This is a genomic window from Xylophilus sp. PBN-3R (genome assembly GCF_057747805.1).
Window position 1 is genome coordinate 2170271 of record NZ_CM173225.1, and the last position, 110908, is coordinate 2281178.

Sequence of the window (110908 nt, forward strand, 5' to 3'; positions counted from 1 at the left end):
CCGGTGCGTCCTTTGCCGGTACGCCCTGTCCCGCCAGCCAGGTTTCAGCTTCGCCCGGCGCGGGCCAGGCCATCGCGTGGGCCTGGCAACGGCTGCGGATGGTCGGCAGCAACTGGTGCGATGCCTCGCTGGCCAGCACGAACCGGACGTCGCCGACCGGTTCTTCGAGCGTTTTCAGCAAGGCGTTGGCGGTGACGGCATTCATCTGTTCGGCCGGATAGACCAGCACGACCTTGCCACGGCCACGGGCGTCGGTGCGCTGGGCGAATTCGACGGCGTCACGCATGGCATCGACGCGGATCTCGCGGCTGGGCTTGCGTTTCTTGTCGTCCAGTTCGGCCTGGGCCTTTTCCGGCAGGGGCCAGCCAAGAGCCATCATCTGGACCTCGGGCATCAGGACCCGCAGGTCGGCATGGGTGCGGACCTCGATGGCGTGGCAGCTGGCGCAAACGCCGCAGGCGCTGCCGTCGGCCGCTGGGGTGTCGCACAACCAGGCGCTGGCAAGGGCCAGGCCGAGCGGATACTGGCCCAGGCCGGACGGCCCCTGCAGCAGGCGCGCGTGGCCGCGCTGGCCGAGCAACTGGTGCAACTGGCGGGCGATCCATGGCGCCAGCACGGTGCCGTTGACGATTTCGGTCGCAGGGCTCATAGAGTGCCCTCTTCCGCCAGCCAGCCACGGGCCGCAAACACCGCCGCCACCTGCCGCGCCACCTCGGCACGTTCGGCGGCAGCGTCGATGCGGGCGAACCGCTGCGGCGATTCGCCGGCGCGGGCGCCATAACCGGCCGCGACCCGGCTGAAAAACGCCTCCGGCTGGGATTCGAACCGGTCCGGCGCGCGAGCGCCTGCCAAGCGCGCGGCAGCCACTGCCGGCGGCAGGTCGAACCACACGGTGAGGTCCGGTTGGCGCAGACCGGCAGTACCGCTGCGCTGCACCCATTGTTCGAGGGTCGAGAGCACCTGCAGGTCGAAGCCACGGCCCGCGCCCTGGTAGGCAAAACTGGCATCGGTGAAACGGTCGCACAACACCACGTCGCCACGAGCCAGCGCCGGTTCGATCACCTGTTGCAGGTGATCCCGGCGGCCCGCAAATATCAGCAGGGCTTCTGTCAGCGGGTCCATCGGCTGGTGCAGCACCAGTTCACGCAATTTCTCGGCCAGCGCCGTGCCGCCGGGCTCGCGCGTCATGACGACGGTTCTGCCCTGGCGAGTGAAGGCCTGCGCCAGGCCGTCGATATGGCTGCTTTTGCCGGCACCGTCGATGCCTTCGAAACTGATGAAAAGACCGGGCGCGCTCATGGTTTGTCGTTCTGGTTGGCTGCGGCCGCTGCGGGCTTTCGCTGGTACTGGTTCACCGCGCGGTTGTGCTCTTCGAGGTTGTCGCTGAAGTGGCTGGTACCGTCGCCGCGCGATACGAAATACAGCGCATTGCCGGCCGCCGGCTCGACGCTCGCCAGCAGGGCGGCCCGGCCCGGCATGGCGATGGGCGTGGGCGGCAGGCCGTTGCGGGTATAGGTGTTCCAGGGCGTGTCGGTCTGCAGGTCGCGTTTGCGCAGGTTGCCGTCGAAGGCGGCGCCCATGCCGTAGATCACCGTGGGGTCGGTCTGCAGCGGCATGCCGACCTTGAGGCGGTTGACGAACACGCCGGCAATCCGTGCCCGGTCGTCCGGCCGGCCGGTTTCCTTTTCGACGATGCTGGCCAGAGTCAGAAGGTCGGACGGGGTTTTCAGCGGGCTGTCGGGCTTGCGTAATGCCCAGGCGGCATCGAGATGGCTGTCCATCGCGCGCAGGGCGCGTTTCAACACGGCGACATCGCTCGAACCCTTGGAATAGGTATAGGTATCCGGGAAGAATCGGCCCTCGGGCGCCACGCCGGGGCGGCCCAGCAGGGTCATGACGGCCGCATCGTCCAGGGCCGCGGCCTCGGGTTTCAGCTGGTCGGACTTGGCCAGCGCCGCACGGACCTGCCGCCAGTTCCAGCCCTCGACCAGAACGACAAAACGCATGGCCTCGTCACCGCGGACCAGCTTGGACAACAGGGTACGAGGGGTGACGCCGGCTTCGAGTTCGTAGCTGCCGGCGCGAATCAGGCGATCCTCGCCGGAAAGCCGGAACCACCAGTAAAGCAGTCTCGGGTCGACCTGGATACCGGTGGCGGCGACATCTTCCGCCACGCCGCGCGGTGTGCGCCCGGGTTCGATCGACAGATCGACGGTGGGTGCCGGCAGGGCCAGCGGCCGGTACAGCCACCAGAATGCGGCGCCGCCCGTCACGAGGACCAGCAGCGCGACCAGCAGGATGAATCGGCGCAATGCTTTCACGGCCCTTGGAACAGTACAGACATGGACGGACGATGATAATTCAGGCCATGAGCCAATCGCCCGCCGTTTCCTTCCCGGTTACCGACACCTTCGACACGCTCGAAGGTGTCGCCCTTCTTTCGCACCTTGGAGTCATCCGTGTCGTCGGCGACGATGCGGTGAAATTTCTCCAGGGCCAGCTCACCAACGACTTCGCACTGCTCAAGCCGGACCAGGCCCGGCTGGCGGCCTTTCTTTCGGCCAAGGGCCGCATGCAGGCCAGTTTCATCGGCCTGGTGCGGACGCCCGGCGAGGTGCTGCTGGTCTGCAGCCGCGACATCCTGGAGCCTGTGCGCAAGCGGCTTTCGATGTTTGTCCTGCGGGCCAAGGCCCAGCTGACCGATGCCAGCGAAGAACTCGCGTTGTACGGCATTGCCGGACGCACGGTCGCCGCGCTGGCCGGCGGTGAAGTGGCTCCCTGGTCGCGCCGCGATGTCGGCAACGCGCAGATGGTCGGCCTGCCGCCCGCCGGTGTGCAGGCCCGTGCGCTGTGGTTGGCGCCGGCGGGCGAAGCCGCGCCGGCCGGTGTTTCGATGTCGAACGAATCCTGGTTGTGGGGCGAAGTCGCCAGCGGCGTCGCCACGCTGACCGCTCCGGTGGTCGATGCCTTCGTCCCGCAAATGCTCAATTACGAATCCGTTGGAGGCGTCAATTTCAAGAAGGGCTGCTACCCGGGGCAGGAAATCGTCGCGCGCAGCCAGTTCCGCGGAACGCTCAAACGGCGCGCCTACATCGTCCACAGCAACGCGGCCGTAGCGGTTGGCGCCGATGTTTTCCATGGGGACGACCTGTCGCAGCCCACTGGAACCGTGGTGCAGGTGGCAGCGGCGCCGGGCGGCGGGTTCGACGCCATCGTGTCGATGCAGATCGCCTCGGCCGACGGCGGCGCGCTGCATGCCACCACGGCCGACGGCCCGCTGTTGTCGTTGCGCGCCCTGCCCTACCCACTGCTGGAAGACATCTGAAGGCGGGGGCGCAGGCCCTTGCCTTCAATAGCGCAACACCATTTCGATGTGCTCGATGCCGCCTTCGTCGAACGTATCGCCCCGCTCGACAAATTTGCGCCCCGTATAAAAACCTCTGGCCCGGCATTGGGCGTGAAGCACCACGCCGGCATCTCCCCGTCGGCGCGAGGCCGACAACAAGGTATCGAGTACCTGCGCGCCCAATCCGGTGCCGCGATGTTCCCGGCTTACGGCCATGCGCCCGATGCGGGCAAGGTTCAGGTCCGGACCTTCGGCGAAGACAGGTAGCAGGCGGCCGGTGGCGATTGCCTGCCTGCCGTCACCGACGACCACCGCATGCAGGCAATGCGGGTCGTCGTCGTCCAGTTCCATTGCGGCCGGCACGCCCTGTTCGTCCACGAACACGGCCATGCGCAGCGGCGCGGCGAGGTCTTTCAGCTCGTCCCACGAGCCCAGTCGCAACGCACTCATGACACGAAAGCCCGGCGCAGCGCCGCGGCCGCATCGGCGTGGGCACGACGGGCCTCCGGGATCAGGCGGCCCATCTTGATGAATTCGTGGGTCACGCCGCGGTAGATGTCCAGGTCGACCGGCACACCGCCGGCACGCAGGCGGTCGGCATATTCGACGCCTTCGTCGATCAGCGGATCGCATTCAGCCAGGCCGAACCAGGCCGGCGCGACGCCGTCCACATCGGGCGCCAGCAAAGGGGCGAAACGCCAGTCGTCACGGTCGGCGTCGCGGCGCACGTACTGGTTGAAGAACCACTGGATCAGCGTGGCATGGATGATCGGTCCGTGGGCGAAACGCCGGTGGGAATCCGTGTCCTGCCAGGCGGTGCAGCCGGGGTACAGCAGCAGTTGCAGGGCCAGCGGCAGGCCGGCGTCGCGCGCCATCAGCGCGCAGCCGGCCGCCAGCGTGCCACCGGCGCTGTCGCCCCCGACGGCCAGGCGACCGGCGTCGATGCCGATGGCGTCACCGTTGGCCGCCAGCCAGCTGAGCGCGTCCCAGGCATCGTTCGAAGCGGTCGGGAAAGCGTGTTCGGGCGCCAGCCGATAGTCCAGCGACAGCACCGCGCAATCGGCCTGCCGCGCCAGTTCGCGGCAAAGGACGTCGTGGGTGGCGACGCTGCCGACCGTGAATCCGCCGCCGTGGAAATACAGCAGCGCGGGCAACCGGTCAGCGGCGGCCGGCGCGACCAGGCGAACCGGCAGGTCCGCACCGTCGCGGGAAGGGATATGAAAATCCTCGACCCGCGGCAGCTCGGGCCGGTCGATCTCGAGCACTTCCGCTCCGCCTGCGTACATGGCGCGGGCTTCGGCAGGAGCCATGCTTTCCATGGGCGCCCGCTGCAGGCGGGCCATGCCGCTCACGATGCCGCGCATGGCGGGTGTCAGCATGGCGAGGATGGATGCGTCAGGCAACATCCTTCAGACCACCGTCGGCGTAGTTGCGCCGTCCATCGGAACGATGGCGCCGTTGACATAGCTGGCCTTGGACGAAGACAAAAACACCACCATGGCGGCGATTTCATCGGGCCTGGCCACCCGGCCCATGGCCATGCGTGCGCCCGGGTCTGCCGGTGCCGGCCGGCCTTCCGAAGCCGCCATGCGGGCATCGACCTCGACCTGCTGCAGCAGCCTCTCGGTGGCGACCGGCCCCGGGTTGATGCCGTTCACACGCACGCCCTGCTTGGCGTAGGCGGCGGCCAGACCGGCGGTGGCCAGCATCAGCGCTGCGTTTGCCGAGCCGCCGGCGATATGCACCGGATTGCCCATCTTGCCGCCCATGCCGATCACGTTGACGATGGCGCCGGACGTGCGGGCGGCCATGCGTTTGACCACCGGGTCGATGACGTGGATGTAGGTGAAGTACTTGGCGTCCATGGCCGCATGCCAGGCCGATGCGTCCAGTTCGGCGGGCGGCGTGCGTTTGGCGGCGCCGGCGCTATTGACCAGGACGTCGATCGGGCCGACCTGTTCTTCGGCGGCGTCCACCATCTTCATGGCGGCATCGGCGTCGCGCAGGTCTGCCGGAAACATCGCGACCCGATCTGCCGCTTCGGCGCCCAGGCTGGCCACTGCGGCGGCCAGGTTTTCGGTGCTGCGAGCCACCAGCGTGACACGTGCGCCCTCGTCGAGGAAAGCCTTGGCGCATGCCAGGCCGATGCCGCGGCTGGCACCGGTGATCAATACGTGCTTGCCGGCAAGTTGCAGATCCATTTATCTCTCCAGGTTTTTTTGGAACCCGGGAGTGTCACGCAAACATCGCAGCCTCGCTGCCACTCGACCAATCGATCGGGTCCTGCTGCAGGACCGCGTCGATGTCCAGACCCAGCGCCAATCCGACCACGTCCGGAAAGCTGGTCGCGAGTTCGCGTTCGCTGAGCGCGGCCTCGCGTGCCCGGGCACGCCATGTCGCCAGGTGAAGGATGCCGGCCAGCGGTTCATAGGCGTCGTTGTCGAAGGGCGCGTGCTGGTATTGCAGTGCATCGACGATCTGCTCCGGGAAGTTCCAAGAGCTGCAGAGGCCGGCGCCGACCTGGCCCCAGGCAAAACCGAAGGTGCGCTGTTCTGCGCGGGCGCGGCGCGGGTCCAGCGGCGGCACCGTACGGTCCAGGGCCAGCACCGATTCACCCATTCCCAGATGCATGACGAGTTCACCCGCCGCGTGGATCAGGCCGGCAGTAAAGGCCGTGCCCTGGTTTTCACGCACGTTGCCGGCGAGCGCGCGGGAAATCTTGGCGACGTCCAGGCTGTAGCGCCAGAACTGCTGCATGGCGATGCCCGGAACGGTCTTGAAGGCACCGCTGAGGGCCGCCGTGCTGACCAGCGACCGAACATGGTTCATGCCCAGTATGGCGAGCGCTTCCGATACCGATCCGATGCGACCCGACAAATTGAAATGCGCGGAGTTGGCAAGTTGCAGCACCCGGGTCGCCAGGCCCGGATCGGTATTGACCAGCTGGTTCACCGTACGGAGATCGGGCTCCAACTTGTTGAGCTCGCTCATCAGCAGCGCCACCACCTTGGGGATGCTGGGCAAGGCGGCGGGCATCGCCAACAATTCAGAAAGCTGCATACGGGTAATCCTCGAACCGGACTGTCTTGGAACGTCTTGTTGCGGATTATCAGCGTCGAGATGTGTCAAAAAACATTTCAGTAGCGCTGTGGAATAGATCGACGCGATTCAGAAAAGCAATGTGCCAAATACTGCACGAACTTTTGGTGACAGTTTCAACAGCCGTACGAGAGGACAAGTGAACCACATGTCCCTGCGCGAAGTTGTCATGATCCGACCGGATACGACCGGCTGGGTTCCGCCCTCCCGGAGACGGTTGCGCGGATGGTGGCGTGGTCCAGGTGCGAGGCCACCGTCGCCGGCCCGGGTCGGGTCAGCCAAGGCACGATGCCCAGGCACGGCGCCCCATGGCGTCGCAGCAGTGCGACGCGAAGGGTGTGGATGTTTTCCTCGGGCCAGGGCGCATGTTCGTCGACCGTGTTGCCGACCCAGCCGACGATCTCCAGACCGCGCGCCCGCACTCCGCGGGCGGCAAGCAAGGCGGAGTCGAGGCTGGCCACACGCAGGCCCACCACCAAGATCACCGGCCACCGAAAGTCCCCGACCATCCCGTCGCGAAGGTGACCGTACTCAGCCAGCAACGGCGCCAGGCTCTCGCCGATCAGGGAACAGCCTACGCCGGCACCACTGCCGACGACGAACCATCCCTGCGCGGTCATGGCAGCAGGGTCTCCACCGCATCGGCCAGCGCCGAACTCAGGCGCCACACATCGGCTTCGGTATGCGATGCGCTCAGGCTGATGCGCAGGCGGGCGGTACCCACCGGCACGGTGGGCGGACGGATGACCGGCACCATCAGGCCGACCGCGTCCATGCCGGCGGCCAGGGCCAGGGCCGACTCGTTGTCTCCGACGATGAAAGGATGGATCGGCGTTTCCGACGGCGGCGCTTCCCAGCCCATGGGCGGCAGCGCTGCCACGATGCCGGCCAGCGTTTCGTGTAGCGTGGCTCCCAGCAGCCGCAGCTGGGCACGGCGCCGTTCGCCCTCCTCGCCCGTGACCAGTTTCAGGCTGGCACTGGCCGCATGGGCGACGGCCGGCGGCGCGGCCGTGGTGTTGATGTAGGCGCGAGCGCTTTGCACCAGCCAGGCAATGATGGTCGGATGCGCGGCCACGAAAGCGCCCGCCACACCCAGCGCCTTGCCGAGATTGCCCAGGTAGATGAAGCGCGGGCTGGACAGTCCGAAGTGCGCCAGCGAACCATGCCCCTGCGCACCCAGCACGCCGAACCCGTGGGCGTCGTCCACCACCACCCAGGCATCGTGCTGGCCGGCCAGGGCCAGCAATTCGGTCAACGGAGCGATGTCTCCGTCCATGCCGAATACCCCGTCGGTGACGATCAGCTTGACCTGGCTGCGGCTCTCGACGAGCTGCTTTTCGAGTGCCGCCAATTCGCCATGCGGGTAACGCAACACCTTGGCCTTGTGGGCCTTGGCCAGCGAGGTGCCGTCGACCAGCGAGACATGTTTGTGTTTGTCTGAAAACAGCGTGGCGTGTTCGTCGCCAAGCGCGCTGAGCAGGGCCAGGCTGGCCAGATAGCCGTTGCCGAAGTACAGCGCCTCGCAGCCGGGGATGGTTCCGGACTGGGTGGCGGCCAGTTCCTGTTCGAGCTGGGCGTGGGCACGCGAATGGCCTGTGAGCAAGGGCGACGAACCGCTGCCGACGCCGTAGCGCGCTGCTCCTTCGCCCAGCGCCTCGATCAGCGCGGGATGCCTGGCCATGCCCAGATAGTCGTTGCTGCCGAAGCTCAGCATGTCTCGCGGCCGGCCGCCGTCCATGCTCAACCGCTGCTGCGGTGCGCAGCCGGTTTCGGCCACACAGCGGCGACGGCGCAGCAGTTGCGTGTCGCGCTCGCGCAACTGGTGGTTCAGAAGGTCGAGCAGCATGCCCGTTCAACGGCCCTTGAGCTTGGCGAATGCCGATGCCATCGCCGAGCCGGCCATCGGAGCGCCGTTGTCCGGCGCGCCGCGCTGCGGACCTCGACCGCGGCCCGCCGGTTCGAACTTGTTGTCGCGGGCGCCGTCGCGGCGCGGCGCGGCGGCGTCGAGTTTCATGGTCAGGCTGATGCGCTTGCGCACCGGATCGACCTCCATCACCTTGACACGCACGATGTCGCCGGTCTTCACGACCTCGCGCGCATCCTCGACAAAACGGTGGGCCAGCTGGCTGACATGAATCAGGCCGTCCTGGTGAACGCCCAGGTCGACGAAGGCACCGAACTGCGCCACGTTGCTGACGGTGCCTTCGAGGATCATGTCGGGTCGCAGGTCGGCGATGTCTTCCACGCCGTCGTTGAAGCGTGCCACCTTGAAGTCCGGCCGCGGGTCGCGACCCGGTTTTTCCAGCTCGACCAGGATGTCCTTGACCGTCGGCGCGCCAAATCGCTCGTCGGCGAACTGTTCGGGTTTGAAGGCCCGCAACGAATCGGTACGGCCCATGACCTCGGCGATCGGCCGACCGGCCCTGGCGACGATACGTTCGACCAGCGGATAGGTTTCAGGGTGCACACCCGTCATGTCCAGTGGCTGCTCGCCGTTGCGGATCCGCAGGAAACCGGCGCTCTGCTCGAATGTCTTGGCGCCCAGGCCCGCAACCTGCATCAGTTGCTGCCGGTTGCGGAAGGCACCGTTGGCCTCGCGCCAGCGGACCACCGCCTTGGCCACGCCGCCCGACAGGCCCGACACACGAGCCAACAGCGGAGCGCTTGCGGTGTTCAGGTCCACACCCACCGCATTCACGCAGTCCTCGACCACGGCTTCGAGGGTGCGAGCCAGTTCGCCCTGATTCACGTCGTGCTGGTACTGGCCGACGCCGATGCTCTTCGGGTCGATCTTCACCAACTCGGCCAGCGGATCCTGCAGGCGTCGCGCAATGCTGGCGGCGCCGCGCAGGCTGACGTCGACGTCGGGCATTTCCTGGCTGGCGAATTCACTGGCGCTGTAGACGGACGCGCCGGATTCGCTGACCACCACCTTCTCGACGATCTTGCCGGCCTTGGCGGCCAGCTTGATCAGGTCCGCGGCCAGCTTGTCGGTTTCGCGGCTCGCCGTGCCGTTGCCGATGGCGATCAGGTTCACGCCGTGTTTTTCAGTGAGCTTGGCCAGGGTGTGCAACGAGCCTTCCCAGTCCTTGCGAGGCTCGTGCGGATAGACGGTCGAGGTTTCCAGCAGGCGGCCGGTGGCATCCACCACCGCCACCTTCACGCCGGTGCGGATACCCGGGTCCAGGCCCATCACGCAACGCGGCCCGGCGGGCGCCGCGAGCAGCAAGTCGCGCAGGTTGTCGGCGAACACCTTGATGGCGGTCTTTTCGGCGTCTTCCCGCAGGCGGCCGAACAGGTCGCGTTCGGTCGATAGCGACAACTTCACCTTCCAGGTCCAGGCGACGCATTTACGCAGCAGGTCGTCCGCCGGCCGGCCGGCGTGGCTCCAGCCGAGGTGGATTGCGATGCGGCCTTCGGCCACCGTCGGTTTGCCAGGCTCGGGCTCCACGGGCAGCAGCAGCTTGGCGTCCAGGATCTCCAGCGCCCGGCCGCGAAAAACTGCCAGCGCACGGTGCGAGGGAATGCGGCCGATGGGTTCGGAGTAATCGAAGTAGTCGCGGAACTTGGAGACTTCCGCGTCGTTCTCGTTCTTGCCCTCGAGCTTTTTCGAGGCCAGCACCCCTTCGGCCCACAGCCATTCGCGCAGTTTCTGCAGCAGGCCTGCATCTTCGGCCCAGCGCTCGGACAGGATGTCGCGGACACCGTCCAGCACGGCCGGTATGGTGGTGAAGTCGCTGCCGTCCTCGCCCTTTTCCGTCTTGACGAACGCCTTGGCTTCGTCGGCCGGAACCCGCGAGGGATCGGCGAACAGCAGGTCAGCCAACGGCTCGATGCCAGCTTCGCGGGCGATCAGGCCCTTGGTGCGGCGGCGTTGCTTGAACGGCAGGTACAGGTCTTCGAGTTCCTGCTTGGTGGGCGCGGCCTCGATGGCAGCCCGCAACGAATCGGTCAGCTTGCCTTGTTCCTCGATGCTCTTCACTACTGCGCTGCGCCGGTCTTCCAGTTCGCGCAGATAGGCCAGCCGGCTGTCCAGTTCCCGCAACTGGATGTCATCGAGACCGCCGGTGGCCTCCTTGCGATATCGGGCGATGAAGGGGACGGTGGCGCCGCCGTCAAGCAAGTCGACGGCGCTGCGGACCTGGCTCTCGGCAACGGAGAGTTCGGCGGCGATCTGGCGAAGGATTTTCTGCATCGGGTTTCAGTGTCGGCAGGCCTCGAATGGCCTCGAAAACAGCGGGAGCGACAAACGGCGGGCGAGTTTGCCATACCGCTCCGAGCACGTTCGGCGTGGGCGTAGACACATTTGCTTCATCTCGCGACACATCCGCTGTCAACGCCGCCGCAGGTATGACTACGATGACCGGCCACCCTGCTAAGCCCTCGCCGGCCCCCTTTCGTGCTCAAGCCCCTGCTTCATCTGGTCAAAACATTGCTCCGCGGCCTGTTCGTGGCAGTGATGCTGCCGATCCTGCTGTTCGAGGAATGGGGCTGGGAGCCGCTGGCACGGATGATGGCCAGACTGGCCTCGCATCGCATGTGGGCGGCGCTCGAAAAACGCATCTGCAGCCTGCCTCCCTGGGCGGCGCTGATGAGTTTCCTGGTCCCCGTCCTGCTGCTGCTGCCGGTCAAGCTGATGGCGTTGTGGCTGTTCGCCGAAGGCCACATGGCCACCGGTGTCCTGGTGCTGGGCGGCGCGAAGCTTGCAGGCACCGCGCTGGTGGCCCGCATCTTCCAGCTGACGCAGCCGGCGCTGATGCAGATCGCTTTCTTCGCCCGCTGGTACATCCGCTGGAAACGCTGGAAGGACGCAGCGCGGCTGACGGTGCGGTCACACCGGCTATGGCGTGCAGCCCGTCACCCGGGTGTCGCCCTCCGTCGCCGTTGGCGCGTATGGGGCCGCAGCCTGCGTGCCTGGGGCGCAGGCTGAACCACTAGGCGACCGCGGCGGGCCACGCGTCCGACTGAGAGATCACCTGCTCCACCAGCTGCGGCCCGCTGCCGAGGTAGGCGGACGGATCCAGCGCAGCGTCGATTTCCGCGGCGGACATCAGCACCGTGACGTCCCGACTTCTAAGCAGCACCTCGCGCAGGGGCTGGCCCTCACGCACGGCATGTTCGCAGGCACGCGAAACCAGGCGATGCGCAGTGCGCCGGCCCGACTTTCCGGCCAGCCGTGCCATCACGCTGTCGGCCATCGCCAAACCCTGGACGCCATCGATATTGCTGCGCATGCGCTGGGGAAAAACCTCCAGCCCGTCGAGGATCGCGGCCATTCGTGCCATGGCCGAATGCACCAGAAGGAATGTCTGCGGAACCACCAGTGTTTCGAGATTGCCCAGCCAGTCTCGCTGATGCTCGCGGCTTGCCGCGTCCATCACCACCGCCACGTTCTGGGTTGCCAGGCGCGCCTGCACCATGACACGGTCACAACCGGAATGTGGCATGACACCCGCACCGTGTTTGCCGCCAGCCACCGGCTCGCGCAATTCCTGCACCGCACTGCGGCTCATCGTGGCGATGGTGCCGGCCATGCCGGCCATCGTCGAAGCTGCAGCGGCGATGACAAACACGACCTCACAGATCTGGTTTCGCGAGGAAACGCCGGTTTCCAGCGACGCATGCAAACCCAGTTCGCTTAGCAAGGAGGCCTGGACTTCGCTCCCCCGGTCGCCCAGGACGGCAAGCTCTCCTAACGCGCCGCCGAAATGACCGGCGGAGAGATTCAGGCGCACGCTGGCGAGCCGAGCCGCCTGTCGTTCGACCTCGTTCAGCCAGACAGCACAACGAAAACCAAAAGTCGTCGGCAAGGCCGGTATTCCGTCGGTGCGCGACAGCATCAGCGTGGATTGGTAAGCCTCCGTCATGCCACGCAACAGCTTGCCGATTCGGTGGGCCTCGGCCTCCAGTACGGCCAATGCGTCGCGCAGTTGCAGGGCAAATGCGATGTCGGCAATGTCGAGCATGGCCGCACCCCAGTGCAGATACTCGCCGGCGCTGCCGCACGCCTCTCCGAGCTGGTCGAGGGAAGGGAGGACCGGATAACCGAAAGCCTCGATATCCTGGCGGAGACGCTCCCAATTCACGGACAGACCCAGGGCTCGCCGTGATATCTCCTCGTAGGCCTGCGCCGGAATCAGCCCGATATCGGCCTCCACCTTGGCCAGCGCTACCTGGGTCCGCAAAAAATACGCGACGCGAGTTTCGTCCGAAAACACCGATCTCATGTCTTCCGTACCAAAAAAATTCCTGAACAACTTCGAGCCATGTATCGGCATGTTTACCCCCTGACAAGAATGTTTACAAAACTCTGCGGTGTGGCCCGATCAGGCGCATTTGCGAAGGCTCCGCTCGCTTGTTAACCTCATCTTGAATGCCGAGACGATTAGTTACAACAGTCTTTTTGGCCCATTGGAACACGCGTTCATTTTTTTCACGTCACGCTTTGGTCTGACGCGATGTGGCAGACCGATCCCACGATTCACAATCGGCAGCACCGCGCTTGCCAAAGCTGCGATACCAAACACACAAACGGATAAAAAAGGGATGGGCCTCATGGTCGAACACGGCAGCGAACTGGTGAAGGCAGTGGTGGTACTGGCGGCGGGTGTGATCGCCGTTCCGCTCTTCAAACGCCTCGGGCTGGGCACGGTGCTGGGATACCTGGCAGCGGGGCTTGCGATCGGGCCGTCCGGCCTCGCTGTTTTTGGAGACCCACAGTCGGTACTGGGCCTGGCCGAATTCGGCGTGGTGATGTTTCTTTTCGTCATAGGCCTCGAAATGCAACCCAGCCGTCTCTGGAGCTTGCGCCGCGAGATATTCGGCCTCGGCCTGCTCCAGTTGGTGGTCTGCGGGCTGGCGCTGACCGGCGCCGGTGTCCTCGCGGGTTTTGCACCTGCGGCGGCGTTCATCGGCGCAATGGGTTTTGTGCTGTCTTCCACCGCCATCGTGATGCAGATGCTCAACGAGCGCGGGGAAACATCGACCAAGAAGGGGCAGCGCATCGTGTCGGTGCTGCTGCTGGAAGACCTGGCCATCGTGCCGCTGCTGGCCATCGTCGCAGCACTGGCGCCTGATTCCGGCTCGGACGACGGTGTCTCTCGCTGGGTCCAGGTCGGCATAGCCCTGGGTGGCCTGATCACGCTGGTGGCGGTCAGCCGCTTCCTGCTGAATCCGCTGTTTCGCCTGCTGTCGAAGGCGCGGGCCCGCGAAGTGATGGCGGCCGCGGCGCTGCTGGTGGTTCTTGGTGCGGCCCTGGCCATGCAGGCAAGCGGACTGTCGATGGCCCTCGGTGCTTTTGCTGCCGGCGTGATGCTGTCCGAATCCACGTTCCGCCATCAACTCGAAGCCGACGTCGAACCCTTCCGCGGTCTGCTGCTGGGGCTTTTCTTCATGGGCGTCGGCATGTCGCTCGACCTGGGCCTGATGCGCGCCGACTGGGCCATGCTGCTCGGCGGCGTGGTGGTCGCCATGACACTCAAGTCCGGTGGGGTCTACCTGGTTGCCCGGCTCATGAAGGCACGGCATCCGGAAGCCCTGGAACGCGCCGCGCTCATGACACAGGGCGGCGAATTCGCCTTTGTCCTTTACGGTGCTGCAGCCGGCGCCGGCATCATCGAAGGCCACGTCAACGCCCTGCTCACCGCCTCGGTCATTTTGTCGATGGCGCTGACGCCGGTCGCGGTCTTCGCACTTCGCTGGCTGCTGCCGGCGCGCCAGCCACAGGACATGCGCAATGTGCGCGACATCATCGATGCCGCCCGTGCCGGCGAAGAGATCGCGGGCAACGTGGTGGTGATCGGCTTCGGACGCTTCTCGCAAATCACCTGCCAGACACTGCTGGCGCGCGGCGTCGACGTGACCATCATCGAGAACGACACCGACATGATCCGCACCGCCGGCCGTTTCGGTTTCCATGCCTATTACGGCGACGGAACCCGCATGGACGTCCTGCGCGCCGCCGGGGCGGCCCACGCCCAGGCGCTGCTGGTGTGCGTCAACGACAGGGAGGCCGCGACCCGCATCGTCGAGTTGGCCAAGAAGGCATTTCCGCTGGTGCCAGTGCTGGCCCGCGCCTATGACCGCCAGCACGCCATCGAACTCATCCGGCACGGCGTCGACTGGCAACTGCGGGAAACATTCGAGTCGGCGATGGAATTCGGCAGCGAGGCACTGCGCCGCCTGGGCGTCAGCGAAGGCGACATCGCAGAAGTCTCGGAAGACGTGCGGCGCCGTGATGCCGAGCGCCTGCAACTCCAGATGGCAGGCGGGATCCAGCAGGGCCTCGACCTGGTGCGCGGCAACCGCTGGACTGCCGCCCCGCTGACCAAACCCAAACGCACCGGCAATGCCCTGAACGATGCCGCTGCCGCCGCGCTGAAGGTCAGCGAATCACCGCCGGCACCCGGCAAGACCGGGCCGGTGCCGTGAGCGTTGATTTGCTTCGGCCGTAAGCGATATTTACGATTGAATCGAATGGCTAGCCGATGAATATTCAAGGAAATCTTTGCGGACAATCGCCGCGTCGATTATCTCCATCCTTGGATTCTCATGAAACCTTACCACTCTTTCCGTTATGCCATTATCTCGTTGATCGCATGCGCGTCATTATCGCCCGCCCATGCGCGCCTTGTTTCTTCAGTCGAAAGTTGCCACGCCACCACCTCTCAGCAAATAGAGAACCTGTTCGACGAATGGAAGAATGCGGTGCAGACGGGCAACGCCGAGGCGGTGGTCGCACTTTACGCAGAACAGTCTGCACTGCTGCCCACCTTCTCAGCACGGCCGAAGCTCACCCGCGATGAGAAGATCGATTATTTCAGCCATTTCCTGATGCTTCGACCGGTAGGCAAGATCGACAGCAGCTGGACAACAGTCCATTGCAATTCGGCATTGAGTACGGGTCTATATACATTCACCGTCAAGGACGGGCGTGTGATCAAGGCACGTTATACATTCACCTACGAATACGATGACGGTGACGATCGCTGGAAAATCACCAGCCATCATTCATCCGTCGTCCCGTGAAAATATCCAATGAATCCCCGCCCGATCCCGAAAGGTCAGGCAAGCGGTTTCAGCACATAACCGATGCGCGGGAAATGCACATGCACCGTGCCGGCGCGTGCGTCTTCACGCCGCAGCGTGAGATGCATGCGTGTGGCTGCCACCAGCACGCCTTCGGTCGGTTCTGTACCGAAGGTTTCGGCCGCGACGCTGACCGATGAACCGAGGGGAATGCCGTGATCGTCCTGAAACACCTGGTCTTCCACCGGCAGCGGCGTCGCGGCGGAGGCGACTGCGATGGCCTCGGCAACGTCCATCTCGGACGATTCGCCATGCCCGATCATGGCCATGCGGTCCATCCAGTCCAGTACTGCTGGCGTCAACTCGAGGATGTGCGCGACCGCCGGCACCCGGGTGCGGGTGAACCACAACGGGTGATAAACAGAAAAATCGGCGATGCAGGGCGTTTCGCCCAGCAGGAACGGCCGGTCGTCCAGCATGTCGGAAAGCCGCCGGAGATAAGACTTGTAGGCAGCGGCGGCGTCTTCTGGCCGCAGTCTGGTCATGTTGTTCTGCGACATGGCCGCCCGGTCGTTCACGAATGCCTTCATGGCTTCCGGCGGCGCGCTGCCGAACAGTTGCTCCCGCGCCGCCGGCTGCAGGTTCCAGGCCATGGCGCTCCAGAACAAGGTGCTGTCCGCCCATTGCGACATCACCCGGCCCAGGCCTTTCTCGGGTTCCGGATAGAGCGTCGGCGCGGGCTGGAGATGTTCGATGACATCGCACATCAGCGCGGTGTCGCAGTAGATGTCGGCCCCGATCTGCAGCACCGGAGTCCGGCGATAGCCACCGGTGAGCGCCATCAGGTCCGGTTTGGGAGCAATGCGCGGGGAAGTGACATAACGCCAGGCGATCTGCTTGAAACCCAGTACCAGCCGTATCTTTTCGGAGAAAGGCGAGCTGGGGTAGTTGTGCAGGATCAATTCGGGCATCGGCGGCTCCTTGGATCGTGGGGTTGCAGGCGGGAAAACCGGTTCAGTCGGTCGAAGGCTGGTCGTTGACCGGACCGCCGTCACCCTGCGGCGGCCGCGGCATGTACTTGAAAGTACCGGTAGCGTGTGCGCAGACCTGACCGTCCGCATCCTCGATGGTGGCTTCCAGGAACGCCATGCTGCGGGTGCGGTGCATCAGCCGGCCGCGTCCCATGACCGGACCACGCGCCGTGCGCATGAAGGAAGTCTTCATCTCGATCGTGACCATGCCGGATGCCGGCTGAACGCTGCGCCCGGCCGCCGCCATGGTGACGTCGAGCAGCGTCATCTGCGCACCCCCGTGGATAACGCCGAAGGAGTTGAGGTGTTCCGGCCGCGGGCTGAAACTCAGCGCCGAATGGCCGTCGGCCATGTGCACGATATCGATACCCAGGTGCTGGGCGAACGGAATGGCGATCTGGCGCCATTCGGCAATGTTTTCCTGTTCTGTCGGCATGGTTCGTCTGTCTTCAGTTCTTGTCTTGTTGCATGCGCGCGCGCACGAAAATGAGCGCCACGCCCACCGCGGCAACGATGAGGCCCACCACCATCAGTGCGCCGCCCGCGCCCGCTGCGGCGTGTCTGACCGCAAGACCGAGGATCAGAGCCAGCATTCCGCCGTAGATGAGTATCCAGACAAGACGTTCGATGCGGGCAATGGTGGTGGCAGCTGCCATTGTGTGGTCCTCTCGGTGCAATTTCGGTGAGCCGGAATCATAGGCTGCGTGCGGGCACGGAATCTGGCCCGCCGCACGCGTCATCTCGCATCGAGACGCCGCCATCCATAAATTCGCTTCCTGGCGATTCCGGGTGACACTACGCACCTTGAGCAAAAACCCGCTGATAAAAGTAAGAGCGCACGACGTTCCTGCACCAACATGCCGCCTCGTTTCCTGGTTCCATCCGCCATCCTTCCTCCGCTTCGCCTCGTCCTGATGGCCAGTCTTGTTTCCGTCGGCGTTGTGGCCGGCATGGCGCCTGCGCAGGCGCAGACCGCCAGTTCCGCCCCTGCTGCGGACGCTTCGGCCGATCGCGCCGGCACCATCAAGCTGGCGAACGGAAAGGTAGCCGCTGCAGCCGGCAACAGCGCTGATCGACCGCTGGCGGCCGGAGATCCGGTCTTCAGCACCGACCGTGTGACCACGGGCGCCGACAGTTCGGTCAGCCTGGTGCTGCGCGACGGCACGACCATCGTGCTGGGGCAGTCCAGCCGCATGGAACTGAAGTCGTTCGCCTTCAACACGACCACCTATCAAGGCAATCTTGCGGTAATGGTCCTGCGCGGAAGCATGCGGATGATCAGCGGGCTCATCCGCAAGAACAACGTGGATGGCGTGCAGATCGAAACGCCTACCGCCGTCATCGGAATTCGCGGCACCGACTTCATCGTCGATGTCGACCCCGCAGGAGAGGCGCGATGAGCCATCGCCTGAAATCGTCGGCCGTGCTGATGCTGGTCGCCTTGCTTGCCTCGTGCGCAAAGCCGCCGCAGCGCGCCATGACCCGCGTCACCCTGCTGCCGCAGGCGGACGGTTCCGCATCTGCGGTGACGGTGCGCGCCAGTGGCGGAGGCAACACCGAGGAACTTCGCCTCAGCGAACCCTATCAGGTGGCAGTGGCGATGCGGGACCAACCAGTGTCGGTGACGACCGACGATGCAGAAAAGGTCAAGAAAGCCTACGGTGCCCTGTTCAGTGCCGCGCCACCGGCAGCGTCGCGTTTCGTGGTTTATTTTCGCAGCGGCACGACCGAACTGACCCGCGAATCCGAGCAGACCATGGTCAAGGTGCTGGCCGAAGCACGGGCGCGAAGTGGTGCCGAGATCCTGGTGACCGGTTTCACCGACACCACCGGATCAAGCGATACCAACGACGCCCTGTCGTTGCGACGCGCCGACATCGTCCGCGGCCAGTTCATCGCAGTCGGCTTCTCGGAGGCGCTGGTGGTGGCCAATGGCCGCGGCGAACGCGAACTAGCGGTCCAGACCGCGAACAACGTGAGCGAACCCCGCAACCGGCGCGTCACCATCGTCGTGCACTGATCCAGATTTTCAGGCGGTGATACCGGAGAAATCCGCGACGTCCAGGCAGACCGGCCTGTCGGGATGGTCCAGATGGACAGCCGTGGCCCTTGCATCGATCAGCCGGGCATTCTTCCGGTAGGCCTCCAGCCAGGTGGACGGACTCCGGCCGGCAGCGAATATGGTCTGCAGCGCCCGTTCCGAAATCCTCATCGGGATGTTTTCACCGTCGATCTCCACCGCAAAACTCAGCCCGCCAATCGAAGTGTTGCGCCGGCTGGGACGACGGACTGAGATGGGGCGTTCCGGCATGAACAGCCAGTTGGATGCTCGTTTCATGTGGTCGTGGGCGTTGCCGTTTCGTCATTTCATGATTTGTCGATCATTTCTGATCGCTGAATGTCAGTGTAATGATTTAGCGCTTACAACAAGGCCTTGTTACACGGCGCAGTCGTGGTTCATCGGTTAACCTGCGGCACCGTTTTTCTTGCGGGTTTTGCGTGTTTCCTCAAAATATTGCGCTGGTCGATGACGACCTGGAATTTTCCGAATTCCTGGCCCACCACCTCAAAGACCAGTCTGGGGCAGTGCGGGTCTTCAACGACAGCAGCGACCTCCTGTCCGACCGCGAAGCCTTTTTCTTCGATTTCTACATCGTCGACCTCATGCTGCCGGGGGTCGACGGCATTGAGCTTTTGCGTATCCTGAGGCGGCGCACACAGGCGGGCATCCTGGTGGTGTCCGGCCGGATGGCGCCAGATGTTTTCGATCAGGCGATCACCGCGGGCGCCGACATGTACCTCGCCAAACCCGTGCGGCTGGAGCAGGTTGCGCTGGCGGTGCACGCGGTCCAGCGGCGCGTGCAGGGCTCGCATGAGCAGACCAAGACCTGGAAACTGGACCACACCAGCAGCGAACTGACGGCGCCCGACGGTATCCGCATCAGTCTCAGCGACAACGACCGGGCCGTGCTGGAGTGTTTCATCGATGCGGCCGGAGCGCCGGTTTCCAGAACCCAGCTACTTCGAAAGCTGGGCCGTGTCGAACCGGACGAGACCGACAACCTGCTGCATGCCAGCATTTACCGCCTGCGCCGCCGCATCGAGCGGGCAACCCCGATGCTGGCGCCGCTGCAGTCCGTGCCGCGGCAGGGCTATGTCTTCAGGGCGCTGCTGGTTCGCGCCTGAAGTGTCATTGCGGGACGACCAGGCGGACCTTCAACCCGCCGCCGGGTCGGGCTTCGGCAGAAACCTGGCCTCCGTGCAGTTCCATCACGCGCCGCACGATGTAAAGCCCCAGCCCGTGCCCGTGCCGGTTATGAACCTGGTCGCCGCGCGCCCCGCGGGTGAACAGACGCGGCAGCAATTCGGCGTCGATGCCGGGCCCTTCGTCGCAGACCTCGAAAACCAGGGCCAGTGGCTCGTCCGAGTCCGCGATGTGCACCAACACCGGTGACCCGGCAGGCGAATAGGCGAGCGCATTGGCGATGACGTTTCGCAGGGCCAGCCGCATCAACCCGGCGTTCATGGCTGCCGTGCGGGTTCCACTGCCCCGCTCGCGAAGCACACGGCCGTGGCTTTGCGGATCGATGTCGCCCAGCGCCAGGTCAAGCAAGACATCGACATCGACATCCTGTCGCGACGCCGGCGCATGACCGGCTAGCAGCACGGCATCGGACAGGGTGTTGTCCAGCGCCGAATTGACCTGCATCAGCACCGAGTTGGCGCGGCGCAGGCGGACCGCGGCATCGGCACGCGCGGCGGTGCCGTCGGCATCGGGATGTTCGATGGCGTGGCTGGCACTGGTGAGCGCTGCCAGCGCGTTGTTCAGCGGCTGCCGTACTTCGTGTGCCAGTGCACCCAGCATTTCGTCACGCTGGGCGAGCAGGCGCGCACGCTCTTCCAGCAGGGCGGATTGCTCGCGCACCCGCAGCTCCGTCTGCAGCAGGCGCTCATGTTCGCGGGCGAGCGCTGCGGTGCTGTGCAGTTCCTTTCTGTTCGCCGACTCGAGCGCGATGCCGATGTAACCCAGGTTTCCGCATAGCGCGGCCAGGAAGGCTGCCAGCAGCATCAAGCCGAAATCCATGCTGACCAGCGTCGGCAGCACCGAGGCATCGCTCAACGAAACCGTGAACAAGCGCAATGCCAGAGCAGTCGCCAGCACGCCGGATGTGGCGGACAGCAGTGCGGCGTTTCGATAACGGCTGCGCCGGTACACCTGCCAGGCCAGCCAGCCCATCATCAGCGCGCCGGAAAGGTGGATCAGGTTCGCAACGGCCAACCGCAGCCGGTATTCATCGATCAGCACCTGGAAGGCAGCGTAGAGCAGCACGACCGCCCCCCAGCGGACCAGATAAGCACTATCGCCACCACGCCGCCCCAATTCCCGGCGAAGTGCCGCACAGCGCAGCGGATAACCGGCAAATGCCAGCGGCCCGCCGAGCGTGAAGGACAGCCAGATCGGCTGGCTTTCACGCAAGGAAATAAGCATGAAACCGAACCCGAACAAAAGGCTGCCGGAACACCACAGCGCGACCGAACGTCTGTCATGTTTGCGGTACAGAATATTCCAGGCGATCAGCGGCAAGGCGACATGCATCATTCCGACGATCAGTGATGCCGTTTGCCATTGGGTCATGGTGGTGGAGCCGGTTCAGGTTTCAAAAGTGGCAGGAACGAAAGCCGACCGCCGCCTCGCAGAAGCGGCCGGTTACGAACACGGATCGTTTGTGAGCGACCATGGCATGAACACGCGATCAGCTTGCTTTCCTACGGGCGGCTGTAGTGATCCCCCACCTTCTTCCACGCCTGCTGTGCATACAGTGGCATGAACCAAGAGAACCTTTCATGGCACTGAATATCTTTCTCGTAGAAGACAACCGGATCGTTCGTACCGCGCTGACCGACATGTTGCAGGAAACCCTGGACTGTCGCGTCGTTGCGTCTGCTGCGACCGAACCCGAGGCCACACGGTGGCTCACGAATCATCAGGTGGACTGGGACATCGCCGTCATCGACCTCACGCTGGCCCAGGGTAATGGTCTCGGTGTGCTTGCGAGTTGTCGCGATCGCCAACCCCATCAGCGCGCCGTGGTGCTGACCGGCCATGCCGACGTGGCGATTCGTGCCCGATGTGCCGAACTGGCGGCAAATGCTGTTTTCGACAAGACCACCGAACTAGACCTTCTGTTTGCCTATTGTTGTGGACGTGAGACCCCCGAAAACAACCTGCTTGCAGCCGCCACTTAGGGGTCCGCTCGCAACGCTGGCTAGACTTGGCGCTTTCAACTGCCAGGATCCGCCAGTCAATGCAAAGCTGTCATCAGCCGCGCCGCCTTTTTTCGGCGGTCGTTCCATGGCTTCTGCCTATCGCCGCGGTCTGCATGCCCCTGGCAGGGAACACAGCGGAACCCGGGTCGGTGCCGGAGGCGACCTCGATGATTCTCGGCGCATGTCAAAACCGTGAGACCGCCTTGTGGGGACTCTGCCGCGTCGACGGTAGCGCAGCGCCGCCGCTGGTGGCCCAGCGTTTCTTTTTCATCGGATCTGCCGGCAGCGGCGCGGATGGCGACCGGTTCCCGGCACGGGCCCAAGCGGGCGACCAGATGGGTTACCTGGACCCCAAGGGTGAATGGGCCGTGCAACCAAAATTCAGCCAGGCGCTACCGTTCAGCGAAGGACTCGCCGTCGTCACGGACGGTATCAGGTCCGCTGCGATAGACCGAGACGGCAAGGTCGTCGTACCCTGGTTCGACGGCTTGATGTATTCGTTTTCACAAGGGCTGGCCTGCGTGGTTCCCGGCGGCTCGATACGACTCGGCTTACCTGGGAGGATCCGCCAAAAGCTCGCCGGCAATATGGGAGACGACCCTTATCCGGCTCCGTGGTGGCATTTGCATGGGCAGGCAGGATTCGTGGATCGCACCGGCCGCATGGCGATAACGCCGCGTTTCGATCCCAGGCTCAACTTCCTCACCGCCGGCTGCGGGTTCAGTACAAACGGTTATGCCGCCATGCGCCAGGGCGGCAAGGAAGGCCTGATCGACAGACACGGCGACTGGGTCGTCGAGCCGCGGTACGACTATCTCGGCATGGTGTTTTCCGGCAACCGGAAAGTAGTGGCGCTGATTGCCGAGCGTGTGGTGAAGGCGGGCCTCTTCCTCGACACCATTGAAAGGGTGGACGGCAGCATGGTCCCCGGACAGCCGGTGCGCTGGCGTGAACCGGGCACCACGCAAGAAGTGATCGTGAGCGGTGGACTGATCCGGGCGCTCGCCAATCATTTTTTGTTCCCACGCTGGCAAAGGGATCTTTTGAACGACGACGTTTCCTCTCACACGCTTGTCGCGTGGCTGGGCAGTCTTGCCCTCGGCATCGCAACCGCAGTTGCAATGTTTTGGCGAATGGCTCGCAAGGGGACGATTCTGCGTTCGGTTGCGGCTGCGCTGAGCGGAGTACTCGCCACGGTCCTGGGCTTTCTGGCCGGCCTTTTCAGCCTCTATTTCACGGCCGGCCTGCTGCTGTCAGCCGCCGCGATGGCGGTCCGCAACCGGAGAAACACAGGATCCGAAGCGCGGGCCGGCTAGCCGGGAAGCTGGTCCGGTCCGCGCAAGGCGTCGACCGATTCGAGATTCTTGATCTGCAGTCGCCGGACCGCCCAGTCACCTTCCGGCAGTTTGGTGAGATGTCCCTCGACATCGACCCGCAGGGCCGGGTGCCCGGCCCGGTCGCCATCACCGCCATAGTGGATGTCGAATTCGCCGTCGAACATGACACTGCCGTCCACATCGAAACCGGCTGCATCTATGACGTGGCGGCGGCGCTTCGGACTGGCACCATCGGGCAGCGCATCCCGGACCGCAACGCTTTGCAGCAGGGCCTGGAAAATCTGATCAGTGAAATCTTCGGCAATATCGACGGCGGTTTTCATGGGTCGGTTGCTGGCAGCTGTGATGAAGCCGCCAGCATACGAGTCGCCGCGCCGGCGGAACTGTCAGGAATCTTTTCCTTGCAGCAACCGCACCTTCACGCTTCGCCCCTTCACCTTGCCTGCCGACAGACGTCGTGCAGCGTCGTGGGCGATGTTTCTGTCCAGTGCCACATAGGTCGAAAACTCGTTGACATTGATACGCCCGACCTGTTCCTTGGCATAACCGCAGTCGCCTGTCAGCGCACCCAAGACGTCGCCGGCACGGATTTTCTCCTTGCGGCCTCCGACGATCTGCAAGGTGATCATCGGCGGAACGAGCGGTTCGCCGCTGGCAGGGGTGAGTTCCGAAAGACTGTGCCAGTCCGACTCCCGGCCCTGCAATTGCTCGATGCGGCCAACCGCACCCATTTCGTCGAGGCTCGCCAGGTTGAGCGCCAGGCCTTCGCCACCGCCCTGCCCTTCGCGGCCCGTACGGCCGATGCGATGTACATGCACTTCCGCGTCCGGTGTGGTGTCGACATTGATCACCGCCTCGAGTTGAGTGATGTCGAGGCCGCGGGCCGCTACATCGGTGGCCACCAGCACCGAACAGCTGCGATTGGAGAACTGCACCAGCACCTGGTCACGCTCGCGTTGTTCGAGTTCACCGTAGAGAGCCAATGCAGAGAAACCGGCCGCTTGAAGCACCGCGACCACATCGCGGCATTGCTGTTTGGTGTTGCAAAAAGCCAGCGTGCTCTGCGGGCGGAAATGATCCAGCAGCAAGGTAACGGCGTGCAGCCGCTCGTCTTCCCGCACCTCGAACCACTGCTGGCGAATGCGTGCCTCGGCGTGCTGCGACGCGACCTCGATACGCTGCGGGTCACGCATGAAACGAGCGGCAATCTGTGCGATGCCATCCGGATAGGTCGCAGAAAAAAGCAGGGTCTGGCGTTTCGGGGGGCAGCGACTGGCCACCTTCGCGATGTCATCGACGAAACCCATGTCCAGCATGCGATCGGCTTCGTCCAGCACCAGGGTGTTCAGCGCGGACAGATCGAGCGTGTTGCGCTCCAGATGGTCCATGACCCGGCCCGGCGTGCCCACGACCACATGCGCGCCGTGTTCCAGACTGGCAATCTGGCCGCGCATGGCCACGCCGCCGCACAGCGTGACAACCTTGATGTTTTCTTCCGCACGTGCGAGGCGCCGGATTTCGGTCGTCACCTGGTCCGCCAGTTCTCGTGTCGGGCAAAGGATCAGCGACTGCACCGCAAAACGGCGGGAATTGAGGTTTGCCAACAATGCCAGACCAAATGCAGCCGTCTTACCGCTTCCCGTCTTGGCTTGTGCAATGAGGTCCTTGCCGAGCAAGGCCGGGGGAAGGCTGGCCGCCTGGATGGCAGTCATCGACCGGTAGCCGAGCGAATCGAGGTTTGCCAGCACTGAAGGCGGCAGACCCAGTGCGCCGAAGGAGGCCGAAGATACGGGCAATACGGGCAATACGGGCGCGGAAGAAACGTCGGAACTCAAGAGGAAAACCTATGGCGTTGGTGCGTGGCCGCTGATGGCACGGCAGGTCCGTGTGGCCACCGCAGGGATGAAGGCTTGACCTTCCCCGTGCGAACATCGCCAGGAAAATCAAGTAGTTAGCTGATTTTAACCGGCGCTCTCGCCATCAGCGCCGACAAATGTTCTTCTATGGAACGCTGGATGCGCTGCTCGACGAAACCTGGCGCCAACTCATGATCCGCTTCATGAATGACGGTGGTGCGGGGTGCAGGCTGTTTCTCCACACCCTCCACCGTTGCCGTCCATCCAAAACGCAGGCAGCCCTGTCTATCCCGCAGCGGGCGACTGTAACTCCCCTCATATGCAAACGGGAATTCCGTGCCGCCGGAACCATGAAGATAGGCGGTCCCAGCAAATGATGTCCTGCTTGCAGAGTGATTCATCACAAAGTCCCCGTTGGACGTATGTCCGCGTCAGTTGTCACATCTGGTGGTCATTTAAACGCAAAATTTCAAATAGAGCTATTTTTGGAAATCGTTCAAGCCGCGCGTTGACTTGACGGCTCGATTTCGATCGGAGTTCCGGCAAGTTTTTTGAGTCGTGCGCGCAGTTCTTGCAGCAGAGCCTGTTCATCTGCATTTCCCGAAATGGCTCGGCTTCCGCAAAGTACGCCTTGGTTGAAAACTGGCCCGTAGCGACTCACCCACCCCTGGGTATCGGTCTCTATGCGCCATTCGATGCGGCTCCCCGCCGCATCGACGCGGTTGGCCCACTGCAACTCATGTGCGCCGTAGCGCTCGATATGAGTGTGAACATTTCCGTCGATCATCTTTTTGCCATCGGTTTTTGCAGAGACAGGCAGATTGATCGGCAGCTTGTTCTGCAGGTGTAGGACGGTGCAGATGTCGCTTGTGCCTAAATTTCCGGCAGCCAACGGCGTGGGGGGTCAGGAAAGCCAGAGCGCCTTGGCAGCTTCCACCGCCCTGTCCGGTGCGGCAAAGAACTGGTCGTCACCCGCAATATCGGGTTTGTCGTTCTCGGCGATCACATCGACAAACCAGCCTTTTTCACCACGCTGCAGCGTGGCAATGGCGGAACGACTGCCGAGATGCAATTCGACAGAACGTTCTTCGAGAGGTGTTGGCATCGGCATGTTTATCCTTGAATGAAGAGAGTTGGACGCCCTCGCTTCATCGCCGCTAAGCCCATTCCTGTCAATTTCGGGAAATTACCCAGATGGTGCGGAACGGTCAGGCTTCAGCCTTCTGATACAAGCGTCCACGTTCTCGCTGCAACCGAGTGAACTCGGCAAGACCGATGTCCCAGGTGGTTTTCAACAAGGCACCGCCCTCTTCGACGCGGACAAAATACATCGTCTGCGCCTTGGCATCCGGTGCGCTGCCGGGCGCCTTGCAACGCTGCAACTGCGCATCGAAATACAGCTGCGCGTTTTCCATGTTCACAAAGTATTGAGCCGTCATGGTCGAGCCTCTATCAGTAGATCTGGCGATGGGTGTCTGCGCCAAATTTCCCGGCTCGCCAGCAGATCCTGCTGGCAACCATGAGGTTTTGCGCGGCCGCTAGTGTCGTGTACCCGGCAAACATTAGGTAACGATTTTTTCTAATGCACCAATAGCCGTAACAAATCTCTGATCGACGCAAGAAAGCCCCGACATCGTGAGACGTCGGGGCTTGCCAAAAACGGTGGTAAATCGTTTTACTTTTAATGGTCGGAGCGGCGGGATTCGAACTCGCGACCCTCTGGTCCCAAACCAGATGCGCTACCAGGCTGCGCTACGCTCCGAGCCTACGATTCTAACCTCGATTTCAGTGCGTTTTACACAATCCTGAAAAACTTCTGCAATTGTCCGCTTTCACCAAACGTACAGTCCTAGGCCGATGGCAGGCAATCGATCCACGCTTTCAGTAAAGTTCGCTTCCCGACTCTCCGTTACCCCATGTGTCCGAATCCATGACATCGCCAATTTCGCCTCAAAAACACACAACGCTGCGTGTCATGTTCGCAACCGTCTCCGGCACCGCCCGGCGGGTGGCTGAGGCAATCCAGTTGGAAGCCGCCACAATTCATGGTATTCGAGTCGAAGTCGTCGACATGCACGATGCTGACGTCAGGATGGAATTCGACCCCTACGGCCCGGTGTTATTGCTGTGCGTCTCGACTACAGGCTCTGGTGACGTTCCCGATGACGGACAAGCACTATTGAACAGCCTGTCTTCCTCGCCACGATATCTCGGCGGCCTGAAATACGGCCTCATCGCCTTGGGCGACAGCAGTTACGGCGCGACCTTCTGTGGCGGAGGCATGCAATTTGAAGACACGCTTCGGGACCTCGGAGCATTCCGTTTGGGCGAAATTCTCCGACTGGATGCTATGGATGAGCCTGAACCTGAACAAGCCGCTATCCGATGGTTCGACGAATGGAAGAAAACCGCGGGCCTGACGCAGTAAAATGCGGAGTTCCGCCTGTCGTTCAACGGATAGGACATCGCTCTTCTAAAGCGATCATGGGGGTTCGATTCCCTCCGGGCGGGCCAGATTCAGCGCATGAAGTGCCATGAGGCCTGCGGCCATGCAAAGGAAGCGGCTTCCAGAAAACGCGGATGCGCCTTGAAGTGAAAAGAGATCACGTGCGAGAAGCGGGATAAGGACAGCATGACGGCTCCAATGGATAAGTTGGAGTCATGCTCCGCCCGCCGTATGTGTGTGCTGCCTAATCCTCGTTCCACCCTTGGTGTGGGACCGCACCGACGCCGCTTGTGCGCTCAACCAAAAAAAAGACCACCCGCAGGTGGTCATTTTGCTTCCCGGAGACGGTTGAATCAGCCCAGCGGAACGCGTTTGCCATCCTTGAAGATGTAGAGCGTCATGGCTGGGTTCTTCAGTTCCCCATTAGGCTCGAACGCGATGTGGGCAGTGACGCCCTTCATGTCGGTCTTGAGCAGGAACGGGATGTAGACCTTGGGGTTCCAGGAGTTGGCGCGTTTCATGGCGTCGGCCAGAACCATGGTCGCGTCGTAGGTGTACGGGCCGTAGATCTGATATTGGTTGGGGTATTTGGCGTCGTAACGCTTCTTCCAGGCCTCGCCGCCCGGCATCTTCACCAGTGACGCGCCACCTTCGGCACACACCACGTTGTTCAGGCTCTTGGCGTTGCCCGACAGCTTGGTCATCTCTTCGGTACAGATGCCGTCGCCACCGAACATGCGCACATTGCTCATGCCCAGTTGCTCCATCTGGCGCAGCATCGGACCTGCCTGGGAATTCATGCCGCCGTAGAAGATGCCGTCTGGCGCCTTTGCCTTCACGGCGGTCAGGATCGCCATGAAGTCGGTGGCCTTGTCGGTGGTGAACTGTTCGTCGACGATCTGGATGCCCTTGGCCGCCGCCGTTTTCTTGAACACTTCGGCCACGCCCTGTCCATAGGCGGTGCGGTCGTCGATGATGGCGAACTTCTTCAGCTTGAGCGCGTCGGCGGCATAGAAGGCCAGGCCGGCACCCAGTGCGTTGTCGTTGGCAATGATGCGGAAGGTGGTGTTGTAGCCGGGCTTCATCAGCGCCGGATTGGTGGCGGCGCCCGTCACGTGCGGAATGCCGCAGTCGTTGTAGACCTTCGAAGCCGGAATGGTGGTGCCCGAATTCAAGTGACCCACCACGCCCGCCACCTTGGCGTCGCACAGCTTTTGTGCCACGGCCGTGCCCTGTTTCGGGTCGGCCGCATCGTCTTCGCCGACCATTTCCCACTTGATCTTCTTGCCGCCGATGACGATGTTCTGGGCGTTCAAGTCTTCGATGGCCATCAGCACACCGTTTTCGTTGTCACGCCCGAAATGCGCCTGCGCACCCGACATGGGGGCGACGTGCCCGATGCGGATCACCTGTACGTCCTGCGCCATCACCTGGCTGCCCGTCACGGCCATTGCGGCAGCGATCACGATCAACTTCATCTGCATGAACATCTCCAGTTGCGAATATGGTTTGAACCGCCTGAGAGCGGCTGGGAAATGCCGGACGCAAAAACCGAGCCGGCTGAAACCGACACGACACTAGCATGCGAATTCAAGTCGCCATACAGGGGCTGCACCGAGCGCAATCAGTTTGAAGTTGTGCCACCCGGCTGCAGGAATTCGTCTGCCAGCGCCTCCGCAACCGTCGCGTGCACGGCCATGACGATTTCTTCGCGCACCGCTGGCAGAAGAGTCCGGGTGTGCTGTTCGACCACTTGCCGGATGGCCTCGGCCAAACGCTCGGCCAGCACGGCATCGACACGCTGGAGCACACGGTGTGCTACCTGCTCCGCCAGGTCGTCGGCAGCGCGGCTCTCCCCGCGTATTTCGGCCTGGGTTTCCGCGGCGGGAGAGGTCATCGCCGGCGGCGCCGCCGGTGGTGGCACCGATGGCGGGGGTGCAGCCGGAACCTCCACGATGTCCGTCAGCGTGGGAACGAAACGGGGCAGGTCTGGCGGCATCGACGGGGCGTTTCAGGAACGCAGTGCGAGGTCGTGACGGGTGATGTTGTATCCCCGGTCGGCGTAGTGTTTCCAGCGAAGCCGGGCACGCCGACGGTCCTCGGCATCGTCCCGGCCCACGACCTCGATCAGACGTTCGAAGCTGCCGAAGCCAGTGGGCACGCCCTCGCCCAGGTTCACCAGCACCTGCTGGTGCGGCGCGCCCTGGGGAGTGGATGTGAGGACGATGGGTGATGCAACCCGCACGAATTCGGGAGCGTCTGCGCGGCAGTGCGCCAGGAATTCGTGCGGCGCCATGTTCCACAACGCCCGGTCGAGCAGGTCCAGCGTTTCGTCGTCGCCCAGGACCACCAGGCGCGAACCGCCGCCCATCGCCTTGCGCAGCAGGCGGCAGACATATGCGACCTTGTCGGGCGCGTTGAAATGAAAGGCGACTTCGGTCATTTCAGGCCGCTGGCTTCACCGCTTTCCTGGCCACTGCCTTGCGGGCGGCGGTCTTTCCAGCCACCTTCGCGGCGACCGGCGCCACGACGTCGACGGGAGCCTGCCCAACCTGCGACACCAGGTATTGCAGCAGCAAACCGACCGGACGACCGGTCGAGCCCTTGGCACCGCCGCCCTTCCAGGCACTGCCGGCGATGTCCAGGTGCGCCCAGGCGAATTTCTTGGTGAAGCGCTGCAGGAACTTGGCTGCGGTCACCGCACCGCCGGCACGCCCTGCCACGTTGGCGACGTCCGCAAAATTGGTCTTCAGGCCTTCGCCGTATTCGTCGTCCAGCGGCATGCGCCAGCAAAGGTCCATGGCGGTATCGCCTGCCTGGGACAGTGCTGTTGCCAGTGCGTCGTCGGTGGAGAACAGCCCGCTGCGGACCGAACCCAGCGCCACCACACACGCACCGGTCAGTGTGGCGATATCGACCACAGCCCGCGGCGAGAAACGTTCGGCATAGGTGAGCGCGTCGCACAGCACCAGCCGGCCTTCGGCGTCGGTATTGAGGACCTCGATGGTCTGGCCGCTCATGCTGGTGACCACGTCACCGGGTTTCAGCGCGCGACCGTCGGGCATGTTTTCGGCAGCGGGGATCAGGCCGACCACGTTGATGTCCGGCTGCAGGTCGGCCAGTGCGCGGAAGGTGCCCAGCACGCTGGCCGCACCGCACATGTCGAACTTCATCTCGTCCATTTCACCCGCCGGCTTGATGGAGATACCGCCGGTGTCGAAGGTGATGCCCTTGCCCACCAGGACCAGCGGCGCTTCCGCCCTGGCAGCGCCGTCATAGCGCAGCACGATGAACCGCAGTTCTTCTTCCGAACCCTGGGCCACCGACATGAATGAACCCATGCCCAGCTTTTCGACCTCACGCGGGCCCAGCACCTCGACCTTGATGCGTGGAAACTTGGCCAGTGTCCTGGCTGCATTGGCCAGCAACGTGGGCGTGGCGTGGTTGGATGGGCGATTGCCCCATTCCTTTGCGAACTCGACACCTGAGACCTGGGCGGTGGCATGCGCGAAATCCGCGCGTACTGCGTTGGCATCGGCTACGGCAATCACCACCTTTTCGATGCGGCGGACCTCGGCCTTGGGTTTGGTGGTCGTGTAGACATAACTGGCATCCGCAACGGCCGCCACCGCTGCGCGCACCGCCAGCCCGGGTTGCGGAAGGCCTTCCGGCAGCACGATGCAGATGCGACGCACGTTGACGATCGCCTTGAGCCCGCTCACGGCAGCCATGACCGCCTGGCGCACCGACGCCGGGCTTCCGTCTCCGGCACCGGCCAACACCGCCCGCGAAGCGGAAACTCCAGGTACGCGGTACAGGCTCAGAAGCTTGCCGGCCTTTGCTTCGAAATCGCCGGCCTTGCGGGCACTGGCCAGGGTGAGGGAAAGGGTGTCGTCCGATTTCGGTGCGAACGCCTCGGAAATCAGCAGGACGACCGCGTCGGCCTTCTCGGTTGCCGCCCTTGCGCTGTCCAGTGTCTTGAGTTGAAAGTCCATAATCCGCAGGTTGTTCTCGATTCCGAACCGATGTTATTCCATTCCTCCGTGCGCAAGGAGCTGGCCCGCAGCTTCGGGGCCACCCTGGTGGTCCTGGCCACCGTCGTGATGACGATCATGCTGATCCGGGTGCTGGGCCAGGCCGCACGCGGCAGCGTCAGCCCGTCCGATGTGCTGATGGTCATGGGTTTTACCGTGCTGTCGCAGCTTCCCACCATCCTCGCGCTGAGCCTTTTCATTTCCATCGTCGGCACGCTTTCGCGGATGTACCGCGACAGCGAGATGGTGATCTGGATGTCCGCCGGCCGCGGCCTGGGCGCCTTGCTGGGGCCCTTGCTGCGTTTTTCCTGGCCGGTGATCGCGGCCGTGGGTGTGCTGTCCCTCGGCGTCTGGCCGTGGGCCAACAGCCAGATCCAGGACATGAAGGACCGCTACCAGAGCCGTGGCGACCTGGAACGCATCGCGCCAGGCCAGTTCCAGGAATCAGCACGCGGAAACCGGGTGTTCTTCATCGACAAGGAAACCCCGGACGCCGCCACCGCCAACAACGTGTTCATCACGGCCAGCGACCACGGCCAGGATGTCGTCACATCGGCGCGCAGCGGCCGACTGACCACCATCGGCGAAGACCGCTTCGCCATCCTCAATGACGGACAGCGGCTCGAAAGCAGCAGCAGCAAACCGGGCCTGAAGATCAGCGACTTCAAGGAATTCGGCAACCGGCTGGGCAATGCCGCGCAGACCGCGCAGGACGAAATTCCGGTGCGAACCCGTTCCACCCTCGAGCTGATTCGTGACCGTACCGTCGTCAACCTCGCCGAACTCGGTTGGCGTCTTGGCCTGGTCGCGGCGGCTTTCAATTTCGTGGTGATGGCGCTCGCCCTGTCCAGCGTCAATCCACGCGCCGGCCGCAGCGGCAACCTGGTGTTCGCGCTGTTCGCATTCATCCTTTACTACAACCTGCTCAACCTCGGCCAGGGTTGGGTGCTGACCGGCAAGCTCAGCCTGGGCGCGCTGATGCTGGTGATGCACGGCGGCGTGCTGTCGGCGAGCCTCATCCTGCTTGCCAAGCGCCATGCGCAGTGGTCCTGGCGTTCATTGCTCGGGCCGCGCCGGGCGCCGGCCACCGCAGGGGCCTCGGCATGAAAACCATCCGGCGTTACCTCTACCTGGACGTGGTGACCGCGGTTGCCTTCGTCACGCTGGGTTTTCTGGCACTGTTCTTCTTCTTCGACCTGGTCGATGAACTTCGGTGGGTCGGCCGCAGCAACTCCGAATACCAGATCACCCAGGCCCTGGGTTTCGTGGCGCTTTCGATTCCGGGGCACCTCTACGAACTGCTGCCCATCACCGTGCTGATCGGCACCATCTTCGTGATGGCGCGGCTGGCGCAGAGTTCCGAGTACACCATCCTGCGTACCAGCGGACTCGGCCCCTGGCGCGCATTGCAGATGCTGCTTTCGCTCGGCATCGCTTTCGCCGTGCTGACCTTCGCGGTAGGCGATTACGTCTCGCCACTCAGCGAGCGCGCCGCGACACTGGTGAAGGCTCGTTACCAGGGCGACCTCACGGTCGGTCAGACCGGTGCCTGGCTGCGCGAACGCCAGGGTGAACATGCCTACGCGGTCAACGTGCAGTCGCTGTCGTCCGACGGACGCATGAAGGGCATCCGCATCTATGCCTTCGACAACCGCGGTTTTACCTCGGCGGTGACACAGGCCGAAGGCGCCACCTTCGGTCCCGGCGCGGAATGGACGTTGCAGGGCGTGCAGCGCAGCGAATTCCACACCCAGGCCAACGAACGCGTCCGGGTGGAGCGACTGAGCGCCGAAACCCTGCCGTGGCCGACCCGGATCAGCGCCGAAATGGTCGCTGCCGCCGTGCTTCAGCCGGACAAGATGCCGACCATCGACCTGTTCCAGTACATAAGCCACCTCGAAGCCAACGGGCAGTCGGCACAACGCTACGAGATCGAATTCTGGCGAAAGGTGTTCTATCCGCTGTCCTGCCTGGTGATGGTGGTGCTGGCCCTGCCCTTCGCCTACCTGCATTTCCGCTCGGGCGGCATCGCAACCTACGTTTTCGGCGGTGTGATGGCCGGCATCAGTTTCTTTCTGCTGAACAACGTCTTCGGCTACATCGGCAACCTGCAGAACTGGCTGCCCTGGCTGACAGCCGCCGCGCCGGGGATCATTTACAGCGTCCTGTCGCTGACCGCGTTCGGCTGGCTGGTGCTGAGACGATGAAGGCAGTCGTACTGTTCGGCCACGGCTCGCGTGACCCGGCCTGGCGCCGACCCATCGAGGCCGTGGCAAGCCGCATGCAGGCCGCTTCACCCGGCCTGATGGTGCGTTGTGCCTACCTGGAACTGACCGAGCCGTTTCTGCCCCGCACCACCGCGGAACTGGCAGCCGCAGGCGTCGACAGAATCCGTGTGGTGCCGATGTTTCTGGGCGTCGGACGGCACGCACGCGAAGACCTTCCCCGCATCGTGGAAGAACTGCGCGGCCAGTACGCCTCCATCGAATTCGAGCTGGCTCCCGCAGTAGGCGAAGACGCCCGCCTGCTCGATCTGCTGGCCGACATCGCCCGTGGATGACGGGCCCTCGAGAGCCATTAGCTTCCAACCAGGAAGCATAATGGCGGGGCCTCTTATCACGTAATCAACATGAACCTCCATCAGTTCCGCTTCGTGCAGGAAGCCGTTCGGCGCAACCTCAATCTGACCGAGGCCGCCAAGGCACTGCACACCTCCCAGCCGGGGGTGTCGAAGGCGATCATCGAACTGGAAGAAGAGCTGGGAGTGGAAATCTTTGCGCGCCACGGCAAACGCCTGAAGCGGGTGACCGAACCCGGCCAGCATGTCCTGGCAAGCATCGAACTGATCATGCGGGAGGTAGGCAACCTGCGCCGTATCGGCGAACAGTTCAGCTCGCAGGACAGCGGCACGCTTTCCATTGCCACCACCCATACGCAGGCGCGCTACGTGCTTCCGATCCCAGTGGCCAGGCTGCGCGAGGCCTACCCGAAGGTCAACGTCAGCCTGCACCAGGGCTCGCCCGACCAGGTCGCCCGCATGTTGCTGGACGACGTTGCTGAAATCGGCATCGCAACCGAATCGCTGGCCGGTTATGCAGACCTGGTCACCCTGCCCTGCTATCAGTGGGAACATGTGCTGGTGGTGCCGCCCGGCCATCCGCTGGCCTCGGTCGAGCTGGTGACGCTGGAAGAACTCGCGCGTGAACCCATCGTCACCTACCACCCGTCCTTCACCGGCCGCACCCGCATCGACCAGGCATTCGCCACCAAGAAGCTGACGCCGCGCATCGCCCTGGAAGCCATCGATTCGGATGTCATCAAGACCTATGTCCGTCTGGGGCTGGGCATCGGCATCGTGGCCGAGATGGCCGTGCGCAACGACGGCCTGAGCAGCGACGCCACCGATCTGGTGGTGCGGCCGGTCGGTCACCTGTTCGGGCAAAACGTGGCCCGCGTGGCGTTCAAGCGCAGCGCCTATTTGCGCAACTTCGTCTTCAAATTTGCCGAACTGTTGAGCGACCGGCTGAGTCGCGACCTGATTGCCAAGGCCCTGTCGGGCCATTTCCACGACCATGAACTCTGAGCTTTCGACCACCAACCCGCGCCTCGTTCCGCGTACACCGGCACCCGCCAGCCGGCTGCCCGCCGTGGGCACCACCATCTTCACGGTGATGTCGGCCCTCGCCGCCGAGACCAGGGCGGTGAACCTCGGCCAGGGATTTCCGGATTTCGACTGCGACCCACGCCTGCTCGACGCCGTCGACCACGCCATGCGCAACGGCGCCAACCAATATGCGCCGATGGCCGGCATGGCGGCCTTGCGCGAGGTGATGTCCGCCAAGATCGAGGCCGAGCACGGCCGGCGCTACGACCCGGCCGCCGAGATCACCATCACCGCAGGCGCCACGCAGGCCATCCTGACTGCATTGCTGGCCGTGGTGCATCCGGGCGACGAAGTCATCGTGCTGGACCCCTGCTACGACAGCTATGTGCCCGGCATCGTGATGGCCGGCGGCACTGCTGTCAGGGTGCCGCTGACGCCCGGCAGTTTCCGCCCCGACTTCGCCCTGATCGCCGCCGCTCTGTCGCCGCGCACCGCCGCCATCATCGTCAACAGCCCGCACAACCCTAGCGCCACCGTATGGACCCGCGACGAGATGCTGCAGCTGCAGGCCCTGCTGGCACCGACCGATGCAGTGGTCATCAGCGACGAGGTCTACGAACACATGGCCTTCGATGCGCCGCACGAAAGCGCCTCGCGTTTCGAGGGACTGGCGGCGCGAAGTTTCGTGGTGTCGAGCTTCGGCAAGACCTTCCATGTGACCGGCTGGAAAGTCGGCACCGTGGTCGCCCCGGCATCGCTGATGGCCGAGTTCCGCAAGGTGCACCAGTTCAACGTGTTCTCGGTGAACACGCCGATGCAGGCAGGCCTGGCCGAATACCTGCAGGACCCGACGCCGTACCGCGACCTGGCCGCCTTCTATCGCCAGAAACGCGCGTTCCTCCGCAACGGCCTGGCAAACACCCGTTTCCGGCTGCTGCCGTGCGAAGGCACCTATTTCCAGTGTGTGGACATCTCGCAGGTCAGCGATCTGAGCGAGGCCGATTTCTGCCAGTGGCTGACGCGCCAGCACGGTGTCGCCGCAATCCCCATGTCGGCGTTCTACGGCGACGGGTTCGACCAGAAAGTGGTGCGTTTCTGCTTCGCAAAAAAGGAAGAAACGCTGATCGCCGCACTCGAACGGCTGCAGCGCCTCTGACCGTTCAGGCCACCGGCTCGGCCTCGGTCCAGAGTTCGTTCAGGCCTGCGAACTTCCACTGTTCGGGGTCCTCCACCGCCACCACCCGGTCGATGCCGGCGGTGGCGCGCAGGTCGATGCGGCGCGGGACGATGCGTTCGTCGCTCTGCAAGCGGAAGAAAGCCTTCACGACCGGCGTCAGCAGCGCGTCGGCATGCTGTTCGCAGACTACCGCCAGGAATCCCGACTCGAGGCGCACCAGCGAACCGACGGGATAGATGCCCAGGCTGCGGATGAAGGCCTGGAAGATGGTCGGGTCGAAATGGCCCTTCCAGCGCGCCATCTGCCGCACCGCATGCGCGGGGTCCCATGCCGGCTTGTAGGGTCGCTGCGATGTGATCGCGTCATAGACATCGGCGATGGCGCCCATGCGGGCATACAGGCTGATGGCCTCGCCGGCCAGCCGCTGCGGATAACCGGACCCGTCGAAACGCTCGTGGTGGCTCAGGGCCACGGATTTGACTGCCGCACTCGCAGCCTTGCCGTCCTTCAGCAGCTGCCAGCCCTTCTCGGCATGTGTCTTCATCAGGGCGAATTCGCCTTCGGTCAGCGTTCCGGGCTTGTTGAGGATTTCCAGCGGGATCAAGGCCTTGCCCATGTCGTGCACCAGGCCGCCCAGCCCGGCTTCGCGCACCTGGTCGGCCGGCAGGCCCATGCGGGTGCCCAGGGCCACCATCAGGCCGCACACCGCGACCGAATGCATGTAGGTGTAGTCGTCGCGGCTTTTCAGGCGCGCCATGCCGATAAGAGCGCCGGGATTGCGTGCCACCGAAGAAGCGATCTCGTCCACCAGCGGGATAGCGCCATCGACGTCGATCGCCTGGCCCATGCGGATCTCGGCGAACATCGAGACCACCCGCTCACGGCCCTGCGCACAGATCTGGCGGGCGCGGGCTACCTCTTCATGCAGGGGAACCCGTGTGTCGCGCACGATGACTGCCGGAGCCACCCGGGCGGCGGGCTCGGCCGGCGCACGGGCAGCGCCCGGAGCCGCCGCTGCTGCTGCCGCATCCGGCATTTCGATCGCCACGTCCAGGCCGCGCGACACGTCGATCCACACTTCCTGGATGCCGCTGCCACGCAGCGATTGCAGATCGGCCGGGTCCTCCAGCACGAAGGCGCGCCGCCAGAAGGGTGTCTTCAGCCAGGATCCGTCGAGGCGGTGCAAATACATGCCCTGCCGCACCTGCGCGACCGGGATTTTTTTCAGGGCACCGTCCAGTTCCACGCGAAGTCGTCTTTCGTACAGTTTTAAATTCTCGACACAGGAACCCGGCTGACAATCCATAAAAATACCAGATCGGGGATCGTTTCAAATTACCTCGCCGACAAAAATGAACATGCGCAACAGCGGTTTTTGGATTAACGCCACGGTCGGTCTGCTGGGACTCGCGACCATCGCCCTGCCCGCGTTCGCCTTCGACCTGCAAGGCCACCGTGGTGCGCGCGGACTGGCGCCGGAGAACACCGTTGCAGCCTTCTTCAAGGCGCTCGAAGTCGGTGTTGACACGCTCGAACTGGATGTCGCAGTCACATCCGACGACGTGGTGGTGGTGTCGCACGACCTGCGCCTCAATCCCGCCATCACCCGCGACGCGAGCGGGCACTGGCTGACCGACGCCGGTCCTTCTATCCGCAGCATCCCCTTGTCGGTGCTGTCCGAATACGACGTCGGCCGGCTCAATCCGGCAAGCCGTTACGGCAGCGGGTTTCCCCGCCAGGCCGCGCACGACGGCCAGCGCATTCCTACCCTTGCCAGCCTGCTGCGGCAACTGCGCGAGAAGAACGAAACCCGTGTGCGGCTGAACATCGAGGTCAAGTCCGACCCCTACCACCCGGAACTCAGCCCGCCGCCCGAACAGGTCGTCTCGCTGCTGCTGAAGGTGTTGCGCGACGAATCGATGGAAAGGCGTGTCACCGTGCAAAGCTTCGACTGGCGCACGCTGGCCGCGATGCGTTACCAGGCGCCAGATGTCGCGAGGTCATGCCTGACCAGTCCGCAGACGGTCAGGGACATTGCCTGGACCATGGGCCGGCAGCTTGCCCGCTTCGATTCCGTTCCGGCCATGGCGGCCGACGCCGGTTGCGACATCTGGTCGCCCGCCTATGGAGGCATCACCGCGGCGGATGTCGACCAGGCCCATCGGCTGAACCTGGCAGTGTTGCCCTGGACGGTCAACAAACCGGCGGACATGCGCAGGCTGCTGGACATGGGCGTGGACGGTTTCATTACCGACGAACCGGACATCGCGGTGCCGCTGCTGGTCGAGCGCGGCAAACGCCCGCCATCCCGGAACTAGACGCCGGTCACACATGACGCCTTGCCGTCGGAGCCGGGGACGGCAGCGCTTGTGCGTCGGCCTCCCGGTGCAGGGTTTCGATGATTCCGCAGTGTTTGCCATTGCCGTCACAACCGTCGCGCAGGGCCAGCAGATTGGTTTCGAGCGACCGCAATTCGGCCAGGCGTTCGCGAACATGGCCCAGGTGTTCATCCAGGGTTTCGCGGGCCTGCAGGCAGTCCGCCTTATCGGCGAGGTTCAGGCCGAGCAGCTTGCGAACCTCGTCCAGCGACATGTCCATCGCGCGGCACAGGCGTATGAAACGCAGGCGGTGGACATCGTCGGCGCCGTAGAGCCGGTAGCTCGCCTCGTTACGAGCCTGCGTCGGAAGCAGGCCTTCCTTCTCGTAATAGCGGATGTTGGCTGCACCGACACCCGAAAGCCGGGCCGCTTCGCCGATACGCAGGTGGGGACTTTGGTTCGCCATGGCTTGACCTTCGAGTGGCTGTAAGGTTTTGAATGGTGCCATGCCTGAAAAAACCAATACCGACTTCGGCCATTCCAGCCACGCCGCCCATGCCGCCCACACGGACCACTCGCACGGGGCTGCAGCCGCGTCGTCCTGTTGCGGCTGCCGACCGGCAACCAAGACGCACGCCCATGACGGTCACGGCCATGTCGATGGTCACGGCGACCATGCGGGCCACGACCACGATCATTCCGCCCTTCCGGGCCCCTGGCGACTGGGCGCGTCGCTGGCTCTTGCCGCGGCGGCGGAGGTGCTGCATTTCGTGGGGGGCGATTCGCTGCAGTGGCGCATTGCGGGCATGGCGCTAGCCGTCGCGGCCATCGTGCTGGCCGGGCTGGGGATCTATGCATCCGGCTGGAAGTCACTGCTGAAACTCAAGCTCGGCATCGACGCGCTGATGGCCGTTGCGGTCACCGGTGCCTTCCTGCTCGGGCAGTGGCCGGAGGCCGCCATGGTGATGGCGCTGTACGCCCTGGCCGAACGCATCGAGGAAGCAGCCGAGGCCCGCGCCCGCAACGCTGTCGGAAGCCTGCTCGCCTTGCGGCCGGAACGCGCCGAGGTGCTGGGTGAAGACGGAAACTGGACTGAGAACCCGCTGGCCGACATCGACCTCGGCGCCACGGTGCGGATCCGCCCCGGCGCCCGGGTGCCGTTCGACGGCGAGGTCAGCAGCGGCCACGGCGCGGTCGACGAATCCAGCGTCACCGGCGAAAGCCTCCCGGTGGACAAGGCGCCAGGCGACCGCCTCTTTGCCGGCACCCTGAACCGCAACGCGGCGCTCGAATTCAAGGTGACCGCTGCCAACGGAAACACCACCCTCGACCGGACCATCCGCACCGTGCAGGAAGCACAGTCGGCACGCGCCCCGAGCCAGCGCCTGGTCGACCGGTTCTCCGCCATCTACACACCGGCTGTGTTCGGCATTGCCGTCATGCTGGCGGTCGGCGCCCCGTTGCTGTTCGACTGGGCCTGGCGCGACGCCATCTACCGCGCACTGGTGCTGCTGGTCATCGCCTGTCCCTGCGCCCTGGTGCTGTCGACACCGGTCACGGTCGTCAGCGCACTCGCGGCAGCGGCGCGGCGCGGCATCCTCATCAAAGGCGGCATCTGGCTGGAACAGGCGCGCCTGCTGCGGCTGGTGGCCTTCGACAAGACCGGCACCCTGACCGAAGGCAAACCGGTGCTGCTCTCCCAGGCGGTGCTGCGAGGCAATGACAGCCAGGCCACGCTGGCATCGGCACTGGCGCTCGCGGCCCGCTCGGACCACCCGGTTTCTCAAGCGCTTGCCGCGGGGCTCGAAGGCAGAGCGACTGCGGTCGACAACTTCGAGGCACTTTCCGGGCGCGGCGTCTCGGGCCGCATCGGCGGACAGGACTGGCTGCTGGGCAACCGTCGCCTGATGCAGGAACGCGGCGTGTGGACCGACGCGGTGGAAAGCGCTGTGGCGGCCGACGAAGCCGCCGGACGCAGCGTCACCCTGCTGGCCGACGCGCAGGCTGTGAGAGCGGTTTTCGCGGTGGCCGACCGCCTCCGTCCCAGTGCCCGCGAAGCCATCGCGGAGCTTGGCAGGCTGGGCGTCGCGACCGCGATGCTGACCGGCGACCATGCCACTGCCGCGAATGCCATGGCCAAAGAAGCCGGCATCGACGAAGTGCGCGCCGGTCTTCTGCCGGAAGACAAGCTGGCCGCCATCCAGGAACTGCAACAGACTCACGGGGTGGTCGCCATGGCCGGAGACGGCATCAACGATGCGCCGGCACTGGCCAGTGCCGACCTCGGTTTTGCCATCGGCGCGGCCGGCACCGACGTGGCGGTCGAGACCGCCGGCATCGTCATCCTTCAGGACGATTTGCGCCGGATCGCCGAAGTGGTGCGCCTGTCGCGCCGCACCCGCATCGTGCTACTACAGAACTTCGCCATCGCGCTCGGCCTGAAACTGCTCTTCCTGGGCCTGGCCATCGCCGGTGCGGCCAGCATGTGGATGGCGGTATTCGCCGATGTCGGCGCCAGCCTTCTGGTGATCGCCAACGGTTTGCGGCTGGGCCGGGCGCTGCGCTGAAAACTCAGGCGGGTCGTCGCTCGGCCGGCCGATGTTTTTCCCGCAGCAGCGATTGAAGGCGTTCGGCGAGAGAGTCGACGCGGCGCGCAAGTTCGATCCGGCGCGGCAGACCGGCGGATGCGGCGGCGAGGTCTGCGCGATCCTGCCGCGAAAAAGCGAGTTCGCTGTCGCGCAGCATCACTGCAGCCCGCAGCCGGATGTTTTCCGATTCGAGCGCCGAAATACGCTGGTGGACGTTCTGCACCATGTGCCCGCTCCCATGTCAGGTTTCCTTAGATCCGGCGGAATTGTCGATTCCATGCGGCGTGTTGCGACACGGGCGAGGGGCAGGTCAGTGGTTCTTCATGGCCGCCGGTGTCGTCCCCACTATCTGTCCAGACGTGTTAGGGCGCCGAATCCTTCAGAAAAGTTCCTCCTGCCCGTCCAGCCGCGGCCGCCTGAAACCGTCTGCCGACAGGACGGTGCGCTGGCGGTTGAAACCCAGCCGGTTGCAGGCTACTTCGAAGCGCTTGCGGATCAGGTCGGCCCACACGCCCTTGCCCTTCATGCGGGTGGCGAAATCGGCGTCGTAGTCCCTGCCGCCCCGCATTTCCTGGATGCGGGCCATGACCCGTGCCGCGCGTTGCGGGTAGTGCAGTTCGAGCCATTCACGGAACAACGGAGCCACTTCCCAGGGCAGCCGCACCACCGTATAGAAGGCGGTGCGGGCACCGGCCTCGTATGCGGCTTCCAGCACCTGTTCCATGTCTTCGGTGATGAAGGGAATCTGCGGCGCCACACTGACCCCGACCGGCACTCCGGCCGCCACCAGCGTGCGAATGGTCTGCAGTCGCCGGTGCGGCGCTGCGGCGCGGGGTTCGAGGATGCGCGCCAGTTGCGGATCGAGTGTGGTGATCGTGATGTAGACCGCCGCCAGCCGCCGAGCAGCCAGTGGCGCGATCAGGTCGAGGTCGCGTTCGACCGCGCTCGACTTGGTGACCAGTCCGAACGGATGCCGGGCCTCGCCCAGCACTTCGATCACCGCGCGGGTCAGCCGCAGTTCACGTTCGATGGGTTGATAGCAGTCCGTCGCGGTGCCGATGGCGATGTGCCGCGGCTGGTATCCCGGCCTGGCCAGTTCTTTTCGCAGCACTTCTGCGATGTTTCGTTTGGCGATCAGCTGGGTTTCGAAATCAAGACCCGGCGACAGGTTCAGGTAGCTGTGCGTCGGCCGGGCAAAACAGTAGATGCAGCCGTGTTCACAACCGCGGTAGGGGTTGATCGACGCATCGAACGGAATATCCGGTGAGTCGTTCCGGCTTATGACGCTGCGCGCATCCTCGAAGTGGATCTGCGTGGCGATGCGGGTCGGGCGTTCGGCGTGCAGTTCGGTCAGCGTGTCCCAGCCGTCGTCCCAGGCGTCGCGTTCGTCAACGCTGAACCGGTGCGCCAGCCGGGTCGCGCTGCCACGACCCTTGAGGGCTTCGACGGGAATATGAGTGGTGGTCATCATCGGCCTTTGGTGCTGTACGAATATACAGTACCTGCGGCAGACGGCGAATCCACCGAGCCTATTTGCCGACCAGTTCGTTCAGTTTGGCGGCCTCGAAGCTTTCGGTACGCGCAGCTTCCGCCGGCACGCAGCATTCGCCGTCGGTCCGGCGATCGGACAAGGCCTGGATGGCATTCCACAGCAACGCGATCTGGTGTTCCTGAGAACCTGCGTTGTCGATCAGGCCACGCAGGGCCTGGCCCATCGGGTCGTCCTGTTCACCGATGCCGTAGGCTGAAAAACCCATCTTGGCAGCGGTGGCCTCGCGCCGGTTGCGATCGTCGCCCTGGATGATGCGAGCCGGAATCCCGACCGCCGTGGCGCCTGCCGGCACTGGCTTGATGACGACCGCATTGCTGCCGATGCGCGCGCCATCGCCCACGGTGAAACCACCCAGCACCTTCGCGCCGGCGCTGACCACGACATCACGCCCCAGAGTGGGATGCCGCTTGGCGCCCTTGTACAAGGAGGTGCCACCCAGGGTGACTCCCTGGTAGATGGTGCAGCCGTCGCCGATCTCGGCGGTTTCGCCGATGACGACACCCATCGCGTGGTCGAAGAAAACCCGTTCGCCCAGCCTGGCGGCCGGATGGATCTCGATACCGGTCGCCCAGCGGGTGAACTGCGAAATGAAGCGGCCCAGCCAGCGGAAGCCGGCGTTCCAGCAACGGTGCGCGAAGCGGTGCAACACCACCGCATGCAGGCCCGGATAACAAGTCAGCACCTCCCAGGTGCTGCGGGCCGCAGGGTCGCGGTCGAGGATGCACTGGATATCGGAGCGGACACGGCTGAACATCGGGGGAAATCGCATGAACTGAAACGAAAAGAGTCTATCGGCTCGCCCCGCCATCCGCTGGCGGCACCGCACCCGCCTTGGCAGTCATCATGGATTTGGCGATACCGCGCAGGATGTGGATCTCTTCCTCGGTCGGCTGGGCCCGATGGAACATCTGCTGCAGCCTCGGCATGAGTTTCTTGGGTGCCTGCGGGTCCAGGAAACCGATGTCGACCAGCGCCTTTTCCCAGTGGTCCAGCATGCCCGCCACCTGACGCGCATCCGCCCGGCGGGTTTCACGCACCGCGCCGGCCGATTCGGGCCGTGCATCGAAACCGCCGAGCGCCTGGCGCCATTCGTAGGCAATCAGCTGAACCGCCGCGCCGAGGTTCAGCGAACCGAATCTGGCATCGGTGGGGATCGTCAACGCGACATTGCTGCGGTACACGTCTTCATTGCGCATGCCGAAGCGTTCGCTGCCGAACAGAAAGGCCACGCCCTCCTCGCCCGCTGCCTCGGCTCCGGCTGCGAAGGCTTCCAGATGCTGGCGCGGCGCACGGGTCGGCGGACCGAAGTCGCGGCCGATCATGGCGGTGGCGCAGATGTGTGTGATGCCGTCCAGCGCCTCGTCCAGCGTCTCGACGATGCGGGCGTTGTTCAGCACGTCGAGCGCACCGCTGGCGCGCTGGATGGTCTCCTCGCGCCGCAGCACGTTGGCCCAGCGCGGCTGCACCAGCACGAGATCGGTGAAACCCATGGTTTTCATGGCGCGGGCGGTGGCGCCGACGTTACCGGCATGGCTTGTCTGGATCAGGACGAAACGCGTGTGCATGGGATGTTCAGGGCGACCGAGCTAAAATCCCGGCATTGTCGCCGCCAGCATCGCCCGGTTGCGGCTGCCCCGGTCCGAACCCCGACCGCATTGCGCCTCTTTCTTTCTCACATGTCGTCGAACCTGCATCCCATGCTCAACGTGGCCATCAAGGCCGCACGCGCCGCTGGCGCCATCATCAACCGCGCGGCGCTCGACGTCGAATCCGTGCGGGTCTCGCAGAAGCAGATCAATGACTTCGTCACCGACGTGGACCACGCGGCCGAAGCCATCATCATCGAGACGCTGTTGACCGCCTATCCCGGCCACGGCATCCTGGCAGAGGAAACCGGCTCGCAGCATGGCGCGCAGGATTCGGAATACATCTGGATCATCGATCCGCTCGACGGCACCACCAATTTCATCCACGGTTTCCCCGTGTACTGCGTCAGCATCGCGCTGGCCGTGCGCGGCAAGATCGAGCAGGCGGTCGTATTCGACCCGTCGCGCAATGACCTGTTCACCGCCACCAAGGGCCGGGGCGCCTACATGAACGAGCGCCGCATCCGCGTCTCCAAGCGCACCCGCCTCGACGAATCCCTGATTTCGACCGGCTTTCCGTTTCGCCCGGGCGACAACCTGCGCCGCTACCTGAAGATCATGGGCGAAGTGATGGAACGCACCGCCGGCATGCGTCGCCCCGGTGCCGCGGCACTCGACCTGGCTTACGTGGCCGCTGGATTCACCGACGGTTTCTTCGAGACCGGACTGTCGCCCTGGGACGTCGCCGCGGGTTCGCTGCTGGTGACCGAAGCCGGCGGCCTGGTCGGCAACTTCACCGGTGAAGCCGACTTCATCGACCAGAAGGAATGCCTGGCAGGCAACCCGCGCATCTACGCCCAGTTGGTGGGCATCGTCGGCAAATACTCCAAGTTCGCCGATGTCGAGTCCAAACGGCTGGCCGGCGACGCCGCGTCCACCGAAGAAGTGACGCCCGTAACCGACGCCGCGGAGGCATCGGCCGAAGCTGCACCCGCACCCGCACGCAAGCCCCTGCGCGTGCGCCGGCCGACCGGGGAAGTCTGACCCGGCCGGTGGTGTTGACCCGCCTCCGGCATTTCCGCGCGGCCCTGCTGAGGCAGGCCGAATCGTGGAGCGTCTGGCGCAGCCTGAGGCGCAGGCTCTGGCGCCTGATGTTTTCCGTACTCGGGCCGCATGTCACCAACGGCTTCGCCGTCGCCTTCGGGCTGATCGGCACCGCGCTCATCCTCTATGCCGCCGGCGGCCTGACCGCTGCGGCGACCGCGGGCGTCGGCATCCTCATCGCCACGATGGGCGACCTGCCGGCCCAGAAACACCACAAGCTCCAACAACTGCTGCCGGGGCCGGCGCTGGGGGTTCCGCTTTTCCTGGCCATGCAGCTGTCGCACCAGTCGGTGCAGCAGCAGGCGATGGTGATCATCTGCGGATCGTTCGTCTCCTTCCTGGCGATGGCCTGGGGCAAACGCGGCGGGCCGGTGAGCGCCGGCATGATGTTCTCGATGGTGTTCGCGCTGGCCGAAACACCGCCGCGCGGATTCATCGAGGCACTGCACCGCACCGGCTGGTTCGCCCTCGGAGCCGGCATCTACATCGTCTACGGCGTGGTGGCCAACGGCCTGCTGAACGGGCTCTACCGCAACCAGTTGCTGGCCGACGCGCTGAAGGGGTTCGCCGGCATCCTGCGCACCCAGTCGCGCCGCTTCGACGGCCATGCGCACGCGGACGGCGTGATGTCGGACATGCTGACCCAGCACGCCTCGCTGGCCGATTCGCTACAGTCCGCCCGCGACCTGGTGCTGGAGTCTCCCCGCACCGCAGCACGCCAGCGGCGCGCCGCCATCCTGATGGCCCTGCTCGACGCGCGCGACCACATGCTCGCCTGCGACCTGGACATCGACACCCTCTGGCAGCAAGGTGCGCAGCAGGTGGTACAGCCGGCACTGCGCGACGCCCTGCTGTTCCGGGCGCGGCAGCTGGAGATACTGGCAACCGCCCTCCTGCTGGGCCGCAGTGCACCCACCGCGCCCGAACCCTATCGCCCCATCGAAACGCTGGAGCCGCCCCACGACAACCTCGCCCTGCGCGACGTGATCGCACGCGTGGCCACCATCGGCGCGGAGGTCGACCGCATGTACGGGCTGGCGCATGGCGAGATCAAGCCCGACATCGCCGCCGTGCGCGAGACCTGGCAGCTGTTCATCAGCGCCACCACCTGGAGCTGGCTGCCGCTGCGTTCGTTGCAGGGCTGGTACGCACCCACGCTCCGTTACGCCTTGCGCGGTTCGCTGGCAATCGCCATCGGCTACGCCGTGTCGCGCCACCTGCCCTGGGCGGCTCACAGCTACTGGATCCTGGCGACCATCGTGGTGGTGCTGCGCGCCAACCTGGCGCAGACGCTGGAACGCCGCAATGCGCGGATCGCCGGAACCATCTTCGGCTGCGTGATGGTGATGGTCATACTGGCCGCGCACCCCGAGCCGTGGATGGTGCTGGCCACCATCGCGCTGTCGGCGGCGGTGGCGCATGCCTTCGTGCTCCGGCGCTACTTCATCACCTCGGTGGCCGCCACGCTGCTGGGGCTGATGCAGGCCCACCTGCTGGCAGCCGATGTGCATCCGGTGTTCGCCGCCGCCGAACGTATCGCCGACACCGTCATCGGCGCCCTCATCGCCTGGGGCTGCAGTTATGTTCTGCCGGTGTGGGAGCGGCAGTCGGTGCCGCAGCTGGTCGACCGCGCGCTGGCCGCCCAGTCGCGCCATGCGCAGCTGGCCCTGATGCCGGGCGACGTCCAGTCGCCCGACCTTCAATGGCGGCTGGCCCGACGCGAGGCGTACGACAGCCTGTCCGCCCTGGTGCAGGCCACGGCCCGCAGCCGTTCCGAACCTCAGGCAGTGAGGCCGGCGCTCGAACCTCTCGAAACACTGCAAGCGCTCAGTTATCACATGCTGGCGCATCTGACTGCCGTGAAATCGATGTTGCAGTTGCGGCGCGGACAACTGGACATGGCGATCGTCGAGCCCGCACTGGCGGCAGCAGCGGTGACCATGGCCCGATCGCTCACCCGCACGCCGGCCGGCAGCAAACCGGCGGCGGCGCACAAATCCGGCAGCGCGCCCGACCCCACCGAGGCCAGGCCGCCCGACATGCTGGCACCCGACCTGACGCCCTGGTTGCTGGAGCGGCTGAAGCTGTCGCAAGACGTCGCCGTGCAGATGCGCAGCGCGGCCGAGCAAAGCAGCCTGGCCTGACCTTTTCCCAGTCGCGCCCGCCGTGGCGCGATCGTTGCTCGCAATCCGCCCATCGAAGGCGCCGCGCAGCATCGCGTTTTTGAGTGCGTTTGATATCAGGAGGAAACCGCATGCCAGACCTGTCCGACCTTTCACCCTGGATAGCCACCATCGTCGCCGCCCTCGTCGTCGTCTTGGGCGCCCTGCTGCTGCACCGCGTGGCCGCCATGGTGCTGTTGCGGGCCACTGGACCCACGCCGGTGCTGCAATCCATCGTGCGGGCCTGCCAGCGACCGACCCGACTGCTGCTGCCGGTGCTGGCGCTGCAACTGGTGTGGCAGGCAGCCACGGACGACATGCGGTTCATATTGGCGATCCGCCACCTCAACGGCCTGCTGCTGATCGCCACGGTCACCTGGCTGATCATCAGCGCCATTGGCGGCATGGGGGCCGGCATCATCGCGCAGCATCCGGCCGACGTGGAGGACAACCTGCAGGCACGCCGCATCCACACCCAGGCGCGGGTGCTATCGCGCAGCGCCATGCTGATCGTGCTGTTCGCCGGCGCTGCCATGATGCTGATGACCTTTCCGGGCGCCAGGCAGGTCGGCGCAAGCCTGCTGGCGTCTGCCGGTGTCATCGGTATCGTCGCCGGCTTGGCCGCCAAACCGGTGTTCAGCAACCTCATCGCGGGTCTGCAGATCGCCCTGGCGCAGCCCATCCGCATCGACGACGTGCTGATCGTGCAGGGCGAATGGGGCCGCGTCGAAGAGATCACCGGCACCTATGTGGTGCTGAAGATCTGGGATGACCGGCGCCTGATCATTCCGCTGCAGTGGTTCATCGAGAATCCTTTCCAGAACTGGACCCGCACCGGATCCGAACTGCTCGGCTCGGTGTTCCTCAACGTCGATTTCCGCATGCCGGTGGCGCCGCTCAGGGCGGCGCTCGAGAAGATGATGCCCGGCTACCCCGAGTGGGACCGGCGCTTCTTCAATCTGCAGGTGACCGACGTCACCGAAAAAACCATGCAGCTGCGGGTGCTGTGCACTGCGCAGTCGTCCAGCAAGGCCTTCGACCTTCGCTGCAAGGTGCGCGAAGACATGATCTCCTTCATGCAGAAGGAATATCCCCAGTACCTGCCGACCGTCCGTTTTCTCAACGAGAAAGACGTCGCTTCGGGTGCGGTGCAGGTGCCTCCAGAGCCCGAAGTCCGGCCGGTCACCGACCGTTCGCAGGCGGGCATTACAGCCGCGCCGTCGGCGCCGGACGCCTGAGGTCCGGGCAGCCGTATCCGGACGTTGACTTTGTGAGTGTTCATCTCCAGGTTAATAGTGTGCTGTGTTCACACACTTGAGGACTTGACGCCTTCTTAATGCGGATCGCCTCTTTCAAGGGAAAGAGGACTCATCCAAAGGAAAAGGCTCAACATGTTTTTCAAAGCACGCCAATGGCGGCTCGGCGCCACTATCGCCTGTATGGCAACCCTCACGACCTTCGCGGCGTCGGCCCAGCCAGCAACCGAGGCAGGCGTCAATTCACCCGGCAAACGAACTTATGTGCCGGTGCCCGAGCATGCCAAGGGGCCGGCGATGCCCCCCAAGGGTTACCTGCTGGACGACCTGGGCGGCGGCGTCTACGGTTTCCGCAGCGAACGCGAGAACTCGATGTTCATGGTCACCCGCGCCGGCGTGGTGGTGGTCGATGCGCCACCCGAAGCCCGGGGCGGCATGGACGTGATGAAGGCCATACGCGAAATCACGCAACTGCCAGTCACACACTTCATCTACAGCCACCCGCATTCGGACCATGTGGGCGGTGCGGTGCTTTTCCAGCATGCCAATCGCAACGGGACCAGCCCGATCTACATCGCCCATGAATTCGCGGCCCAGCGCATCCGGGCGGCAGCCGATCCGAGACGCCCGGTTCCGCAGGTGACCTTTACCGGCAACCGTTATGTGCTGGAGACCGGCGGGCAGACCCTGTATCTCGACTACCACGGCGACCTGCATTCGGCCGGCGACCTCTTCATCTATGCACCGCGGCAGAAGGTACTGATGCTGACCGACGTACTGTCGCCGCGCTGGGCGCCATATTTCAAGCTGGGGCACACACCCAACGTGCCGCTGAGCATGAACGTCGCAAAACTGATTCTTGGGTACGACTTCCGCACCTTCATCGGCGGCCATGTCGGGTGGTTCGGGACCCGCGCGGATATCGAGACCATCGACCGGTATCTGTCAGACCTCGACCGCGTCTGCAAGGAGGTCTACGCCACCTACAAGGTCGATTTCTCAGCCATCGAACCCGCCAATGCCTGGGCCCGGTCGCAGACCGCCTACGAAACCTGGGCGCGGGTGGCGGCCGAGCGTATGCCCAAACACTGGCTGACCGAACTGGGCGGCGCCGACGTCTTTCTGTTCGACAACGCCCATTCGCTTCTGTTCAGCCTCTTCACCGACTATTCGCCGGCGTCGGCCAAACCGTGATCGCCCGGCCGCGCTGCCTGCTCAGTTCTTGTGCAGGTCGGCGTTCAGCGTGCCCCAGGCCTCGGTACGGCCGATCGCCTGGATGGCGCCGGTCTGCGAGTTGCGGCGGAACAGCAGGCCGGCCTTGCCGGACAGCGTCAGCGCCTTCACAACCGACCCGTCGGGCATGGTGACACGGGTGCCGCCGGTGACATAACAACCGGCCTCGACCACGCAGTCGTCGCCCAGCGAAATGCCGATGCCGGCGTTGGCGCCGAGCAGGCAGCGCTTGCCCACCGAGATGACCTGGGTGCCGCCGCCCGACAAGGTGCCCATGATGGACGCGCCGCCGCCGATGTCGCTGTGGTCGTCCACCACCACACCGGCGCTGATACGGCCTTCGACCATCGACGCGCCCAGCGTGCCGGCGTTGAAGTTGCAGAAACCTTCATGCATGACGGTCGTGCCGGCAGCCAGGTGTGCACCCAGGCGCACACGGTCGGCATCGGCGATGCGCACGCCGGTCGGCACCACGTAGTCGGTCATGCGCGGGAACTTGTCGACGCTGTGGACGGTGAACGCCAGGCGTTGTGCACGGGCGCGGCCACGGACGGCTTCCAGGCCTTCGACGGCGCAGGGGCCGGCCGAAGTCCAGGCCACGTTCGCCAGCTTTCCGAAAATGCCCGTCAGGTTCTGTGCATGCGGCAGCACCAGGCGGTGGCTCAGCAGGTGCAGGCGCAGGTAGGCGTCGTGGGCATCGGCGGGCGCATCGGCCAGCGAGGCGATGGTGGTGCGAACGGCAACCACCTCCACGCCGCGCAGTGCGTCGGAGCCGACGGCCTTGGCCGCTTCACCCAGCGCCTGGGCGGCTTCATCGGCCGACAGGCGCTGACTGCCCGAGGCGCCGGGCGCATCGGCCAGGGTGGGCGCCGGGAACCAGGTATCGAGCACGGTGCCATCGGCTGCCAGGGTTGCCAGGCCTACCGCGACAGCGCCGCGGGTGATGAACGGGTTGGATGTGGTCATGTCGAAAAGCAGAAAAACAGGGATTCGAGGTGGAACCCAGCATTATCGGTTGCCTCCGCTTCGTTTTGCGTGGCATGTCCTTCGGGTGAAGGAACAGTCGATTCGGTCACCCGGCCAATCATGCGGAATGTCTGCACGACCAGTCTTCCCGGGCCCATTTATCCATTCGTTGAACCCGTCCGTCATCGACAGGCTTCGCCCCCACGCCAGGCCGCAAGCCCCGCCGACGCCGGACACAGGCCATCCTGCAGGCGGCGCACAACTTCAGCAACTGGCGGCGCTGCGGCGGCAGCCGGTCGCACGGGTCAATCTCGCGTCCGGCCGGCCGGTCACCATCCTGCCCGGGCTTCCGGTCGACATCACCCGATTCGTCAGACACGAAATGATTCCGCGCAACCTGCAAACCCGCCATGGAGGCGAACTCCAGACCGTGCGTTTCCAGGGCCGGTCACAGGGCGTGATGACACGCTATCCTGTGCGCACCCTGGAGGTCGCGGACATGCTGCAGAAAGCCCTGCTGTCCCCGTCACCCCGCGTGGTCAACCTGATGAACCCCGGCGACATGGGAATCCGTCATTCGTATGTCGACCGCATGCCCGAAGGCCGGACCTGCCGCGTGGGCCACCTGGATGTGTGGAAACAAACCCTGAGCCGGCAAAACATCGGATCCGACGGCAGCAACGGCGAGATTGCGCATGTGCAAACCAGGCTGCACGTACGCGATCCCGCGCAGCCGCTCCAGCCTTGGCGTGCGGTCGAACACCATGCCTTCCCCGGCTGGAAGGACACCAAGGCCATCCCGCCGGAGACTTTCGGGCGCATGTGGCGATCGCTGTATCAGCCGGGCCGTGTCGATCAGGGAGTCGTGCATTGCGCAGGCGGTGTGGGTCGCACCCCGACCCTGATGTGGCGGCTGGCTTTCCAGTCCTATCTGGACCAGGCCAACCGGCAGGGCCGCACGGTGTCCCAGCCGGAGACCGCCAGCTTTCTGGACCACCTGACCCAGGAAGCCCGCGCCATGCGCGGCGGCCAGGTGCTGCCCGATCCAGGGCAGGTCCGCATGCTCTACGCCTCCTGCCTGCGTGCACTGCAGCGGCAAACAGTCGTCCGCCGATAACAGGTCACGGCCATTGCGGCGGGGACACACCTGCCGGTATTCAGGTGCGGGCCTGCCCGTCCGCCAGGCGTTCCGTCGCAACCATCGCGGCTTCGACTGACTGAACTTCTGCCTGCAACAGGCCGAGGCCTCTGGCCGCGAAAGCCCGATGCCGGGTGGCGTCGCTCCACAGGCTGGCGACCGCTTCCGAACTGGTCACCCAGGTGTAACGGATGCGGCCGGCGACCAGGTCCGCAAAGAGGGCTTCGCGTTTCGGACTAGCAGTGTCCCAGGCGTTGCCGATCAACACCCGGCGTCCGCGTTTCACCCGGGGTTCCAGTTCGGCGAAGAAGGGCAGTTTCACCGTCATCCAGCCGATCAGCCCACCCCTGGTGGCGGCGTCCAGTGCAGCCGATGCCGGCAGTTTGTTTGCCAGTTCGCGCAGCGTGCCGAGCCGGTAGCTGCCCGGGGCGGGCTGGGGTTTGGTGTTTTTCTCGATCCGACCGTCGGTGCGTTTAGGTTTCTGTGATTCCGCCAGTTCGGCTGGCGACATCCGCAGATAGAGCGCTGCGATGTCGGCGCTCAGCATGACGTCGTCGGCCAGGGAGGCCGGCAGATCCAGGTTCTCGTTTTCGGTCATTTCCATCATTCGCGCCCTGTTCTAAGCGCGAGCATCGCAGACCGATTTTAGATTCGAGGAAAATCGAACCGACTCGCACCAGCCGGCCCGGCGACACGACAATCTATCGAGAGCAATGGAAAAAGAAGAAATCAGCGCGACAGCGGTCGACATGAAGAGCGAGGCGTTCCGAGCGCTGGAGCACACGCCGATGATGGCCCAATATCTGGGGCTCAAGGCCGGCTTCCCCGACACCCTGCTTTTCTACCGCATGGGTGATTTCTACGAGATGTTCTGGACCGATGCCGAGAAGGCTTCCCGGCTTATCGACCTGACGCTCAGCCGGCGCGGCAATTCCGCCGGTTTTCCGATCACCATGGCCGGTGTCCCCTTCCATGCGGTCGACACCTATCTGGCCAAACTCATCCGACTCGGCGAATCCGTCGCCATCTGCGAACAGGTGGGAGAGGTCGGCGCCAACAAGGGGCCGGTCGAACGCAAGGTGGTGCGGGTCGTCACGCCCGGCACGCTGACCGATACCGAACTGCTGCAGGACAAGTCCGAATCGGTGCTGCTGGCCATCCACTCCGGCCCGCGGAACCGCATCGGCCTGGCGTGGCTGGCGGTCACGCAGGGCGAGGTGCAGATGGCCGAATGCGACACCGATGCGCTCGACGCCTGGGTGGCCCGCGTCTCTCCCAGCGAAGTGCTCTACAGCGCCGACGACGCCAGCGCCGCTTCGCGCCAGCTCAACCAGGCGCGGCGAAGTCTGCCATTCGCCGTCACGCCTCGGCCCGAATGGCAGTTCGACAGCGCCCTGGGCTACAGCCGCCTGCAGGAACAACTGGGTACCAAGGGCCTGGGTGCCTGGGGGGCCGACGACCTCCAGCAGGCGCACGCCGCCGCCGCCGCGCTGCTGGCCTTCGCGGAACACACCCAGGGGCGCGCCCTCACCCACATCAGCGCCCTGCGGGTGCACCGCGACGACGAACTGATCGACCTGCCGGCCGTCACCCGACGCAACCTCGAACTGGTGAAGACCCTGCGCGGCGAGGACTCGCCCACGCTGTTGTCACTGCTCGACACATGCCAGACGGGCATGGGAAGCCGCGCACTGCGCACCTGGCTCCTGGAGCCCCGGCGCGAGCGCAGCCAGGCTCGCCATCGGCTGGGCGCCATCGCGGCATTGAGGGGCGAACACGGTTCCGGTCCGTTCAGTCGCCTGCGTGAACAACTCAAGGGCATGGCCGATGTAGAGCGCATCACCGCCCGAACCGCCTTGCGGCAGGTACGGCCGCGCGAACTGGTGGCCCTGGTTCAGTCCTTGCAGCGCACCGAGCGCATTGCCGCTTCGCTGCCGACCGATTCCCGCCTGCTGGCCGACGCCGCCAACGACCTGGTGGCTCCGCCCGAAACGCTCGCGCTGCTGCAGCAGGCCATGCACCCCGAGCCGGCGGCACTGGTTCGCGACGGCGGAGTGATCGCCGACGGATTCGATGCCGACCTGGACGAACTGCGGGCCATCCAGACCAATTGCGACGGTTTTCTGCTCGAACTCGAAACCCGCGAACGCGCCCGCACCGGCATCAGCAACCTGCGGGTCCAGTTCAACCGGGTGCACGGTTTCTACATCGAGGTCACGCAAGGCCAGCTCGACCGCGTGCCGACCGACTACCGCCGCCGACAGACCCTGAAGAACGCCGAACGCTTCATCACGCCTGAGCTGAAGACCTTCGAGGACAAGGCGTTGTCGGCCCAGGAACGCGCCCTGGCACGCGAGAAGTTCCTCTACGAACAGCTGCTCGACGCATTGCAGCCCCATGTGCCGGCGCTCGGCCGGACGGCGCGGGCCCTGGCCGCGGTCGACGTGCTGTGCGCGCTGGCTGAACGCTCGCTCACGCTCGGCTGGTGCCCGCCCGAATTCACCCGCGAACCCTGCATCGAGATCGAGGCCGGCCGCCATCCGGTGGTCGAGGCGCGGCTGGCCGAAGGTTTCGGTGGCAGCACGCAAGGTGCCGCCAACTTCATCGCCAACGACACCCGGCTCGGACCGCGCCAGCGCATGCAGGTCATCACCGGCCCCAACATGGGCGGCAAGTCGACCTATATGCGCCAGGTGGCGCTGATCGTGCTGCTGGCTTCCATCGGCAGTTATGTGCCGGCCACACGTTGCCGCCTGGGGCCCATCGATGCGATCCACACCCGGATCGGTGCCGCCGACGACCTGGCCAACGCGCAATCGACCTTCATGCTCGAGATGACCGAAGGCGCGCAGATCCTGCATGCCGCCACGCCGCACAGTCTGGTGTTGATGGACGAGATCGGGCGCGGCACCAGCACCTTCGACGGCCTGGCACTGGCAGCCGGCATCGCGGCGCATCTGCACGACAAGGCGCAAAGCTTCACGCTGTTCGCAACCCATTACTTCGAGCTGACCGAGTTTCCGGCCAAACACCATGCGGCGGTGAACGTGCATGTGAGCGCGGCCGAGACGCCAGGTTCGGTCAAGGGCGGCGGCGGCATCGTGTTTCTGCACGAGATCCAGCCCGGCCCGGCCAGCCGCAGTTACGGCATCCAGGTGGCGCGCCTGGCCGGCATGCCGGCCAGCGTGCTGGCCCACGCCCGGTCGGCCCTCGCCGCGCTGGAAGAGAACGCCGGCGCCCATCAGGCGCAGGCCGACCTTTTCGCCGCACCGGTGGTTACCGAGACCGACGGACCCAGCGCCTTAGAATCCCGGCTGCACGAGATCGACCCCGACGCCCTCACCCCTCGGGAAGCACTCGATACCCTTTACGCCCTGAAGAAACTGGCCATGCGCGACAGCCGCTAGTCCTTGTTTTCTTGTTCAGCACCCCTCTCGCGAAAGATCCCTCGCCCATGACCTACTGCGTTGCCATCAAGCTCAATGCCGGCCTTGTTTTCCTGTCGGATTCGCGTACCAACGCCGGTCTCGACCAGATCAGCACCTTCCGCAAGATGATCGTCTACGAGAAGGCGGGCGACCGTTTCATGACACTGCTGTCGGCCGGCAACCTGTCCATCTCGCAGTCGGTCCGTGAAATCCTGCAGACCGAGCAGCTGCGTGAATTCGACGACGCCGAGCCCATTACCATCTGGAACGCCAAAAGCATGTTCGACGCCGCCCGTGTACTGGGCCAGGCAGTGCGCCATGTGTACGAACGCGATGCCGAAGCCCTGCAGCAGGCCGGTGTCGAGTTCAATGTGTCGCTGATCTTCGGCGGCCAGATCCGCGGTGAAGGCATGCGCCTGTTCCAGGTGTATTCGGCCGGCAACTTCATCGAAGCCACACCCGAAACCCAGTACTTCCAGGTCGGCGAATCGAAATACGGCAAACCGGTGCTGGATCGCGTCATCACCCCCGAGATGCCGCTGGACGAAGCCGCCAAGTGCGCGCTGGTGTCGATGGATTCGACCCTCAAGTCCAACCTGTCGGTCGGCCTGCCGCTCGATCTGGTGGTCTACGAAGCCAATGCATTGCGCACCGACCGGGTGATCGCCATCGACGGCGACAACCCTTATTTCCGCATGCTGCACAACAGCTGGGGCCAGAAGCTGCGCGAGGTTTTCGACAGCCTCGAAGACCCGGTCTGGGACGATGCCGAAACCGAAAATCCACTCAAGGTCGCCAATGGCCGTGCCAAGCCCCTGAAGAAACTCAGCAACCCCAACGAGAAGCTGATCTGAGTCTGCTGCGAGGTTCAGCGGCCGGTGGTGATCCGGCCGGCCGGACCGGTCTTTTCGTCGGCCATGTCGAAACGCACTTCCCGCGTCTGGCCGTTCTGTCCCGGGAAGCCGTCGAACACCGCCTTCGCCAGGTAGGGCACCAGATCCGGCAGGTTTTCCATGCCGCCTTCGTAGACGGCGGTAGCCTCGAAAACGCTGGGTGCCGACGCGGTGCTGCCCGGCGAAGCGACCTGCGCCTTGCGATCCCGCATCTGCACCCGGAGCTTGCTCACCTGCAGGGTACGCGCGACCTCGCGGTCGCCGATGTACTGGCCGCCGATCATGTCGGCCGACCAGTAGCCCGGGATCGTCGTGCCGTTGGGCCCGGGCCGCGGCGGCATGAACACCCGGTAGTTCTGATACACCGGCTGCAGCGAACGCACGGTCCGCTGCGATCCGCTGGCATCCACTTCCACCACGAACCGCGCCGGCTGCCCGGCAGGCGCGGCCTTCAGGCCCAGCCGATCCAGCTCTTCGCGTACGTATTGTTCGTAGGTCGACTGTTCAAGTTCCTTGGCGTCACCCGCCTTGTGCGGGGCGAAGGCAAAGCTGCTGCCCGCCGCGTCCGCCGGCCAGGCGTTGAAGTTGGTGACCCTGGTACTGACGGTGGCGGCACAACCGGTCAGAAGCAGCGCCGTGCCGAGCAACGCCAGGCAGGCGAAAGACGAGAAACGCTTGTGAATCAAAGGCATCGGCCATTATCGGCCGCGTTGATTCAACCGGCCTGTATCGGACTGTGCAGGAACCCGGCTCTCAGCCTTCCCAGGTGACGGCGCCGGTCCACCAGGTCGCCAGTACCACGATGCCGAAGACGATGCGGTACCAGGCAAACGGCGTGAAGCTGTTGTTGGCGATGTACTTCAACAGCCAGCGCACGCAGATCCAGGCGGCGATGAACGACATCACCAACCCCACCAGGAACATCGGCGCGTCGGCCGCCGACAGCAGCGCGCGGTCCTTGTAGAGGCTGTAGGCACCGGCGCCGATCAGTGTCGGGATGGCCAGGAAAAACGAAAAGTCGGTCGCCGCCTGGCGCGACAGCCCCATCAGCATGCCGCCGATGATGGTCGAGCCGCTGCGGCTGGTACCGGGCACCAGGGCGAGGCACTGGGCCAGACCGACCTTCAGCGCGTCCATCGGTGTCATGTCGTCGACCGACACCACACGCGGGGCCTTCAGCTGGCGTTTCTCGGCCCAGAGGATGATCAGCCCGCCCACGATGAAGGTGGTCGCCACCACCAGCGGGGTGAACAGGTGCGCCTTGACCGCCTTGCCGAACAGCAGGCCCAGCACCACGGCGGGCAGGAAACCGATGAGGACATTCAGCACCAGGCGGCGCGATTTGGCGCTGCCGGGCAGCGTGGTGAAGGTGGCCTGGAGCTTCTGCCAATAGACCAGGATCACCGCCAGGATGGCGCCGGTCTGGATGGCGATCTCAAAAACCTTGCCGCGGCCGTCGTCGAACCCGCCGAGCAGCGAACCGGTCAGGATCAGGTGCCCGGTCGAGGAGATCGGCAGAAATTCGGTCAGGCCCTCGACGATGCCCATCACGGCGGCTTTGGCTAGCAGGACGATATCCAAGGGAACTCCCCAATATAAAAACAGCGGCGATTATCACCAGTGCCACCTGAACGAAAGCAACGCCCGGCGGCCTCGTTCTGCATTTCGCGCCGGTTTTCCGAGGTTTCGCCGCATGGGGCTGGCCGCCCAAGCCCCGCAGCGCAACAGTGCGGCACCCAACGCCAACCAGGACGCCGCCATGAACACCATCGCCCACACTCCTTCGCTTCCCCAACTGCTGCACAACATCCCCAATGGGGTCTTCGCGCTTTTCCTGCTGCTGCTCTGGGTGGGGCTGCGCCAGCTGGCGCCCGGTCGCCCGCACTGGCGGCGTGCCGTTCTGCTGCCACTGGGCATGGCCCTGCTGTCGGCCTTCGGCGCCGTGACGACACTCCGCGCAGCTTCGCTGGCACTGGGCGTCTGGGCACTGTCCGCCGGCGTGGCGTTCGTCCTGATGATCCGCCGGCCGCTGCCCGAAGGCGTGCGTTACCTGGCCAACGAACAGCGGTTCGTGTTGCCCGGCAGTGTGATTCCGCTGGCGCTGATGATGGGCGTGTTCTTCACCAAATTCGCCGCCGGCATGGCGCTGGCGCTTCATCCGGCTTTGCGTCACGACAACGACACGCTGCTTTTGCTCGGCTTGTTTTACGGCGGCTTCAGCGGCCTGTTCGCCGGGCGTGCCGGCCGGCTGATCGTGCTGGCGCAACGCGTGCAGCCGGACCAACTGCCGCTCGCCCGATAGACGCCTGCAGCCGCCATGGACACCTTGATTTCCCAACACCGACAATCCGCCCCCATGCCCATATCGCTTTCCGAAGAACAGATCGAACGGCTGGCACGCCGCCGCGCGGCTGCCAAGCTCGGCTGGTACAGCCACGCCGCCATCTACCTGGTGGTCAACGCACTGCTTTTCGTACTGGCCCGCCACGGGGTCACGCACCGGCAATGGAACCTCTATCCGGCCGCCGGCTGGGGCCTGGGCCTGCTGCTGCACGGTGTGTCGGTGTTCCTGCTGAGTGCCGGCAGCGGCCTGCGCGAACGGATGGTCGAGCGTGAACGCCAGCGCCTGCGTCGCGATCGCTGAAACCTCGAACCGGGTGCAGACGATGCGCATCGACCGGCTGAGCCACCTGCTGCAGACCCTGGCCTTCTGCCTGGTCATCGCTTCCCTGAAAGCCTATTTCGAACCCGGCAAGGCCTACGCCGTTTCGCTGGTGTACTCCACTGCCATCGGCACCAGCATCTGGGCCCTGGTCGACTTTGGCAGGGTCCGCATCGACCCGGGCAGTCCGACCGGCTGGCCGCGCGGCTGGCGTTCGGTGCTGCTGCTCATGGTGTCGATCCCGCTCGGTTTCGCCTTCGGCATCACGCTCGGCGACCGCTGGTTCGGCTGGTCGTCCTGGCAGGAATGGTCTTCGCACCAGTTGTTGAACTCGCTGATCCTGACGCTGGTCGCCAGCGCCGTCATCTCATACTTCTTCTACTCCCGCGGGCGCAGCGCCGGGCTGCAGCGCCGCGCCGCCGAAGCCCGGCGCGAGGCCGACGAGGCACGGCTCAAACTCCTCGAAGCCCAGCTCGAACCCCACATGCTTTTCAACACCCTGGCCAATCTGCGCATGCTGATTGCCACCGACGCGCCGCGCGCCGAAAACATGCTCGACCATCTCGTCGCCTACCTGCGCGCCACGCTCGACGGTGCGCGCGCGGCGTGGCATCCGCTGGCCGACGAGTTCGCCCGGCTCGACGACTACCTGGCCCTGATGGCGGTGCGAATGGGCGACCGGCTGGCCTATTCGCTCGAGCTGCCGCCGGCGCTGGGCGCCGTGCCGATACCGCCGCTGCTGCTGCAGCCGCTGGTCGAGAACGCCATGCGCCACGGGCTCGAACCGCAGTTGCAGGGCGGTCGTATCGATGTCATGGCCGCGTTTGAAGACGGCCTTGTCCGCATCACGGTGAAAGATACCGGGCGTGGCCTCGGCCAGGGCCCGTTACAGCCAGGTTTCGGCACACGCCAGCTCCACGAGCGCCTGTCCACCGCCTGGGGCGACGCGGCGGAGGTATGTTTTCTGCCGCTGGAACCACAGGGCACGCAGGTAGTCGTCCGTTTTCCCATATCGCATCAGTCATGAGCCGCCACCCGACCGCCCTCATCGCCGAAGACGAACCGCTGCTGGCCCAGGCGCTGGCCAAGGCCTTGTCCGAGGCCTGGCCGCAACTGGAGATCGTCGCCACCGCGGGTGACGGCGTGTCGGCCGTGGCCCGGGCGCTGGATCTGCTGCCCGACGTGCTGTTCCTCGACATCCGCATGCCGGGCCAGGACGGGCTCGAGGCGGCCACCGCGCTGGTCGACGCCTGGCCGGCGCACAGGCCTTTCCCGGCGCTGGTGTTCGTCACCGCCTACGACCGATATGCCGTGCAGGCCTTCGAGGCCCAGGCGGTCGACTACCTGCTGAAACCGCTGCAGCCGCTGCGCCTGCAACGCTCGGTCGCGCGGATGCAGCAGCTGCTGGCGCAACGCCTGTCGGCACCCGACGCCGCGCTGGACCAGCTGCGCCGGCTGTTCGACGGGGTGGCGGCGCCGGGCCCGGCCGCACCGACACTGCGTTTCATTCCCGCGGCAGAAACCGGCAGCCAGGGTGCGGTGGTGCGGATGGTGCCGGTCAACAACATCGTGGTCTTCGAAGCGGCCGACAAATACGTCCGTGTGCTGACCGCAGCCCGTGAATACCTGGTGCGGACGCCGCTGCGTGAACTGACGGTGCAACTCGATGCCCGGGTGTTCTGGCAGATCCACCGCGGCACGCTGGTGCGGGCCGACGCCATCGACACCGTCTCCCGCGACCAATCGGGACGGCTGACCCTGGCGATACGGGGGCGGCCCGAAAGCTGGGCTGTCAGCCGCCTGTATGCCGCGCAGTTCCGCGCGTTGTAGCCGCACGGCAGGTCAAGCCACAGGCTGACAAATTTCGTCTCTGCACGGCACGCTAAATCGGGGTTCCATTCGCCCAACCCGCACCGGCATGCAGAACGACATCAAACACGACAAAGACACCATGATCCGGATCCATTCCTACGAGGCCCCGGCCGGCGGCTGGGGTTCGGTCCAGTCGCTCGGTGTCACCGCCGCCCGCTTCGGCGCCTACGACGCCATACCGGGCCTGGCCCGCCAGAACAAACCCGACGGCTACGCATGTGTCAGCTGCGCATGGGGCCGGCCGCAGAAATCGCATCTGGCGGAGTTCTGCGAGAACGGCGCCAAGGCCACATTTTCCGAGTTGACGAGCGCCCGTGTGGGCGCCGATTTCTTTGCGCAGCACACCGTCACCGAACTGCGCTCCTGGTCAGACATGGCGCTCGAACAACTCGGCCGGCTTACAGAACCGCTGCGCTACGACGCCGCGTCCGACCGTCTGGTGCCGGTGGGATGGGACCAGGCATTCGCCGCCATTGGCGCCGAGCTGAAGGCGCTCGATCCCAGGTCGGTGGTGTTCTACGCATCGGGCCGTGCGTCCCTCGAAACCTCCTACATGTATCAGCTGCTGGCCCGGATGTACGGCAACAACAACCTGCCGGACAGTTCGAACATGTGCCACGAGACCACCTCGGTGGCCTTGAAGAAGGTGATCGGCCAGCCGGTCGGCACGGTCCACGTCGCCGACTTCGAACACACCGACTGCATCTTCTTCTTCGGCCAGAACGTCGGCAGCAACAGCCCGCGCATGCTGCACCAGCTGCAGGAAGCGCGGGAGCGCGAAATTCCCATCGTCGTCTTCAACCCGCTGCGCGAGCGGGGGCTGGAAGAATTCAAGAACCCGCAGAGCCCGGTGCAGATGCTGGGCGGAGCGGCCACGGAAATCGCCACGCATTACCACCAGGTTCGGCCCGGCGGCGACATCGCGGCGCTGTTGGGCCTGTGCAAGGCGCTGTTCGCCCTGGACGACGAGGCCGGCGACGCTGGCCGTCCGCCAGTGCTCGACCGGCCGTTCATCGACGCCCACACGCATGGGTTCGACGCATTCGAGGCACTGGCACGCGGATATGACTGGTCAGCCATCGAAGCCGAATCCGGACTGAGCCGCAGCGCCCTGGAAGGCGCGTCCCGCATCTACGCCAAGGCGACCGCCGTGATGGCGGTCTACGGCATGGGACTGACGCAGCACAAACGTGGCATCGACAACGTGACCATGTTGGTCAATCTGATGCTGATGCGCGGCAACATCGGGAAGAGCGGCGCCGGTTTGTGCCCGGTGCGAGGTCATAGCAATGTGCAGGGCCAGCGGACGGTGGGCATTTCCGAAAAACCGGAGCTGGTGCCGCTGGACAAGTTGGCCGAACAGTTCGGTTTCGAGCCGCCGCGCGACACCGGGCTGACCACTGTGGACGCTTGTGCCGGTGTGCTCGACGGCACGGTGCGCGCCTTCGTCGGCCTGGGCGGCAACTTCGTGCGGGCCATTCCCGACCACAACCGCATGGAACCGGCCTGGGAAAAGATGCGCCTCACCGTGCAGGTGGCGACCAAACTCAATCGCAGCCATCTGATCAATGGTGAAGTCGCCTATCTGCTGCCCTGCCTCGGCCGCATCGAGCGCGACGAGCAGGCCGGCGTGCTGCAGACGCTGATGACCGAAGACAGCACCGGCTGGATGCATGCCAGCCGCGGCCACCATGCGCCGGCGTCGGCATCGCTGCTGTCCGAGGCGCGCATCGTGGCCGGCATCGCCAAGGCGACGCTTGCTCCCAACGCCAAGGTCGACTGGGATGCATGGGCGCAGGACTACAGCCGTGTGCGCGATGCCATCGCCGTCACTTTTCCGGAGATCTTCCACGACTTCAATCGGCGGATCGAGGCGCCGGGCGGATTCGCGCGACCATTGGCGGCCCGCGAAAGGGTCTGGAACACCAAGTCCGGCAAGGCTGAATTCACCTTGCCCGAAGCGCTCAGTGCGGCCTTCCCCGGCGACGGCGGCGAGGATGTGATGCGCCTCATCACGCTGCGCAGCAACGACCAGTTCAATACCACGGTGTACGGCCTGGACGACCGCTTTCGGGGTGTCGAGGGCACCCGCATGGTGGTGTTCATGCACATCGACGACATTGCCCGGCTGGACCTCCAAGCAGGTGCCGAGGTCGGCCTGGGGTGCGCCGCGGGCGACGGCTTCGTGCGCGAAGTGCATGGGTTGCGGGTGGTGCCCTACGACATCCCGCGAGGCAGCGTGGCGGCCTATTACCCGGAATGCAATCCGCTCATCCCGCTGTGGCAGCACGCGGACGAAAGCAAGGTTCCGGCGGCCAAGTCGGTTCCGGTCCGTGTGGTCGCCTGACGAAATTTGTATACAGTCCACCGCTCATTCAAAGGGCGGACGATGCAGGGATTGAGGCGGCGGATTGTGTTTGTGGTGTTGTACGAAGGCATAGCGGTGGCGAGCACCAGCGTCGGACTGGCGGCGGCTTCGGGCGGATCAGAACAAATGGGTTCTGCCTCGATGGTCGCGGTGGGATCCTCGATGATCGCCATCGTCTGGAACCTGGTGTTCAACTGGTTGTTCGAGCGCTGGGAATCGGGTCGGGCAGTCCGGGGCCGGAGCCTCGGCCGGCGCGTCGCCCATGCGCTGGGTTTCGAAGGCGGGCTGGCCGTCATGCTGATCCCACTGGTGGCCTGGGGCCTGGGCGTCACGTTGAAGGAAGCCTTCTGGCTCGACCTCGGCCTGCTGGGTTTCTTCCTGGCCTATACATTCGTCTTCAACTGGGCTTTCGACCGCATCTTCGGCCTGCCCTCCAGCGCCGCCTGAACGGAACATCGAACGCAAATCGCCATGTACGAACCCGACCAGACATTCATCGCCGACAGCTTCCTGGCGCTCTACACCGCCAACGGCCGGCCCACCGGCAGCCGCCAGGAAGTCGCGGCGCGCTATGAGTTTTGCGAGGACATGGCGACGCAGGTGGGCGAGATATGCCGCACCCTGCAGTTCGAAACCGACGTGTCCGAAAGCACCGCGCTGCGCAACTGCCTCGACGGCCTGCTGGCACCGCCGGCCTCGGTCAGCGCCGACGAAGCGACCTGGGTGATGCGGCGTGTCGCCGAGCTGCTCGACTGGCATCTGCCGCTCTGGCTGATGCCGGAGTCACGCCCGCCAAAGTAACGCTGTCCTACGGGGACGGTAAAACGTCGATGCTACATTTTTCGGCTTCGTGTCTCCCACCACCACGCAGCCGATGCCCTTGAACGACATGACGACAGCCCACCACGAAGTGTTCGTGGGCGACAGTGAATCAGCCCGCCTGCTGCGTGCCCATGATTGGTCCCATTCGCCACTGGGCGACCCGGGCAGCTGGCCCGAAACCCTGAAGGTCGCCTTGCGTCTGATGCTCACTTCCCGCTTCGAGATGTGGGTCGGCTGGGGTCCGGACGTGGTCTTCTTCTACAACGACGCGTACCGCCCCACCCTGGGCATCAAACATCCTGCCGCCATGGCTCGGCCCACCCGAGAGGTCTGGCCCGAAATCTGGGAAGACATCGAAAAGCGGGTGCGCATCGTCTACGACCAGGGACAGTCGACATGGGACCGCGCCCTGCCGCTGGTCATCGAGCGGTCCGGCAGGCCAGAGGAGACCTATCACACCTTTTCGTACAGCCCGCTGATCCTGGGGCCGGGCGAGGTCGGCGGCCTGTTCTGCACGGTGACCGAAGAAACCGAACGGGTCATCAACGAACGCCGCCTGGCTTCGCTGCGCAAGCTGGCCGCCGGCCTGGTCGGCACCGATAGCCGCCATGCCGTGCTGCAGGCCACGCGCCAGTGCATGGCGGAAGCGGTCAACGACCTGCCGTTCAGCCTGCTCTACCTGTTCGACGAGCGCGGCCGGGCGCGCCTGCATTGCACCACCGGCCTGCCCCCCGATCATGCGATGGCGCCGCCGCTCCTGACACCCGGCCAGCCGGTACCCTGGCCGCTGGTGGAAGTGCTCGCGGCCGCCACGTCGTTCACGGTGGATCTTGGCTGCCGCACCGATGTGCCACCCGACCGCTGGGGCAGGCCGTCGCCGACCGCCCTGCTGGTGCCGCTGGGTCCGAAGGGCGCGCCACGACCGCTGGGTTTCCTGGTCGCGGGCCTGAGCGCGGTATTCAGCCTGTCCGACGATTACCGAAGTTTTGTCGAATTGCTGGCTGGCCAGATCGCCGCCAGCCTGCTGAACGCCGATGCCTTCGAACGCACGCGGGCATCGCGCGACCGGGTCTGGCAGAACTCGCGCGACCTGCTGGTGCTGATCGGCGCGGACGGCATCTTCCAGGCGGTCAACCCGGCCTGGACGGACATCCTGGGCCATCGGCAGGAAGACGTGGTCGGGCGCAGTTTTCTCGAATTCATCTGGCCGGAAGACGCTGACATGGCCCGGCACGGACTGGACGACGCAGCCGCCTCGCGCGACCTGACGGACTTCGAAAACCGCTACAGGGACCTGGATGGCAACCCGCGCTGGATCTCCTGGCACACCCGCGCCGAAGGCGATGTGGTGTTCGCCTATGGCCGCGACGTGACGGCCCACAAGGAAGCGCAGGCCGAACTGGCATCGGCCCAGGAAGAACTGCGCCAGTCGCAGAAGATGGAAGCCGTCGGCCAACTGACCGGCGGCATCGCCCACGACTTCAACAACCTGCTGGCGGGCATCAGCGGCTCGCTCGAACTGCTACAGCGCCGGGTGGATCTGGGCAACTTCAGCGGCCTGGAGCGTTACATCACCATCGCACAGGGCGCCAGTCGCCGCGCCGCCGCCCTGACCCAGCGCCTGCTGGCCTTTGCACGGCGCCAGACGCTCGACCCCAAGGCCACCGACGTCAACCGCCTGGTGACCGGCATGGAAGACCTGATTCGCCGTGCGGTGGGACCGGACGTCACCCTGGAAGTGGTTGGGTCGGGCGGCCTGTGGCCGACGCTGATCGACCGGTCGCAACTCGAGAACGCCTTGCTCAACCTGTGCATCAACGCGCGCGACGCCATGTCGCCTGCGGGCGGCCGGCTCACCATCGAGACATCGAACAAATGGCTGGACAGCCGAGGCGCCCGCGAACGCGAGCTGGCGCCCGGCCAATATGTCGCCCTGTGCGTGACCGACACCGGCAGCGGCATGCCGCCCGAGGTCGTCGCACGCGCCTTCGAACCCTTCTACACCACCAAGCCGCTGGGCCAGGGCACCGGGCTCGGCCTGTCGATGGTCTACGGTTTCGCGCGCCAGTCGGGCGGGCAGGTGCGCATCTATTCCGAGCTTGAAAAAGGCAGCACCATCTGCCTCTACCTGCCACGCCACACCGGTGACGAGGCGGAGGAACCTTCCGAGCCGCAGCTGCCCGACACCGGTGGCGACGGAGAGACGGTGCTGGTGATAGACGACGAGGAATCGGTGCGGACCCTGATCGTCGAAGTGCTGCGCGAGGCCGGCTACCGCACGCTCGACGCGGCAGACGGCCCTGCCGGCCTGGCCATCCTGCAGTCGGCGGCGCGCATCGACCTGCTGATCACCGACGTCGGCCTGCCCGGCGGCATGAACGGACGGCAGGTGGCCGACGCCGCCAGGATCTCGCGGCACGGTCTGCGTGTGCTCTTCATCACCGGCTATGCGGAGAATGCCGCGGTGGGCAATGGCCACCTGGAAGCCGGCATGGCGGTGCTGACCAAACCGTTCTCGATGGCCAGCCTGGTTTCCAGCGTCAACGGCCTCCTGGGCCGCTAGATCAGGCGAGCGACCGGCCGGCCGGTACGGTCACTCGCAGGTAAAGGTCGCTGGATTGCTCATTCGGTTGCATTACGTTGCATGATTGCGGGAGATCACATGGATTACCAGTGACCAGTCGCTTCCTGAGAGTCCAGCCCTCATGTTTTTACGAGAGTCAAAATGACCCGCAGTGGCGCTGACGAGCTTCGCGTCCTGCATACGCCAGATCACACCGCCGGCTCCCACAGCAAAGACCTGTTCCCCGCATCCGACTTCTGGTACGAACGTTTCATGCCCATTGCCCGAATTCTGGGCCGATACCCCCGCCTGGCGGGAAACGTCATCGGCTATGTCATGGCCGCAGCCATGGTGATGGTTTTCTGCCTGACCGCGGTCGGCCTGCGTGTGCAGCAGGTCCAGGCCGGGCACGGCCGTGTCCTCGCGCGCATGCAATCGGTCCAGGACGACACCCGAAAGTTGCTGGACGAACTCAATGCCGGCTACCGCCCGGATTGCAGCCCGGAAAATCTACGCCGCCTGGGCGGCCTGATGTTCCGCCACCGATATGCACGCGGAATCGGGCTGGTCGATGCGAAGGGCGACCTGTTCTGCAGCACCGGCGCCGGCTTGCTCGACACCCCGTCGCCACCCGGCAAACACCATATCGACGGAGCCTACGGCCGTTACTACCTTCGCACGCCGGTGCATCTTTTCGTCGGCTCGCTGGAAGGTTCGATCACTGCCACGGTGATCGAGCGCGGCCGGTTCCAGGTATTGGTCGACAACAACCTGACCCAGGAAGCCTTTGCCGAATATGCCGATGCGGTGTGGGCCGGTGGAGGCAGCCAGCGGCGCCGGGTCTTCGGCGGCAGGTTCGCCGACATGACCGAACCATATGTCTCGGGTGCGCCTCCCGAGTTGCGCGTGGACTGGCCCCATCTGCGCCTGATCGTCACCACTACCGAACCCGGCGTCAGCCCGGTGTCGGTGCAGAGCGTGCTGGGCTGGCATTCGCTCGACGCCGCCCGGATGCGGGTGCTGATCGTGGCGATGGCCTTCTTCGGCCTGTTCGGTTTCGTCTCGGGCAATGCCATTGCCCGCCAGTGCCGGCGTTACCACTCCATCGACTACCGAATCCGCCACTTGTGCACGGCGGCCAACGTGGTGTGCCACTACCAGCCCATCCTGGAGCTGGCCACAGGCCGCATGGTGGGTTGCGAAGTGCTGGCGCGGCTGCAGGACGGCGACAAGCTGCTGTACCCCGACAAGTTCATCCCCTCGCTCAACAAGCAGCATCTCAGCTGGAACTTCGACGCCGCCGTCAGCCGTGCCGCCCTGCACGAGCTGGCCGCAGCCCTGCCACCCCAGACCGGGTTCACCGTCGCCCTCAACTTCTTCCCGCACAACCTGAGGCGCGACACCATCCATGCGCACCTGCAGTCGGTGATGTCGGAGATCGACCGCAGCGACTTCCAGATCGAACTGGAAGTGACCGAATACGACTTCTCGCCCGACCTGGCCCCCGAACTCCGGCGCCTGAAACTCGACGGCTACGGCATTTCCATCGACGACTTCGGCACCGGGTATTCGAACCTGGGCATCGTCAAGAAGGTCAGCCCCGACTACCTGAAGATCGACCGCAGCTTCGTGTTCGAGATGGAAGACGAAACCATCCGCTCCAGCCTGATCCCGGAGATCATCGCCATCGCCCGGGCGGTCGGCAGCCAGGTGATCGCCGAAGGTATCGAGACCGCCGCGCAGGAAGCCCAGCTCAGAGCGCTGGGAGTGCAGCTGGGCCAGGGCTATTACTTCGCCAAGCCAATGGGGATGGAAGACCTCCAGCGCTACATCGCGGCCAAGGCGGCCCATTCGACCGCCGAGGTCTGACCTGCCGACGCCCGCCGCTGTCGGCAAAACGGCTGGAATTCCGACAGGCCGGGAGGCGGCGCATGGGCGATGATCCGCGGTGATGTCCCGCCCCGGCCGCCCCAAACCTCCATGATCGAAGTCCCCGAAGCCATCGTCTGTGAAAGCTGCGATGCCGTCTGCGAGCGCCGGCCGCTCCAGCGCCGCGAGGTATCGAACTGCCCGCGTTGCGGGGCCGAACTGGAGCGCGACACCCGCAGCCAGCAGCAGCACGTGCTGCCGCTGGCCATCGCCAGTCTTTTCATGTTTGCCGTCGCCAACCTGTTTCCCATCGTCGAGATCGAACTGCGCGGCCTGCGCAGCCAGACCACGCTGGCCGGCGCGGTGATGACCCTGGCCGCAGAGGGCCGCTCGCTGGTGGCGCTGCTGGTGCTGGCCACCACCATCCTGTTCCCTCTGCTGCAACTGCTGATCCTGGTCTGGCTGCTGGTGCCGCTCCAGCATCCACGGCATGCGCGGCGCGCCGCCGGTTTTGCCTTCCTGGTCAACAGCATCCAGGTGCTGCGACCCTGGGGAATGATCGAGGTATTTTTGCTCGGCGTACTGGTTGCGCTGGTCAAGCTGTCCGGCATGGCCAAGGTCATCCCCGGACCGGCCCTGTGGGCCTTCGCCGCGCTGACGGTGCTGCTGACGGCCGTGCTTTCGTTCGATCCGCGCGGTTTCTGGACCATGGCGCAACGCGCCAGGAACGCGCCGTGAACGAACATCTCCCGGTGACCACCGCCTGCTCCGCCGGGCTTTCACCGTGCCGCCACTGCGGCACCGTGTGGCGCGATGCAGCCGAAGGCCAGTCCTGCGAACGTTGCGGGACCGTGCTGCGTGCCCGCAAACCCGACAGCTTCAACCGCACCTGGGCGCTGCTGATCGCCGCATGCGTGATGTACCTGCCGGCCAACCTGCTGCCGGTGATGATCACCCGCTCGCTATTCGGCGTGCAGAGCGACACCATCCTCAGCGGCATCATCTATTTCTGGATCAGCGGCTCGTACGGCATCGCCGCCATCATCTTCGTGGCCAGTTTCCTGGTGCCTTTGTTCAAGCTGGCGGCGCTTTTCATCCTGCTGGTGACGGCCCAGCGTCGCAGCGACTGGCGGCGTGGCGACAGGGCGCGCCTCTATCACATCATCGAGGTCATCGGCCGCTGGTCGATGCTCGATGTGTTCGTGGTCGCGCTGCTGACCGGCCTGGTGCAGATCAAGGGTTTCGCGCAGATCACCGCGGGCCTGGGCATTGCCGCCTTCGCCTCGGTGGTGGTGCTGACCATGCTCGCATCGCTCAGCTTCGACCCCAAGCTCAGCTGGGACGACCGCGCCGCGGCCGAACCATCGACCTCTCACAAGACATTCCCTGAAACAGGTTCCGCATGAACGGTGACGATTCCAACCCTCCACTGGCCGCGCCGCAGGTCAAGCGCCGCCGCAACTGGCTGCCTTCGCTGATCTGGCTGATTCCGGTAATCGCCGCGCTGGTCGGCATCACGCTGGTGGCGAAGGTGCTGGTCGATCGTGGCCCGGAAGTCGAGGTCAGCTTCAAGACGGCCGAAGGCCTCGAGGCCGGCAAGACCGCCGTGAAGTACAAGGACGTGCAGATCGGCGTGGTGCAGAGCCTGCGCCTGGCCAAGGACCGTTCGCATGTGCGCGTGGTGCTCCAACTCAGCAAGGACGCCGACGGATTCACCGCGAAAGACACACGTTTCTGGGTGGTGAGGCCGCGGCTCGACACCAGCGGAATCTCGGGCCTGAACACCCTGCTCTCGGGTGCCTACATCGGCGCCGACGCGGGTGTCGACGAAGAGACCGGCAGCAGCTTCACCGGGCTCGAAACGCCCCCTATCGTCACTCGCGACGCGTCGGGAAAACAGTTCCTGCTGCATGCGGCCGACGTGGGTTCGCTGGATGTGGGATCGCCGGTCTATTACCGCCGCATCAAGGTCGGCCAGGTCGCGGCCTTCGATCTCGACAAGGACGGCAAGGGGGTCAGCCTGCGCATCTTCGTCAACAAACCCTATGACAGTTTCGTCGGCGCCAACACCAGGTTCTGGCACGCCAGCGGCATCGACATGCAACTGGGCGCTGGCGGTGTCACCCTGCGCACCCAGTCGGTGGCGTCCATCCTGCTGGGCGGTATCGCCTTTCGCGCGCCGGACGACCGCAATGGCGCAGAGGCCACGGAAAACACCACCTTCACCCTGGCCGAGGACGAGACCACGGCGCTCAAACCGCCGGACGGCCCGGCGCACCTGCTGATGCTGTACTTCAACCAGTCGGTCCGCGGCCTGTCGCCCGGCGCGACGGTCGACTTCCGTGGCGTGAACATCGGCGAGGTCCGGTCCATCGGTGTCGAGTGGGACAAGGTCGGGCAGCAGCTGCGCATGCCGGTTCTCGTGCAGATATATCCGAACCGGGTGCGCGGGCCCAAGGATCAGAACGAGCCCGAATCCCGGCTGGAACAGGAAACCCAGCTGCGCCGCATGATCTCCAAAGGCATGCGCGCCCAGCTGCGCTCGGGCAACCTGCTCACGGGCCAGTTGTACGTGGCCATCGACTTCTTCCCCAAGGCGCCGCCGGTCACCGTGGATGTCAGCAAGGAACCGTTCGAGATGCCCACCATGCCTGGCAGCTTCGACCAGCTGCAGTCGCAGGTGCAGGAGATCGTCACCAAGGTCAACAAGGTGCCGTTCGACGAGATCGGGCAGGACATCCGCACCACGCTGGCCAGGCTGGACAAGACCCTGGCCAATGCCGAGCAGCTGACCGCCACCCTCAACAGGGACGTGGCACCCGAAGTCACCGCCGCGGTGAAGGACGCCCGCAAGACCATCGACAACGCCGGCCGCACCCTGGCGCAGGATTCGCCCCTGCAGCAGGACATGCGCGAGACGCTTCAGCAGCTGAACCGCACCGCCGCGTCGGTCCGCACCCTGACCGACTACCTCGAACGCCATCCCGAATCGCTGCTGCGCGGCAAACCGGACGACAAGAAATGAATTTCTCATCGCTGACCAAAGCCCTGGCCGTGTTGTCCGCAGCCGCACTGGCGGCCGGCTGCGCGGGCCCCAAGGACCGCTACTACACCCTCGCCGCAACGGCTGAAACCGCAACGGCCGCGCCGTCGCCCGCACCATCCACGCCGCTGTTCATCGAGATGGCACCCGTCGCCATGCCCGAGCGCCTCGCACGGCCGCAGATGGTGGTCCGCAAGGACGCGCCCGGTGCGGAAGTGCGTGTGCTGGAACAGCATCGCTGGGCGTCATCGTTCGAGAACGAACTGCGCGATGCACTGGCCGCAGGTGTCGCCGCCCGCACCGGTGCGATCGACGTCACCCGGGGCGGTCGTCAGGCCAGCCAGCCGGTTTGGCGCATCGCGGTGCAGGTGCGGCAGTTCGATGCGGTCGAAGACCGGCGTGTCGATGCCGCCATGAGCTGGACGTTGCGGCGGGTGGACCGCGACGCCGCACTCAGCTGCAGCTGGGCGGGTTCGGAAAAGGCCGACGCGGGCATCGACGCACTGGCCTCAGGCGCGCAACGGCTCGCGCGGCGTGCAGCAGATGCCATAGGTGACCAGATGCTGGCCCTTCAGGCATCGGCTTCCGCCGCCTGCATCCGCTGAACCGACGGAGCCGCGCCCTCAGTAATAGCGCGGCATCGGTCCGTTGTGCGGCGTCGGCGCGTCGGGCAGGTCGACCTCGACATCGTCCACGAAACACCAGCCCCAGCCTTCCGGCGGGTCGTAGCCTTCGATGATGGGATGCTGCGTGGCCTGGAAATGGGCGCGCGCGTGGCGGTGCGGCGAATCGTCGCAACAGCCCACATGGCCGCAGCTGCGGCACAGGCGCAGATGCACCCATTGGCTGCCGATCTTCAGGCATTCCTCGCAACCCAGGGCGCTGGGCACCACCTGGTGGATGGTGTCGGTATGGCTGCAGACATGGCGCATGGATCAACTCCTTCTTGAGATGTTACGGGTCAGAGGCTGGCCAGGTGCTGGTGCACGAAGGCCACCGCCATCGCACCTTCGCCGACTGCGGAAGCCACCCGTTTGATGGACCCATGCCGCACGTCACCCACCGCAAACGAGCCCGGAACGCTGGTTTCCAGCGGAAAAGGCGGACGCTTCAGCGGCCAGTCGCGGTATTTCGTTTCCTTGATGCCCGGCACCAGAAGATCCTGGCCGGTGATCAGGTAACCGGCGGCGTCGCGCACGATGCTGGTGTCCCGTGCCCAGTCGCTATTGGGCTGGCCGCCGATGCAGACGAACACATGACCGGTCGCCAGTTCGGTCTGCTCGCCGGTATTGCGGTCGCGTACGGTGATGCCTTCCAGCGACCGGTCCCCATGCAGGCCGATCAGTTCGCAATGCGTCACCACCCGGATGTTGGTGGCCGCGTCGATCTTGCGCACCAGGTAGTCCGACAGGGTGTCGGCCAGCCGGTCGCCGCGCACGAGCATCACGACATGCTCGGCGAACGCCGCCAGGTACATCGCGGCCTGTCCGGCAGAATTGCCGCCGCCCACGACGTAGACGGTCTCGCCGCCGCACATCGGCGCTTCGCTGGCGCCTGCGCCGTAAAACAGTCCGGCGCCCAGAAAACGCGCCTCGTCCGGCAGCCCCAGCCGCCGCCACTCGATGCCGGTCGCGCAGATGTTGCTGCGAGCGGCCAGCTTGGTGCCGTCGGCCAGGTCCACATGGATGCCGCCATCGATGAAAAGGGCGTGCACACCTTCGCGCAACCGCAGGATCTCGGCACCGAAACGCACTGCCTGCTGGCGCGCCCGTTCGGCCAGGTCACGCCCGCTGATCCCCTGCGGAAAACCCAGGTAGTTCTCGATCAACGACGAACTGCCGGCCTGTCCGCCGATGGCCTGCCGTTCGACCAGCACGGTGCTCAGGCCTTCGGACGCGGCGTACACCGCTGCGCTGAGACCGGCCGGGCCGGCGCCGTAGATGGAAACGTCGTAGATCTTCAAGCGCGGCTGCTCGATCCAGCCCAACCGCCGGGCCACGTCTTCTATGGTGGCCGACAGCAGCCGCGAACCGTCCGGAAACTCGCACACCGGCAGTTGCGGGTCATCCAGGCCGTGGATGCCGGGCACATCCATAACGCTCCGTTCGTCCAGTTCGACCCAGTCGTAGCAAACCACGCTGCGGCTCAGGAAGTCGCGCAGCTCGAAGGCAGCGGGCGAATGGGCACAGCCCAGCACACGCAGATGAACCGGTCCGGTGTTCTTGGCCACGGCGTCTCCGGTCAGCCGGCGTTGCGGCCGGATTCGAACAGGAACCAGGTGCGGCGTTCGGTCTCGTCGATCCAGTTCTCGAGCAGGCTCGACGACGCGATGTCGCGGTGTTCGTCGGTCACGTCGTGGGCTTCGCGCAGGCGGGCGGCCAGCGTCTTGTTGTCTTCGCGCAGTTCGGCGAGCATGTCCAGCGGGTCCACGTATTCGGCGTCGTTGTCGCTGATGCGCTGCACGCGGGCGATGTGGCCGACCGAGCGCAGCGTGGTGCCGCCCACCTTGCGGATACGTTCGGCGATCGGGTCGGTCATCGCGAACAGCTGGTCGCCCTGCTCGTCCAGCAGCAGGTGGTAGTCGCGGAAATGCGGACCGCTCATGTGCCAGTGGAAGTTCTTGGTCTTGAGGTAGATGGCGAAGACGTCGGCCAGCACGCCGTTCAGCGCGGCCGAAATGTCCTTGCACGCACCTTCTGCCAGGTCGCTGGGCGTGCCCAGCGGGGCCTTGCGGCGGGCGTGGAGTTCAGCTGTCTTGCTGTCGGTCGGGTTGCTCATGAATCATTCCTTTGAAGGCGAAAGATGCGGGAAATACGGGCCGGGCGCCCGAAATCCACATGCTGACAGCGGGCAGCCGGCCTGGCATCCGACCGAAGGAGCATTGACAAGCCGCACAACTCCGCTCGACCCGATGGTCCAGTCGTTCCGGCAATTCTTGCCTCTGGCTGCCGCTGCATCGGTTACCTAAAGTTCGCTCGTCTAACGAAGGAACACATGCCATGACCCAACGCATCGACCACACCCGCGCCGCTCCCAATGCCGCCAAGGGTTTCTACGCCACCGGCGCCTATCTGAGCCAGTGCAGTCTGCCGCTGCCGCTGGTGGACCTGGTCTATCTGCGGGTGTCGCAGATCAACGGCTGCGCCTACTGCATCGACAAACATTCGCGTGACCTGATGAAGCAGGGCCTGGACATCGACAAGCTGGTGTTGCTGCCGGTGTGGCGCGAGGCCGGGCCGCTGTTCGACGACCGGGAAAGAGCGGCGCTGGCCTGGGCAGAATCCGTCACCGACGTGGCCCGCAGCGGAGTTCCGGATGCCGACTTCGCCGCCGTGTCGACCGTGTTCAACGAGCGTGAAGTGGTGGACCTGACCATGGCAGTCAGCCTGATGAACGGCTTCAACCGACTGGGTGTCAGCCTCCGGCTCGAACCCGAAGGCGCACGGGTTCAGCCCGCAGCCTGATCGATCAGCGCCTTCAGGCGCGACCAGTGCAAGGCCGCCTCTTGCGGCAGCAGGTTGGTCACGCCCAGCAGTAAACCCTGCCGTGCTGCGGCCGGTGTCGCGTACCAGGGCGACAGCGGCACCGGGGCCAGGCCGTGCTGCCGGCAACGGCGGGTCAGTTCCACATCCGACACGCCCTGTGGCAACTGCATCAAGACTGCCAGCGCACTCGGCCGATGGGTGATACCCGTTGCCTGCAGGCAGGCGACCAGCGCGTCGCGCCGCTGCAGGTACAGGCGTTTCATGCGGCGCAGATGGCGCAGCAGGTGGCCGTCTTCCAGGAACTCGGCGGCCGCCCACTGGACCGACGGCGTCGGCGCCGAACCGCCCAGCACCGACGCTTCGTCGAAGTGCGCAACCTGGGCCGCAGGGACCACCACGAAACCCAGGCGCAGCGTCGGGCTGATGGTCTTGCTGAAAGTGCCGATATGCAGCACCCGATCACCTCCACCGCTCGCCGCCAGGGACGGCATCGCCCTGCCCTGCAGCTGCAGTTCACCCAGGTAGTCGTCTTCCAGCAGCCAGGCGCCGGTCCGTGCGGCCCATTTGCCCAGCGCCAGCCGGCGCGCCGGCGACATCACCACGCCCAGCGGTGCCTGGGCGCCCGGCGTGACCACGGCCAGCGCCGCATCGGCTGCCAGCATTTCTCCGGCCGCGACATCGAGCCCCGACGAATCGACCGGCACCGGCACACACGCAAGACCGAGTCCGGCCAGCAACTGCCGGGTCGGCGGATAACCGGGGTCTTCGAACCAGGCCCGGCCTTTCAGGCCCAGTGCCAGCACTGCCAGGCCCACACCCGCCGCCTGTCCGCCGGTGACGAACACCTGCGCCGGGCTGCAGGCGATGCCGCGCGCCACCGCCACATAGGCCGCTATGGCCGACCGCAGCGCCGGTTCGCCACGGGGATCGGGATAGAACAGACCGGCACCCGTGGATTCGCGTGCCGCCCGGGTGTAGATGCGCGACCAGACCTTGGCCGGAAACCCATCCTGTGCCGGCACGCCCATCTGGAACACACCGGGCGCACGCGGATAGTCCGCGATCGGGTCACGCAGGCTTGCGACCGGCCGGCCGCCACCGGGCGCAACCGGAATCTGCCGCGCCACGTGGGTGCCGGCCGCGCCCGACGACACCACCAGCTGGGCATCGACGAGGGATTCGTAGGCCGCCTGCACCGTGCCGCGCGCCACGCCCAGCTGCGATGCCAGGTCGCGCCACGAGGGCAGCCGTGCGCCAGGCGCCAGTTGACCGGCCGCGATGGCGGCGCGCAGGGCCTGGGTGATCTGTTCGGTCACCGGCTCCCGGGCCTGGCGATCGACCCGGAAATCCAGGTTCGGCATGTCAGCGCACCGATTTCTGCACGAAGGCCATGAATTCGCCGGCGGGCAAGGCCTTGCTGTAAAGCCAGCCCTGCGCCCATTCGACGTCGCGCTCTCGCAGCCAGGCTGCCTGCCCCTCGGTTTCCACGCCTTCGGCCACGATGGAAAGCCCCAGCGTCTTGGCCATGCCGACGATGTGATCGATCACCGAACTGGGCGCTGAAATGGTGCCGATGGCGTCGACGAAGGCCTTATCGATCTTCAGGGTGTCGGTCGGCAGGCTCTGCAGGTATTGCAGGCTCGAGAAGCCGGTGCCGAAGTCGTCGATGGCAATGGCGTAACCCAGCGCCCGGGCTTTTTCCAGAGTGGCGCGGGCCGCGTCGATTTCCATGAAGCCGCGCTCCGTCGCCTCCAGCCAGATCTGGTCGCGCCGGATCTCGCTGCCCTCCAGCGTCTGTTCCAGCACCGGCAGAAAGCGTCCGCTCTTGATGTCGGCGGCGGCCAGGTTGATGGCCACGTGCAATGCCCGGTGTTGCAGCAGGAAGGGGCCGAGGTCGCGCACCACGGCTTCCATCACCTGGTCGGTGATCGGGCAGATGAGGCCGCTCTCTTCGGCCAGGGGAATGAAGAGGTCGGGCCGCACCATCGAGCCGTCGGGCCTTCGCCAGCGCACCAGGGCCTCGGCGCCGATGCACGCGCCGGTCTTCAGTTCCACGATCGGCTGGTAGAAGACCACGAACTCGCGCCGCTCCACCGCGATGGCCAGTTCCGCCAGCGGCGACAGGCGTTTGCGCGACAGGCGCACCACCAGGAAGACGATAAAACCGCCGACGAACATGCCGATCGGCAGCAGCCATACGAGTTCCTTCAGCAAACTGGTGCCCAGCTTGCTGCGGTCGCGCAGCGCCACCGCCGTCCAGCCGTCCGCCTGCGCCACGGCGAACAGGAAATGCCGGTCGATGCCGGTGCCGGCGGTGGCGGCCACCCGGCCCACCGCGCTGCGTTCGGGTGCCCGCAGTTCACTCACCACTCGGGAACCGTGCAGAACGGCGATGCGGACGTCCTCGTCCACGATCACGTCGGCCAGGCGGTTGGCATTGATCAGCACGTTGTAGTTTCCGCGCAGCAGGGCGGTCACCGCATCGCCGTGGGTGACCAGCGGCTGCATGCGCAGCGTGACCTGGATGCCGTCGTCGGTGGTGAAGTCGCCAGGCAGCTTGGGCACCTGGACGACGGTGCTGCCCCAGGACGTACAGCGCAGGAAACCGTCTTCGAAGTAACCGATCTCCTCGACCGTGTGTGAATTGAAGGTCAGCCGCCGCATCTGCTCCAGGTGCTCCGGCGAACAGGGCCTGCCGGTCCAGGCTTCCATCTTCTTCAGCGCCTCGGCTCCCAGTTGGAGTGTGACCCGTGTGTTCTGCAGGCTGCGGGTGGCGTAGGCGGCCAGAAGCGCCTGCTCCTTGGACAAGGCGCGTTCCCACGACAGGAAACCCATCAACGCCAGCGGCACGATGGCCCCCAGAAAAGCCAGGAAGACCGCCTGCGTGATGACTCTCGACCGATTCAATGCATCTCCCTTTCAGTGCCTGTTTGTCACGCCGAGCCGTAAATATGCATCATCGACGCGGCCGGATCGACTACGCGCTGTAGTCCAAATCGCGGCCGGACGGCCCAAATGACTGACGCTGGGGTAGGCCCGGGCCCGAGGCTGGCGGGCCGATGGGCCTGCAAACGGATGGGGTGGTGCCCGCCACGGCGCACCGGCCGGGCGGGGGACTATTCAATTCATGAAAGCCGCTCTCCAATCCCGCCAAACCGCAGACTTCCTGGCTGTCGCCGCCATGGCGCTGCCGGTTGCAGCGGCGGGTCTGTCCAACCTTCTGGACCAGTCGATGCGCCGTCCTTCGCTGGCCGGCCTGCTGATCCAGTCGGTCCGCCTGGCTTTCTGAATCCGGCTCAGCGCATCCAGCCGAGACCGTCGGAAGTGCCGTTGGCGACCGCTCCACGCGCAGGGCGGTATTCGCAACCCACCCAGCCATCCCAGCCGCATTCGGCCGATACTTCGTCGATCACCTTGAAGAGGTAGGTGTAGTCGAGTTCGCCCATATCGGGTTCGTGGCGCATCGGTACGCCGGCGATCTGAAGATGGCCGACACGGCCTGTCGGCAGGTATCTGCGCAGCTTCATGGCGACATCGCCCTCGACGATCTGGCAGTGGTACAGGTCGAACTGGACCTTGAGGTTTGCCGCGCCGACGTCTTCGACGATCTGGTGGGCCTGGTCCTGCCGGTTGAGGAAGAAACCCGGCATGTCGCGGCCGTTGATCGGTTCGATCAACAGGTCCTTGCCGGACTTCGCTGCCTCGGCGGCGGCCCAGCGCAGGTTATCAACATAGGTGCTGCGGGCCACGTCGGCAGCAAGGCCGGCAGGCACCAAGCCGGCCATGACATGGACGCGCGGGCAGCCGAGAACCGCTGCGTATTCCATGGCCTTCGCGATGCCGGCCCTGAATTCTTCCTGCCGCCCCGGCAGGCAGGCCAGGCCGCGTTCGCCGCTTTCCCAGTTGCCGGGCGGCGCGTTGAACAGCACCTGCTGCAAGCCATTGGCTTTCAGGCGCGCGGCAAGTTCGGCAGCCGGCACCGCGTAGGGGAACAAGTATTCGACCGCGGTGAAACCGTCCTTCGCGGCGGCATCGAAACGGTCCAGAAAGTCGAGCTCCGGATAGAGCATCGAGAGGTTGGCGGCAAAACGGGGCATGGTCGTTTCTATAAAAAAGGGTTTACCAACGAGCGCCGAAGCTGCGACGCAGTTCTTCTATCCGGTCTTCGTCCAGCGGCCGGGTGCCGGCGACGGACAACATGTGCAGCCGCGCGGTTTCTTCCAGTTCCTCCAGCACCGACATGGCAGCGGAAGGGGTTTCGTGCCAGACGTTCGGTCCGAGGCGCGACAGCATCACTGCGCGAATGGGCGTGGCCGCGTCGCCGTAACTGCCGATGGCGGCAGCGACCGCCTCGGCGGCCTCGGCGGCCCCCGGCCGGTGATAGTCGACGACCGGCACGCGGCCGACCTTCATCACGAAATACGGCGTCAGCGCGGGCAGCAGTTCAGTTCCGACATCGGGCCTCAGGGTGAGCGCCACGCAGTGCGTGCTGTGCGTATGGATCACGCAGGCGGTGGCCGCGTCGTAACGTCGGGCCGCCGCGTAGATCCGGGTGTGCAGCGCGATGGTCTTGCTGCCGCGGTCGCCGGAAATCTGCTGGCCGGCGCTGTCGAGCCGGGCCAGCCGTGCCGGGTCGAGGAATCCCAGGCAGGCGTCGGTCGGCGTGATCAGGAAACCTTCCTCCATCCGTACGCTGATATTGCCGGCCGTGGCGTGCACATAACCGCGTTCGAACAGGCTGCGTCCGATGCGGCAGATCTCGTCGCGTGCCTGGGTTTCGGTCATCGCCGTCACGGACGTCATGCCAGCACCTGGAAGGCCTTGGTGAAGAAATCGTCGGTGCCGAAGTTGCCCGACTTGAGGGTGACATGCACACCCGCACCGCCGGCCGCATCGGCCCGTGCATGGCACCAGGGCACACCCGGGTCGATCTGCGGACCGATCTGCATCTGGTTCACCCCCAGCGCCTGCACGCAGGCGCCGGAGGTTTCACCGCCGGCCACCACCAACTGCCGGACACCCAGCTCCACCAGCCCGCGGGCGACGGCGGCGATGGTGCGTTCGACCAGGGCTCCAGCCTCTTCCACTCCCAGCCGGCCTTGCACCGCTTTGACCGCGCCGGTCTCCGCGGTCGAATACACCAGCACCGGGCCGGCGGCCAGCAGCGGCGCGGCCCAGGCCAGCACTTCGGCGGTGACGTCTGCGCCGCAAGCAATGCGCAGCGGGTCGACAGCCATGGCCGGAAGACCGGTCGAGATGAAATGCGCCACCTGTCGATTGGTGGCGAGGGAACAGCTGCCCGAAACCACCGCCTGCCGCCCGCCGGCGGACGGCAGCACACTGGCCTGCGACGAGGGCTCGATGCCGAAGTTGGCCGGCAGGCCGATGGCCACGCCAGACCCGGCCGTCACCAGCGGCATGCCCTTCAGGGCCGGACCCAGCCGCAGCAGGTCGTCGTTGGTGACCGAATCGACCACCGCCATCGCCACCCCGTCCGCGCGCAGTTCGGCAATGCGCTGCCGCACCGCATCGGATCCGCGCGCCACCACCGTGTGGTCGATCAGCCCGACCCTGCGGGTCGCCTGGCTCTGCAGCACACGCACCAGGTTGGCGTCGGTCATCGGCGTGAGCGGATGGTTCTGCATGCCGCTCTCGTTCAGCAGCAGGTCGCCGACGAAAAGGTAGCCCTTGAAAACGGTGCGTTTGTTGTCCGGAAAGGCCGGCGTGGCGATGGTGAAGTCGCAGCCCAGCGCATCCATCAGCGCTTCGGTCACCGGGCCGATGTTGCCGGCCGCGGTGCTGTCGAAGGTGGAGCAATACTTGAAGTAGATCTGTTCCGCACCCTGGGCCTGCAGCCATTGCAGAGCCGCCAGCGACTGCGCGATGGCATCGGCCGGTGCGACAGTGCGCGACTTCAGCGCCACCACCACGGCATCGACATCGGCCGCCAGCGAAGTTCCGGGCACGCCGATGGTCTGCACCACCCGCATGCCGGCGCGCACCAGGTTGTTGGCCAGGTCGGTGGCGCCGGTGAAGTCGTCGGCAATGCAGCCGAGCTTGATCTTGCCCATGTGTCCTCAGTCCTTCTGCTGGCCTTCGGGCAGCGTGATGCCCGGGAAAATCTTGATCACCGCGCTGTCGTCCTCGCGCGCGAAACCGGCGGTCGATGCCTGCATGAACATCTGGTGGGCGGTCGATGCCAGCGGCAGCGGAAACTTGCTGGCCCGCGCCGTGTCCAGCACCAGGCCCAGGTCCTTCACGAAGATGTCCACCGCCGACAGCGGCGTGTAGTCGCCGGCCAGCACATGGGCCATACGGTTCTCGAACATCCAGCTGTTGCCTGCGCTGTGGGTGATGACCTCGTACAGCGCGTCCGGTGCCACGCCTTCACGAAGCCCCAGGGCCATGGCTTCGGCTGCAGCGGCGATGTGAACGCCGGCCAGCAGCTGGTTGATGATCTTCACCTTGCTGCCCGCGCCGGCCTTGTCCGCCAGCCGGTAGACCTTGCCGGCCATCGCGTCCAGCACCGGGTCGGCAGCGGCATAGGCGGCGGGCGTGGCGGCCGTCATCATGGTCATGGCGCCGGCAGCTGCCTTGGCCGCGCCACCGGAAATCGGGCCATCCACGTACAGCACGCCAAGGTCGGCCAGCCGTGCTTCCAGCGCCATCGACCAATTGGGATCGACGGTGGAACACATCACGAAGACGCTGCCGGGCGGCATGGCTGCCGCAGCGCCACGGTCGCCGAACAGCACCGTCTCGGTCTGGGCGGCGTTGACCACGACCGACACCAGCACCGGGCAGGCCGCGGCCAGTTCGGCCGGTGAAGCCATGGCAACGCCGCCTCGCGAGGCGAAGGCTTCTGCCGCGCCGGGCCGCACATCGCACACATGGACGTTGAAGCCGCGGTTGCGCAATGTGCTGGCGATGCCGAGCCCCATCGCGCCCAGGCCGATCACACCGACGTTCTTGGAAGTCATGCGGAAATTCTCGTTGTTGACAAGTCGATGCCAGGTAATTTATCAGGTTGTCATACGAATTTGATCGTTCGCCGCACGGGTGATTACCCGATGCGGACTACGGTTTCCGCAGACCATCGGTCAGCGGTTGGGCCAGCGCCTCGCCTTCCTGCTGCCAGAAAGCAGGGTCTGCAGCCCTGATACGGCGAATCGCGTTGTTCATGTGGCAGGCCGCGGCATGCCTGGCCGCGGCCGGATCGCCGGAGTCGATGGCTACCACGATATCCCGGTGTTCAGCGGCAACTTCGGCTGCAAAGTCCAACCGCCGCGCTTCGTTCGCGCGTGTCACCCGGGTGGCGCCCTTGAGGTATTGCCGCAGGTAATTCAGAGTGTCGATGAGAAAAGGGTTGTGGGCCGCGTCCGCGATGCTGCGGTGGAAGGCAAGATCTTCCGCGACACCGTCCGCCCCCGCCGCGACCGCGCCTGCCAGTGCCTCGATCGCGGTACGGATACGCGCCATGTCGGCCGCGCTCCGCCGCTCGGCCGCCAGTCCCGCCACCTCCGCCTCCAGCGCGCGCCGCACCTCGACCATCTGAACGACGGCTGCCTGCGACCCCGCATGCCGGGTGTCGAAATGCAGCGGCGCCATGCCGGCTTCCAGTACATACAGACCGCTGCCCTGGCGCGAATCGACCAGGCCCATCGACTTGAGTCGGGACACTGCTTCACGTACCGACGTGCGACTGACACCGAACTGCTCGGCCAGCGCCGCCTCGGTCGGGAGTTTGTGCCCGGCTTCAAGCCTGCCCGCGCGGATCCCGGCTTCCAGTGCCTCGGCCACCCGGTCGGAAAGCCGGGCAGCCGGAAGAAGGGAATTGAATCGTGCGGTCATGCTTGCGGCTGGTCGTGTGCTTGTCACACGACTTTAGCGGAAGCCCACGGCGACGGCCGGTCAGGAAGCGTTCGAGCCACCCGCCCCGGCAGCCGCTGTCGGAAACGACGCACGGCGCGCCCCAAAACAATCAATCGATGCGATAGCGCAAATATCGCCCGCGATCAGCATCCGGTAAGGAGGTTTGCCGCGTAATGCCTGCACTGCTTTGAATCGAATCATGAAAACCAACCAACTTCGCATCGGCACCAAGCTCGGCCTGGCCTTCGGCCTCATCACCGTTCTGACCATTCTCCTGGCATTCGCGGGGTGGTGGCAGATGCTGTCTATCCAGAGTGCGGCGGCCGACCTGGGGACCAACTGGCTGCCCAGCGTCCAGGCAGTGGGCGAGGTGCGCGTCGCGGCGAACCGCATCAGGCGAACCGAAAGCGAGCTGTTCCTTTCCGAAGCGCAGACCTCAGGTGACAAATACAGGGCCGAGCTGAGCAAACGCATGGAGGCTCTGATCGAGAGCGAAGCCAGGTACGAACCGCTGGCAACGCCAGGAGAAGAAACCCGCCTGCTGCAGCTCTACAAGACCCAACGCTCCAGCTACCAGCAGATTCAGCAACGCCTGCTTGCCCTGCCCGCCGCCAGCCGGGAAGAAATCTCCCGGCTGTTCCTCGGCGAATCAGAAGCCGCTTTTGACACCATGGCCGGCACACTCGGAGAACTCGCGGCTTTCAACCGGGCCGGTGGCGACAAGGCCGAGGCCGCTTCCCGCGCAGCTTTTTCCCGCGCGCAATTCACCCTGGGCGGCCTGCTGCTGATCGTCATCGCCATGGCGGCGGCGCTCGCCACCTGGATCACCCGGCTGGTGACCCGGCCCATCCACCGGGCGGTTTCCATCGCCGAGGGCGTTTCGGCCGGCGACCTGACCATGAAGATCGAAGCCGACGGGAACGACGAACCGGCGCAACTGATGCGGGCCCTGTCGGCCATGCGGGCGTCGCTCGAATCCGTGGTGGCGGACGTTCGTTCCAATGCCGAAGGCGTGTCCAGCGCCAGCTCGGAAATCGCCCAGGGCAACCACGACCTGTCGGCCCGCACCGAACAGCAGGCATCGGCGCTGGAAGAAACCGCTGCGTCGATGGAAGAGCTGAGCTCCACCGTGCGCACCAATGCGGACAACGCCCAGCGCGCCAACGAGCAGGCCGACAGCGCTGCCGGCATCGCCCGCCGCAGTGCCGAGGATGTCGAAGCCATGGTCGGCACCATGAAAACCATCGACGCCTCCTCGCGCAGCATCGGGGAGATCATCGGCGTCATCGATTCGATCGCCTTCCAGACCAACATCCTCGCGCTCAACGCGGCCGTCGAGGCTGCACGCGCCGGCGAACAGGGTCGCGGTTTCGCCGTCGTGGCGAGCGAGGTGCGCAGCCTGGCCAAACGCAGCGCCGATGCGGCCAAGCAGATCAAGGATCTGGTCGCCGCCAGCGAAACCAGCGTGACGGAAGGCTCGCGCCAGGCGGCCCGCGCAGGCACCTCGATGCGTGAAGTGGTGGCGTCCATCGCCCGGGTGGCGGCCATCGTCGAAGAGATCAGCGTGGCCACACGCGAACAGAGCGCCGGCATCGAACAGGTGGGCGAGGCAGTGGTGCAGATGGACCAGACCACCCAGCAGAACGCCGCGCTGGTCGAACAGAGTGCGGCCGCATCGTCGGGCCTCAGCCAGCAGGCCGAACAACTGGTGGCGTCGGTGGCGGTGTTCCGCCTGCCGGGCACTGCGCATTCGCATGCACCCGCATATGCGAATGCATCGGCGGCACATGCACATGCGGCAATTGCAGCAACGACATCGGCTCCGGCACGTTTCCCGGCGCCCCGTGCCGCGGCCCGGCCTGTCGCGCGCAAGGCGCCGGCATTGCCGGCTGCGCCGGCCAAGCCCGCACCGGTCGCTGCGACAGTGGGCGATGACGACTGGGCGAGCTTCTGACCGGCCGACCCGACCTGCGGACCCTGCTCCTGCCCCTGCCGACATGACCCTCCCCAAGACATTCCCCGGACCGGCGGCCGTGCCGGAGTGCACCGCCGAACCGGCGCGCATCCAGGCATTGCGCGGCCTGCAGCTGCTCGACAGCCAGCCGACCGAATCGTTCGACCAGATCACCAGGCTGGCCAGCCTGATGTTCAAGGCCCCGATCGCGCTGATCTCGCTGGTCGATTCCGACCGCCAGTGGTTCAAGTCGCGGCACGGCCTGGACACCCAACAGACCGAACGCGAGTTTTCGTTCTGCAGCCATGCCATCGGGCAGTCCGGCGTGATGGTGGTCCTGAACACCACCCGCGACCCGCGGTTCGCAGGCAACCCCCTGGTGACAGGCTTTCCCCACATCCGTTTCTATGCCGGCGCGCCGCTTATCCTGGCGTCGGGCGAAGCCCTCGGCACGCTGTGTGTCATCGACCACGAGCCGCGCGAGTCCTTCGACGAACGGGAACAGGCGCAACTGTCCACCCTTGCCGAACTGGTCATGGGCCAGATCGAACAGCATCGCAAGACCGGTCGGGTGAATGAAGTCACCCGCCTGCCGAACCGCACGCGGATGTCGGAGGACATCGAGGCGCGCATGCTGGTCGACCCCGGATCGACCCACGGGATGCTGCTGATCGACGTGATCGACCACCAGAGGCTGCAGGAGACGGCACGCGCCGTCGGCAGCGAACCGCTGGAGGCCACCTTGCGTGACGTTGCAGCCCGCCTGCGCGAAATTGTCGGCACCGGCTGGCCGCTGTACCACGTCGGTGAAACCCGGTTCTGCGTGAAGATGCGCGGCAACGACCGTGCAGAGCGCGAAGCCTTCTGCCGCGCCACCATCGAGCGGCTGGAGCGCCCTTTCAACAGCCGGGGTGTCGCGGTCGAACTCGACGTCGTGGCAGGCCTGGTGGAGTTCAGCCTCACCGAGCACGACGGCGTCGACGCTTTGCGCAAGGCGACATCCGCGATGCAGGAAGCCGCCGCCCGCGGGCAAAAATTCTGCTGGCACGACGACACGCTGGACGCCGGTCACACCCGCGCCTACCAGCTGATGGGGGAAGTTTCCGGAGCGCTGTCGCGGGGTGAGTTCCGGCTGGTCTATCAACCCAAGTTCAACTACGGCGCGGCTGCATTTACCGGCGTCGAAGCCCTGGCGCGCTGGCACCATCCGGTGCATGGCGACGTGTCGCCCGGCGAGTTCATTCCGTTGATCGAGAAGACAGCACTCATCCACGAGTTCACCCGCTGGGCGTTGAGCCAGGCGCTGGCGCAGGCGGCGGCCTGGCAACGTGCCGGCATCCGGCTGACGGTGGCGGTCAACGTGTCGTCGCGCAATCTCGACGAGCCGACTTTTGTCGAATCGGTACGCAGCATCTGCGCCTCCAAACAGGTCGACCCCCGATGGCTGCATGTGGAATGCACTGAAAACGCGGTGCTGACCAGCGCCGAAACGCGGGCTGCCCTGGCCGAACTCTGCGATATGGGCGCGCAGGTTTCGCTCGACGACTTCGGCATGGGTTATTCCAACCTGTCCTGCCTGCAGGGACTGCCGGTTCAGATGCTCAAGCTCGACCAGTCGCTGGTCCGGCCGATGGAGACCGATCCGGCTTCGTTCGAACTGGTGCGGTCGCTGATTCTTCTCGGCCACTCGCTGGGTTTCCGCATGTTGGGAGAAGGCGTGGAGACCCGGCGTGCGTTCGACCTGCTGGTGGAAGCCGGTTGCGACGCCATGCAGGGCTATTACCTCGGCCGCCCGATGGAGCCGGCGCTGATTCCGGCTTTCATGCGGGCGCCGCCGGTGGCGGCCACGGCCCCGGCATCTGCCGCTTCGGACTGATCCGGGACCGGCGGTGCGGCGGCCCTACATCGCGGCCGGCGCCACCGATGCACCCCGGACACCGTGGCGCTCCAGCGCTGCCGCCACGAAACCGCCCGACTTCTGTTCTTCGACAAAAGTCCGCAGAAAGCCGGCCGCAATGTCGCCCCGCGATTTCGGCAGCCCCATCGCCTGCTGGATGACCATGAAACGCCCCGGCAGCAGGCGGTTGCCGGGATGGCGAAGCAGATCTGCTTCGAGTTGCTGGCGCACACCGGCGGCCACTTCGAAACCGCCTTCGACAAAAGTGTCGACCACCGCCTGCGAATGGGTCGCCCGCACCAGTTCGGCCTGCCTGATTTCGCGTGTCAGGTACAGGTCGTAGGCGCTACCCTTGCCGACCACGACACGCCGGCCCGGACGGTCGACTTCTTCGTTGGACTGCAGCGGCGAACTGTTCGCGACCAGGTAGGCACCTTCGATCAGCACATAGGCAGCGGTGAACTGGATGCCCTCGCCTCGCAGGGGATCGATGGCGAAGAAACCGACGTCGGCCTGTTCGGCGGTGACCGCGGCGACCGACTGGCCCGCGGTGTCGAAGACCCGCAGTTCCACTTCGACACCCAGCCTGGCTGCCAGCCCACGCGCCAGGTCGATGGAGACGCCGACCGGCTCGCCGTGGGAGCCACGATTGGCGAGCACGGGATTGCCCAGGTTGATGGAGGCGCGCAGGCGGCCGGTGGGCGCGAAAGCGGTGACGATTGCGGAGGAAACGGACATGGTTCAGGTCGATCTGAAAGAGTGGAACGAACGTTCCGGATTCCGACATTATTCGCCGCGGCGCACGGTCGGAAAGCCTTGTGCGCATCGGCGTCCCCGCCACGGTCGCTTCAGGCCGGCGCACCGATAGGTCAAATCCTGACAAATGGCCGGCGCGGCCGCGTCCACCGTGGCGCATGCACACCGATTCCCTGGCCACCATCTTCACCATCAGCCAGTGCACGGCCGATGAAACCGAACGACGCAGGCTGGTCGCCATCTCGCGCGGGAACCTGAAAAAGCTGAACGTCACCGGTTGCCTCTTCTGGACCGGCCGTTTCTTCGCGCATGTGCTCGAAGGCACCGGCCGGCAGCTCGGCAAGGCGCTTGCGGCGCCCTGCAACGAAAGCCGCCTGAGCGCGCCCAAGGTGGTTTTGCAGACACGCACGGAAACGCGCGAATTCGCCGTTGCGCCCCTGGCGTTCATCGCGGTGCCCGACTTCGACGAAGCCGTTTCCAGGGTCTACGAAGGCGCCGGCGGCAGCAACGCAGTCCGGGTGCTGATGGCTCTGCTGATCGGCGAATACTTCGAGCGACTGCCTCAGGGCGTCGATGCGCCGGCAACCGGGCCCGCCGAGACCGTCGAGTCCCGAAGAGGCAACAGCGCAACCTTCTAGGGATGCCAGGTGGTCAGCACCGGCGGTGTGTTGGCCGACGTGGCCCCCGCGAGGCTGTAAGAAAGCTGGTTGGCCGAACCCATCACGTCTTGTGCCATGGCGGTCAACTGGTCTTCGGTCAGCCGTGATGAAGGCCCTGAAATGCACACCGAGCCCAGCAGCTTCCAGTTGAGCCCGAATACCGGCGCGGACACGGTGGCCACGCCTTTTTCGCGTTCACCGATCGAGAGGTGGTAACCCCGTGCGCGGATCGCTTCGTAGATCTTTCCGGATTGCCCGGTGAAGGCCAGGATCACCCGGCCGGGTGAACCGCGGTCCAGCGGCAGCGCCTCGCCCATGCGGGCATGGTGGCGCAGAGGATGCGGGCCTTCGACCCGGAACAGGCAGGTTCGGAAGTCACCTTCGCGCACGTAGAAGGCAGCGCTTTCGCCGGTCAGCTTGCTCAGGTCGCGCAGCATGGGTTCGATCACGTTCTGGATGTCGAAACCGGACTGGTAGCGCGCGCCCAGCCAACCGGCGGCAGGCCCCAGCCGCCATTCGCCGTCGTCGCACTGGACCATGTAGCGGTGCATCGCCAGGGTGCGCGCGATGCGCAGCACGGTGGTCTTGTGCAGGCCGCAACGCCGGCTCAGTTCGCCCAGGCCGAGCTTGGGTTCACCCAGGGCAAAGGCCTCCAGCAACTGCATGGCACGGCTGACGGCCACCACACTTCCGGTGCTCGGCATCTCGGTTTCATCGGGTTCCGGCATGGTGGCGGAAACCTCGGGTTTGCCCTTGGCAGCGTTTCGCATAACACACCTCATTTCGACAGTCGAAACGCAATTGTATATATCGAAACGCTTGTCTACAGTCCGGCCACGGCCACTGAACGATGGCCATGCAACCACACCGGAGACAAAAATGAGCTTTAGGACCGCCGTCGATCGACGTACCGCCATCGCCGCCACCATCGCGCTCGGCGCTCTCTTCGCCGCCACCGGCGCCATCGCCCAGGCGGCCTATCCGTCCAAGCCCATACGCCTGATCGTGCCCTTCCCGCCCGGCGGCGGCACCGACCTGATTGCCCGTACCGTCGCACAGAAGCTGACCGACACGCTCAAATGGACCATCGTCATCGACAACCGTCCCGGCGCGGGTGGCAACCTCGGTGTCGACACCGCGGCCAAGTCGCCGGCCGACGGCTACACGCTGGTGATGGGCCAGACCAGCAACCTGGCCATCAACCCGACGCTCTATACCAAGCTGCCCTACGACCCGCTGAAGGACCTGGTGCCGGTGGTCGTGGTGTCCAACTCGCCGATCGTCATCGCGGTGCCGGAAGCCTCGCGTTTCAAGACCTTCGCCGACGTCGTGGCAGCCGCCAAGAAGGAACCCGGCAAGGTGACCATGGGTTACCCGGGCAACGGCACCGTGGCCCACCTGTCGAGCGAGCAGGCTGAAAAAGCCGCAGGCATCGAACTGCAGCACGTGCCCTACAAGGGCGCCGCCCAGGCGCTGACCGACGTGATGAGCGGCCAGATCGACCTGTACGCCTCGTCGGTGCCGACGCTCATCGGCCAGGTGCGCAACAAGAAGATCCGCGCGCTGGTGGTGACATCGGCCAAACGCTCCGAACAATTGCCCGATGTGCCGACGCTGGCCGAGTCCGGCTACAAGGGGTTCGACGCGGTTTCCTGGTTCGGCATCATGGCGCCGGCCGGTACCCCGCCCGCCATCGTCAAGACCCTCAACGTCGAGATCAACAAGGTGCTGAAGATGCCCGACGCCGCCGAAAAACTGAAGTCCGACGGCGGCGACGTGATGGGTGGCACGCCCGAGGCTTTCGCCGCCCTGCTCAAGGCGGACATCCCGCGCTGGGGAAAGATCGTCAAGGAATCCGGCGCCACCATCGACTGACCCGGACGGCCGGCGTCAGCCGGCTTTTCCGCCCTCTCCGACGCTCCACGAACAAGGCTCAAAGAGACAGGCACGCCTGCTTCTCGAGCCGTCTTCCATCAACACCTCCAACAGATCCGCACCATGAGCCAGCTTCCAGAAATCGTCCGTGAATTCGACCGTGTATCCCCCGAAGTGGTCGCCAGAGCCAGGACCTTCCAGGCCGCCATCCTGGCCGACGTCGCAGGCCGCCGCGGCACCATGCACGCCCGTGTCGCACCGGTCGATGCAAAGATGATCGTGGCCGGCCCGGCCTTCACCGTCGAGGTGCGCCCCGGCGACAACCTGATGATCCACGCCGCCATCGCGCTGGCGAAACCCGGCGACGTGCTGGTGATCGACGGCAAGGGCGACCAGACCGCCGCCCTGATGGGCACGCTGATGCTCAGCGCCTGCAAGAAGCTGGGCCTGGCCGGTGTCGTGGTCGACGGCGCCATCCGCGACAAGCTCGAACTGCTGGACCTGGGATTCCCGGTCTTCAGCGCCGGCTTCAACCCCGCCGGCCCGACCAAGTACGTGCCCGGCCGCATCAACCACCCCATCTCGGCCGGCGGCGTCACCGTCAACCCGGGCGACCTGATCGTCGGCGACGCCGACGGCGTGACCGTCATCGAGCGTGAAAAAGCGCCCGCCATGATGGACCTGGCGGTGAAGAAGGTGGCCGACGAAGCCGCCCGCCTGGAAGCCATCGCGCGCGGCGACACCGCTTCCAAGTGGCTGCCCGCCGCCCTGCGCGCCGCCGGTGTTCTGAAGGAAGGCGAATCGCTGTGAGCACTGCCACCAAGCCCCGCATCCTGGTCACCGGCGCCGACCTGGCGCCCCAGGCGCTGGCCCTGCTGGGCGACTACGAAATGGTGTACGCCGGCAAGACGCCGTCCCAGGAAGACATCGTCGCCCTGTGCCGACAGCACGACCCTTCGGCAGTCATCGTCCGCTACAACGGCATGAGCGCCGCCGCCATGGACGCGGCACCCTCGCTGAAGGTGATTTCCAAGCACGGCAGCGGCACCGATTCCATCGACAAGGCCGCAGCCAGGGAACGCAGCATCGAGGTGGTGGCCGCCGTCGGCGCCAATGCCGCGGCCGTGGCCGAACAGGCGATGGCACTGCTGCTGGCCTGCGCCAAGTCGGTGGTCGCGCTGGACGCCCGCATGCACGCCGGCCACTGGGACAAGTCCACCCACAAGAGCCTGGAACTGGGCGGACGCACCGTCGCCCTGGTGGGCCTGGGCGCCATCGGCCAGCGTTTTGCGCGAATGGCCCATGCGATGGACATGAAGGTCATCGGCTTCGACCCGTATGCCAGGAACCTGCCCGACTACATCCGCGTGGTCGACATGGACACCATCTGGAAAGAGGCCGACGCCATCTCGCTGCACTGCCCGCTGACCGACGAGAACCGCGGCCTGCTGAACGCCGGGACGCTGGCTGAATGCAGGCGCGGCGTGATCGTGGTCAACACCGCTCGCGGCGGACTGATCGACGAGCCGGCGCTGCTGGCCGCGGTGCAGTCCGGCCAGGCGCGCGCCGCCGGCCTGGACAGTTTCGCGGTCGAGCCGATGACGGCCGGCCACATCTTCCACGGCCAGCCGAACTTCATCCTCAGCCCGCACATCGGCGGCGTCACCAGCGATGCCTACGTGAACATGGGCGTGGCAGCGGCCACCAACCTGCTGGCCGTGCTGGACCGGCAGCCACAGACCGCCAGCGCCTGAGCCCTGGCTACGGAGTCCTGCAAGCGGCAGCCACCGCTGCCGCTTGCAGGCGATGAATAAAAAAGGAGACCGACATGAATTCGCCTGCTTCGGCACGCGCCGCCTTGTGCTGCGCCATCGTTTCCACCCTCTCGGCCGTGGCCCCTGCCGCCATCGCGCAGCCCGCTGCATATCCCACCAAACCCATCCGCCTGGTGGTCGGCTTTTCTGCCGGCGGCCCGACCGACGTGGTGGCCCGCGCCTTTGCCGACTATGCCGGCCGCACACTCGGCCAGTCGGTCATCGTGGACAACAAACCCGGCGCCAACACCATCCTGGCGGCTGAAGTGGTGGCGGTCGCCCCGGCCGACGGCTACACGCTGCTGCTGGGCGCGACCAACCACACGATGATCCCGGCGCTCTACAGCGCACGTGTCAGGTTCGATGCGCTCAAGTCCTTCTCGCCCATCTGCACCCTGGCCGTCAGCCCCACGGTGCTGGTGGTCGGACCGGCGATGCCGGTCAGGTCGCTCGCGGAATTCCTGCAGCAGGTGCGCGCCCAGCCCGGCGCGCGCACCTATGCCACGCCCGGCAGCGGCAGTGGCGGCCATTTCGCCAGCGAGCAGTTCACCCGGCTGACCGGCACGAAGATGAACCACATCCCCTACAAGGGCGCGGCCCAGGCCGTGACCGACCTGATGGGCGGCCAGGTGGACAGTTCATTCGCCACCCTGGGCTCGGTGCTGCCCCAGGTGCAGACCGGCAAGCTTCGTGCGCTGGCGGTGGCATCGCCCCAGCGCTCGGCCCTGCTGCCCGATGTGCCGACCTTCGAGGAGTCCGGGGTCAAGGGCTATTCGGCAGACGCCTGGTACGGCCTGCTGGCACCCGCCGGCACGCCCGCCGACATCGTGGCGAAACTGACCCGCGTGGCCAGCGACTTCAGCCGCCTGCCCGCCACCGGAGAAAAGCTCAAGGGCCTGGGCATGCAGGCGCAGAACACCTGCGGCGAGCGGTTCGCCACGCAACTCGACGGCGAGATCAAGGCGGCCACCAGGACCGCTCGCGAACTTGACCTGAAGCTCGAATAAGCCAGCCCGCGCCCATCGAAAGACATCCAGGAGACATCCATGAAAAACGCCCTCAAATCCCTCGTGATCGCCTGCGCCATGGTGGCCGGCGCTGCCCACGCCGCGTTCCCCGACAAGGTCATCACCATCGTCGTGCCCTACGCACCGGGCGGCGCGGCAGACGCCCTGGCCCGCCAGCTTGCGGTGCGCATGGGCAGCAAGCTGGGCACCAGCGTGATCGTCGACAACAAGCCCGGCGCCAGCGGCACCATCGGCCAGGCCTTCGTGGCCCGAGCACCGGCGGACGGCTACACCATGCTGTACGACGCCACCCCGTTCTCCATCAACCCGGCGCTGTTCTCCAACCTGAGCTTCAGCGACAAGAGCTTCCAGCCGCTGACACTCGTGTCGCTGTCGCCGAACGTGCTGATCGTGCGCAAGGAGTCCCCGCTGAAGGACCAGAAGGAGCTGATCGCCAAGGCCCGGGCGGAGCCCGGCAGGATCAATTTCGCCTCGGGCGGCAGCGGCACGGTGCAGCGCCTGGCGTCGGAGCTGTACCGCCAGGGGCTGGGCCTGGACATGGTTCACGTGCCCTACAAGAGCGGCGGCCCCGCCATCTCCGACGTGATGGGCGGCCAGGTCGATTTCATGTTCAGCACGCTGGCCGCCAGCTATCCGCTGATCACCTCCGGCAAGCTGCGTGCGCTGGCCATCTCGTCGCCCAGACGCTCGGCACTGCTGCCCGAGGTGCCGACCGTCGCCGAATCTGCCCTGCCCGGTTACGAAGCCTTCGAATGGAACGGCCTGCTGCTGCCGGCGGGCACCCCGCCGGCCGTGGTGCAGCAACTGCACAAGGCGGTGGCCGAATCGCTGCAGGACGAGGAACTGAAGAAACGTTTTGCCGACATGGGTGCGCAGACCGTGGGCAACACGCCGGCCGAGTTCAGCACCTTCCTGCAGAAGGAACAGGCCAAATGGGCCGAGGTGATCCGCAAGGGCAACATCAAGCTGGACTGACCGAACCCGCCCTCATGCAGACCGACACCGACGTACCCCATTCCGCTGGCGGCGCCGCGCCCTCCCTCGCCCTTCCGGCGGGGGCCTGCGACAGCCACATGCACATCTTCGACCCGCGTTTCCCGGCTTCGCCGCACTGGCACCGCACCCCGCCGGTGGCCGATGTGCCCGCCTACCGGCTGCTGCAGCAACGTGTGGGCACCAGCCGCACGGTGGTGGTGACGCCGTCCACCTACGGCGTGGACAACCGCTGCACCCTGGACGCCGTGGCCAGGCTGGGTTCGCAGGCTCGCGGGGTAGCGGTGGTCGATGTAGATGTGGGCATGGCCGAACTCCGGAGGCTCGATGCGCACGGCATACGCGGCCTGCGGGTGAACTTCTACAGTCCCCAGTCCTGGGGCGTGACCACCGCCGGCATGCTCGCCACCCTGGCCACCAGGGTGGCGCAGCTGGGCTGGCACATCCAGGTGCTGGCGCCGTCGGCGAAGCTGCTGGAACTGGCCCCGGTGCTGCAGGCGCTGCCGGTGCCGCTGGTCATCGACCACATGGCACTCATAGGCCCCGAGGAAGGCTGCCGGGGCCCGGCATTCGCCCTGGTGCGGCAACTGCTCGACGCCGGCCGCACCTGGATGAAACTCTCCGGCGCCTACATGGAATCGCGCAGCGGCGGACCGCTTTACGCCGACCGCGACGCCCTGGCCAGCGCCCTGCTGGCCGCCAACCCGCAACGCATGCTTTGGGGCAGCGACTGGCCGCACACCACCGCCGCGCCCGGCAGCGTGGACGACGCCCTGCTGCTGGACCAGTTCCGCCGCTGGTGCACCAGCGACGCGCAGCGCGATGCCATCCTGGTGGATAACCCCGCCGCGCTCTACGGCTTCGACACACCCGTCCTCCATGCACCCTGAATCGCACTGACTTGCCCCGAATCGCCATGTTCCTGCTCAATCCGCCCGAAGTCCGCACGCTCGAATCCTTCACCCGCCTGCCCGACCGCTTCCGCCAGCGCCAGCACAGCGACTGGAGCCGCGCCAACCGTGGCGGGCACCCGACCGACTCCTTCCTCGAAGGCCCGGTGGCCGACGAGCACGGCAACCTGTATGTGACCGACATTCCCTTCGGCCGCATCTTCCGCATCGACCCCGCCGGCGAATGGACGCTGATCGCCGAATACGGCGGCGAGCCCAACGGCATGAAGCTGCTCGACAGCCGCACGCTGCTCATCACCGACTACCAGAACGGCCTGATGCGGCTGGACATCGCCAGCGGCAAGGTGGAGGCCTTTCTGCAGCGCCGCAACAGCGAACGTTTCAAGGGCGTCAACGACCTGGTGTTCGACGCCGAAGGCAACCTCTATTTCACCGACCAGGGCCAGACCGGCCTGCACGACCCCAGCGGCCGGCTGTACCGGCTACGCCCCAGCGGCCAGCTCGACCTGCTGCTGGGCAACATTCCCAGTCCCAACGGCGTGGCGCTGTCGCCCGACCAGAAGGTGCTGTACCTGGCGGTGACACGGGGCAACTGCGTCTGGCGGGTGCCGCTGCTGCCCGACGGTAGCGTGGCCAAGGTCAGCCAGTTCTTCACCTCCTACGGCCCCAGCGGTCCCGACGGACTGGCGGTGGACACCGGCGGCCGGCTGCTGGTCGCCAACCCCGGCCTGGGTTATGTGTGGGTGCTGAACACCCGGGCCGAGCCAGAACTGGTGCTGCGCGGCCCGGCCGGCGCATCCATCACCAACCTGGTTTTCGGCGGCGCCGACCGGCGCACCCTCTACGTCACCGATTCCACCAACGGAACCGTGCTGCGCGCCGAACCCGGCACGGCCGGCCTCCCGCTGGACCGCGCCGCGCCGCCCGCACCGAACACCTGAAACCCGCCCCCCCGAACAGGCCCCGCCATGAGCACCGCCACGCCAGACACCATCGTCATCACCGAAGCCAGGATCCACCCCGACGCCGTCGCCCTGCTCGCCGGCTACCGGCTGGTCTACACCGGGGCCAAGTTCACCGAGGACCAGCTGGTGGCCCTCTGCGAAAACGAACAGCCGGTCGCCATCCTCGCCCGCTACGGCCTCTTCAACGAACGGGTGCTCGCGGCATCGCCACGCCTGAAGGTCATCTCGCGCCACGGCGTCGGCATGGACGCCATCGACCAGACGGCCGCCCGCCGCCTGGGCATCGAAGCCCTGGCTGCCATCGGCTCCAACAGCCAGGCCGTGGCCGAACATGCGCTCGGCCTGATGCTCGCCTGCGCCCGCCGCATCTCGTGGCTGGACCAGCGCATGCACGGCGGCCACTGGGACAAGCCGGGTTACCTGGGCCTGGAACTGCAGGGCGCCACGCTGGGCATCGTCGGCTGCGGCGCCATCGGCGGCCGGGTGCTGCGGTTCGCCCAGGCCATCGGCTTGCGGGTGCTGGTATGCGACCCTTTTCTGGACGCCGCCGCCCTGCCCGCCGATGTCGAACTGCTGCCGCTCGAGACGCTGCTGAAACGCAGCGACATCGTCTCGCTGCACTGTCCGCTGGACGACAGCACCCGGGGCCTGCTCACCGCTGCGCGCCTGGCAATGCTTCGCAAGGGCGCCATCGTCATCAACACCGCTCGCGCCGGGCTGTTCGACGAAGCCGCCATGCAGGCGCGCCTGCGGGCCGGCGAACTCCAGTTGGGGCTGGACTGTTTCGTGACCGAGCCGCTGCCCGACTATTCACCCTGGCTGAACCTCGACCACGCTGTGCTGACACCCCATATCGGGGGCACCACCGACGGCGGCCTGCGCGGCATGGCCGTCGGTGCGGCGCAGAACATCCTGAAGGTGCTGCAGCGCGGTTAGGCCGGGGGCGGGCGCCGGGAAACTTATCCCCGCAGCCTGTGGAAAAAGCTGTGAATTGTCCGGGGGGCAAGTCCGCAAAACGAGGCGGGCATTGGGCTGCAACGCGGTGCCTGCCAAAACGGCAGGCCCGAATTGCAGCCGCCCCGGTCGACTCATGTCATTCCGCAACCGACTGGAACAATGTCGGCGTGGGATCAAACCGCCCCCTGCGCCTCCACATAAAGCGCGTAAAGCGAATGGCTGCTGGCCATGTAGAGGCGGTTGCGTTTCGGTCCGCCGAAAACCAGGTTCGGGCAACGTTCGGGCAGGCGGATGAAACCGATGGGTTTGCCGGCGGGGTTGAAGATCTTGACTCCGTCCATCTCCTCTGATTTACCCAGTGCCGGCAGGGCCTTCATGCCACCGCCGATATCGACCGCCTCGGAACCCAGCGCACCGGTGTAACCCCAGCCGCACCAGAGGTTGCCGTCCTTGTCGACCTTGAAACCGTCGAACGCGCCCGGACCGTCCGCATCGATCAGTTTGGTCTTGCCGGAAACAGACATTCCGTCGGCCGATACGTCGTAAGCCCAGATACTCCGGTTGGGCGTGCCCTTCCACTCCACCACATAAAGCTTTTTCTCATCGGGAGAAAACGCCAGGCCGTTCGGATTCACCAGGTCGGTAATCACGGCCGTCAATTTTCCGTCGGTGCCGATGCGGTAGACATTGGTGGTGGCCTGCTCGGGCGTGGCCTTGAAACCTTCCCATTCGCCGCCGATGCCGAAGGTCGGGTCGGTAAACCAGATGCTGTCGTCCGAACGCACCACGATATCGTTGGGCGCGTTCAGGCGTTTGCCTTCGAAGCGGTCGGCCAGCACGGTCTGTTTGCCGTTCTTCTCGGTACGGACCACCCGCCGTGTGACGGAATGCTCGCAACTGATCAGACGCCCCTGGCGGTCGAAGACGTTGCCGTTGGTGTAATTGACACCGGTCTTGTGGACCGAAAACTTGCCGGTCTTTTCGTCGAACTTCATCAGCCGGTTATTGGGAATGTCGCTCAGCAGCAGATAAGCGCCTTCGGACGAATAAGCCGGCCCCTCCGCCCAGCGCATGCCGCTGCCCAACTGTTCGACGGTGCTGCTGTAGAGCCGGTATTTGGTGAAACTCGGGTCGAGAATGAATACCGAGGGGTCGGGATAACGCTGGTTGGGCGAAAAACTGAAACTCTGCGCACCCGCCAGGCCACTGGCGACCGCCAGTCCGGCGCCGGAAGCGGCCTTGAGGAAACGACGACGATTATCTTTTTGCTCTTGCATTGGCACGGTTTTCTCCTGTTATCGATTCGTTCGAGTGACTTCATGGGCCGGGTTTCAGGCCCGCTTGCCGAATTCGGCGGTATCGCGTGTCCAGGCGCGGGCCTGGTCGGTCAGGCTCAGTCCAAGGCCCGGCCGGGTCGGCACCAGCATGCGGCCGTCCTTCAGTTCCAGCCGTTCGTTGAACAGCGGCTCCAGCCAGTCGAAATGCTCCACCCACGGCTCTGTCGGGTAGGCCGCGGCCAGGTGCACATGCAGTTCCATCGCAAAGTGCGGCGCCAGCATCACGCCGGCCTGTTCCGCCTGCGCGGCGATCCGGAGGAACGGCGTGATGCCGCCGACCCGCGGGCCGTCGGGCATCAGGAAGTCGCATGACCGGTTGCGGATCAGCTCACCGTGTTCGGCCGCGCTGGTCAGCATCTCGCCGGTGGCGATGGGGGTGTCGAAGGTGGTGGCCAGGGCTGCATGGCCTTCGAAGTCGTACGCGTCCAGCGGTTCCTCGATCCACACCAGGCCGTAGGGCTCGAACACCCGGCACATGCGCTGCGCCGTCGGCCGGTCCCACTGCTGGTTGGCATCCACCATGATGCTGGCGCCGTCGCCCAGGTGCCTGCGCACGGCCTCGACACGCTGGATGTCGAGCTTGCCGTCGGGCTGGCCCACCTTGAGCTTGATGCCGCCGATCCCCCGGTCGAGCGACGCCTGGGCGTTGACCAGCAGCTGGTCGAGCGGCGTGTGCAGGAATCCGCCCGAGGTGTTGTAGCAACGCACCGACTCGCGGTGCGAACCCAGCAGCTTCGACAGCGGAAGTCCGGCACGGCGGGCCTTCAGGTCGTAAAGCGCCACGTCGAACGCACCCAGCGCCTGCACCGCCAGGCCGCTTCGGCCGACCGAGGCACCGGCCCAGCAGAGTTTGGTCCACAGGCGGGCGATGTCGTTCGGATCTTCACCCAGCAATGCGGGCGCCACCTCTTCGGCATGGGAAAACTGGCCCGGCCCGCCCGCCCTTTTGCTATAGCTGAAACCCAGGCCGCGATGGCCGTCGCGGGTTTCGATTTCGGCGAACAGCATGGCGATCTCGGTCATCGGCTTCTGCCGCCCGGTCAGCACCTTGGCGTCGCTGATGGGGTTGGCCAGCGGCAGGTAACACGAGGACAGGCGCACCCAGGCAATGCGGTCGCCTTCGACGGGTTCGTTCAGTGGGTTGCTGGTATTCATTCGACAGAGATCTTTCCGACTTCGATGACCTTTTTCCATCGGGCGAATTCGGCCTGCTGGAATTCGGCGAACTGCGCCGGGGTGTTGGCCACCATCTCGAAGCCGACCGACACGAACGGGTCTTTCACCGCCGGATCGTTCAGCACCTCGACGATGGCGTGGTGGGCTTTTTCACGCACGGCGGCGGGCAGGCCCTTCGGGGCGACGACGGCCTGCCACGAGGTGACTTCGAGATTCTTCACGCCGGTCTCGGCCATGGTGGGAACGTCGGGCAGCACCGGCGACCGCCGCGCGCTGGTGATGCCCAGGGCGCGCATCTTGCCGGCCTTGATGTACTGGGCCACGGCGTTGATGTTCTGGAAAGAGGCGTCGACCTGGCCGCCCATCAGGTCGGTATGCGCGGGCGCGCCGCCCTTGTAGGGCACATGGACGCCCCTGGTGCCTGTTTCCTGCCAGAAGAGTTCGGCGGTCAGGTGGTCGCTGGTGCCGTTGCCGGACGAGGCGAAACTCATCTTGCCGGGGTTGGCTTTTTCATAGGCGATGACGTCGGCCACACTCTTGTGCGGCGAAGCGGTCGGCACCACCAGCACGTTTGGCGACTGCACCGCGACCGTGATCAGGTCGAAGTCCTTGAGTGCGTCGTAAGGCAGCGTCTTCATCAGGTGCGGCGCGATGACCAGCGGGCCAAGCGAGGTGACGAAGAAGGTGTAGCCGTCGGGCGCGGCGCGCTTGACCATGCCCGCGGCAATGGTGCCGGCCGCTCCCGCACGGTTGTCGACGATGAAGTTCTGTTTGAGCTTTTCACCCAGCCTGGGCGCCAGCGCACGGGCCACCTGGTCGGTACTGCCGCCCGGCGGGAACGGCACCACCAGGGTGACCTGCCTGTCGGGCCAATTGGTGGTCTGCGCCTGCAGCGGGGTTTGCAGGGCCGCCAGGGCCAGCGCGGTGGCGCCGGCTGCCATCCAGATTCTCTTCATGCGGTTGTCTCCTTTTGGTTTTGTTCGCCGCCCTGTTTCGCCCCTGGCCGGGCAAAGACATGACAACGTTGTCATTTTGAAGAGAAAATAGCGGTTTGTCGGGCCGTTCGGCGCCCGATGACTCAGGGTTTTCGTTGAAGACAACTATCGCCAGGACCACCGCATCCGACCACCGCGCCGCCACCCTGCATGATGTCGCGCGGGCCGCCGGGGTGTCCCTGATCACCGCATCGCGGGCGCTCAGCAACCCTGCAGTCGTCACGCCGAGGACCATCGAGAAAGTGCGGCTGGCGGTCGAAGCCACCGGCTACCTGCCCAACCGGCTGGCCGGCGGGCTGCGTTCGCGCCGCAGCATGACGGTGGCGGCGCTGGTGCCGGCCATCTCGGTGCAGCAGTTCCTGCCTTCGGTACAGGCCATGACCGAAGCGCTGCATGCGGGCGGTTACCAGGTGATCCTGGGCCAGAGCGGCTACGACGCCGCGCGCGAAGACGAGCTGCTGGCCACCATGCTCGGCCGGCAGCCCGACGGCATCGTCGTCACCGGGCTGATCTATTCCCGCAAGACCCGCGACATGCTGCGCCGCATGCGCCTGCCGGTGGTCGAGACCTGGGACCTGAGCCACGACCCGGTCGACATGCTGGTCGGTTTTTCGCATCAGCAGGTTGGCGCGGCCGTCGCGCGTTTTCTTCAGCACCGGGGCTGGACCCGGCTGGGCATCGCGACCGGCGACGACCACCGGGCCCATGTGAGACGCCAGGCTTTCGTCGACGCGGTGGGCCGGCCTGTGCCGACCGCCGTGGTGCCAGCGCCCAGCAACCTGGCGCTGGGCCGCCGTGCGCTGGGCGAGCTGCTGGCGCAGGAGCCGGCCTTGGAGGCCGTGTATTGCAGCTCCGATCAACTCGCCCAGGGTGTGATGGTCGAAGCGCTGGCGCGAGGCCTGCGGGTGCCGCAGGACCTGGCCATCTGTGGTTTCGGCGATGCCGACTTCGCCGCGCATACCCAGCCGTCGCTCACCACCGTGCAGGTGGACGGCGCGGGCATCGGCAGGCGCGCCGCCTCGCTGATCCTCGATCGGTGCCGCGGTGTCGCCATCGAACAGCCGGTGCTGGACATCGGCTTCCGCGTCATCGAACGGCAGTCGACCGGCGCCTGACCGGACAAGTGAAGCCACGACGGTGCGCTGAGGCAAAATTGGCGGATGACCGATACCACCACCCAGACACCCGCCCCGGCCACCGATACCCGTCCCGCCCTGCCCGACCACCTGTCGGCCGATCCGCGCAGCCCGCACCACCATGCCGCCGTTTTCGAACACGACATCGGCATCCGTTTCAATGACAAGGAGCGTGGCGACGTGGAGGAATACTGCATCAGCGAAGGCTGGATCCGTATCCCGGCCGGCAAGGCCCGCGACCGCAAGGGCCAACCCCTGCTGATGAAACTCAAGGGCAAGGTCGAGGCTTTCTACCGCTGATACGCGGCCGGGTTTGCCGGCTCAGTCCGGCAGGAAGGTGTCGCCTTCGGCCAGCGGAGCGAACCGGTAGCTGGCCGGCGTCCGGCTCAGCTTGACCGGCGAGCCCAGTCCGCGATAACCGCCTTCCATCTCGACCACCATTCCGCGATGGGCCGTATGCGGATGCTGGAGGGCGGCATCCACCCCCAGCACCGGTGCGGCGGGAACGCCGGCCGCCATCAACTCGTCCACCAGTTTCACCCCGTCGAAATTCGACAGCGCGGATTCCAGGGCCTGCTTGAGTTCGGCGCGGTTCACCGACCGCGCGCCGGCCTGGGCATAACGTTCGTCATCGCTCAGCTGCGGTACCCCGATGCAACGGCAGAACGCCGTGAACTGCCGGTCGTTGCCCACCGCCACGAAGATCGGTTCGGTACCGGTCTTCAGGGCGTCGTAGGGGTAGATATTGGGATGGGCGTTGCCGGTGCGTTTCGGCGGTTTTTCGTCCATGAACCAGTTGGCCGCATGCGGATGCAGCAGCGAAAGCCCGCTGTCGTACAGCGCTGCTTCCACCAGTTGCCCGCGTCCGCTGCGCTGGCGTTCCTGCAGGGCCAGCAGCACTCCGATAACGGCGTTGAGGCCGGTCACCATGTCGACCACCGGCAGGCCGACCCGCAGTGGCCCCCCGTCGGCTTCGCCGTTGATGCTCATGATGCCGGTCATGGCCTGCACCGCCGCGTCGTAACCCGGCAATGCGCCCAGCGGGCCGTCGCTGCCGAAGCCCGATACACGACACCACACCAGGCGGGGAAACCGCGCCTGCAGGGTGTCGTAGCCGATGCCCCAGCGTTCCATGGTGCCGGCCTTGAAGTTCTCGACGAGCACGTCCGCTTCGGCCAGCAGCAGCAGCAGCGCCTCGCGGCCTTCGTGGCTGCCCAGATCGAGGCGGAGGCCGCGTTTGTTGCGGTTCAGGCCCCGGTAGTACGAAGCCACGCCGTCCTTGAACGGCGGGCCCCAGGTGCGGGTGTCGTCGCCCTGCGGCGGTTCGACCTTCAGCACATCCGCGCCATGGTCGCCCAGGATCTGGCCGCAATACGGCCCGCCGAGGATGCGCGACAGGTCGAGCACCCGGATGCCGGCCAGTGCGCCCGGCTGCTGAGGGTTCTGTTTCATCGGTTCAGTCCAGTTGAGCGCCCGACTGCTTCACCACGGCTGCCCACTTATGGGTTTCCGACGCGATGAACTTCGCCAGCGCCTGCGGGCTGGTGTCGGTGGCGGCTTCCAGGCCCTGGGACGCGAAGAGTTCTTTCACCTTGGGTGTCGCCAGCACCGATGCAAAGGCCTTGTTCAGCACCGCGATGCGGTCGGCGGGCGTGCCGGCCGGCGCGACGATGCCGAAGAACACGCTCACGTCATAGCCTGCCAGGCCCTGTTCGGCCACGGTGGGCACATCGGGCAAGGCCTGCGAACGGCTGGCGGTGGTCACGCCGAGCGCCCGAAGCTTGCCGGTCTTCACGTAGGGGATGGCGGTCAGGATGTCGGTGAAACTCATGCCGACCTGACCGCCCAGCAGGTCGTTCAATGCCGGGCCGGTGCCTTTGTAGGGGATGTGCTGCAGGTCCGTTCCGGCGACCGAATTGAACAGCACGCCGGCCAGATGCGACGAGGCCCCGTTGCCCGACGATGCATAACTCAGCGTGCCGGGATGAGCCTTCGAATAGGCGATGAGTTCCGGCACGTTCTTCACTGGCAGCGACGGATGCACCACCAGGATGTTGGGCAGGTGGCCGACCCGGATGACGGGTGCGAAACTCTTGCTCGGGTCGTAGCTGATCTTGCGGTACAGGCTGGCGTTGATGGCCAGTGGACCGGAGGTGCCGAACATCAGCGTGTAGCCGTCCGGCTCGGCCCGAGCCACGTACTCGGCACCGATGTTGCCGCCGGCGCCGGCCCGGTTCTCGACCACCATGGTCTGGCCGAGCTTGTCGCGGATTTCGGCCGCCAGCGTCCGGGCCATGGCGTCGGTCGGGCCGCCCGGCGGGAAGGGAATCACCAGGGTTATCGGTTTGGAAGGGTATGCCTGCGCCTGTGCGGCCAATGGGCAGACGGTGGCGGCCAGCGCGCAGGTGGCGGCCAGCAGGAAGGAACGTTTATGCATGGTTTGTCTCTTCTGTCGTTGTTGTGGTGATGTCGTGATTCCAGTCGTCCGGCACCGCGTCGGCGGCCAACGGATCGCGTGGCAGCAACCGGTGCAGCAGCACCAGTTGCGACCAGCGCAGCCGCTCGGCCGAACCGGTGCCCGCAGCTTCCCAGGCCATGGCGATGGCGCTGGTGGAGTGGTACAGGGCGGACGCGGCCTGGCGGGCCAGCACGTCACCACCCTGCTCTGCGGCCATGGCGGCGAGGTCGCAGGCACGGCCCAGCGCCGAGCGCAATGCCTGGGCGAAGCCGGCGGTCAGCGGATGCGGCCGGGCGTCGTCCAGCAAGGCTTCCGCGAATGCACGCAGCACCGGCAGCGAGCCTTCGCGCTTCACCGCGCGGATCACGTCCAGCGCCACGATGTTGCTGGTGCCTTCCCAGATGGAGCCCAGGTGGGCGTCGCGCAGCAGGCGGGGGTCGCTCCATTCCTCGATGTAGCCACAGCCGCCGCGCACCTCCATCGCATCGCCGGTCACCTTGCGGGCGTCGCGGCAGGCACGGAACTTCAGCAGCGGCGTGAGGATCCGCAGCAGCGCGTAAGCGCCCTCTTCGCCGGCATCCGAACGCGCCAGTGCGCGGGCGGTCTGGAACACCATGGTGCGGGCCTGCTCGGCCGGCAGGCGAAGTTTGTCGAGCTGGCGGCGCATCAGCGGCATGTCGACCAGCGCCCGGCCGAAGGCGCGGCGCTCCGCGGCGATGAATTCGGCCTCCGCGACAGCGCGGCGCATCAGCCCGGCGGCGCGCACGCCGTTGGACAGCCGCGAGTTGTTGACCATGTCGGCCATCTGCACGAAACCCCGGCCGGCCTCGCCGACCAGCCAGGCCACCGCTCCTTCAAGGCGAATCTCGCCGCTGGCCATGGAGCGGGTACCCAGCTTGTCCTTCAGCCGCACGATGCGGTAGTGGTTCAGGCTGCCGTCGTCCAGCCGGCGCGGCAGCAGGAAAAGCGACACGCCCTTCATGCCCTCGGCTGCACCTTCGATGCGGGCCAGCACCATGGCGTAGCCCGCGTCGGGGTTGGAGCAGAACCACTTGTCGCCGGTCAGCAGGAACTGGCCGGCTTCGGCGGCGGGCCGGGCCAGGGTGGCGGTGGCGGCGATGTCCGAGCCGGCTGCCTGTTCGGTCATGAACATCGCGCCCTGCGAAAGGGTGTCGAAGTCCAGCGAGGTGAGGCTGGGCAGGCAGCGTCGCAGCAGTTCCGGACTGCCGAACTTGCGCAGCGTGCGGGTCAATGAATCGGTCATCGACACCGGGCAGCACAGGCCGAACTCGGCCTGCACGAACAGGTAGGTCAGCACGTACTTGACCAGCGGCGGCATGCGCCCCTTCCAGCCCAGCGTCTCGTCGCGGTGCGACATGGCACCCAGGCCGAATTCGCTCAACGCCAGCCTTTCCATCTGCACATAGGCCGGGTGCTTGACGATGCGTTGTTCGTCGCGCCCGGTACGGCTGCGGTGCTCCAGTTCCGGCGGATTTCGGTCGGCGGTGCCCGCCAGTTCGTCCAGCAGTCCGCCGGCCAGTCCGCCCAGCCGCTCGAAGTGCGGGCGCATATGGCCCAGCAGGTCGTCGGGCAGGTAGAGCGCCAGCAGGCCGTGCAGTTCGTGGTCGGTGGTGAAGAGGTTCTGCCCGTGGCGATCCGGAATCGGATGGGCGATGGGCTGCGCCACCGGTGAGGCGTTCGACATGTCGGTCTCCTTTTTGGGGTCGATGTTCCGCCGTTCTTCGATGCACGTCTAATATCGAATAGGTCTTGATCAATTTGAAATGACTATCGACGGAGCCGTGATGGAACTGCGCCACCTGCGATATTTTTCCGTGTTGGCCGAAGAACTCCACTTCGGCCGCGCCGCCGTGCGGCTCTCCATCTCGCAGCCGCCGCTGTCGGTCGCCATCCGGCAGCTGGAAGAAAGCGTGGGCACCCGGCTGTTCGACCGCAACAGCAAGGAGGTGCGGCTGACGGCCGCCGGCCTCGCGCTTCGGGCGTCGGCCCGGCGCCTGCTGGCCCAGTCGGAAGAAGCCGCGCTCGAAGCCCGCAACGTGGCGTCGGGCCTGGCCGGACGGCTGCGGGTGGGTTTCGTCGGCGCCATGCTGTACCGGGGCCTGCCCCAGGCGCTGAAGACCTTCCAGGCCGAACATCCGGCGGTGCGGATCACCCTGTCCGAACTCAATTCGGGCGAGCAGGTGCTGGAGCTGATGCACGACCGGCTGGATGTGAGCTTCCTGCACACCAGCCGGCTGCCCGATGCACTGGACAGCCGCTTGCTGCTGTCGGAGCCGTTCGTCTGCTGCCTGCCGGCCGATCATCGGCTGGCAGGCAGACGCAGGCTTTCACCCTTAGACCTGAAGGATGAGCCGCTGGTGATGTTCGCCCGTAACTCGTCGCCCGACTATTACGAACGCATCCTGTCGATCTGCGCCGACGCCGGCTTCCGGCCCGAACTGCGGCACGAGGCCCGCCACTGGCTGGCGGTGGTGTCGCTGGTGTCGCAGGGCCTGGGCGTGGCGCTGGTGCCCGAAGCCATGCGCCGCTGCGGCCTGCAGGGCACGGTGTTCAAGCCGCTGTCAGGCGTCAGCGCCCGGTCGGAGGCCTACGGCGTGTGGCGCAAGGGCTCGGTCAACGTGCTGGCCGAGGTGCTGCTGAAGCAGTTTCCGGCCCGCGGCTGACGAACCCGGCTCAGGCCGGCATGGCCAGCGGGGCTTGCCGCTGCTCTCGGTGCGATGCACCCATGCGGCAGGCCAGGTCGAAGGCGCTGGCCATGGCCGTGGCCTGTGCAACGCCCTGGCCGACGATGTCGTATGCCGTGCCGTGCGCGGGTGTGGTGACCGGGATCGGCAGGCCGCCCTCGACCGTCACGCCGATGTCGAAGCCCAGCAGTTTGGTCGCGATCTGTCCCTGGTCGTGGTACATGGTGACGATGCCGTCCAGCTGGCCTTTTTTGGCGCGCAGGAAGATCGTGTCCGCCGGGAACGGTCCCTGCGCGGCATGACCCTGTGAAGCCGCCAGGGCGATGCCCGGAATGATCACGTCGCCTTCTTCCGTGCCGTAGTTGCCGTTGTCGCCGTTGTGCGGATTGAGACCGCACACACCGATGCGCGGCTCGGCATTGCCCGCTGCCTGCAAGGCCCGGGTCAGCATGCCGATGGCGCCGGCCACGCCCTGCGGCGTGAGCAGATCGGACACATGCTTCAGCGCCACATGCGAAGTGACACGTGCGGTCCACATCGGGCCGAGCACGTTGAATTCACCGCACGGGCCGTCGTAGCGCAGCAGCTTGGCGAACCAGCGCATTTCGTCCTCCTCTTGCATGCCGCCCAGGCGCATTGCGCCCTTGTTGAGCGGCGCGAAACACAGGGCGTCGGCCTCGCCGTTTTCCACCATGCGGGTAGCGAAGGTCAGGCTGTCGAGGATGAACCTCCCGTTCGCGGGCGTGGCTTGCGAAGGCTCGAACCGCAGCGAGCGACCCGGCCAGTCGACGATGTGCAGGTTCGGCGCTGGCTGGATGGCCGGCACGCTGGCTTCCAGCGCCTGGTCGGTGGTGATGAGGAATATTTCGGCGCGGCCGGCGCTGGCCGGGTCGGCCAGCAGTTTGGCGACGATCTCCGGGCCGATGCCGGCCGGGTCGCCGATGGTCAGTGCGATGCGGGTGTTCATATGCGCGGTCTCTTCAGTCGAGCTTGATGTTGCGCTGCTCGATGAGCGCGGCGAAACGTTTGTTGTCGGCGGCCTGCAAGGCGACGAACTGTTCGCGGGTCAGGGCCGAAGGCTCGCCGCCGAGTCCCTTCAGTTTTGCCTGCACCTCGGGCATCTGCAGGGTCTTGCTGAAGTCGCGCACCAGACGGTCCAGCACCGGGGCCGGCGTGGCGGCAGGTGCGTACATGGCGTACCAGGTGCTCATCTCCGCACCCTTGATTCCGAGTTCGTCCAGCGTCGGCACATCGGGTAGTTCTGCAGCGCGTTTGGGGGTGGTCACTGCGATGGGGCGGAACTTGCCGGCCTTGATCAGCGCCATGGCCGACGAGGTGGTGTCGAGCATCAATTCGACCTGACCGGCCAGGATGTCCTGGTGCGCCTGCGAACTGCCCTTGTATGGAACATGGACCATCTTCGTGCCGGTGGCGGCCATGAACAGTTCGCCGGCGATGTGCTGCACGCTGCCGACGCCCGACGAGGCATAACGCACGTTGTCGGGCTTGCCCTTGATCTCGGCCATCAGCTCGGGCATCGACTTGACGGGCGACGCGGCGTTGACGATCAGCACATGCGGCACCACCACGATCATGCCGAGCGGCGTCAGTTGCTTCAGCGGATCGAAGTTGAGTTTCATCAGGTGCGGCGCAATCACCTGCGGCGAATTGGTCGCGGCGAGCAAGGTGTAGCCGTCGGCCGGGGCCTTGGCGGTCAGGTCGGCAGCAATGGTGTTGGCCGCACCGGGGCGGTTGTCGATGATGAAGGGCTGGCCGACCAGCGGCCCCATCTTGTCGCCGATGAGACGGGCCACCACGTCGGTGCCGCCGCCGGCCGAGGCGCCGACGTTGATGTGGATCGGTTTGTTGGGGAAACCTGTCTGGGCGTTGACGGCGATGCAGGCCAGCAGCGCGGCCGCCTGCACGCAGGCCTTCACGGGGGCGAATTTCATGGGTTTGTCTCCGGAGCTTTTTTATCGGTCCGGCCGACTTTAAAAGTGCTGCGGCTGCCGCGCCATCGCCCATTTCTTGACTCTGATTTCGCATTTCGCGAAACCGGTGGGTGGCGCTAGGGTGTCATCACGGCCACGGTCGCCAAAGCTGCGCGCGACATCGCTGCATCGGCCTGGTGGCAGAGCATCAGCTGGCGCTGCGGCCAGTCGCCTTCGATACGGATGCGGGCGAACACCTTGCCGCCGGCAATCGAGCGGGCCACCATCTGCGGCATCACACCCACACCTACGCCCTCTCGCACCATGGCCGCCATGCTGTCGAAACTGCTCACCCGGATGCGCATGCGCAGCGGCCGCCGGGCCTGCGCGGCCAGCCGGGTCAGCGTGGTGGAGATGGCCGAGCCTTCGGTCAGGCCGATCACGTCGAAATCGATGAAGTCCTGCAGCGTCACCGATTGCAGCGACGCCAGCGCATGGTCGGCGCGCACCACCAGCACCAGCCGGTCCTGGTGATAGGGCTGCGTCGGCAGGCCGGCCGCACCGACCGTGCTTTCGAACACGCCGATGTCGGCGACACCCCGGTCGACCGCCTGCAGCACACCCTGGCTGTTGAGTTCCTGCAGATCGATCTTGATGCCGGGATGCAGCGCCTGACAGCGCTGGATGTCCTGCGGCAGGAACTGCAGCACGGCCGATGTGCAGGCCGCGATGCGGACGACCCCCATGTCGCCCTGGCGGAAGGCCTGGGCGTCATCCTGCATGCGGGCCACCGCGTGCGCCATGCTGCGGGCATGGGCCAACAGGGCCCGGCCGGCGTCGGTCAAGGCCATGCCGTGCGGCAGGCGCTGGAAAAGCGGCACGCCGAACTGCTGCTCCAGCTCCTTCAGGCGGCGCGAGGCTGCCGCCGGCGCGAGGGCGATGCGCTCGGCCGCGCGGGTGACGCTGCCGGTCTCGGCGGTCTCGATGAAAAGACGCACCGTGACCAGGTCGAAATGCACGGCCTGCAACGCAGACGGTGCCAGCGGTTTCACGCCAGGCTCAGCCAGCCAGGCCGACGTACATCTGCTGCACGTCGTCGTTGGCGTCGATGGCGGCCAGGAAGGCTTCGACTTCTTCCAGCGCTTCGGCGCTGAGCGACGCCGGGTCGACCGGGTTCTTGGGTTTGTAGCCGAGCTTCATCGACAGCACGGTGAAACCGAAGTTGGGCAGGGCGCGGGCGACCAGGTCGAGGTCGGTCGGGTCGGTCAGGAACAGGGTGACGGGTTTGGCGTCGCCCTCTTCCACTTCACGCGTCTCGAAGTCCTGTGCGCCGGCTTCGATGGCGGCCACTTCGGCGTCGGCGTCGGCGGCGGCGGGTTCGGCCTCGATCATGCCCAGGTGGTCGAAGTCCCAGGCCACCGAACCGGAGGTGCCCAGCTGGCCCTTGCGGAACAGCACCCGCATTTCAGGGGCCGTGCGATTGACGTTGTCGGTCAGGCATTCGACCATCACCGCCACCCGATGCGGTGCATAGCCTTCGTACATCACGTGTTCGAAGTTGACGGATTCACCGGTCAGCCCGGCGCCCTTCTTGATGGCGCGCTCCAGCGTGTCCTTTGGCATGGACACCTTGCGGGCCTGTTCCAGCACCAGGCGCAGCTTGGAGTTGGCGGCCGGATCGGCGCCGCCGCGTGCCGCCACCATGATTTCCTTGGCCAGTTTGCCGAACAGCTGGCCCTTGGCGTTGGCTGCCAGTTCCTTGCCCTTTGCTTTCCACTGCGCGCCCATGTCGGATGTTCCTTCGTCGTTTTGTTGAATCTGAGGCGGGATTCTCATGCATTGCAAAGGCCGCTTCGTCTTTTAGGATGCCGTGCAACCAGGAGACATGTTCCGATGCCATCCCCATCCTCCCTCGCCCGCCCACTCAGGATCGCCGTGATGGGCGCCGGTGCCGTCGGCTGCTACTACGGCGGAATGCTGGCCCGCGCCGGTCATTCGGTCACGCTCATTGGCCGGCCCGACCATATGGCCGCCATCCGGCAGCACGGTCTGCGGCTGGAGGCACAGGCGTTCGACGAATTCGTTGCACTGCAATCCAGCACCGATCCAGCGGCGGTGGCGGGCGCGCAGCTGGTGCTGTTCTGCGTCAAATCGACCGACACGGCTTCGGCCGCGGCGTCCATGGCGCCGCACCTGGCGGCCGACGCCCTGGTGCTGACGCTGCAGAACGGCGTGGACAACGACATGCGCCTGCGCGAACTGCTGCCGCAGGAGGTTCTGGCCGCCGTGGTGTACGTGGCCACCGCGATGGACGGGCCGGGCCATGTGCGACACCACGGGCGCGGCGAACTGGTCA

At 65.6% G+C, this 110908-nt stretch carries 112 protein-coding genes and 2 tRNA genes (2 of these 114 cut by a window edge); 55 read left to right on the forward strand and 59 right to left on the reverse strand.

Annotation, left to right across the window (positions count from 1 at the left end):
• The 3 genes in view from AC3ANW_RS10320 to mltG are tightly spaced (each overlapping or abutting the next) and all read right to left on the reverse strand, a layout consistent with a single transcriptional unit that may run on beyond the window.
• Nucleotides 1-649: the 5' portion of a DNA polymerase III subunit delta' gene (locus AC3ANW_RS10320; protein ID WP_488345083.1), read on the reverse strand. The gene continues 392 nt to the left of window position 1, outside the view; 649 of the gene's 1041 nt are visible here — the first part of the coding sequence; its start codon is at nt 647-649; its stop codon lies beyond the left edge, outside the window.
• Nucleotides 646-1299 carry a dTMP kinase gene (gene tmk, locus AC3ANW_RS10325; RefSeq protein ID WP_488345084.1) on the reverse strand — a complete coding sequence of 218 codons (654 nt, stop codon included), beginning with the start codon at nt 1297-1299 and terminating at the stop codon, nt 646-648. The genes AC3ANW_RS10320 and tmk overlap by 4 nt, the downstream gene beginning before the upstream one ends.
• The gene (gene mltG, locus AC3ANW_RS10330; RefSeq protein ID WP_488345397.1) at nt 1296-2312 is read right to left on the reverse strand and encodes an endolytic transglycosylase MltG; all 1017 of its coding nucleotides are present in this window, start codon (nt 2310-2312) and stop codon (nt 1296-1298) included. Before mltG ends, tmk begins: the two co-directional genes overlap by 4 nt.
• 56 nt (nt 2313-2368) lie before the next feature.
• On the opposite strand from mltG, the gene ygfZ reads away from it, so the two are divergent.
• Nucleotides 2369-3325 (forward strand): CAF17-like 4Fe-4S cluster assembly/insertion protein YgfZ, encoded by a 957-nt coding sequence (gene ygfZ, locus AC3ANW_RS10335; RefSeq protein WP_488345085.1) that lies wholly within the window; start codon nt 2369-2371, stop codon nt 3323-3325.
• A gap of 24 nt (nt 3326-3349) precedes the next feature.
• Here ygfZ and AC3ANW_RS10340 read toward each other — a convergent pair whose 3' ends face one another.
• The 7 genes from AC3ANW_RS10340 to AC3ANW_RS10370 form a co-directional block, all read right to left on the reverse strand.
• Nucleotides 3350-3796: a GNAT family N-acetyltransferase gene (locus tag AC3ANW_RS10340; RefSeq protein WP_488345086.1), complete on the reverse strand. Its 447-nt coding sequence runs from the start codon at nt 3794-3796 to the stop codon at nt 3350-3352.
• Nucleotides 3793-4725, reverse strand: coding sequence for an alpha/beta hydrolase (locus tag AC3ANW_RS10345; RefSeq protein WP_488345087.1), 933 nt, complete (start codon nt 4723-4725; stop codon nt 3793-3795). The genes AC3ANW_RS10340 and AC3ANW_RS10345 overlap by 4 nt, the downstream gene beginning before the upstream one ends.
• 30 nt (nt 4726-4755) lie before the next feature.
• Nucleotides 4756-5547 carry an SDR family NAD(P)-dependent oxidoreductase gene (locus AC3ANW_RS10350; RefSeq protein WP_488345088.1) on the reverse strand — a complete coding sequence of 264 codons (792 nt, stop codon included), beginning with the start codon at nt 5545-5547 and terminating at the stop codon, nt 4756-4758.
• A gap of 34 nt (nt 5548-5581) precedes the next feature.
• Nucleotides 5582-6406 carry an HDOD domain-containing protein gene (locus AC3ANW_RS10355; RefSeq protein WP_488345089.1) on the reverse strand — a complete coding sequence of 275 codons (825 nt, stop codon included), beginning with the start codon at nt 6404-6406 and terminating at the stop codon, nt 5582-5584.
• Nucleotides 6407-6612: 206 nt separating this feature from the next.
• Nucleotides 6613-7065, reverse strand: a complete 453-nt coding sequence (bioD, locus tag AC3ANW_RS10360) for an ATP-dependent dethiobiotin synthetase BioD (protein ID WP_488345090.1) — start codon at nt 7063-7065, stop codon at nt 6613-6615.
• Nucleotides 7062-8291 (reverse strand): 8-amino-7-oxononanoate synthase, encoded by a 1230-nt coding sequence (locus AC3ANW_RS10365; RefSeq protein ID WP_488345091.1) that lies wholly within the window; start codon nt 8289-8291, stop codon nt 7062-7064. Before AC3ANW_RS10365 ends, bioD begins: the two co-directional genes overlap by 4 nt.
• Nucleotides 8292-8297: 6 nt before the next feature.
• Entirely contained in the window at nt 8298-10640 is a 2343-nt protein-coding gene (locus tag AC3ANW_RS10370; RefSeq protein ID WP_488345092.1) for a Tex family protein, read from the reverse strand.
• 204 nt (nt 10641-10844) lie between these two features.
• Here AC3ANW_RS10370 and AC3ANW_RS10375 point away from each other — a divergent pair, with 204 nt between their 5' ends.
• A complete protein-coding gene (locus tag AC3ANW_RS10375) occupies nt 10845-11375 on the forward strand; it encodes a hypothetical protein (RefSeq protein ID WP_488345093.1) in 531 nt (176 codons plus the stop codon).
• A gap of 4 nt (nt 11376-11379) precedes the next feature.
• Here the strand turns inward: AC3ANW_RS10375 and AC3ANW_RS10380 are convergent, their stop codons facing one another.
• Entirely contained in the window at nt 11380-12672 is a 1293-nt protein-coding gene (locus AC3ANW_RS10380) for a lyase family protein (protein WP_488345094.1), read from the reverse strand.
• 319 nt (nt 12673-12991) lie between these two features.
• Between AC3ANW_RS10380 and AC3ANW_RS10385 the strand changes: the two genes are divergently transcribed.
• Together AC3ANW_RS10385 and AC3ANW_RS10390 are read left to right on the forward strand one after the other, a co-directional pair.
• Nucleotides 12992-14875 (forward strand): monovalent cation:proton antiporter-2 (CPA2) family protein, encoded by a 1884-nt coding sequence (locus AC3ANW_RS10385; protein WP_488345095.1) that lies wholly within the window; start codon nt 12992-12994, stop codon nt 14873-14875.
• 120 nt (nt 14876-14995) lie between these two features.
• Nucleotides 14996-15472 carry an SgcJ/EcaC family oxidoreductase gene (locus AC3ANW_RS10390; RefSeq protein WP_488345096.1) on the forward strand — a complete coding sequence of 159 codons (477 nt, stop codon included), beginning with the start codon at nt 14996-14998 and terminating at the stop codon, nt 15470-15472.
• 35 nt (nt 15473-15507) lie between these two features.
• Here AC3ANW_RS10390 and AC3ANW_RS10395 read toward each other — a convergent pair whose 3' ends face one another.
• Genes AC3ANW_RS10395 through AC3ANW_RS10405 form a run of 3 tightly spaced genes read right to left on the reverse strand, consistent with a single transcriptional unit; the run spans nt 15508 to nt 17159 of the window.
• Nucleotides 15508-16443, reverse strand: coding sequence for a glutathione S-transferase family protein (locus AC3ANW_RS10395; protein ID WP_488345097.1), 936 nt, complete (start codon nt 16441-16443; stop codon nt 15508-15510).
• 43 nt (nt 16444-16486) lie between these two features.
• Nucleotides 16487-16939 (reverse strand): PaaI family thioesterase, encoded by a 453-nt coding sequence (locus tag AC3ANW_RS10400; RefSeq protein ID WP_488345098.1) that lies wholly within the window; start codon nt 16937-16939, stop codon nt 16487-16489.
• 13 nt (nt 16940-16952) lie between these two features.
• A complete protein-coding gene (locus AC3ANW_RS10405) occupies nt 16953-17159 on the reverse strand; it encodes a hypothetical protein (RefSeq protein ID WP_488345099.1) in 207 nt (68 codons plus the stop codon).
• Between the two features lie 258 nt (nt 17160-17417).
• Between AC3ANW_RS10405 and AC3ANW_RS10410 the strand changes: the two genes are divergently transcribed.
• Both AC3ANW_RS10410 and AC3ANW_RS10415 read left to right on the forward strand, forming a co-directional pair.
• On the forward strand, nt 17418-17903 hold the full coding sequence (locus AC3ANW_RS10410; RefSeq protein ID WP_488345100.1) for a FecR family protein: 486 nt from the start codon (nt 17418-17420) through the stop codon (nt 17901-17903).
• On the forward strand, nt 17900-18523 hold the full coding sequence (locus AC3ANW_RS10415; RefSeq protein WP_488345101.1) for an OmpA family protein: 624 nt from the start codon (nt 17900-17902) through the stop codon (nt 18521-18523). The genes AC3ANW_RS10410 and AC3ANW_RS10415 overlap by 4 nt, the downstream gene beginning before the upstream one ends.
• 9 nt (nt 18524-18532) lie before the next feature.
• On the opposite strand, the gene AC3ANW_RS10420 is transcribed toward AC3ANW_RS10415, so the two are convergent.
• Nucleotides 18533-18841 carry a DUF1488 family protein gene (locus tag AC3ANW_RS10420; protein ID WP_488345102.1) on the reverse strand — a complete coding sequence of 103 codons (309 nt, stop codon included), beginning with the start codon at nt 18839-18841 and terminating at the stop codon, nt 18533-18535.
• A gap of 161 nt (nt 18842-19002) precedes the next feature.
• Here AC3ANW_RS10420 and AC3ANW_RS10425 point away from each other — a divergent pair, with 161 nt between their 5' ends.
• Complete coding sequence (locus tag AC3ANW_RS10425) at nt 19003-19689, forward strand: response regulator transcription factor (RefSeq protein ID WP_488345103.1); 687 nt, start codon at nt 19003-19005, stop codon at nt 19687-19689.
• Between the two features lie 4 nt (nt 19690-19693).
• Here the strand turns inward: AC3ANW_RS10425 and AC3ANW_RS10430 are convergent, their stop codons facing one another.
• A complete protein-coding gene (locus AC3ANW_RS10430) occupies nt 19694-21139 on the reverse strand; it encodes a sensor histidine kinase (RefSeq protein ID WP_488345104.1) in 1446 nt (481 codons plus the stop codon).
• 209 nt (nt 21140-21348) lie between these two features.
• Here AC3ANW_RS10430 and AC3ANW_RS10435 point away from each other — a divergent pair, with 209 nt between their 5' ends.
• Entirely contained in the window at nt 21349-21750 is a 402-nt protein-coding gene (locus tag AC3ANW_RS10435) for a response regulator (protein WP_488345105.1), read from the forward strand.
• A gap of 188 nt (nt 21751-21938) precedes the next feature.
• Nucleotides 21939-23087, forward strand: a complete 1149-nt coding sequence (locus tag AC3ANW_RS10440) for a WG repeat-containing protein (protein ID WP_488345106.1) — start codon at nt 21939-21941, stop codon at nt 23085-23087.
• Here the strand turns inward: AC3ANW_RS10440 and AC3ANW_RS10445 are convergent.
• From AC3ANW_RS10445 to AC3ANW_RS10475, 7 genes are all read right to left on the reverse strand, one after another.
• Entirely contained in the window at nt 23084-23431 is a 348-nt protein-coding gene (locus AC3ANW_RS10445) for a hypothetical protein (RefSeq protein WP_488345107.1), read from the reverse strand. The two genes, AC3ANW_RS10440 and AC3ANW_RS10445, sit on opposite strands and share 4 nt — an antisense overlap.
• A 63-nt stretch (nt 23432-23494) precedes the next feature.
• The gene (dbpA, locus tag AC3ANW_RS10450) at nt 23495-24913 is read right to left on the reverse strand and encodes an ATP-dependent RNA helicase DbpA (RefSeq protein WP_488345398.1); all 1419 of its coding nucleotides are present in this window, start codon (nt 24911-24913) and stop codon (nt 23495-23497) included.
• A 146-nt stretch (nt 24914-25059) separates the two neighbouring features.
• Nucleotides 25060-25365: a hypothetical protein gene (locus AC3ANW_RS10455; protein WP_488345108.1), complete on the reverse strand. Its 306-nt coding sequence runs from the start codon at nt 25363-25365 to the stop codon at nt 25060-25062.
• 95 nt (nt 25366-25460) lie between these two features.
• Nucleotides 25461-25856, reverse strand: a complete 396-nt coding sequence (locus tag AC3ANW_RS10460; protein ID WP_488345109.1) for a hypothetical protein — start codon at nt 25854-25856, stop codon at nt 25461-25463.
• A gap of 12 nt (nt 25857-25868) precedes the next feature.
• Nucleotides 25869-26069 carry a hypothetical protein gene (locus AC3ANW_RS10465; protein WP_488345110.1) on the reverse strand — a complete coding sequence of 67 codons (201 nt, stop codon included), beginning with the start codon at nt 26067-26069 and terminating at the stop codon, nt 25869-25871.
• A gap of 103 nt (nt 26070-26172) precedes the next feature.
• Nucleotides 26173-26403 (reverse strand): hypothetical protein, encoded by a 231-nt coding sequence (locus AC3ANW_RS10470; RefSeq protein WP_488345111.1) that lies wholly within the window; start codon nt 26401-26403, stop codon nt 26173-26175.
• 246 nt (nt 26404-26649) lie between these two features.
• Nucleotides 26650-26726 (reverse strand) — tRNA-Pro (locus AC3ANW_RS10475).
• 213 nt (nt 26727-26939) lie between these two features.
• Here AC3ANW_RS10475 and AC3ANW_RS10480 point away from each other — a divergent pair.
• Nucleotides 26940-27392: a flavodoxin domain-containing protein gene (locus AC3ANW_RS10480; RefSeq protein ID WP_488345112.1), complete on the forward strand. Its 453-nt coding sequence runs from the start codon at nt 26940-26942 to the stop codon at nt 27390-27392.
• An 11-nt stretch (nt 27393-27403) separates the two neighbouring features.
• Nucleotides 27404-27478, forward strand: a tRNA-Arg gene (locus AC3ANW_RS10485).
• 285 nt (nt 27479-27763) lie between these two features.
• On the opposite strand, the gene AC3ANW_RS10490 is transcribed toward AC3ANW_RS10485, so the two are convergent.
• From AC3ANW_RS10490 to AC3ANW_RS10505, 4 genes are all read right to left on the reverse strand, one after another.
• Nucleotides 27764-28894: a branched-chain amino acid ABC transporter substrate-binding protein gene (locus AC3ANW_RS10490; protein WP_488345113.1), complete on the reverse strand. Its 1131-nt coding sequence runs from the start codon at nt 28892-28894 to the stop codon at nt 27764-27766.
• Between the two features lie 140 nt (nt 28895-29034).
• Nucleotides 29035-29409, reverse strand: coding sequence for a hypothetical protein (locus AC3ANW_RS10495; protein WP_488345114.1), 375 nt, complete (start codon nt 29407-29409; stop codon nt 29035-29037).
• Between the two features lie 12 nt (nt 29410-29421).
• Nucleotides 29422-29853, reverse strand: a complete 432-nt coding sequence (locus tag AC3ANW_RS10500; protein WP_488345115.1) for a DNA polymerase III subunit chi — start codon at nt 29851-29853, stop codon at nt 29422-29424.
• Nucleotide 29854: 1 nt separating this feature from the next.
• Nucleotides 29855-31405: a leucyl aminopeptidase gene (locus AC3ANW_RS10505; protein WP_488345116.1), complete on the reverse strand. Its 1551-nt coding sequence runs from the start codon at nt 31403-31405 to the stop codon at nt 29855-29857.
• 30 nt (nt 31406-31435) lie between these two features.
• On the opposite strand from AC3ANW_RS10505, the gene lptF reads away from it, so the two are divergent.
• The 5 genes from lptF (at nt 31436) to AC3ANW_RS10530 (ending at nt 36204) form a co-directional block, all read left to right on the forward strand.
• Complete coding sequence (lptF, locus tag AC3ANW_RS10510) at nt 31436-32551, forward strand: LPS export ABC transporter permease LptF (protein WP_488345117.1); 1116 nt, start codon at nt 31436-31438, stop codon at nt 32549-32551.
• Nucleotides 32548-33651, forward strand: coding sequence for an LPS export ABC transporter permease LptG (lptG, locus tag AC3ANW_RS10515; protein WP_488345118.1), 1104 nt, complete (start codon nt 32548-32550; stop codon nt 33649-33651). Before lptF ends, lptG begins: the two co-directional genes overlap by 4 nt.
• Nucleotides 33648-34004 (forward strand): sirohydrochlorin chelatase, encoded by a 357-nt coding sequence (locus AC3ANW_RS10520; protein ID WP_488345119.1) that lies wholly within the window; start codon nt 33648-33650, stop codon nt 34002-34004. Before lptG ends, AC3ANW_RS10520 begins: the two co-directional genes overlap by 4 nt.
• 69 nt (nt 34005-34073) lie before the next feature.
• Nucleotides 34074-35027, forward strand: a complete 954-nt coding sequence (locus tag AC3ANW_RS10525; protein ID WP_488345120.1) for a CysB family HTH-type transcriptional regulator — start codon at nt 34074-34076, stop codon at nt 35025-35027.
• Nucleotides 35017-36204, forward strand: a complete 1188-nt coding sequence (locus AC3ANW_RS10530) for a pyridoxal phosphate-dependent aminotransferase (RefSeq protein WP_488345121.1) — start codon at nt 35017-35019, stop codon at nt 36202-36204. The genes AC3ANW_RS10525 and AC3ANW_RS10530 overlap by 11 nt, the downstream gene beginning before the upstream one ends.
• A 4-nt stretch (nt 36205-36208) precedes the next feature.
• On the opposite strand, the gene AC3ANW_RS10535 is transcribed toward AC3ANW_RS10530, so the two are convergent.
• Nucleotides 36209-37471, reverse strand: a complete 1263-nt coding sequence (locus tag AC3ANW_RS10535) for an HD-GYP domain-containing protein (protein ID WP_488345122.1) — start codon at nt 37469-37471, stop codon at nt 36209-36211.
• A 106-nt stretch (nt 37472-37577) separates the two neighbouring features.
• On the opposite strand from AC3ANW_RS10535, the gene AC3ANW_RS10540 reads away from it, so the two are divergent.
• On the forward strand, nt 37578-38543 hold the full coding sequence (locus AC3ANW_RS10540) for a glycerophosphodiester phosphodiesterase (protein ID WP_488345123.1): 966 nt from the start codon (nt 37578-37580) through the stop codon (nt 38541-38543).
• Nucleotides 38544-38550: 7 nt separating this feature from the next.
• Here AC3ANW_RS10540 and AC3ANW_RS10545 read toward each other — a convergent pair whose 3' ends face one another.
• On the reverse strand, nt 38551-39009 hold the full coding sequence (locus AC3ANW_RS10545; protein ID WP_488345124.1) for a Cd(II)/Pb(II)-responsive transcriptional regulator: 459 nt from the start codon (nt 39007-39009) through the stop codon (nt 38551-38553).
• Between the two features lie 40 nt (nt 39010-39049).
• Between AC3ANW_RS10545 and AC3ANW_RS10550 the strand changes: the two genes are divergently transcribed.
• On the forward strand, nt 39050-41110 hold the full coding sequence (locus AC3ANW_RS10550) for a heavy metal translocating P-type ATPase (RefSeq protein ID WP_488345125.1): 2061 nt from the start codon (nt 39050-39052) through the stop codon (nt 41108-41110).
• Nucleotides 41111-41114: 4 nt separating this feature from the next.
• Here the strand turns inward: AC3ANW_RS10550 and AC3ANW_RS10555 are convergent, their stop codons facing one another.
• From AC3ANW_RS10555 to AC3ANW_RS10570, 4 genes are all read right to left on the reverse strand, one after another.
• The gene (locus AC3ANW_RS10555) at nt 41115-41357 is read right to left on the reverse strand and encodes a hypothetical protein (RefSeq protein ID WP_488345126.1); all 243 of its coding nucleotides are present in this window, start codon (nt 41355-41357) and stop codon (nt 41115-41117) included.
• A 153-nt stretch (nt 41358-41510) separates the two neighbouring features.
• Nucleotides 41511-42599, reverse strand: coding sequence for a PA0069 family radical SAM protein (locus AC3ANW_RS10560; protein ID WP_488345127.1), 1089 nt, complete (start codon nt 42597-42599; stop codon nt 41511-41513).
• Nucleotides 42600-42660: 61 nt separating this feature from the next.
• On the reverse strand, nt 42661-43437 hold the full coding sequence (gene cysE / locus AC3ANW_RS10565) for a serine O-acetyltransferase (RefSeq protein ID WP_488345128.1): 777 nt from the start codon (nt 43435-43437) through the stop codon (nt 42661-42663).
• A gap of 34 nt (nt 43438-43471) precedes the next feature.
• Complete coding sequence (locus AC3ANW_RS10570; RefSeq protein ID WP_488345129.1) at nt 43472-44248, reverse strand: RNA methyltransferase; 777 nt, start codon at nt 44246-44248, stop codon at nt 43472-43474.
• 111 nt (nt 44249-44359) lie between these two features.
• Between AC3ANW_RS10570 and AC3ANW_RS10575 the strand changes: the two genes are divergently transcribed.
• The 4 genes from AC3ANW_RS10575 (at nt 44360) to AC3ANW_RS10590 (ending at nt 49985) form a co-directional block, all read left to right on the forward strand.
• The gene (locus AC3ANW_RS10575) at nt 44360-45313 is read left to right on the forward strand and encodes an inositol monophosphatase family protein (RefSeq protein WP_488345130.1); all 954 of its coding nucleotides are present in this window, start codon (nt 44360-44362) and stop codon (nt 45311-45313) included.
• An 11-nt stretch (nt 45314-45324) separates the two neighbouring features.
• Entirely contained in the window at nt 45325-47517 is a 2193-nt protein-coding gene (locus AC3ANW_RS10580) for an FUSC family protein (protein ID WP_488345131.1), read from the forward strand.
• A 110-nt stretch (nt 47518-47627) separates the two neighbouring features.
• Nucleotides 47628-48773, forward strand: coding sequence for a mechanosensitive ion channel family protein (locus AC3ANW_RS10585; RefSeq protein ID WP_488345132.1), 1146 nt, complete (start codon nt 47628-47630; stop codon nt 48771-48773).
• 201 nt (nt 48774-48974) lie between these two features.
• Complete coding sequence (locus AC3ANW_RS10590) at nt 48975-49985, forward strand: MBL fold metallo-hydrolase (protein WP_488345133.1); 1011 nt, start codon at nt 48975-48977, stop codon at nt 49983-49985.
• Nucleotides 49986-50006: 21 nt separating this feature from the next.
• Here the strand turns inward: AC3ANW_RS10590 and dapD are convergent, their stop codons facing one another.
• Nucleotides 50007-50990: a 2,3,4,5-tetrahydropyridine-2,6-dicarboxylate N-succinyltransferase gene (dapD, locus tag AC3ANW_RS10595; RefSeq protein WP_488345134.1), complete on the reverse strand. Its 984-nt coding sequence runs from the start codon at nt 50988-50990 to the stop codon at nt 50007-50009.
• A 169-nt stretch (nt 50991-51159) separates the two neighbouring features.
• Here dapD and AC3ANW_RS10600 point away from each other — a divergent pair, with 169 nt between their 5' ends.
• Nucleotides 51160-52107, forward strand: a complete 948-nt coding sequence (locus AC3ANW_RS10600) for a hypothetical protein (RefSeq protein ID WP_488345135.1) — start codon at nt 51160-51162, stop codon at nt 52105-52107.
• A gap of 40 nt (nt 52108-52147) precedes the next feature.
• Here the strand turns inward: AC3ANW_RS10600 and AC3ANW_RS10605 are convergent, their stop codons facing one another.
• Nucleotides 52148-52726: a hypothetical protein gene (locus tag AC3ANW_RS10605; protein WP_488345136.1), complete on the reverse strand. Its 579-nt coding sequence runs from the start codon at nt 52724-52726 to the stop codon at nt 52148-52150.
• 151 nt (nt 52727-52877) lie between these two features.
• Between AC3ANW_RS10605 and mutS the strand changes: the two genes are divergently transcribed.
• Nucleotides 52878-55535, forward strand: a complete 2658-nt coding sequence (mutS, locus tag AC3ANW_RS10610; RefSeq protein WP_488345399.1) for a DNA mismatch repair protein MutS — start codon at nt 52878-52880, stop codon at nt 55533-55535.
• A gap of 47 nt (nt 55536-55582) precedes the next feature.
• A complete protein-coding gene (locus AC3ANW_RS10615; RefSeq protein WP_488345137.1) occupies nt 55583-56410 on the forward strand; it encodes a proteasome-type protease in 828 nt (275 codons plus the stop codon).
• 14 nt (nt 56411-56424) lie between these two features.
• Here the strand turns inward: AC3ANW_RS10615 and AC3ANW_RS10620 are convergent, their stop codons facing one another.
• Nucleotides 56425-57141, reverse strand: coding sequence for a DUF4136 domain-containing protein (locus tag AC3ANW_RS10620; protein WP_488345138.1), 717 nt, complete (start codon nt 57139-57141; stop codon nt 56425-56427).
• Between the two features lie 61 nt (nt 57142-57202).
• On the reverse strand, nt 57203-58030 hold the full coding sequence (locus AC3ANW_RS10625; protein WP_488345139.1) for an undecaprenyl-diphosphate phosphatase: 828 nt from the start codon (nt 58028-58030) through the stop codon (nt 57203-57205).
• Nucleotides 58031-58142: 112 nt separating this feature from the next.
• Here AC3ANW_RS10625 and AC3ANW_RS10630 point away from each other — a divergent pair, with 112 nt between their 5' ends.
• The 13 genes from AC3ANW_RS10630 (at nt 58143) to AC3ANW_RS10690 (ending at nt 72253) form a co-directional block, all read left to right on the forward strand.
• A complete protein-coding gene (locus tag AC3ANW_RS10630) occupies nt 58143-58751 on the forward strand; it encodes a DUF6622 family protein (protein ID WP_488345140.1) in 609 nt (202 codons plus the stop codon).
• Nucleotides 58752-58805: 54 nt separating this feature from the next.
• The gene (locus tag AC3ANW_RS10635) at nt 58806-59093 is read left to right on the forward strand and encodes a 2TM domain-containing protein (RefSeq protein ID WP_488345141.1); all 288 of its coding nucleotides are present in this window, start codon (nt 58806-58808) and stop codon (nt 59091-59093) included.
• A complete protein-coding gene (locus AC3ANW_RS10640; RefSeq protein WP_488345142.1) occupies nt 59062-60138 on the forward strand; it encodes a sensor histidine kinase in 1077 nt (358 codons plus the stop codon). Before AC3ANW_RS10635 ends, AC3ANW_RS10640 begins: the two co-directional genes overlap by 32 nt.
• On the forward strand, nt 60135-60941 hold the full coding sequence (locus AC3ANW_RS10645) for a LytR/AlgR family response regulator transcription factor (protein WP_488345143.1): 807 nt from the start codon (nt 60135-60137) through the stop codon (nt 60939-60941). Before AC3ANW_RS10640 ends, AC3ANW_RS10645 begins: the two co-directional genes overlap by 4 nt.
• 88 nt (nt 60942-61029) lie before the next feature.
• Nucleotides 61030-63330 (forward strand): FdhF/YdeP family oxidoreductase, encoded by a 2301-nt coding sequence (locus AC3ANW_RS10650; protein ID WP_488345144.1) that lies wholly within the window; start codon nt 61030-61032, stop codon nt 63328-63330.
• A 42-nt stretch (nt 63331-63372) separates the two neighbouring features.
• Nucleotides 63373-63798: a PACE efflux transporter gene (locus AC3ANW_RS10655; protein WP_488345145.1), complete on the forward strand. Its 426-nt coding sequence runs from the start codon at nt 63373-63375 to the stop codon at nt 63796-63798.
• 24 nt (nt 63799-63822) lie between these two features.
• Complete coding sequence (locus tag AC3ANW_RS10660; RefSeq protein WP_488345146.1) at nt 63823-64152, forward strand: ATPase with chaperone activity; 330 nt, start codon at nt 63823-63825, stop codon at nt 64150-64152.
• A 73-nt stretch (nt 64153-64225) separates the two neighbouring features.
• On the forward strand, nt 64226-66736 hold the full coding sequence (locus AC3ANW_RS10665; RefSeq protein ID WP_488345147.1) for a GAF domain-containing hybrid sensor histidine kinase/response regulator: 2511 nt from the start codon (nt 64226-64228) through the stop codon (nt 66734-66736).
• A 162-nt stretch (nt 66737-66898) separates the two neighbouring features.
• The gene (locus tag AC3ANW_RS10670; protein ID WP_488345148.1) at nt 66899-68605 is read left to right on the forward strand and encodes an EAL domain-containing protein; all 1707 of its coding nucleotides are present in this window, start codon (nt 66899-66901) and stop codon (nt 68603-68605) included.
• A gap of 111 nt (nt 68606-68716) precedes the next feature.
• Complete coding sequence (locus AC3ANW_RS10675; RefSeq protein WP_488345149.1) at nt 68717-69343, forward strand: paraquat-inducible protein A; 627 nt, start codon at nt 68717-68719, stop codon at nt 69341-69343.
• Nucleotides 69340-70011, forward strand: a complete 672-nt coding sequence (locus AC3ANW_RS10680) for a paraquat-inducible protein A (protein WP_488345150.1) — start codon at nt 69340-69342, stop codon at nt 70009-70011. The genes AC3ANW_RS10675 and AC3ANW_RS10680 overlap by 4 nt, the downstream gene beginning before the upstream one ends.
• Entirely contained in the window at nt 70008-71630 is a 1623-nt protein-coding gene (locus AC3ANW_RS10685; RefSeq protein ID WP_488345151.1) for a PqiB family protein, read from the forward strand. Before AC3ANW_RS10680 ends, AC3ANW_RS10685 begins: the two co-directional genes overlap by 4 nt.
• Entirely contained in the window at nt 71627-72253 is a 627-nt protein-coding gene (locus AC3ANW_RS10690; protein WP_488345152.1) for a PqiC family protein, read from the forward strand. The genes AC3ANW_RS10685 and AC3ANW_RS10690 overlap by 4 nt, the downstream gene beginning before the upstream one ends.
• Before the next feature lie 18 nt (nt 72254-72271).
• Here AC3ANW_RS10690 and AC3ANW_RS10695 read toward each other — a convergent pair whose 3' ends face one another.
• From AC3ANW_RS10695 to AC3ANW_RS10705, 3 genes are read right to left on the reverse strand one after another with little or no spacing between them, the layout of a single operon-like run.
• The gene (locus AC3ANW_RS10695) at nt 72272-72580 is read right to left on the reverse strand and encodes a UBP-type zinc finger domain-containing protein (protein ID WP_488345153.1); all 309 of its coding nucleotides are present in this window, start codon (nt 72578-72580) and stop codon (nt 72272-72274) included.
• 29 nt (nt 72581-72609) lie between these two features.
• Nucleotides 72610-73878: an NAD(P)/FAD-dependent oxidoreductase gene (locus tag AC3ANW_RS10700; protein WP_488345154.1), complete on the reverse strand. Its 1269-nt coding sequence runs from the start codon at nt 73876-73878 to the stop codon at nt 72610-72612.
• Between the two features lie 11 nt (nt 73879-73889).
• Complete coding sequence (locus AC3ANW_RS10705) at nt 73890-74426, reverse strand: Dps family protein (protein ID WP_488345155.1); 537 nt, start codon at nt 74424-74426, stop codon at nt 73890-73892.
• A 221-nt stretch (nt 74427-74647) separates the two neighbouring features.
• Here AC3ANW_RS10705 and AC3ANW_RS10710 point away from each other — a divergent pair, with 221 nt between their 5' ends.
• Nucleotides 74648-75112, forward strand: coding sequence for a carboxymuconolactone decarboxylase family protein (locus AC3ANW_RS10710; protein WP_488345156.1), 465 nt, complete (start codon nt 74648-74650; stop codon nt 75110-75112).
• Here AC3ANW_RS10710 and pdxR read toward each other — a convergent pair.
• On the reverse strand, nt 75097-76494 hold the full coding sequence (gene pdxR / locus AC3ANW_RS10715) for a MocR-like pyridoxine biosynthesis transcription factor PdxR (protein ID WP_488345157.1): 1398 nt from the start codon (nt 76492-76494) through the stop codon (nt 75097-75099). The two genes, AC3ANW_RS10710 and pdxR, sit on opposite strands and share 16 nt — an antisense overlap.
• 1 nt (nt 76495) lies before the next feature.
• On the reverse strand, nt 76496-78040 hold the full coding sequence (locus tag AC3ANW_RS10720) for an EAL domain-containing protein (protein ID WP_488345158.1): 1545 nt from the start codon (nt 78038-78040) through the stop codon (nt 76496-76498).
• Nucleotides 78041-78260: 220 nt separating this feature from the next.
• Between AC3ANW_RS10720 and AC3ANW_RS10725 the strand changes: the two genes are divergently transcribed.
• Nucleotides 78261-78422: a hypothetical protein gene (locus tag AC3ANW_RS10725; RefSeq protein WP_488345159.1), complete on the forward strand. Its 162-nt coding sequence runs from the start codon at nt 78261-78263 to the stop codon at nt 78420-78422.
• 7 nt (nt 78423-78429) lie between these two features.
• Here the strand turns inward: AC3ANW_RS10725 and otnI are convergent, their stop codons facing one another.
• The 5 genes from otnI to AC3ANW_RS10750 form a co-directional block, all read right to left on the reverse strand.
• Nucleotides 78430-79230, reverse strand: a complete 801-nt coding sequence (gene otnI, locus AC3ANW_RS10730) for a 2-oxo-tetronate isomerase (protein ID WP_488345160.1) — start codon at nt 79228-79230, stop codon at nt 78430-78432.
• Between the two features lie 22 nt (nt 79231-79252).
• A complete protein-coding gene (locus AC3ANW_RS10735; protein WP_488345400.1) occupies nt 79253-79918 on the reverse strand; it encodes a class II aldolase/adducin family protein in 666 nt (221 codons plus the stop codon).
• A 14-nt stretch (nt 79919-79932) separates the two neighbouring features.
• Entirely contained in the window at nt 79933-81204 is a 1272-nt protein-coding gene (gene otnK, locus AC3ANW_RS10740) for a 3-oxo-tetronate kinase (protein WP_488345161.1), read from the reverse strand.
• 6 nt (nt 81205-81210) lie between these two features.
• Entirely contained in the window at nt 81211-82113 is a 903-nt protein-coding gene (gene ltnD / locus AC3ANW_RS10745; RefSeq protein WP_488345162.1) for an L-threonate dehydrogenase, read from the reverse strand.
• Between the two features lie 97 nt (nt 82114-82210).
• Entirely contained in the window at nt 82211-82984 is a 774-nt protein-coding gene (locus tag AC3ANW_RS10750; protein ID WP_488345163.1) for a FadR/GntR family transcriptional regulator, read from the reverse strand.
• Between the two features lie 220 nt (nt 82985-83204).
• Here AC3ANW_RS10750 and AC3ANW_RS10755 point away from each other — a divergent pair, with 220 nt between their 5' ends.
• Nucleotides 83205-84959: a methyl-accepting chemotaxis protein gene (locus AC3ANW_RS10755; protein WP_488345164.1), complete on the forward strand. Its 1755-nt coding sequence runs from the start codon at nt 83205-83207 to the stop codon at nt 84957-84959.
• A 43-nt stretch (nt 84960-85002) separates the two neighbouring features.
• On the forward strand, nt 85003-86835 hold the full coding sequence (locus tag AC3ANW_RS10760; protein WP_488345165.1) for an EAL domain-containing protein: 1833 nt from the start codon (nt 85003-85005) through the stop codon (nt 86833-86835).
• A gap of 24 nt (nt 86836-86859) precedes the next feature.
• Here AC3ANW_RS10760 and AC3ANW_RS10765 read toward each other — a convergent pair whose 3' ends face one another.
• Complete coding sequence (locus AC3ANW_RS10765) at nt 86860-87594, reverse strand: ABC transporter substrate-binding protein (protein WP_488345166.1); 735 nt, start codon at nt 87592-87594, stop codon at nt 86860-86862.
• A 176-nt stretch (nt 87595-87770) separates the two neighbouring features.
• Between AC3ANW_RS10765 and AC3ANW_RS10770 the strand changes: the two genes are divergently transcribed.
• Nucleotides 87771-88250, forward strand: a complete 480-nt coding sequence (locus AC3ANW_RS10770) for a BLUF domain-containing protein (protein WP_488345167.1) — start codon at nt 87771-87773, stop codon at nt 88248-88250.
• Here the strand turns inward: AC3ANW_RS10770 and AC3ANW_RS10775 are convergent.
• Nucleotides 88247-88999, reverse strand: a complete 753-nt coding sequence (locus AC3ANW_RS10775; protein ID WP_488345401.1) for an IclR family transcriptional regulator — start codon at nt 88997-88999, stop codon at nt 88247-88249. The two genes, AC3ANW_RS10770 and AC3ANW_RS10775, sit on opposite strands and share 4 nt — an antisense overlap.
• A 151-nt stretch (nt 89000-89150) precedes the next feature.
• On the opposite strand from AC3ANW_RS10775, the gene AC3ANW_RS10780 reads away from it, so the two are divergent.
• The 8 genes from AC3ANW_RS10780 (at nt 89151) to AC3ANW_RS10815 (ending at nt 96793) form a co-directional block, all read left to right on the forward strand.
• Nucleotides 89151-90146 carry a Bug family tripartite tricarboxylate transporter substrate binding protein gene (locus tag AC3ANW_RS10780; protein WP_488345168.1) on the forward strand — a complete coding sequence of 332 codons (996 nt, stop codon included), beginning with the start codon at nt 89151-89153 and terminating at the stop codon, nt 90144-90146.
• 123 nt (nt 90147-90269) lie between these two features.
• Entirely contained in the window at nt 90270-90956 is a 687-nt protein-coding gene (locus AC3ANW_RS10785; protein WP_488345169.1) for an RraA family protein, read from the forward strand.
• The gene (locus AC3ANW_RS10790) at nt 90953-91900 is read left to right on the forward strand and encodes an NAD(P)-dependent oxidoreductase (protein ID WP_488345170.1); all 948 of its coding nucleotides are present in this window, start codon (nt 90953-90955) and stop codon (nt 91898-91900) included. Before AC3ANW_RS10785 ends, AC3ANW_RS10790 begins: the two co-directional genes overlap by 4 nt.
• Before the next feature lie 74 nt (nt 91901-91974).
• A complete protein-coding gene (locus AC3ANW_RS10795; RefSeq protein WP_488345171.1) occupies nt 91975-92967 on the forward strand; it encodes a tripartite tricarboxylate transporter substrate binding protein in 993 nt (330 codons plus the stop codon).
• Nucleotides 92968-93006: 39 nt separating this feature from the next.
• Nucleotides 93007-93963, forward strand: coding sequence for a tripartite tricarboxylate transporter substrate binding protein (locus AC3ANW_RS10800; RefSeq protein ID WP_488345172.1), 957 nt, complete (start codon nt 93007-93009; stop codon nt 93961-93963).
• Between the two features lie 14 nt (nt 93964-93977).
• Nucleotides 93978-94871 (forward strand): amidohydrolase family protein, encoded by an 894-nt coding sequence (locus AC3ANW_RS10805; protein WP_488345173.1) that lies wholly within the window; start codon nt 93978-93980, stop codon nt 94869-94871.
• A gap of 26 nt (nt 94872-94897) precedes the next feature.
• Nucleotides 94898-95833 (forward strand): SMP-30/gluconolactonase/LRE family protein, encoded by a 936-nt coding sequence (locus AC3ANW_RS10810; protein ID WP_488345402.1) that lies wholly within the window; start codon nt 94898-94900, stop codon nt 95831-95833.
• A 27-nt stretch (nt 95834-95860) separates the two neighbouring features.
• Nucleotides 95861-96793 carry a hydroxyacid dehydrogenase gene (locus tag AC3ANW_RS10815; protein ID WP_488345174.1) on the forward strand — a complete coding sequence of 311 codons (933 nt, stop codon included), beginning with the start codon at nt 95861-95863 and terminating at the stop codon, nt 96791-96793.
• A gap of 194 nt (nt 96794-96987) precedes the next feature.
• On the opposite strand, the gene AC3ANW_RS10820 is transcribed toward AC3ANW_RS10815, so the two are convergent.
• Genes AC3ANW_RS10820 through AC3ANW_RS10830 form a run of 3 tightly spaced genes read right to left on the reverse strand, consistent with a single transcriptional unit; the run spans nt 96988 to nt 100283 of the window.
• Nucleotides 96988-98091: an SMP-30/gluconolactonase/LRE family protein gene (locus AC3ANW_RS10820; protein WP_488345403.1), complete on the reverse strand. Its 1104-nt coding sequence runs from the start codon at nt 98089-98091 to the stop codon at nt 96988-96990.
• Nucleotides 98092-98145: 54 nt separating this feature from the next.
• Nucleotides 98146-99306, reverse strand: a complete 1161-nt coding sequence (locus tag AC3ANW_RS10825; protein WP_488345175.1) for an L-talarate/galactarate dehydratase — start codon at nt 99304-99306, stop codon at nt 98146-98148.
• Complete coding sequence (locus AC3ANW_RS10830) at nt 99303-100283, reverse strand: Bug family tripartite tricarboxylate transporter substrate binding protein (RefSeq protein WP_488345176.1); 981 nt, start codon at nt 100281-100283, stop codon at nt 99303-99305. The genes AC3ANW_RS10825 and AC3ANW_RS10830 overlap by 4 nt, the downstream gene beginning before the upstream one ends.
• Nucleotides 100284-100417: 134 nt before the next feature.
• Between AC3ANW_RS10830 and AC3ANW_RS10835 the strand changes: the two genes are divergently transcribed.
• The gene (locus AC3ANW_RS10835; protein ID WP_488345177.1) at nt 100418-101437 is read left to right on the forward strand and encodes a LacI family DNA-binding transcriptional regulator; all 1020 of its coding nucleotides are present in this window, start codon (nt 100418-100420) and stop codon (nt 101435-101437) included.
• Between the two features lie 45 nt (nt 101438-101482).
• A complete protein-coding gene (locus AC3ANW_RS10840; RefSeq protein WP_488345178.1) occupies nt 101483-101758 on the forward strand; it encodes a DUF3297 family protein in 276 nt (91 codons plus the stop codon).
• Between the two features lie 21 nt (nt 101759-101779).
• On the opposite strand, the gene AC3ANW_RS10845 is transcribed toward AC3ANW_RS10840, so the two are convergent.
• Genes AC3ANW_RS10845 through AC3ANW_RS10855 form a run of 3 tightly spaced genes read right to left on the reverse strand, consistent with a single transcriptional unit; the run spans nt 101780 to nt 105621 of the window.
• Nucleotides 101780-102910: a CaiB/BaiF CoA transferase family protein gene (locus AC3ANW_RS10845; protein WP_488345179.1), complete on the reverse strand. Its 1131-nt coding sequence runs from the start codon at nt 102908-102910 to the stop codon at nt 101780-101782.
• A 4-nt stretch (nt 102911-102914) separates the two neighbouring features.
• Complete coding sequence (locus AC3ANW_RS10850; protein ID WP_488345180.1) at nt 102915-103895, reverse strand: Bug family tripartite tricarboxylate transporter substrate binding protein; 981 nt, start codon at nt 103893-103895, stop codon at nt 102915-102917.
• On the reverse strand, nt 103888-105621 hold the full coding sequence (locus AC3ANW_RS10855; protein WP_488345181.1) for an acyl-CoA dehydrogenase family protein: 1734 nt from the start codon (nt 105619-105621) through the stop codon (nt 103888-103890). The genes AC3ANW_RS10850 and AC3ANW_RS10855 overlap by 8 nt, the downstream gene beginning before the upstream one ends.
• Nucleotides 105622-105721: 100 nt before the next feature.
• Here AC3ANW_RS10855 and AC3ANW_RS10860 point away from each other — a divergent pair, with 100 nt between their 5' ends.
• Nucleotides 105722-106600, forward strand: coding sequence for a LysR family transcriptional regulator (locus AC3ANW_RS10860; RefSeq protein WP_488345404.1), 879 nt, complete (start codon nt 105722-105724; stop codon nt 106598-106600).
• A 10-nt stretch (nt 106601-106610) separates the two neighbouring features.
• Here the strand turns inward: AC3ANW_RS10860 and AC3ANW_RS10865 are convergent, their stop codons facing one another.
• From AC3ANW_RS10865 to AC3ANW_RS10880, 4 genes are all read right to left on the reverse strand, one after another.
• A complete protein-coding gene (locus AC3ANW_RS10865; protein ID WP_488345182.1) occupies nt 106611-107588 on the reverse strand; it encodes a 4-hydroxythreonine-4-phosphate dehydrogenase PdxA in 978 nt (325 codons plus the stop codon).
• A gap of 13 nt (nt 107589-107601) precedes the next feature.
• Entirely contained in the window at nt 107602-108573 is a 972-nt protein-coding gene (locus AC3ANW_RS10870; protein ID WP_488345183.1) for a Bug family tripartite tricarboxylate transporter substrate binding protein, read from the reverse strand.
• 116 nt (nt 108574-108689) lie between these two features.
• Complete coding sequence (locus AC3ANW_RS10875; RefSeq protein WP_488345184.1) at nt 108690-109604, reverse strand: LysR family transcriptional regulator; 915 nt, start codon at nt 109602-109604, stop codon at nt 108690-108692.
• Nucleotides 109605-109611: 7 nt separating this feature from the next.
• Entirely contained in the window at nt 109612-110340 is a 729-nt protein-coding gene (locus AC3ANW_RS10880; RefSeq protein WP_488345185.1) for a YebC/PmpR family DNA-binding transcriptional regulator, read from the reverse strand.
• A gap of 105 nt (nt 110341-110445) precedes the next feature.
• On the opposite strand from AC3ANW_RS10880, the gene AC3ANW_RS10885 reads away from it, so the two are divergent.
• Nucleotides 110446-110908, forward strand: the 5' portion of a protein-coding gene (locus AC3ANW_RS10885; protein WP_488345186.1) for a ketopantoate reductase family protein. The gene runs 497 nt beyond the window's last position; the window shows 463 of its 960 coding nt (coding positions 1-463); it begins with the start codon at nt 110446-110448; the stop codon falls past the right edge of the window.

Excerpts from the sequence above, each read along its gene's own strand:
- AC3ANW_RS10575 (WP_488345130.1), top strand. The coding sequence starts at position 44,360 with ATGTCGTCGAACCTGCATCCCATGCTCAACGTGGCCATCAAGGCCGCA.
- ygfZ (WP_488345085.1), top strand. The coding sequence starts at position 2,369 with ATGAGCCAATCGCCCGCCGTTTCCTTCCCGGTTACCGACACCTTCGAC.
- AC3ANW_RS10355 (WP_488345089.1), bottom strand. The coding sequence starts at position 6,406 with ATGCAGCTTTCTGAATTGTTGGCGATGCCCGCCGCCTTGCCCAGCATC.
- AC3ANW_RS10810 (WP_488345402.1), top strand. The coding sequence starts at position 94,898 with ATGTTCCTGCTCAATCCGCCCGAAGTCCGCACGCTCGAATCCTTCACC.
- AC3ANW_RS10770 (WP_488345167.1), top strand. The coding sequence starts at position 87,771 with ATGCACACCGATTCCCTGGCCACCATCTTCACCATCAGCCAGTGCACG.
- dapD (WP_488345134.1), bottom strand. The coding sequence starts at position 50,990 with ATGACCACATCCAACCCGTTCATCACCCGCGGCGCTGTCGCGGTAGGC.
- AC3ANW_RS10560 (WP_488345127.1), bottom strand. The coding sequence starts at position 42,599 with ATGACCACCACTCATATTCCCGTCGAAGCCCTCAAGGGTCGTGGCAGC.
- AC3ANW_RS10760 (WP_488345165.1), top strand. The coding sequence starts at position 85,003 with ATGACCCTCCCCAAGACATTCCCCGGACCGGCGGCCGTGCCGGAGTGC.
- AC3ANW_RS10860 (WP_488345404.1), top strand. The coding sequence starts at position 105,722 with ATGGAACTGCGCCACCTGCGATATTTTTCCGTGTTGGCCGAAGAACTC.
- AC3ANW_RS10500 (WP_488345115.1), bottom strand. The coding sequence starts at position 29,853 with ATGACCGAAGTCGCCTTTCATTTCAACGCGCCCGACAAGGTCGCATAT.
- AC3ANW_RS10690 (WP_488345152.1), top strand. The coding sequence starts at position 71,627 with ATGAATTTCTCATCGCTGACCAAAGCCCTGGCCGTGTTGTCCGCAGCC.
- AC3ANW_RS10650 (WP_488345144.1), top strand. The coding sequence starts at position 61,030 with ATGCAGAACGACATCAAACACGACAAAGACACCATGATCCGGATCCAT.
- AC3ANW_RS10710 (WP_488345156.1), top strand. The coding sequence starts at position 74,648 with ATGACCCAACGCATCGACCACACCCGCGCCGCTCCCAATGCCGCCAAG.
- AC3ANW_RS10780 (WP_488345168.1), top strand. The coding sequence starts at position 89,151 with ATGAGCTTTAGGACCGCCGTCGATCGACGTACCGCCATCGCCGCCACC.
- lptF (WP_488345117.1), top strand. The coding sequence starts at position 31,436 with ATGTTATTCCATTCCTCCGTGCGCAAGGAGCTGGCCCGCAGCTTCGGG.
- AC3ANW_RS10775 (WP_488345401.1), bottom strand. The coding sequence starts at position 88,999 with ATGCCGGAACCCGATGAAACCGAGATGCCGAGCACCGGAAGTGTGGTG.
- AC3ANW_RS10445 (WP_488345107.1), bottom strand. The coding sequence starts at position 23,431 with ATGAAAACCGCCGTCGATATTGCCGAAGATTTCACTGATCAGATTTTC.
- AC3ANW_RS10380 (WP_488345094.1), bottom strand. The coding sequence starts at position 12,672 with ATGAGATCGGTGTTTTCGGACGAAACTCGCGTCGCGTATTTTTTGCGG.
- AC3ANW_RS10490 (WP_488345113.1), bottom strand. The coding sequence starts at position 28,894 with ATGCAGATGAAGTTGATCGTGATCGCTGCCGCAATGGCCGTGACGGGC.
- AC3ANW_RS10630 (WP_488345140.1), top strand. The coding sequence starts at position 58,143 with ATGGGGCTGGCCGCCCAAGCCCCGCAGCGCAACAGTGCGGCACCCAAC.
- tmk (WP_488345084.1), bottom strand. The coding sequence starts at position 1,299 with ATGAGCGCGCCCGGTCTTTTCATCAGTTTCGAAGGCATCGACGGTGCC.
- AC3ANW_RS10820 (WP_488345403.1), bottom strand. The coding sequence starts at position 98,091 with ATGCAAGAGCAAAAAGATAATCGTCGTCGTTTCCTCAAGGCCGCTTCC.
- AC3ANW_RS10660 (WP_488345146.1), top strand. The coding sequence starts at position 63,823 with ATGTACGAACCCGACCAGACATTCATCGCCGACAGCTTCCTGGCGCTC.
- AC3ANW_RS10845 (WP_488345179.1), bottom strand. The coding sequence starts at position 102,910 with ATGAAACAGAACCCTCAGCAGCCGGGCGCACTGGCCGGCATCCGGGTG.
- AC3ANW_RS10470 (WP_488345111.1), bottom strand. The coding sequence starts at position 26,403 with ATGACGGCTCAATACTTTGTGAACATGGAAAACGCGCAGCTGTATTTC.
- AC3ANW_RS10520 (WP_488345119.1), top strand. The coding sequence starts at position 33,648 with ATGAAGGCAGTCGTACTGTTCGGCCACGGCTCGCGTGACCCGGCCTGG.
- AC3ANW_RS10385 (WP_488345095.1), top strand. The coding sequence starts at position 12,992 with ATGGGCCTCATGGTCGAACACGGCAGCGAACTGGTGAAGGCAGTGGTG.
- AC3ANW_RS10665 (WP_488345147.1), top strand. The coding sequence starts at position 64,226 with ATGCCCTTGAACGACATGACGACAGCCCACCACGAAGTGTTCGTGGGC.
- AC3ANW_RS10545 (WP_488345124.1), bottom strand. The coding sequence starts at position 39,009 with ATGGCGAACCAAAGTCCCCACCTGCGTATCGGCGAAGCGGCCCGGCTT.
- AC3ANW_RS10590 (WP_488345133.1), top strand. The coding sequence starts at position 48,975 with ATGGCAACCCTCACGACCTTCGCGGCGTCGGCCCAGCCAGCAACCGAG.
- AC3ANW_RS10675 (WP_488345149.1), top strand. The coding sequence starts at position 68,717 with ATGATCGAAGTCCCCGAAGCCATCGTCTGTGAAAGCTGCGATGCCGTC.
- AC3ANW_RS10750 (WP_488345163.1), bottom strand. The coding sequence starts at position 82,984 with ATGACCGCACGATTCAATTCCCTTCTTCCGGCTGCCCGGCTTTCCGAC.
- AC3ANW_RS10765 (WP_488345166.1), bottom strand. The coding sequence starts at position 87,594 with ATGTCCGTTTCCTCCGCAATCGTCACCGCTTTCGCGCCCACCGGCCGC.
- AC3ANW_RS10525 (WP_488345120.1), top strand. The coding sequence starts at position 34,074 with ATGAACCTCCATCAGTTCCGCTTCGTGCAGGAAGCCGTTCGGCGCAAC.
- AC3ANW_RS10550 (WP_488345125.1), top strand. The coding sequence starts at position 39,050 with ATGCCTGAAAAAACCAATACCGACTTCGGCCATTCCAGCCACGCCGCC.
- cysE (WP_488345128.1), bottom strand. The coding sequence starts at position 43,437 with ATGTTCAGCCGTGTCCGCTCCGATATCCAGTGCATCCTCGACCGCGAC.
- AC3ANW_RS10430 (WP_488345104.1), bottom strand. The coding sequence starts at position 21,139 with ATGACCCAATGGCAAACGGCATCACTGATCGTCGGAATGATGCATGTC.
- AC3ANW_RS10645 (WP_488345143.1), top strand. The coding sequence starts at position 60,135 with ATGAGCCGCCACCCGACCGCCCTCATCGCCGAAGACGAACCGCTGCTG.
- AC3ANW_RS10795 (WP_488345171.1), top strand. The coding sequence starts at position 91,975 with ATGAATTCGCCTGCTTCGGCACGCGCCGCCTTGTGCTGCGCCATCGTT.
- AC3ANW_RS10880 (WP_488345185.1), bottom strand. The coding sequence starts at position 110,340 with ATGGGCGCGCAGTGGAAAGCAAAGGGCAAGGAACTGGCAGCCAACGCC.
- AC3ANW_RS10585 (WP_488345132.1), top strand. The coding sequence starts at position 47,628 with ATGCCAGACCTGTCCGACCTTTCACCCTGGATAGCCACCATCGTCGCC.
- AC3ANW_RS10615 (WP_488345137.1), top strand. The coding sequence starts at position 55,583 with ATGACCTACTGCGTTGCCATCAAGCTCAATGCCGGCCTTGTTTTCCTG.
- AC3ANW_RS10435 (WP_488345105.1), top strand. The coding sequence starts at position 21,349 with ATGGCACTGAATATCTTTCTCGTAGAAGACAACCGGATCGTTCGTACC.
- AC3ANW_RS10785 (WP_488345169.1), top strand. The coding sequence starts at position 90,270 with ATGAGCCAGCTTCCAGAAATCGTCCGTGAATTCGACCGTGTATCCCCC.
- AC3ANW_RS10350 (WP_488345088.1), bottom strand. The coding sequence starts at position 5,547 with ATGGATCTGCAACTTGCCGGCAAGCACGTATTGATCACCGGTGCCAGC.
- AC3ANW_RS10855 (WP_488345181.1), bottom strand. The coding sequence starts at position 105,621 with ATGTCGAACGCCTCACCGGTGGCGCAGCCCATCGCCCATCCGATTCCG.
- AC3ANW_RS10830 (WP_488345176.1), bottom strand. The coding sequence starts at position 100,283 with ATGAAGAGAATCTGGATGGCAGCCGGCGCCACCGCGCTGGCCCTGGCG.
- AC3ANW_RS10540 (WP_488345123.1), top strand. The coding sequence starts at position 37,578 with ATGAACATGCGCAACAGCGGTTTTTGGATTAACGCCACGGTCGGTCTG.
- AC3ANW_RS10800 (WP_488345172.1), top strand. The coding sequence starts at position 93,007 with ATGAAAAACGCCCTCAAATCCCTCGTGATCGCCTGCGCCATGGTGGCC.
- AC3ANW_RS10420 (WP_488345102.1), bottom strand. The coding sequence starts at position 18,841 with ATGAAACGAGCATCCAACTGGCTGTTCATGCCGGAACGCCCCATCTCA.
- AC3ANW_RS10480 (WP_488345112.1), top strand. The coding sequence starts at position 26,940 with ATGTTCGCAACCGTCTCCGGCACCGCCCGGCGGGTGGCTGAGGCAATC.
- otnI (WP_488345160.1), bottom strand. The coding sequence starts at position 79,230 with ATGCCCCGTTTTGCCGCCAACCTCTCGATGCTCTATCCGGAGCTCGAC.
- AC3ANW_RS10415 (WP_488345101.1), top strand. The coding sequence starts at position 17,900 with ATGAGCCATCGCCTGAAATCGTCGGCCGTGCTGATGCTGGTCGCCTTG.
- AC3ANW_RS10440 (WP_488345106.1), top strand. The coding sequence starts at position 21,939 with ATGATTCTCGGCGCATGTCAAAACCGTGAGACCGCCTTGTGGGGACTC.
- AC3ANW_RS10850 (WP_488345180.1), bottom strand. The coding sequence starts at position 103,895 with ATGCATAAACGTTCCTTCCTGCTGGCCGCCACCTGCGCGCTGGCCGCC.
- otnK (WP_488345161.1), bottom strand. The coding sequence starts at position 81,204 with ATGGGCAAGATCAAGCTCGGCTGCATTGCCGACGACTTCACCGGCGCC.
- AC3ANW_RS10865 (WP_488345182.1), bottom strand. The coding sequence starts at position 107,588 with ATGAACACCCGCATCGCACTGACCATCGGCGACCCGGCCGGCATCGGC.
- ltnD (WP_488345162.1), bottom strand. The coding sequence starts at position 82,113 with ATGACTTCCAAGAACGTCGGTGTGATCGGCCTGGGCGCGATGGGGCTC.
- AC3ANW_RS10620 (WP_488345138.1), bottom strand. The coding sequence starts at position 57,141 with ATGCCTTTGATTCACAAGCGTTTCTCGTCTTTCGCCTGCCTGGCGTTG.
- pdxR (WP_488345157.1), bottom strand. The coding sequence starts at position 76,494 with ATGCCGAACCTGGATTTCCGGGTCGATCGCCAGGCCCGGGAGCCGGTG.
- AC3ANW_RS10825 (WP_488345175.1), bottom strand. The coding sequence starts at position 99,306 with ATGAATACCAGCAACCCACTGAACGAACCCGTCGAAGGCGACCGCATT.
- AC3ANW_RS10340 (WP_488345086.1), bottom strand. The coding sequence starts at position 3,796 with ATGAGTGCGTTGCGACTGGGCTCGTGGGACGAGCTGAAAGACCTCGCC.
- AC3ANW_RS10390 (WP_488345096.1), top strand. The coding sequence starts at position 14,996 with ATGAAACCTTACCACTCTTTCCGTTATGCCATTATCTCGTTGATCGCA.
- AC3ANW_RS10840 (WP_488345178.1), top strand. The coding sequence starts at position 101,483 with ATGACCGATACCACCACCCAGACACCCGCCCCGGCCACCGATACCCGT.
- AC3ANW_RS10365 (WP_488345091.1), bottom strand. The coding sequence starts at position 8,291 with ATGCTGCTCGACCTTCTGAACCACCAGTTGCGCGAGCGCGACACGCAA.
- AC3ANW_RS10495 (WP_488345114.1), bottom strand. The coding sequence starts at position 29,409 with ATGCCGCCAGACCTGCCCCGTTTCGTTCCCACGCTGACGGACATCGTG.
- AC3ANW_RS10705 (WP_488345155.1), bottom strand. The coding sequence starts at position 74,426 with ATGAGCAACCCGACCGACAGCAAGACAGCTGAACTCCACGCCCGCCGC.
- AC3ANW_RS10670 (WP_488345148.1), top strand. The coding sequence starts at position 66,899 with ATGACCCGCAGTGGCGCTGACGAGCTTCGCGTCCTGCATACGCCAGAT.
- AC3ANW_RS10410 (WP_488345100.1), top strand. The coding sequence starts at position 17,418 with ATGGCCAGTCTTGTTTCCGTCGGCGTTGTGGCCGGCATGGCGCCTGCG.
- AC3ANW_RS10685 (WP_488345151.1), top strand. The coding sequence starts at position 70,008 with ATGAACGGTGACGATTCCAACCCTCCACTGGCCGCGCCGCAGGTCAAG.
- AC3ANW_RS10570 (WP_488345129.1), bottom strand. The coding sequence starts at position 44,248 with ATGCACACGCGTTTCGTCCTGATCCAGACAAGCCATGCCGGTAACGTC.
- AC3ANW_RS10370 (WP_488345092.1), bottom strand. The coding sequence starts at position 10,640 with ATGCAGAAAATCCTTCGCCAGATCGCCGCCGAACTCTCCGTTGCCGAG.
- AC3ANW_RS10405 (WP_488345099.1), bottom strand. The coding sequence starts at position 17,159 with ATGGCAGCTGCCACCACCATTGCCCGCATCGAACGTCTTGTCTGGATA.
- AC3ANW_RS10455 (WP_488345108.1), bottom strand. The coding sequence starts at position 25,365 with ATGAATCACTCTGCAAGCAGGACATCATTTGCTGGGACCGCCTATCTT.
- AC3ANW_RS10695 (WP_488345153.1), bottom strand. The coding sequence starts at position 72,580 with ATGCGCCATGTCTGCAGCCATACCGACACCATCCACCAGGTGGTGCCC.
- AC3ANW_RS10395 (WP_488345097.1), bottom strand. The coding sequence starts at position 16,443 with ATGCCCGAATTGATCCTGCACAACTACCCCAGCTCGCCTTTCTCCGAA.
- AC3ANW_RS10465 (WP_488345110.1), bottom strand. The coding sequence starts at position 26,069 with ATGCCAACACCTCTCGAAGAACGTTCTGTCGAATTGCATCTCGGCAGT.
- AC3ANW_RS10815 (WP_488345174.1), top strand. The coding sequence starts at position 95,861 with ATGAGCACCGCCACGCCAGACACCATCGTCATCACCGAAGCCAGGATC.
- AC3ANW_RS10735 (WP_488345400.1), bottom strand. The coding sequence starts at position 79,918 with ATGACCGAAACCCAGGCACGCGACGAGATCTGCCGCATCGGACGCAGC.
- AC3ANW_RS10505 (WP_488345116.1), bottom strand. The coding sequence starts at position 31,405 with ATGGACTTTCAACTCAAGACACTGGACAGCGCAAGGGCGGCAACCGAG.
- AC3ANW_RS10605 (WP_488345136.1), bottom strand. The coding sequence starts at position 52,726 with ATGACCGAAAACGAGAACCTGGATCTGCCGGCCTCCCTGGCCGACGAC.
- lptG (WP_488345118.1), top strand. The coding sequence starts at position 32,548 with ATGAAAACCATCCGGCGTTACCTCTACCTGGACGTGGTGACCGCGGTT.
- AC3ANW_RS10755 (WP_488345164.1), top strand. The coding sequence starts at position 83,205 with ATGAAAACCAACCAACTTCGCATCGGCACCAAGCTCGGCCTGGCCTTC.
- AC3ANW_RS10805 (WP_488345173.1), top strand. The coding sequence starts at position 93,978 with ATGCAGACCGACACCGACGTACCCCATTCCGCTGGCGGCGCCGCGCCC.
- AC3ANW_RS10345 (WP_488345087.1), bottom strand. The coding sequence starts at position 4,725 with ATGCTGACACCCGCCATGCGCGGCATCGTGAGCGGCATGGCCCGCCTG.
- AC3ANW_RS10635 (WP_488345141.1), top strand. The coding sequence starts at position 58,806 with ATGCCCATATCGCTTTCCGAAGAACAGATCGAACGGCTGGCACGCCGC.
- AC3ANW_RS10725 (WP_488345159.1), top strand. The coding sequence starts at position 78,261 with ATGAAAGCCGCTCTCCAATCCCGCCAAACCGCAGACTTCCTGGCTGTC.
- AC3ANW_RS10870 (WP_488345183.1), bottom strand. The coding sequence starts at position 108,573 with ATGAAATTCGCCCCCGTGAAGGCCTGCGTGCAGGCGGCCGCGCTGCTG.
- bioD (WP_488345090.1), bottom strand. The coding sequence starts at position 7,065 with ATGACCGCGCAGGGATGGTTCGTCGTCGGCAGTGGTGCCGGCGTAGGC.
- AC3ANW_RS10400 (WP_488345098.1), bottom strand. The coding sequence starts at position 16,939 with ATGCCGACAGAACAGGAAAACATTGCCGAATGGCGCCAGATCGCCATT.
- AC3ANW_RS10655 (WP_488345145.1), top strand. The coding sequence starts at position 63,373 with ATGCAGGGATTGAGGCGGCGGATTGTGTTTGTGGTGTTGTACGAAGGC.
- AC3ANW_RS10555 (WP_488345126.1), bottom strand. The coding sequence starts at position 41,357 with ATGGTGCAGAACGTCCACCAGCGTATTTCGGCGCTCGAATCGGAAAAC.
- AC3ANW_RS10530 (WP_488345121.1), top strand. The coding sequence starts at position 35,017 with ATGAACTCTGAGCTTTCGACCACCAACCCGCGCCTCGTTCCGCGTACA.
- mutS (WP_488345399.1), top strand. The coding sequence starts at position 52,878 with ATGAAGAGCGAGGCGTTCCGAGCGCTGGAGCACACGCCGATGATGGCC.